The 115,343-nt window shown below is 62.4% G+C and carries 104 protein-coding genes and 2 pseudogenes (1 of these 106 running past the window's edge); 39 read left to right on the forward strand and 67 right to left on the reverse strand.

Annotated features, from left to right (window positions below; all coding sequences use genetic code 11):
• From HUS66_RS02775 to HUS66_RS02800, 6 genes and pseudogenes are all read right to left on the reverse strand, one after another.
• Window positions 1-116 (reverse strand): annotated as a pseudogene (locus HUS66_RS02775) (sulfate adenylyltransferase subunit CysD); the annotation flags it as partial.
• Between the two features lie 183 nt (window positions 117-299).
• A complete protein-coding gene (cysQ, locus tag HUS66_RS02780; protein WP_282847993.1) occupies window positions 300-1,136 on the reverse strand; it encodes a 3'(2'),5'-bisphosphate nucleotidase CysQ in 837 nt (278 codons plus the stop codon).
• A gap of 63 nt (window positions 1,137-1,199) precedes the next feature.
• Window positions 1,200-2,963 (reverse strand): SLC13 family permease, encoded by a 1,764-nt coding sequence (locus HUS66_RS02785; protein ID WP_175069454.1) that lies wholly within the window; start codon window positions 2,961-2,963, stop codon window positions 1,200-1,202.
• A 441-nt stretch (window positions 2,964-3,404) separates the two neighbouring features.
• Window positions 3,405-4,865 carry a sodium-dependent transporter gene (locus HUS66_RS02790; protein ID WP_175069455.1) on the reverse strand — a complete coding sequence of 487 codons (1,461 nt, stop codon included), beginning with the start codon at window positions 4,863-4,865 and terminating at the stop codon, window positions 3,405-3,407.
• 178 nt (window positions 4,866-5,043) lie between these two features.
• Window positions 5,044-6,162: a 4-hydroxyphenylpyruvate dioxygenase gene (hppD, locus tag HUS66_RS02795; protein ID WP_175069456.1), complete on the reverse strand. Its 1,119-nt coding sequence runs from the start codon at window positions 6,160-6,162 to the stop codon at window positions 5,044-5,046.
• A gap of 330 nt (window positions 6,163-6,492) precedes the next feature.
• The gene (locus HUS66_RS02800; protein WP_175069457.1) at window positions 6,493-7,104 is read right to left on the reverse strand and encodes a LysE/ArgO family amino acid transporter; all 612 of its coding nucleotides are present in this window, start codon (window positions 7,102-7,104) and stop codon (window positions 6,493-6,495) included.
• A 118-nt stretch (window positions 7,105-7,222) separates the two neighbouring features.
• Between HUS66_RS02800 and HUS66_RS02805 the strand changes: the two genes are divergently transcribed.
• Window positions 7,223-8,134: a LysR family transcriptional regulator ArgP gene (locus HUS66_RS02805; RefSeq protein WP_175069458.1), complete on the forward strand. Its 912-nt coding sequence runs from the start codon at window positions 7,223-7,225 to the stop codon at window positions 8,132-8,134.
• Window positions 8,135-8,220: 86 nt separating this feature from the next.
• On the opposite strand, the gene HUS66_RS02810 is transcribed toward HUS66_RS02805, so the two are convergent.
• From HUS66_RS02810 to HUS66_RS02825, 4 genes are all read right to left on the reverse strand, one after another.
• Window positions 8,221-9,294 carry a DUF2955 domain-containing protein gene (locus HUS66_RS02810; protein ID WP_217487885.1) on the reverse strand — a complete coding sequence of 358 codons (1,074 nt, stop codon included), beginning with the start codon at window positions 9,292-9,294 and terminating at the stop codon, window positions 8,221-8,223.
• Between the two features lie 8 nt (window positions 9,295-9,302).
• A complete protein-coding gene (locus tag HUS66_RS02815) occupies window positions 9,303-10,367 on the reverse strand; it encodes an HlyD family secretion protein (protein WP_175069459.1) in 1,065 nt (354 codons plus the stop codon).
• Entirely contained in the window at window positions 10,367-10,870 is a 504-nt protein-coding gene (locus HUS66_RS02820; RefSeq protein ID WP_217487887.1) for a MarR family transcriptional regulator, read from the reverse strand. Before HUS66_RS02820 ends, HUS66_RS02815 begins: the two co-directional genes overlap by 1 nt.
• A 227-nt stretch (window positions 10,871-11,097) precedes the next feature.
• A complete protein-coding gene (locus HUS66_RS02825; RefSeq protein ID WP_175069460.1) occupies window positions 11,098-11,406 on the reverse strand; it encodes an MTH1187 family thiamine-binding protein in 309 nt (102 codons plus the stop codon).
• A 215-nt stretch (window positions 11,407-11,621) separates the two neighbouring features.
• Here HUS66_RS02825 and cfa point away from each other — a divergent pair, with 215 nt between their 5' ends.
• From cfa to HUS66_RS02865, 8 genes are all read left to right on the forward strand, one after another.
• Window positions 11,622-12,773 (forward strand): cyclopropane fatty acyl phospholipid synthase, encoded by a 1,152-nt coding sequence (gene cfa, locus HUS66_RS02830; protein ID WP_175069461.1) that lies wholly within the window; start codon window positions 11,622-11,624, stop codon window positions 12,771-12,773.
• A 400-nt stretch (window positions 12,774-13,173) separates the two neighbouring features.
• Window positions 13,174-14,103, forward strand: coding sequence for a GGDEF domain-containing protein (locus tag HUS66_RS02835; RefSeq protein WP_254628667.1), 930 nt, complete (start codon window positions 13,174-13,176; stop codon window positions 14,101-14,103).
• 148 nt (window positions 14,104-14,251) lie between these two features.
• A complete protein-coding gene (locus tag HUS66_RS02840; RefSeq protein WP_175069462.1) occupies window positions 14,252-16,222 on the forward strand; it encodes a RecQ family ATP-dependent DNA helicase in 1,971 nt (656 codons plus the stop codon).
• A 160-nt stretch (window positions 16,223-16,382) separates the two neighbouring features.
• The gene (rbsD, locus tag HUS66_RS02845; RefSeq protein ID WP_175069463.1) at window positions 16,383-16,802 is read left to right on the forward strand and encodes a D-ribose pyranase; all 420 of its coding nucleotides are present in this window, start codon (window positions 16,383-16,385) and stop codon (window positions 16,800-16,802) included.
• On the forward strand, window positions 16,799-18,325 hold the full coding sequence (locus HUS66_RS02850; protein WP_254628668.1) for a sugar ABC transporter ATP-binding protein: 1,527 nt from the start codon (window positions 16,799-16,801) through the stop codon (window positions 18,323-18,325). Before rbsD ends, HUS66_RS02850 begins: the two co-directional genes overlap by 4 nt.
• Window positions 18,322-19,284: a ribose ABC transporter permease gene (rbsC, locus tag HUS66_RS02855; RefSeq protein ID WP_175069464.1), complete on the forward strand. Its 963-nt coding sequence runs from the start codon at window positions 18,322-18,324 to the stop codon at window positions 19,282-19,284. The genes HUS66_RS02850 and rbsC overlap by 4 nt, the downstream gene beginning before the upstream one ends.
• Before the next feature lie 62 nt (window positions 19,285-19,346).
• Window positions 19,347-20,228: a ribose ABC transporter substrate-binding protein RbsB gene (gene rbsB / locus HUS66_RS02860; RefSeq protein ID WP_175069465.1), complete on the forward strand. Its 882-nt coding sequence runs from the start codon at window positions 19,347-19,349 to the stop codon at window positions 20,226-20,228.
• Window positions 20,229-20,237: 9 nt separating this feature from the next.
• Window positions 20,238-21,242, forward strand: a complete 1,005-nt coding sequence (locus HUS66_RS02865; RefSeq protein WP_175069466.1) for a LacI family DNA-binding transcriptional regulator — start codon at window positions 20,238-20,240, stop codon at window positions 21,240-21,242.
• Window positions 21,243-21,256: 14 nt separating this feature from the next.
• On the opposite strand, the gene HUS66_RS02870 is transcribed toward HUS66_RS02865, so the two are convergent.
• The gene (locus HUS66_RS02870; RefSeq protein WP_175069467.1) at window positions 21,257-22,819 is read right to left on the reverse strand and encodes a sigma-54-dependent transcriptional regulator; all 1,563 of its coding nucleotides are present in this window, start codon (window positions 22,817-22,819) and stop codon (window positions 21,257-21,259) included.
• Between the two features lie 368 nt (window positions 22,820-23,187).
• On the opposite strand from HUS66_RS02870, the gene phhA reads away from it, so the two are divergent.
• The 3 genes from phhA (at window position 23,188) to HUS66_RS02885 (ending at window position 25,654) form a co-directional block, all read left to right on the forward strand.
• A complete protein-coding gene (gene phhA / locus HUS66_RS02875; RefSeq protein WP_175069468.1) occupies window positions 23,188-24,012 on the forward strand; it encodes a phenylalanine 4-monooxygenase in 825 nt (274 codons plus the stop codon).
• A 114-nt stretch (window positions 24,013-24,126) separates the two neighbouring features.
• Window positions 24,127-24,465, forward strand: coding sequence for a 4a-hydroxytetrahydrobiopterin dehydratase (locus HUS66_RS02880; protein ID WP_175069469.1), 339 nt, complete (start codon window positions 24,127-24,129; stop codon window positions 24,463-24,465).
• A 1-nt stretch (window position 24,466) separates the two neighbouring features.
• Window positions 24,467-25,654: an aromatic amino acid transaminase gene (locus HUS66_RS02885; RefSeq protein ID WP_175069470.1), complete on the forward strand. Its 1,188-nt coding sequence runs from the start codon at window positions 24,467-24,469 to the stop codon at window positions 25,652-25,654.
• 167 nt (window positions 25,655-25,821) lie between these two features.
• Here the strand turns inward: HUS66_RS02885 and HUS66_RS02890 are convergent, their stop codons facing one another.
• The 3 genes from HUS66_RS02890 to HUS66_RS02900 form a co-directional block, all read right to left on the reverse strand.
• A complete protein-coding gene (locus HUS66_RS02890) occupies window positions 25,822-27,081 on the reverse strand; it encodes a D-amino acid dehydrogenase (RefSeq protein WP_175069471.1) in 1,260 nt (419 codons plus the stop codon).
• Between the two features lie 233 nt (window positions 27,082-27,314).
• On the reverse strand, window positions 27,315-28,589 hold the full coding sequence (locus HUS66_RS02895; RefSeq protein ID WP_175069798.1) for an MATE family efflux transporter: 1,275 nt from the start codon (window positions 28,587-28,589) through the stop codon (window positions 27,315-27,317).
• A 212-nt stretch (window positions 28,590-28,801) separates the two neighbouring features.
• Entirely contained in the window at window positions 28,802-30,658 is a 1,857-nt protein-coding gene (locus HUS66_RS02900; protein WP_175069799.1) for a putative bifunctional diguanylate cyclase/phosphodiesterase, read from the reverse strand.
• Window positions 30,659-31,072: 414 nt separating this feature from the next.
• Here HUS66_RS02900 and HUS66_RS02905 point away from each other — a divergent pair, with 414 nt between their 5' ends.
• Complete coding sequence (locus HUS66_RS02905; protein WP_175069472.1) at window positions 31,073-31,867, forward strand: 2OG-Fe dioxygenase family protein; 795 nt, start codon at window positions 31,073-31,075, stop codon at window positions 31,865-31,867.
• Between the two features lie 327 nt (window positions 31,868-32,194).
• Here HUS66_RS02905 and HUS66_RS02910 read toward each other — a convergent pair whose 3' ends face one another.
• The 17 genes and pseudogenes from HUS66_RS02910 to leuC form a co-directional block, all read right to left on the reverse strand.
• On the reverse strand, window positions 32,195-32,776 hold the full coding sequence (locus HUS66_RS02910) for a YceI family protein (protein WP_175069473.1): 582 nt from the start codon (window positions 32,774-32,776) through the stop codon (window positions 32,195-32,197).
• A gap of 90 nt (window positions 32,777-32,866) precedes the next feature.
• A complete protein-coding gene (locus HUS66_RS02915; RefSeq protein ID WP_175069474.1) occupies window positions 32,867-33,421 on the reverse strand; it encodes a cytochrome b in 555 nt (184 codons plus the stop codon).
• A gap of 257 nt (window positions 33,422-33,678) precedes the next feature.
• A complete protein-coding gene (locus HUS66_RS02920; protein WP_175069475.1) occupies window positions 33,679-34,884 on the reverse strand; it encodes an O-succinylhomoserine sulfhydrylase in 1,206 nt (401 codons plus the stop codon).
• An 11-nt stretch (window positions 34,885-34,895) separates the two neighbouring features.
• Complete coding sequence (gene purF / locus HUS66_RS02925) at window positions 34,896-36,425, reverse strand: amidophosphoribosyltransferase (RefSeq protein ID WP_175069476.1); 1,530 nt, start codon at window positions 36,423-36,425, stop codon at window positions 34,896-34,898.
• A 64-nt stretch (window positions 36,426-36,489) separates the two neighbouring features.
• Window positions 36,490-37,077, reverse strand: coding sequence for a CvpA family protein (locus HUS66_RS02930; RefSeq protein ID WP_175069477.1), 588 nt, complete (start codon window positions 37,075-37,077; stop codon window positions 36,490-36,492).
• Window positions 37,074-37,805 (reverse strand): SPOR domain-containing protein, encoded by a 732-nt coding sequence (locus tag HUS66_RS02935; RefSeq protein ID WP_175069478.1) that lies wholly within the window; start codon window positions 37,803-37,805, stop codon window positions 37,074-37,076. The genes HUS66_RS02930 and HUS66_RS02935 overlap by 4 nt, the downstream gene beginning before the upstream one ends.
• A gap of 43 nt (window positions 37,806-37,848) precedes the next feature.
• Window positions 37,849-39,204: a bifunctional tetrahydrofolate synthase/dihydrofolate synthase gene (gene folC / locus HUS66_RS02940; RefSeq protein ID WP_175069479.1), complete on the reverse strand. Its 1,356-nt coding sequence runs from the start codon at window positions 39,202-39,204 to the stop codon at window positions 37,849-37,851.
• A gap of 11 nt (window positions 39,205-39,215) precedes the next feature.
• Window positions 39,216-40,166 carry an acetyl-CoA carboxylase, carboxyltransferase subunit beta gene (gene accD / locus HUS66_RS02945; protein WP_175069480.1) on the reverse strand — a complete coding sequence of 317 codons (951 nt, stop codon included), beginning with the start codon at window positions 40,164-40,166 and terminating at the stop codon, window positions 39,216-39,218.
• 85 nt (window positions 40,167-40,251) lie between these two features.
• A complete protein-coding gene (gene trpA, locus HUS66_RS02950) occupies window positions 40,252-41,055 on the reverse strand; it encodes a tryptophan synthase subunit alpha (RefSeq protein ID WP_175069481.1) in 804 nt (267 codons plus the stop codon).
• Between the two features lie 26 nt (window positions 41,056-41,081).
• On the reverse strand, window positions 41,082-42,269 hold the full coding sequence (gene trpB / locus HUS66_RS02955) for a tryptophan synthase subunit beta (protein ID WP_217487911.1): 1,188 nt from the start codon (window positions 42,267-42,269) through the stop codon (window positions 41,082-41,084).
• Window positions 42,270-42,314: 45 nt separating this feature from the next.
• Window positions 42,315-42,950, reverse strand: a pseudogene (locus HUS66_RS02960) (phosphoribosylanthranilate isomerase); the annotation flags it as partial.
• Between the two features lie 82 nt (window positions 42,951-43,032).
• Complete coding sequence (gene truA / locus HUS66_RS02965; RefSeq protein ID WP_175069484.1) at window positions 43,033-43,977, reverse strand: tRNA pseudouridine(38-40) synthase TruA; 945 nt, start codon at window positions 43,975-43,977, stop codon at window positions 43,033-43,035.
• Window positions 43,978-43,984: 7 nt separating this feature from the next.
• Window positions 43,985-46,747 (reverse strand): FimV/HubP family polar landmark protein, encoded by a 2,763-nt coding sequence (locus HUS66_RS02970; RefSeq protein WP_175069485.1) that lies wholly within the window; start codon window positions 46,745-46,747, stop codon window positions 43,985-43,987.
• A gap of 295 nt (window positions 46,748-47,042) precedes the next feature.
• Window positions 47,043-48,155: an aspartate-semialdehyde dehydrogenase gene (asd, locus tag HUS66_RS02975; protein WP_175069486.1), complete on the reverse strand. Its 1,113-nt coding sequence runs from the start codon at window positions 48,153-48,155 to the stop codon at window positions 47,043-47,045.
• 163 nt (window positions 48,156-48,318) lie between these two features.
• The gene (leuB, locus tag HUS66_RS02980; protein ID WP_175069487.1) at window positions 48,319-49,398 is read right to left on the reverse strand and encodes a 3-isopropylmalate dehydrogenase; all 1,080 of its coding nucleotides are present in this window, start codon (window positions 49,396-49,398) and stop codon (window positions 48,319-48,321) included.
• Between the two features lie 208 nt (window positions 49,399-49,606).
• Window positions 49,607-50,260, reverse strand: a complete 654-nt coding sequence (gene leuD / locus HUS66_RS02985) for a 3-isopropylmalate dehydratase small subunit (protein ID WP_175069488.1) — start codon at window positions 50,258-50,260, stop codon at window positions 49,607-49,609.
• 3 nt (window positions 50,261-50,263) lie between these two features.
• Window positions 50,264-51,715, reverse strand: coding sequence for a 3-isopropylmalate dehydratase large subunit (gene leuC / locus HUS66_RS02990; RefSeq protein ID WP_175069489.1), 1,452 nt, complete (start codon window positions 51,713-51,715; stop codon window positions 50,264-50,266).
• A gap of 246 nt (window positions 51,716-51,961) precedes the next feature.
• Here leuC and HUS66_RS02995 point away from each other — a divergent pair, with 246 nt between their 5' ends.
• Window positions 51,962-52,885, forward strand: coding sequence for a LysR family transcriptional regulator (locus tag HUS66_RS02995; protein WP_175069490.1), 924 nt, complete (start codon window positions 51,962-51,964; stop codon window positions 52,883-52,885).
• Between the two features lie 94 nt (window positions 52,886-52,979).
• Window positions 52,980-54,356 (forward strand): hypothetical protein, encoded by a 1,377-nt coding sequence (locus tag HUS66_RS03000; RefSeq protein ID WP_254628669.1) that lies wholly within the window; start codon window positions 52,980-52,982, stop codon window positions 54,354-54,356.
• Between the two features lie 81 nt (window positions 54,357-54,437).
• On the opposite strand, the gene HUS66_RS03005 is transcribed toward HUS66_RS03000, so the two are convergent.
• Window positions 54,438-54,962, reverse strand: coding sequence for a zinc ribbon-containing protein (locus tag HUS66_RS03005; RefSeq protein ID WP_175069491.1), 525 nt, complete (start codon window positions 54,960-54,962; stop codon window positions 54,438-54,440).
• Between the two features lie 199 nt (window positions 54,963-55,161).
• Between HUS66_RS03005 and leuS the strand changes: the two genes are divergently transcribed.
• The 3 genes from leuS to holA all read left to right on the forward strand — a co-directional run bounded on the left by leuS (window position 55,162) and on the right by holA (window position 59,606).
• The gene (leuS, locus tag HUS66_RS03010; RefSeq protein ID WP_175069492.1) at window positions 55,162-57,762 is read left to right on the forward strand and encodes a leucine--tRNA ligase; all 2,601 of its coding nucleotides are present in this window, start codon (window positions 55,162-55,164) and stop codon (window positions 57,760-57,762) included.
• 117 nt (window positions 57,763-57,879) lie between these two features.
• The gene (gene lptE / locus HUS66_RS03015; RefSeq protein WP_175069493.1) at window positions 57,880-58,395 is read left to right on the forward strand and encodes an LPS assembly lipoprotein LptE; all 516 of its coding nucleotides are present in this window, start codon (window positions 57,880-57,882) and stop codon (window positions 58,393-58,395) included.
• Between the two features lie 152 nt (window positions 58,396-58,547).
• Window positions 58,548-59,606: a DNA polymerase III subunit delta gene (gene holA, locus HUS66_RS03020; protein ID WP_175069494.1), complete on the forward strand. Its 1,059-nt coding sequence runs from the start codon at window positions 58,548-58,550 to the stop codon at window positions 59,604-59,606.
• 76 nt (window positions 59,607-59,682) lie between these two features.
• Here the strand turns inward: holA and HUS66_RS03025 are convergent, their stop codons facing one another.
• Window positions 59,683-61,662, reverse strand: coding sequence for a hypothetical protein (locus HUS66_RS03025; RefSeq protein ID WP_175069495.1), 1,980 nt, complete (start codon window positions 61,660-61,662; stop codon window positions 59,683-59,685).
• 404 nt (window positions 61,663-62,066) lie between these two features.
• On the opposite strand from HUS66_RS03025, the gene HUS66_RS03030 reads away from it, so the two are divergent.
• The 6 genes from HUS66_RS03030 to HUS66_RS03055 all read left to right on the forward strand — a co-directional run bounded on the left by HUS66_RS03030 (window position 62,067) and on the right by HUS66_RS03055 (window position 68,060).
• Window positions 62,067-62,732 carry an ABC transporter permease gene (locus tag HUS66_RS03030; RefSeq protein WP_175069496.1) on the forward strand — a complete coding sequence of 222 codons (666 nt, stop codon included), beginning with the start codon at window positions 62,067-62,069 and terminating at the stop codon, window positions 62,730-62,732.
• A gap of 45 nt (window positions 62,733-62,777) precedes the next feature.
• Window positions 62,778-63,956, forward strand: a complete 1,179-nt coding sequence (locus HUS66_RS03035; protein ID WP_175069497.1) for an ABC transporter ATP-binding protein — start codon at window positions 62,778-62,780, stop codon at window positions 63,954-63,956.
• A gap of 3 nt (window positions 63,957-63,959) precedes the next feature.
• Window positions 63,960-64,691 (forward strand): ABC transporter permease, encoded by a 732-nt coding sequence (locus tag HUS66_RS03040; RefSeq protein WP_175069498.1) that lies wholly within the window; start codon window positions 63,960-63,962, stop codon window positions 64,689-64,691.
• 114 nt (window positions 64,692-64,805) lie between these two features.
• Complete coding sequence (locus HUS66_RS03045; RefSeq protein WP_175069499.1) at window positions 64,806-65,687, forward strand: glycine betaine ABC transporter substrate-binding protein; 882 nt, start codon at window positions 64,806-64,808, stop codon at window positions 65,685-65,687.
• Between the two features lie 103 nt (window positions 65,688-65,790).
• Window positions 65,791-67,137, forward strand: a complete 1,347-nt coding sequence (locus HUS66_RS03050) for an MmgE/PrpD family protein (protein ID WP_254628670.1) — start codon at window positions 65,791-65,793, stop codon at window positions 67,135-67,137.
• A gap of 80 nt (window positions 67,138-67,217) precedes the next feature.
• On the forward strand, window positions 67,218-68,060 hold the full coding sequence (locus HUS66_RS03055; RefSeq protein WP_175069500.1) for a nitrilase-related carbon-nitrogen hydrolase: 843 nt from the start codon (window positions 67,218-67,220) through the stop codon (window positions 68,058-68,060).
• A gap of 15 nt (window positions 68,061-68,075) precedes the next feature.
• Here HUS66_RS03055 and HUS66_RS03060 read toward each other — a convergent pair whose 3' ends face one another.
• A complete protein-coding gene (locus HUS66_RS03060; protein ID WP_175069501.1) occupies window positions 68,076-68,606 on the reverse strand; it encodes an HPP family protein in 531 nt (176 codons plus the stop codon).
• Window positions 68,607-68,893: 287 nt separating this feature from the next.
• Between HUS66_RS03060 and HUS66_RS03065 the strand changes: the two genes are divergently transcribed.
• The 3 genes from HUS66_RS03065 (at window position 68,894) to HUS66_RS03075 (ending at window position 70,687) form a co-directional block, all read left to right on the forward strand.
• Window positions 68,894-69,292, forward strand: a complete 399-nt coding sequence (locus tag HUS66_RS03065) for a PA2779 family protein (protein ID WP_175069802.1) — start codon at window positions 68,894-68,896, stop codon at window positions 69,290-69,292.
• 64 nt (window positions 69,293-69,356) lie between these two features.
• Entirely contained in the window at window positions 69,357-70,265 is a 909-nt protein-coding gene (locus tag HUS66_RS03070; RefSeq protein WP_282848002.1) for a PA2778 family cysteine peptidase, read from the forward strand.
• A gap of 2 nt (window positions 70,266-70,267) precedes the next feature.
• Window positions 70,268-70,687, forward strand: coding sequence for a secondary thiamine-phosphate synthase enzyme YjbQ (locus HUS66_RS03075; protein ID WP_175069503.1), 420 nt, complete (start codon window positions 70,268-70,270; stop codon window positions 70,685-70,687).
• A 30-nt stretch (window positions 70,688-70,717) separates the two neighbouring features.
• Here HUS66_RS03075 and HUS66_RS03080 read toward each other — a convergent pair whose 3' ends face one another.
• Window positions 70,718-70,864 (reverse strand): hypothetical protein, encoded by a 147-nt coding sequence (locus HUS66_RS03080; protein ID WP_175069504.1) that lies wholly within the window; start codon window positions 70,862-70,864, stop codon window positions 70,718-70,720.
• Window positions 70,865-71,101: 237 nt separating this feature from the next.
• Window positions 71,102-71,734: a YrbL family protein gene (locus HUS66_RS03085; RefSeq protein ID WP_175069505.1), complete on the reverse strand. Its 633-nt coding sequence runs from the start codon at window positions 71,732-71,734 to the stop codon at window positions 71,102-71,104.
• Between the two features lie 306 nt (window positions 71,735-72,040).
• Here HUS66_RS03085 and HUS66_RS03090 point away from each other — a divergent pair, with 306 nt between their 5' ends.
• The 3 genes from HUS66_RS03090 to HUS66_RS03100 all read left to right on the forward strand — a co-directional run bounded on the left by HUS66_RS03090 (window position 72,041) and on the right by HUS66_RS03100 (window position 74,333).
• Window positions 72,041-72,709 carry a DsbA family oxidoreductase gene (locus tag HUS66_RS03090; RefSeq protein WP_175069506.1) on the forward strand — a complete coding sequence of 223 codons (669 nt, stop codon included), beginning with the start codon at window positions 72,041-72,043 and terminating at the stop codon, window positions 72,707-72,709.
• Between the two features lie 61 nt (window positions 72,710-72,770).
• A complete protein-coding gene (locus HUS66_RS03095; RefSeq protein ID WP_175069507.1) occupies window positions 72,771-73,688 on the forward strand; it encodes a complex I NDUFA9 subunit family protein in 918 nt (305 codons plus the stop codon).
• 96 nt (window positions 73,689-73,784) lie between these two features.
• On the forward strand, window positions 73,785-74,333 hold the full coding sequence (locus tag HUS66_RS03100) for a thioredoxin family protein (protein ID WP_175069508.1): 549 nt from the start codon (window positions 73,785-73,787) through the stop codon (window positions 74,331-74,333).
• Window positions 74,334-74,515: 182 nt separating this feature from the next.
• Here HUS66_RS03100 and HUS66_RS03105 read toward each other — a convergent pair whose 3' ends face one another.
• The 5 genes from HUS66_RS03105 to HUS66_RS03125 form a co-directional block, all read right to left on the reverse strand.
• A complete protein-coding gene (locus HUS66_RS03105) occupies window positions 74,516-75,457 on the reverse strand; it encodes a pirin family protein (protein ID WP_175069509.1) in 942 nt (313 codons plus the stop codon).
• Window positions 75,458-75,959: 502 nt separating this feature from the next.
• Window positions 75,960-76,436 carry a YbhB/YbcL family Raf kinase inhibitor-like protein gene (locus HUS66_RS03110; RefSeq protein WP_175069510.1) on the reverse strand — a complete coding sequence of 159 codons (477 nt, stop codon included), beginning with the start codon at window positions 76,434-76,436 and terminating at the stop codon, window positions 75,960-75,962.
• Between the two features lie 495 nt (window positions 76,437-76,931).
• A complete protein-coding gene (locus tag HUS66_RS03115; protein WP_175069511.1) occupies window positions 76,932-77,324 on the reverse strand; it encodes a hypothetical protein in 393 nt (130 codons plus the stop codon).
• Between the two features lie 247 nt (window positions 77,325-77,571).
• On the reverse strand, window positions 77,572-78,111 hold the full coding sequence (locus tag HUS66_RS03120) for a GNAT family N-acetyltransferase (RefSeq protein WP_175069512.1): 540 nt from the start codon (window positions 78,109-78,111) through the stop codon (window positions 77,572-77,574).
• Window positions 78,112-78,476: 365 nt separating this feature from the next.
• Window positions 78,477-78,743 carry a tyrosine-type recombinase/integrase gene (locus HUS66_RS03125; RefSeq protein WP_175069513.1) on the reverse strand — a complete coding sequence of 89 codons (267 nt, stop codon included), beginning with the start codon at window positions 78,741-78,743 and terminating at the stop codon, window positions 78,477-78,479.
• Window positions 78,744-78,792: 49 nt separating this feature from the next.
• Between HUS66_RS03125 and HUS66_RS03130 the strand changes: the two genes are divergently transcribed.
• Complete coding sequence (locus HUS66_RS03130; protein WP_012140687.1) at window positions 78,793-79,032, forward strand: type II toxin-antitoxin system ParD family antitoxin; 240 nt, start codon at window positions 78,793-78,795, stop codon at window positions 79,030-79,032.
• A complete protein-coding gene (locus HUS66_RS03135; RefSeq protein ID WP_175069514.1) occupies window positions 79,032-79,373 on the forward strand; it encodes a type II toxin-antitoxin system RelE/ParE family toxin in 342 nt (113 codons plus the stop codon). Before HUS66_RS03130 ends, HUS66_RS03135 begins: the two co-directional genes overlap by 1 nt.
• Here HUS66_RS03135 and HUS66_RS17925 read toward each other — a convergent pair.
• The 4 genes from HUS66_RS17925 to HUS66_RS03155 all read right to left on the reverse strand — a co-directional run bounded on the left by HUS66_RS17925 (window position 79,254) and on the right by HUS66_RS03155 (window position 83,659).
• Window positions 79,254-79,508, reverse strand: a complete 255-nt coding sequence (locus HUS66_RS17925) for a hypothetical protein (protein ID WP_217487930.1) — start codon at window positions 79,506-79,508, stop codon at window positions 79,254-79,256. The two genes, HUS66_RS03135 and HUS66_RS17925, sit on opposite strands and share 120 nt — an antisense overlap.
• Window positions 79,509-79,654: 146 nt before the next feature.
• The gene (locus HUS66_RS03145) at window positions 79,655-81,142 is read right to left on the reverse strand and encodes a CoA-acylating methylmalonate-semialdehyde dehydrogenase (RefSeq protein WP_175069515.1); all 1,488 of its coding nucleotides are present in this window, start codon (window positions 81,140-81,142) and stop codon (window positions 79,655-79,657) included.
• A 277-nt stretch (window positions 81,143-81,419) separates the two neighbouring features.
• Window positions 81,420-82,703, reverse strand: coding sequence for a M24 family metallopeptidase (locus HUS66_RS03150; protein WP_175069516.1), 1,284 nt, complete (start codon window positions 82,701-82,703; stop codon window positions 81,420-81,422).
• 74 nt (window positions 82,704-82,777) lie between these two features.
• Window positions 82,778-83,659 carry a HalD/BesD family halogenase gene (locus HUS66_RS03155; RefSeq protein ID WP_175069517.1) on the reverse strand — a complete coding sequence of 294 codons (882 nt, stop codon included), beginning with the start codon at window positions 83,657-83,659 and terminating at the stop codon, window positions 82,778-82,780.
• A gap of 105 nt (window positions 83,660-83,764) precedes the next feature.
• Between HUS66_RS03155 and HUS66_RS03160 the strand changes: the two genes are divergently transcribed.
• From HUS66_RS03160 to HUS66_RS03170, 3 genes are all read left to right on the forward strand, one after another.
• A complete protein-coding gene (locus HUS66_RS03160) occupies window positions 83,765-84,658 on the forward strand; it encodes a LysR family transcriptional regulator (protein ID WP_175069518.1) in 894 nt (297 codons plus the stop codon).
• A gap of 59 nt (window positions 84,659-84,717) precedes the next feature.
• Window positions 84,718-85,176, forward strand: coding sequence for a DUF488 domain-containing protein (locus HUS66_RS03165; RefSeq protein ID WP_175069519.1), 459 nt, complete (start codon window positions 84,718-84,720; stop codon window positions 85,174-85,176).
• 111 nt (window positions 85,177-85,287) lie between these two features.
• Complete coding sequence (locus tag HUS66_RS03170) at window positions 85,288-85,752, forward strand: flavodoxin family protein (RefSeq protein WP_175069520.1); 465 nt, start codon at window positions 85,288-85,290, stop codon at window positions 85,750-85,752.
• A gap of 68 nt (window positions 85,753-85,820) precedes the next feature.
• Here HUS66_RS03170 and HUS66_RS03175 read toward each other — a convergent pair whose 3' ends face one another.
• The 4 genes from HUS66_RS03175 to HUS66_RS03190 all read right to left on the reverse strand — a co-directional run bounded on the left by HUS66_RS03175 (window position 85,821) and on the right by HUS66_RS03190 (window position 89,684).
• A complete protein-coding gene (locus HUS66_RS03175) occupies window positions 85,821-86,792 on the reverse strand; it encodes a LacI family DNA-binding transcriptional regulator (RefSeq protein ID WP_175069521.1) in 972 nt (323 codons plus the stop codon).
• A gap of 104 nt (window positions 86,793-86,896) precedes the next feature.
• On the reverse strand, window positions 86,897-87,973 hold the full coding sequence (locus HUS66_RS03180; protein WP_175069522.1) for a Gfo/Idh/MocA family protein: 1,077 nt from the start codon (window positions 87,971-87,973) through the stop codon (window positions 86,897-86,899).
• Window positions 87,970-88,749, reverse strand: a complete 780-nt coding sequence (locus tag HUS66_RS03185) for a ThuA domain-containing protein (protein WP_175069523.1) — start codon at window positions 88,747-88,749, stop codon at window positions 87,970-87,972. Before HUS66_RS03185 ends, HUS66_RS03180 begins: the two co-directional genes overlap by 4 nt.
• Before the next feature lie 563 nt (window positions 88,750-89,312).
• The gene (locus HUS66_RS03190; protein ID WP_175069524.1) at window positions 89,313-89,684 is read right to left on the reverse strand and encodes a DUF2306 domain-containing protein; all 372 of its coding nucleotides are present in this window, start codon (window positions 89,682-89,684) and stop codon (window positions 89,313-89,315) included.
• Window positions 89,685-89,810: 126 nt separating this feature from the next.
• Between HUS66_RS03190 and HUS66_RS03195 the strand changes: the two genes are divergently transcribed.
• A complete protein-coding gene (locus HUS66_RS03195; RefSeq protein WP_175069525.1) occupies window positions 89,811-90,341 on the forward strand; it encodes a PadR family transcriptional regulator in 531 nt (176 codons plus the stop codon).
• Between the two features lie 163 nt (window positions 90,342-90,504).
• On the opposite strand, the gene HUS66_RS03200 is transcribed toward HUS66_RS03195, so the two are convergent.
• The 3 genes from HUS66_RS03200 to HUS66_RS03210 form a co-directional block, all read right to left on the reverse strand.
• The gene (locus tag HUS66_RS03200; RefSeq protein ID WP_175069526.1) at window positions 90,505-90,786 is read right to left on the reverse strand and encodes a type II toxin-antitoxin system RelE/ParE family toxin; all 282 of its coding nucleotides are present in this window, start codon (window positions 90,784-90,786) and stop codon (window positions 90,505-90,507) included.
• Window positions 90,783-91,055 (reverse strand): CopG family ribbon-helix-helix protein, encoded by a 273-nt coding sequence (locus HUS66_RS03205; RefSeq protein ID WP_175069527.1) that lies wholly within the window; start codon window positions 91,053-91,055, stop codon window positions 90,783-90,785. The genes HUS66_RS03200 and HUS66_RS03205 overlap by 4 nt, the downstream gene beginning before the upstream one ends.
• Window positions 91,056-91,171: 116 nt before the next feature.
• On the reverse strand, window positions 91,172-91,585 hold the full coding sequence (locus tag HUS66_RS03210; protein WP_175069528.1) for a GNAT family N-acetyltransferase: 414 nt from the start codon (window positions 91,583-91,585) through the stop codon (window positions 91,172-91,174).
• Window positions 91,586-91,849: 264 nt separating this feature from the next.
• On the opposite strand from HUS66_RS03210, the gene HUS66_RS03215 reads away from it, so the two are divergent.
• Both HUS66_RS03215 and HUS66_RS03220 read left to right on the forward strand, forming a co-directional pair.
• Window positions 91,850-91,993: a hypothetical protein gene (locus HUS66_RS03215; protein ID WP_340162728.1), complete on the forward strand. Its 144-nt coding sequence runs from the start codon at window positions 91,850-91,852 to the stop codon at window positions 91,991-91,993.
• A gap of 137 nt (window positions 91,994-92,130) precedes the next feature.
• Complete coding sequence (locus HUS66_RS03220; RefSeq protein ID WP_175069529.1) at window positions 92,131-92,727, forward strand: inorganic diphosphatase; 597 nt, start codon at window positions 92,131-92,133, stop codon at window positions 92,725-92,727.
• A gap of 84 nt (window positions 92,728-92,811) precedes the next feature.
• Here the strand turns inward: HUS66_RS03220 and fadA are convergent, their stop codons facing one another.
• From fadA to cysM, 7 genes are all read right to left on the reverse strand, one after another.
• Entirely contained in the window at window positions 92,812-93,990 is a 1,179-nt protein-coding gene (fadA, locus tag HUS66_RS03225; RefSeq protein WP_175069530.1) for an acetyl-CoA C-acyltransferase FadA, read from the reverse strand.
• Between the two features lie 27 nt (window positions 93,991-94,017).
• Complete coding sequence (fadB, locus tag HUS66_RS03230; protein ID WP_175069531.1) at window positions 94,018-96,207, reverse strand: fatty acid oxidation complex subunit alpha FadB; 2,190 nt, start codon at window positions 96,205-96,207, stop codon at window positions 94,018-94,020.
• Between the two features lie 398 nt (window positions 96,208-96,605).
• The gene (gene ppc, locus HUS66_RS03235) at window positions 96,606-99,254 is read right to left on the reverse strand and encodes a phosphoenolpyruvate carboxylase (RefSeq protein ID WP_175069532.1); all 2,649 of its coding nucleotides are present in this window, start codon (window positions 99,252-99,254) and stop codon (window positions 96,606-96,608) included.
• A gap of 134 nt (window positions 99,255-99,388) precedes the next feature.
• Window positions 99,389-100,264 (reverse strand): nucleoside triphosphate pyrophosphohydrolase, encoded by an 876-nt coding sequence (gene mazG, locus HUS66_RS03240; protein ID WP_175069533.1) that lies wholly within the window; start codon window positions 100,262-100,264, stop codon window positions 99,389-99,391.
• Window positions 100,264-102,540, reverse strand: coding sequence for a GTP diphosphokinase (relA, locus tag HUS66_RS03245; RefSeq protein ID WP_175069534.1), 2,277 nt, complete (start codon window positions 102,538-102,540; stop codon window positions 100,264-100,266). The genes mazG and relA overlap by 1 nt, the downstream gene beginning before the upstream one ends.
• Before the next feature lie 6 nt (window positions 102,541-102,546).
• The gene (gene rlmD / locus HUS66_RS03250; protein WP_175069535.1) at window positions 102,547-104,031 is read right to left on the reverse strand and encodes a 23S rRNA (uracil(1939)-C(5))-methyltransferase RlmD; all 1,485 of its coding nucleotides are present in this window, start codon (window positions 104,029-104,031) and stop codon (window positions 102,547-102,549) included.
• A 1-nt stretch (window position 104,032) separates the two neighbouring features.
• Window positions 104,033-104,929 (reverse strand): cysteine synthase CysM, encoded by an 897-nt coding sequence (gene cysM, locus HUS66_RS03255; RefSeq protein ID WP_175069536.1) that lies wholly within the window; start codon window positions 104,927-104,929, stop codon window positions 104,033-104,035.
• A 118-nt stretch (window positions 104,930-105,047) separates the two neighbouring features.
• Here cysM and HUS66_RS03260 point away from each other — a divergent pair, with 118 nt between their 5' ends.
• On the forward strand, window positions 105,048-107,741 hold the full coding sequence (locus HUS66_RS03260) for an ATP-binding protein (protein WP_175069537.1): 2,694 nt from the start codon (window positions 105,048-105,050) through the stop codon (window positions 107,739-107,741).
• A 67-nt stretch (window positions 107,742-107,808) separates the two neighbouring features.
• Here the strand turns inward: HUS66_RS03260 and acpS are convergent, their stop codons facing one another.
• From acpS to HUS66_RS03300, 8 genes are all read right to left on the reverse strand, one after another.
• A complete protein-coding gene (acpS, locus tag HUS66_RS03265) occupies window positions 107,809-108,186 on the reverse strand; it encodes a holo-ACP synthase (protein ID WP_175069538.1) in 378 nt (125 codons plus the stop codon).
• An 11-nt stretch (window positions 108,187-108,197) separates the two neighbouring features.
• On the reverse strand, window positions 108,198-109,001 hold the full coding sequence (pdxJ, locus tag HUS66_RS03270) for a pyridoxine 5'-phosphate synthase (protein WP_175069539.1): 804 nt from the start codon (window positions 108,999-109,001) through the stop codon (window positions 108,198-108,200).
• A gap of 144 nt (window positions 109,002-109,145) precedes the next feature.
• Window positions 109,146-109,853: a DNA repair protein RecO gene (gene recO, locus HUS66_RS03275; protein WP_175069540.1), complete on the reverse strand. Its 708-nt coding sequence runs from the start codon at window positions 109,851-109,853 to the stop codon at window positions 109,146-109,148.
• A gap of 8 nt (window positions 109,854-109,861) precedes the next feature.
• Window positions 109,862-110,764, reverse strand: a complete 903-nt coding sequence (era, locus tag HUS66_RS03280; RefSeq protein ID WP_175069541.1) for a GTPase Era — start codon at window positions 110,762-110,764, stop codon at window positions 109,862-109,864.
• Window positions 110,761-111,450 carry a ribonuclease III gene (rnc, locus tag HUS66_RS03285; RefSeq protein ID WP_175069542.1) on the reverse strand — a complete coding sequence of 230 codons (690 nt, stop codon included), beginning with the start codon at window positions 111,448-111,450 and terminating at the stop codon, window positions 110,761-110,763. Before rnc ends, era begins: the two co-directional genes overlap by 4 nt.
• A gap of 85 nt (window positions 111,451-111,535) precedes the next feature.
• On the reverse strand, window positions 111,536-112,390 hold the full coding sequence (gene lepB / locus HUS66_RS03290; protein ID WP_175069543.1) for a signal peptidase I: 855 nt from the start codon (window positions 112,388-112,390) through the stop codon (window positions 111,536-111,538).
• 13 nt (window positions 112,391-112,403) lie between these two features.
• Window positions 112,404-114,221, reverse strand: a complete 1,818-nt coding sequence (gene lepA / locus HUS66_RS03295) for a translation elongation factor 4 (protein ID WP_175069544.1) — start codon at window positions 114,219-114,221, stop codon at window positions 112,404-112,406.
• A 185-nt stretch (window positions 114,222-114,406) separates the two neighbouring features.
• A protein-coding gene (locus HUS66_RS03300; RefSeq protein ID WP_175069545.1) for a DegQ family serine endoprotease crosses the window boundary here: on the reverse strand, window positions 114,407-115,343 show its 3' portion. The gene runs 485 nt beyond the window's last position; 937 of the gene's 1,422 nt are visible here — the last part of the coding sequence; its start codon lies beyond the right edge, outside the window; it ends in the stop codon at window positions 114,407-114,409.

Genomic DNA, 115,343 nt, shown 5'->3' on the forward strand with positions numbered 1-115,343 from the left:
ATCGAATAGAGCATGACCGGGTTGGCGAACTCGGCGGCCACCTCACGGATGATATGAATCGACTCGGCTTCGAGTTGTTTGAGGTGGGTTCGTCTTTCGGCAGATATTTCGGACATCTAAGTTAGCCTTCGAGTTTAGAGACAATAACTGACTATTAGCTTGAAGCCAGAAGCTGGAAGCCGGAAGAAACACCAAGGTCAAAACAATGCCCTACAGCTGGACTCCAGTGGGTTTTCTTCCAGCTTAAGCCCGCGAAGCGGGCGCTCTTCCAGCTTCTAGCTCCCGGCGAAGCCGGGCCCTTACGGCTTCAGGCTCGCGCGAAGCGCGCGCTCCCATCGCTCATCACGCTGGCCACAAACAATAAAGAAGGGGTTCAAGACGCTGTCTTGCTGGTTACAGCGCAGGGGCTCGAGGGTATGCGCGTTGAGCACGTCACCACCGGCTGCCGTCACCACGGCCTGGGCGGCAGCGGTATCCCATTCACAGGTGGGCGCCAGGCGCGGATAAAGATCCGCCTCGCCTTCCGCTACCAGACAGAGTTTGAGTGAACTGCCCATGGAAACGCGCTCGTTGGTCGGCAGGCCGGCACAAAATGCCTCGAATTCAGCAGCACCGTGAGAGCGGCTGCCCACGACCTTCCATGAAGCCTGGCCAGGCTCGGGCAGTTGACGAACCGAGATAGCCTTGGTTTGTCCATCCTGCACCTTCCAGGCTCCCTTCCCGGCCTGACCGTACCAGCTGGTTCCCCCCTCGCCGAGCACGGGGGCATGAACGATGCCAAACACCGGCACCCCATCCTCGATCAGGGCTAGGTTCAGAGTGAATTCACCGTTCTTCTTGATAAATTCCTTGGTGCCATCCAGGGGGTCGATCAGCCAATAACGGCCCCATTTTTGCCGAGTCTCAAACGGGATCTCGCCAGACTCTTCAGAGAGAATCGGCACATCTGGCGTCATCTCTTTAAGCAGTGCGACCAGTGCATGATGAGACGCCATATCGGCTTCTGTGAGGGGGCTGTCATCCGCCTTGGTTTCTACCTGAAAATCACGCTGATAAATGTCCAGCACCTGGCTTCCAGCCTGTTGAACACCATCGAGTAAACGCTGACACACGGCGGACGAGATAAAATCGCTCACAAAAGCTCCTTGTAATACGGTAAAGGCGGGTAGTGGCCGGTTCGTCGACTTTTCAGGCACAGCCTAAAAAGCCCAAAAGAAGGGAATCAAGCTGACGGACACCACCCCAGTGATCAGGGTTAATGGCGCACCAAGGCGCAGATAATCGGTCATACGGTATCCTCCCGGTCCCAGCACCATCAGATTGGTCTGGTAGCCCAGGGGGGTCATAAAGCTGGCCGATGCCGCGAACATGATGGCGATGGCAAATGGCATGAAGTTCACACCAAGCTGATCGGCAACCGACATGGCAATCGGGAACATCAGCACTGCGGCAGCATTATTGGTGATGACCTCGGTAAACAGCGTGGTCAGCAGGTAAACCATGGCCAACGCCAGCCAGGGCGACATATCAGAATCCACGAGCAGCCCGGCAATCGTCTGGGCGGCACCGGATTGCGTCATGGCGGCGCCCAGCGCAAAAGATGCCGCTATAACAACGAGAACGGAAAGATCGATATAGCGGCGCGCCTTGCTCACGGTAATGCAGCCGCTAATCAGCATGCCGCCGCCAGCGAGCAATGCCGATTCCAGTATCGGCACTATGCCGAGCGCACTGGCCATTACCATCAGCGCCAGCACACCAAGTGCCAATGGCGCTTTGCGAAAGTTGGGCGGCGTAGAATCATTTAGCGCACTGACCAGTAGGAAGTCCTTGCGATAGCGATACTGCTCGACAAATTCCTGGGCGGTTTCCAGCAACAGAGTGTCACCGACCTGCAGGCTAATATCGCCTACTTTTCCCGGCAGACGGCGCCCTTGCCGGGAAATGGAAAGGATGACGGCCTGAAAGCGCGAGCGGAACTTGGTTTCCCGCACGCTTTGACCGAGTCCGGCAAAATCCGGCCCTATCACCGCCTCGACCAGGCAGCGCTTGTGATGGTCGACCTTGAGCTTATGAACATCGCCGTTAGCAGGCGCCAGGCCACGCACCCGCCGCAGTTCACGGGCACACTCCGGCGCACCAATGAATATCAGCGTATCGCCTTCTTCCAACTGGGTATCTGGTGGTACCGCCGTCATCAGGCGGTGTTGACGCTGGATGTCGGTCAGGTAGCCGAATTGCAGGTTGCGCAAGCCTGCCTCTGCAATGGTCTTGCCTTTCAAGGGGCCGCCAGGTGAAACGACGAATTCGACGCTGTACTCGCGAGCCTGATCGAGCTGTTCGATGACACCTTCACGGGACGGCAGCAGGCGGTCGGCAAACAACATCAGGAACAGGCCGCCTAGCAACAAGACGGGGATACCCACCTGGGCCAAGTCGAGCATGCCTAGCGCAACGCCCTTTTCGCTTTGCAGCAGGCCATCGACCACTAGGTTGGTGCTTGTCCCGATCAGCGTGCAGGTGCCACCCAAGATAGCGATGTAGCTAAGCGGCAACAGCAGCTTGGACGGCGGTAGCCGCAGCCGTTTGGACCACTCTTGGATAGCCGGGATGAACATCGCCACCACGGTGGTGTTATTCATGAAGGCACTGAGGCCTGAAGCCGGCACCAGCATGCGCCACTGGGCGCGTTTGAGGGTATGGGGCTGCCCCAGCAGGCGAGTGGCGATCCACTGCACCGCCCCGGTTTCCTTGAGGCCTGCAGCCACCACATACAACGCGGCGATGGTCATGACGCCGGTATTGGAAAACCCGGCCAAGGCATCGCCAGGGGCAAGCACGCCGCTCACGACCAGAAACGTCATGGCGCTCATCAGAATGGCATCGGGTGCTATGCGCGTTGCGGCCAACGAGACCAAGACAAACAACACACTACTCAGGCTTAGCCAGGCATCCAGCGGCATCAGAATCTCAACATGCAAGGAACGGGGTTGACGGCATCAATATCAAGTACCGAAACCGGTAGAGGGAGAGGCGACGAGGGAAGGGATATGCAGTATTCAAAAGCATCAAGGCACGCTACCGCCCCGGGATTGAAGCGGGCGCATTCCCTTGCCCGTGAGTCGCTGCACATACACAGCGCGTCACACCATTCCATGGTGCTTTGTCAGAAAAAACAGACATATTGTATGGACTTTGCAGAGTTATCTCTAGCCTGAGTCCATCGTAACGCCTTAGCACCGGCTCTCATTCTTTTTTCCAAAGCCTGGTGAAAGCGAGTGAGAGCAGCATGAGCGGCAACCCGTCAAAGTAACGATTTACCACATCAGAGGGGAAGGCATGTTACACAATGAAACGCCCCCGCACGAGGCGGGGGCGTTGAGGCTTGCGGGTTTAGGGCGAGATCAGGCGGCCAGCTGACGCTTGATGCGCGGGCTCAGGAGTTCGCCGATCACGGTGATAGCGACCAGCACACCGAGCCACCAGTACCACTGGCTGCCCATGTCCAGCTCCATCAGACCCAGGCTGTCGATGAACACCAGCACGATGCCCAGCGGGCTCACGTAGCGCACCATGAACAGCCACAGCGCATGCTGGGTGTTGGAGAGGCCCAGCTCGGACTTGAAGATCTCATGACGCAGCACGAAACCGGCCAGCAGCGCCATCCCCAGGCCGCCCAGCGGCATCATGAAGCGCGAGGTCAGGTAATCGAGCCAATCGAAGGCATGCTTGCCAGCGATCGTCCAGTCGGACCCGATATTGAAGGACAGCATGGCCAGGGTGCTGAGCAGCCACAGCACGATGCCGGCGCCCCAGGTCGCCTTGGTACGCGAAATCCCCTTGCTCTCGTTGAGCCAGGCCACGGTGGCCTCGATCATCGAGATGGCAGACGTCAGGGCCGCCATCGACAGCATGACGAAGAAGATCGCCATGAAGATGCTGCCAAACGGCATGGCCTGGAAGGCCAGCGGCAGGCTCATGAACAGCAGGCCAGGGCCGGCGGCCGGGTCCATGCCGTTGGCGAAGATCACCGGGAAGATCGCCAGGCCCGCCATCAGTGCCACCAGGGTGTCGGCGATGGCCACTGTAAAGGTGGTACGCGCGATGGACGCACCATCCGGCAAGTAGGAGCCGTAGGTAAGAATGGCACCCGAGGCTAGCGACAGGGTGAAGAAGGCGTGGCCCATGGCCGCCAGCAGGCCTTCGCTGGTGAGTTTGCCGATTTCGAAAGAAAACAGGAAATCCATGCCGGCGCCAAAGCCACCGGAGAACATCGCGTAGCCGATCATGATCGCCAGCATGATCACCATGCCCGGCATCATCCAGCTGACACTCTTCTCGATGCCCTGCTGCACCCCCTTGCCGACGATCAAAAGGGTGATCACCGTCACCAGGGTGCTCCAACCACCCAGTGCCAGCGGGTCGGCATTGTTGGCCGCAAATATGGCCGCCATGTCGCCAACCTCAGAGCCCACCAAGCCACCGGTCACGGTCTTCCACAGATAGGAGAACGACCAGCCGGCCACCACTACGTAGAACGACAGGATCATGAAGCCGCACAGCATGGCCATCCAGCCCACTAGCGACCAGAGGCCGCCGCGCCCGGATTCCCGGGCCACGCGACGAATGGCATCAATGGGGCTACCGCGGCCGCGACGGCCAAGACCGATCTCGACCATCATCACCGGGATGCCGACGGCCAGGATGCAGGCCAGGTAGACCAGCACAAAGGCACCGCCGCCGTACTCGCCGGTCATGTAAGGAAACTTCCAGATATTGCCCAAGCCCACGGCAGAGCCGGTAGCCGCTAGAATGAAGCCCCAGCGCCCCAGCCACAGGTTCTTGGGTTGTTGTCTCGCCGTCATGTCACACCTTCAGGGTTGTTGTTATACGGGATTTTAGCGTTTTTGTTCGTGCGTTGACCATGCGACCAAAAGGATGCTCTATCGATAAGCCTCAACTCGTGGCAATCCATCGCCGATTGGCGACAACGCCAGCAGCTTGCACCAGGCATGCCGTCTCCGGCACACCCGGTAGCTTGCCTCAGTCGTCCTTGAGCACGCCGCGGCGAATCTGGTCTTCCTCGATGGATTCGAACAGTGCCTTGAAGTTGCCCTCGCCGAAGCCGTCGTTGCCCTTGCGCTGGATGATCTCGAAGAAGATCGGGCCGATCACCGTCTCGGTGAAGATCTGCAGCAGCACGCCCTGCTCCGGCGCCCCGTCCACCAACAGGCTCAGCTCGCGCAGTTCGTCGACGTTCTCCTCGTGGTTGGGTACCCGCGCATCCACCTTCTCGTAGTAGGTATCCGGCGTGGTCAGGAAGGTCACGCCGTTGGCGCGCAGGGCCCGCACGGTCGCATAGATATCGTCGGTGGCCATCGCCAGGTGCTGGATGCCTTCGCCGTTGTACTCGCGCAGGAATTCGGCGATCTGGGAGTTGTCGTCGGCCGACTCGTTGATCGGGATGTGCATCTTGCCGCAGGGCGCGGTCATCGCCCGGGAAAAGAGCCCGGTCATCTTGCCTTCGATGTCGAAGTAGCGGACCTCGCGGAAGTTGGCGACCCGGGTATAGAAGTTGGCCCAGATATCCATCTGGCCGCGATCGACGTTATGGGTCAGGTGATCCAGCACCTTCAGGCCCACGCTGTGATCCTGAGGGGTGCGCCCGGGAATCGCCTCGAAATCGATGTCGTAGATGGTGCGACCCTCGCCATCGAGCTGGTGGTCGACGAAATACAGAAGCGACCCGCCAATACCCTTCACCGCCGGTATGCCCACCTCGCCTGGGCCAACCGGGTTCTCGGCGGGCTCGGCACCCTCGGCCACCGCATGCTCGAAGGCCTTGCGGGCATCCGCCACCCGCCAGGCCATGGCGCAGGCGCTGGGGCCGTGAAGACGGGCGAACTCGGCGGCGAAGCTGTCGGGCTCGGCGTTGAGCACGAAGTTCACGCCCTCTTGCTGAAACAGGAAAACCTGCTTGGAGCGGTGTTTGCGGGTCTCGGTGAAACCCAGCTGATTGAAGAGTGCACGCAGTGCCTCGATACCCTCGGCGGTCGGCGCCGTGTATTCGACGAAGGCGAAGCCGTCGGTACCGATCGGATTATGAGCGGAGGCACGGGGCACTTCCTGGGTGTCCAGGGCCTGGGTGGTGGGGGCATTCATGGCAATCTCCTTGGCATTTGCTTGGCATTGTTGTCATGCCCTCGCTGGAAGCGGCGAGGGGTGATCCGTGGCAACTAGCCTAGGGGCCGCCGAAACGGCGAGGAACGCCTGAAACCGGGTTTCGCACCGCTGTCTGCGCGCGATTTCATCGCACAGTGTCACGAAAACATGACACCCAAGACGGCAGGCTCTGAACATGGGCAATGGGTGGCGAAAAAACCTGACAAGCCGTAACGAGAGGTTTACAGCACCCTTGCCACTCTCCTTCTCGGATCTAACGCGTTACCCCTGCCTTTGCCGGGATGCCAGATCGAGCGCTCAGGCTCGGAGTCAAACGGGCAGCATGCCGCCGACCAGCAGGCGCCAGGCAATCACCGCCATGGTGACCCCGATCAGGGTATCGATGACGCGCCAGGCCTTGGGGTTGGCCAGTTTAGGGGCCAGCCAGCTGGCCGCCGCCACCAGCCCGAAGAACCAGCCGAAAGACGCCAGCGCGGCGCCGATAAAGAAGCCACCGGGGCTCTCCTGAAGAGCGCCCACCACCCCGAGCATTACCAGGGTGTCCAGATAGACCTGTGGGTTTAAAAGCGTGACGGCCAGCGTCGCCAACAGCACCTCCCGCCGCGAAGCCGGTGCTCTAGCGTCGGCGCGCAGCCCATGTGGCTGCCAAGCCCGCCGCAGCGATTGCCAGGCAAGGAAAGCCAGATAGGCCGCCCCGCCCCAACGTGCCAGCAGCATCAGCAGGTACTGCTCGGCCAGCAGCGTTCCTAACCCCAGCACCCCAAGCCCCACCAACACCCAGTCGCACAATGCACAGATGGCCGCCACCAGCCAGACATGTTCACGACGCAGCCCCTGACTGAGAACAAAGGCATTCTGGGCGCCGATAGCCATGATCAGCCCCGCTCCTACCAGCAGCCCCTGAACGGCAGATACCCACATCTTTAGCGACTCCTAATCATGGGTTTTAGCAATTAACGACTTGCAAAGCACCGCCAGACTAGGCTTGACTGAATGGATAAGTGAAATTAATTGGCAGAATGGGGAATTAACCACACTGATGCTCGACTACAAGCTTCTCGAGGCACTGGCTGCCGTCGTCGATCAGTCCGGCTTCGAGCGGGGCGCCCGACACCTGGGGCTCACGCAATCTGCCGTCTCGCAGCGCATCAAGCTGCTCGAGGCAAGGCTCGGCCAGCCTGTGCTGGTGCGCAGCCCCAAGCTCGCACCGACGCCGCTGGGGCGCCGGCTGCTCAACCACGTGCTTCAGGTCGGCCTGCTCGAGCACGATCTGCTCGATCAGGTGCCGGCGCTGGGCGACAGCGAGCAGCGTCTGCGGCTGGCCATCAACGCCGACAGTATTGCGACCTGGTGGCCACCGGCGGTGGGTCAGTTCTGCGCAGAACAACACGTGCTGATGGACCTGGTGGTGGAAGACCAGGACGTGGCCTTGAAGCGCATGCGTGATGGCGAAGTGGCTGGCTGCATCTGCACCACGCCTCGTCCGGTCCAAGGTGCTCGCGCTCATGCCCTTGGCAGCATGCGCTATCGCGCCCTCGCGAGCCCGACCTATGTGGCCAGGCACTTCCCGGAGGGCATCACGCATCAACGACTGGCGAGCGCGCCTGCGATCGTTTATGGGCCGGACGATCGCCTGCAGCATCGCTATCTGGCCATGCGCGACTACCACGCTCCATTCCCCCACCACCTTTGCCCTTCATCGGAAGGCTTCGTGCGTCTGGCGCTGGCGGGCATGGGCTATGGGTTGATTCCGGAACGCCAGGCGGCGCGGGAACTGGCCGAAGGATCGCTGGTAGACATCGCCCCCCACAGCCATATCGACGTGCCCCTCTACTGGCACCACTGGCGCCATGGCGGGCAGATACTGGCTGCCCTGACCGACCACCTGCTGACCATCAGTAGCCACTGGCTAGCGCCGCTGCACGAAGATCCCGAGCCAGGCAACGTATGAAAAGTACTGCGCTCGACACCCTTCATGCCTGCCACCTTTCTCCCTGGGCTCCTACACCATTCTGCCCTATACCATTCTGCTAGCGCTCAGCCCAGAGGCTGTAGGCGCGTTGCGGCGAAGCGGTCGAGCAGGTGGTGCATGACGTAGACCGTCATCAGCGTCAATATCACTGCAGTCGCCACCGAACTGAAACGGTACAGTGCGTCGTAGACGAGATCCTGCCGGGGGCTGAGGTACTGACCGAAGAGTATGGCCATTGTGGTCAGCCCACCGAAACCGGTCGCCGGCATGCCACCCTCCAGCATGTGGTAGCGGGCAAAGACCAAACAACCGAGCCATAGCCCGAAGGCGGCAAAGGGCAGCACGTTGTAGTGGCCCAGCAGCGCCACCTGAATCAAGAGCCCCGCGTTGCAGCCGAGCAGGGTTCCCACGGCCCGGTGTTTGCCGGCCATGCCGGCCCCCCGCCAGTTGAGCGGGAACAACACCAGGATCGAGGCCACCTGGGCCGACAGTGAATCCTTGAGATCGAAGACCTGGAAGACCAGGAACGACAGGGTCGCCACGGTCGTTGCCAGGATGATCTCATGGCGCTGATTGCTGACCGGCTTGGCCGGCCGCTTGGATGGCGTGCGAGCCGTCACGTCGGGGAAGACCACGTGCATCAGCATGGCGATGGCCACCGTGATGATGGAGCCGACGATGTTGCTGGTCACGATGTCGAAGACATCGGTCTGCGGGTAGCTCACGAAGTTCAGTTGCACCGACAGGCTGACGACGCACTGGGCACCGAACAAAAACAGGTGCCCCTGAGTCATGCAACGAAACAGCCAGGCGTAGATACCCATGACCAGCAGCGTCATCGGCACCAGTTTGTCACCAACGCCTCCCGCCACGACTAGCGTGACCACGCTGACCACCAGCATGCTGGCCAGGAACTGACGGATCACGTGGGCCGTAAGCACCGGCACCAGCCCCAGCAGCAGGACCGGGTAAACGGCAAAGAAGGTGCCGTAATTCCAGTTCATCAATTTGCAGACCAGAAACCCCAGCAGCACACCGCAAGCGATCCGCAGGATCTGGCGCAGATCATTCCGGCTCAGCCGCGAAGGCGAAGGGCCAGCGCTTAAAGGACGGGAGGCCGGGGAACCATGACGACGCATGAACGACCTCAATAGATGAAGTGAATCAGGCTGACCAGGCGAGCCTGCAAGGCACCCAACCAAGCAGCCAGCCCGCCAACCGGATGTAACTGCACCGTGGCCCGGGCGCCGGAGGGCAACCTCGCCAGCACATCGGGCGCGTCATCGAGCTCAAGATGCAGCCGCTGACGCTGCGCATCGCGCACCCAGCGGTCGGAGCTCTTGGGATCGGCCAGGCTGCCATCGGCCTGCAGCTGGCCGTCCTTGACGCCAGCGTCACGGCCGACCACTCGGGCATCGAAAACACGCCCGGGATAAGCATCGAAAATCACACTGGCCGCATCGCCTTCATGCACCGAGCGCAGGGTCTTTTCGCGAAAGTCAGCAATGACATCCGCCTCATCGCTGACCAGCGCCAGCATCGGACTGCCAGCTTTGGCATAGTCACCGGCACTGACCTGAAGGTTGGAGACCGTGCCGCTAATGTCTGCCTCAACGCTCGTATACTCGAGGTCGAGACGCGCCTTGGCCAGGGCGTTACGCGCCCGACGAAGGCGCAAATTGTCGTCCCCCTGCCCGCCACGCTGTGCCTGAAGGGCATCGACCTCTGCCTGTGCGGCCTGCACCTGCGCCTGGGCTGCCTGGTCGCTGGCACGGGTCTGGTCGAAATCCTGCCGGGAGATACTGTGCTGAGCGATCAGTCGCTCGGCGCGGGCCATGTCCTGTCGCAGCTCGTCGGCATCGGCACGCTTGGCCGCAAGCGTCGCCTTGGCCGCCGTAATCGAGGCATCGAGCTGAGCGTTGTCGCGCTGCGCCTCTTCGAGCGCCAAGGCGGCATCTTCCACCGCCAGCCGGTAAGGCCTGCGATCGAGGGTGAACAGTGACTCGCCGGCGGCGACATGTTGATTGTTGGCAGCGCTCACGGTGACGACCCGGCCACTGACCTCGGGTGCGACTCGCACCACCGGATGCATGACCCGCGCCTGGGGCGTCATGGGCATCCATAGGTCGGCGGCCAGGAAGTAGCAGAAACACACGGCAAAGACGACCAGTGCGACCCGTACCAGGCGGGCAAAGTGCTGATCCGGTGTCATCAAGAGGGCTCCTCAGCATCATGGGGCCGGATCAGTTGACGAGCATTGGCCTCGATCATGCCGAGGCTGTCGGCCATGGCGTTCAAGCGCTCATCGCTGAGGCCCCGGTAAAGATGCTGGCGAACCGACTCGATACGCGCCTCTAGCTCCCTGAGACATTCAACGCCGGCCGGCGTGAACCACAGGCTGCGTGCACGCCGGTCACCGGCCACGCTGCGCCGCTCGATGAGTCGCTGGGCTTCCAGCTGGCTTACGGTGCGGAAAAGAGATGGCATTTCTATGCCCAGATCGGCCGCCAAGGCTCCCTGTGTGCAGCCTTCTCCTAGCTTCGAGAGATGCACCATGGCGGTCCAGCGTGCTTCGGTGATACCCAGCGGCTTGACTGCGTTGGTAATGGCCACTCGCCATTGACGGTGGACGCGCCCCAGCATTCCGCCTAGCGATGGCATCATCGGCTCATGCTGGGTGGTGGAAGACAAAACGTGATGGTGTGACGTCGACATGGCGGCAGACTCCTGAGCATCAGTACCGCCGTCCATAGCGGTGGCACACAGCGCGTTGACAGGAAATATTTCCGGCCACCATATCAAAAGTTAGCGTGCGAATAAAATAGTTCGCACGCTTAATCTATTCCTCCGCTACTTACTCCACTACGTCCTCCACTATTTCCTCCACTACGGCCAGTACCGGTGCAAGGCGCCAGCACCAGCGATCAGGCCAGGTTCCCTGCCTACCGTTCAGCGTCCAGTAGAGCCTCGACGCTGCTTACCTTGTCTTGCATGCGCTGGTCCCGATCGATACGTGTCCCAAGCTTCAGAGTCGTGGTGATGCGAGGCGCGCCCAGTTCATGAACCACTTGGTGGCAGCGTTTGATCACCGCCATGACCTCATCCCAGCCACCTTCAATATTGGTGCCATAAGCATGCATGCTGTGCTCTAGACCGGCGGTCTCGATTTCTCGCTGGCAGGCCGCGATGTAGGGTGACACCGAAACACCGACGCCCAGTGGTACGACGCAAAGGTCAACGATCACGCGCATGGCATAGTTCCTTTTCAAAATGAGGGTATTGATTTTTAAACCGCTTTTCCCACCGCGTTAAACGAAGGGGGTAGGCTTAGCGGCCGCTTATTGGCTATGTTTGATACACAAGTTGGATAAACCGGTTGGATGAACCAGAGGTAGTGAAGGATCCGGGATAGCGACTGGGCAGACCGGTTCGTATTGCCTCTTGTCTGACGGATCAGGAGACAGCCATGACCAGCGACCCGCGCATCGGAGCCATCGCCCTACCCGATACACGTGCCCGACGAATCGTCGAGCAACTATTGGAGGGCTCAGGCGTGGCCCTCAATGGTTCGGCTCCCTGGGACATGCAGATACTGCATCCCGATATTTTTTCGCGACTGCTCCACCAAGGCACCCTGGGGCTCGGGGAAGCTTATATGGAGGGCTGGTGGGAGTGCGAACGCATCGATGAGATGATCCATCGCATGCTGCGTCATGGCCTGGGTGAACGCGCCCACACACCGACCGAACGCATGCTTTACCGCCTGCAGAATGGCCTGTTCAACCTGCAGAGCAAGGCGAGAGCCTATATCGTTGGCGAGGCCCATTACGACCTGGGCAACGACCTCTTCGAGCGCATGCTCGACCCGACGCTTTGCTATTCCTGTGGCTATTGGAAACAAGCCGAAACGCTCCACCAGGCCCAGGTCGCCAAGCTGGACCTGGCCGCTCGCAAGTTGAACCTCGCCCCCGGAATGAAAGTGCTAGACATTGGCTGCGGCTGGGGCAGCTTCGCCGAACATGCGGCCCGCCATTACGGGGTGGAAGTCACCGGTATCACCATCTCCAAGGAGCAGGCCGAACTGGCACGTCGCCGGTGCCAAGACCTGCCGGTCACGATCCACCTACAGGACTACCGCGAACTCGAAGGACAATATGATCGAATCGTGTCGATCGGCATGTTCGAACATGTTGGCCATCGCAACTACAGAACCTACTTCGACACTGTCGCCCGCTTGCTGACCCCGAACGGGCTCTTCCTGCTGCATACCATCGGCTCCAATAATTCGGAGATCAGCGCCGACCCATGGATTCATAAGTACATCTTCCCTAATGGCGTGCTGCCTTCCGCCATGCACATCTCGCGCGCCAGTGAGAGCTATCTGTTGATGGAGGACTGGCAGAACTTCGGTGCCGACTACGACCGCACCCTGATGGCTTGGCTCGAGAACTTCACTGCGCGCTGGCCGGAAATAGCCGACCGTTACAATGAAACCACTCGGCGCATGTTCCGCTACTACCTCTCTGCCTGTGCCGGCGCCTTCCGAGCCCGGGACCTTCAGCTTTGGCAGATCGTGTTTTCCATGGGGCGTGAGGGCCGATACGACGCCGCACGTTGAGGCCCGCTTCACCTCGCTTGAGCCTAGAGCCTAGAGCCTAGAGCCTGCGCGGGCAGAATTTATCAGACCGACATGGCCTGCTGGCCCGCGGCACCTCTCAAGCTCTGCGGTCTAGCGGTCCGTTGCCCATGCGTGAACCGGTTCGGTCACTCTACGACCTACTCTGAGCGAGTCATCTAAGCCATTAGCAAGCCGATCCTACTTAGGTATGACTACAATCTCTTACAAAATCTGTCATACCAGTAGTACAGCGCATCATTAATAAACAAAATATAATATTGCGCGGTCCTGCTCATCACCCCTCCTCAGGCACTTTAGAGGCAGTAAGGCGTCCACTCCATCCAGGAGTGCTTCATGCACTTCGTACCGGCCCAGACTGCCCTAGCAAAGAGATAGCATCATGGCTTTTGATGACACCTCACTGGATGACACCTCACTGAATGACACAGGGCACGACCTGGATCGACTCAAGGCCATGACCGAGTCCCTGCCCGGCATCGTTTTCCAGTTCTACCGGAGCCATCATGGAAAGGTGTGTTTTCCTTACCTGGCTGGCGACAGTGATATTTTCGGCGATACAGCCCAGCGCGCGCACATGAGCGAAGATGCCAAACACGCCTTCGATCATGTGCACCCTGACGACTTTCCACGCCTGATGGTCGCCGTAGAGCGCTCGGCCAAGTCACTGACGCCCTTGGCGACGCAGTTTCGTCATTGCGAACCAGGGGGAGAAGAGTATTGGATCGCTGTGCGTGCGAAACCCGAGCGTTTGAGTGCCGGCACGCTCTGGAATGGTCTGATGGTCAACATCACCGAGCAGATCGAGTACCAGGCGCATCTCCGTGAGTTGTCAGACACCGATGACCTCACCGGCCTGCCCAATCGGCGCAAGCTGATGTGTCACCTGGGGCGGGAGATCTCACTGAGCAATCGACATGGCACTCCCCTGTCGCTGATGATTATCGACATCGACCACTTCAAGCGCGTTAACGATACCTGGGGACACCTGCAAGGCGACAAGGTGCTGCGCCGCCTCGCCGGTTTGTGCCAGGGTCTGCTTAGAGAAGAGGACTGCCTGGCTAGGCTTGGAGGCGAAGAATTCGCCGTATTGCTGCCATTGACGCCGCTCTCCCACTGCCAGGATCTGGCCGAACGCCTCCGCCGCGAGATTGCCCATCATGACTTCGGCCTACCCAACGCCAGTATCACCATCAGCACCGGCATTGCCGAGCATCGCATCGGCGAGCTTCGCGACCAGCTGCTGGAGCGCGCCGACCAAAGGCTCTATGCGGCCAAGCGCCGAGGTCGCAATCTGGTGATAGGCGCTTGATAACAGGGCGGACATCCAGCTTGACCTGTATCCTGTTGCGCGACGTCTTCGGTTAGGCAAAGCCTAAGACGTTTTCCGCCAACCGGCGTTCTCGCCATCACGGCCAGCGCCTTCAGCACCTGCCCTCATGATCAGCCCAGGAGCCCTCATGTCCCCGACACCCCAGCAGACCCTGCGCGACGTCTTCGGCTACGACGACTTCCGCCCCGGCCAGCGTGAGGTGATCGAGGCGGTGAGCGAAGGTCGCAGTGCGGCGGCGATCTTTCCGACGGGCTCCGGCAAGTCGCTGTGCTACCAGCTACCGGCGCTCACGCTGCCGCACCTGACGCTGGTGGTCTCGCCGTTGCTGGCGCTGATGCAGGACCAGCTGGCCTTTCTGGCGCGTCACGGCATCGCGGCGGCCAGCATCGACTCCAGCCAGAGCCGCGAGGAGGCGGCGCGGGTCATGGAAGGCGTTCAGCGCGGCGAGATCCGCATCCTGATGATCTCGGTGGAGCGGCTCAAGAACGAGCGTTTCCGGGCCTTCATCGCCCGAGTGCCGATTTCGCTGCTGGTGGTCGACGAAGCCCACTGTCTGTCGGAATGGGGCCACAATTTCCGCCCGGACTACCTGAAACTGCCCGACTATCAGCGCCAGTTCGGCATTCCTCAGGTGCTGCTGCTGACCGCCACGGCCACGCCACGGGTGATCAAGGATATGCGCGAGCGCTTCGCCATCGCCCACGAGGACGTCACCACCACCGGCTTCTACCGGCCCAATCTGGATCTCGCGGTGATGCCGGTGGCATCGGATCAGCGCGCCCGCACCCTGGTCGAGTGGCTGAGGCCCCGGCTCGCCGAAGGCGTCTCGCGTCCCACCATCGTCTACGTGACCCTGCAGCAGAGCGCCGAGCGGCTTACCGCCTATCTGACCAAGGCCGGCATCCAGGCCGCGGCCTATCACGCCGGCCTGCCCGCCGAGACCCGCGACCGGGTGCAGCAGGACTTCATGGGCGGCCAGGTTAACTGCATCGTCGCTACCATCGCCTTCGGTATGGGCATCGACAAGGCCGACATTCGCCAGGTAGTGCACTTCGACCTGCCCAAATCGATCGAGAACTACAGCCAGGAAATCGGCCGCGCCGGCCGCGATGGCAAGCACTCCGAATGCCTGGTGCTTGGCGGTCGCGATACCTTGAACGTGCTCGAAAACTTCGTTTATGGCGACACACCGGAGCCTGACGGTATCCGACGAGTGATCGGCGAGGCCCTGGCAGCGCCAGGCGGACAGTGGGAGCTGATGCTCAATGCGCTGTCCCAGGACAGCAACATCCGCCCCCTACCGCTCAAGACCCTGCTGGTGCAGCTCGAGCTGCGCGGCATCATCGCGCCACGCTATGCCTACTTCGCCGACTACCGGCTCAAGTTTCCCAACGGCCCGGCGGCACTGGTCGAGCGCTTCAGTGGCGAGCGCCAGGCCTTTCTGCAGGCCATCGTCGACTCAAGTACCGCTGCCCGCACCTGGCATACGCTGGACTTCGCGACCCTCGAGCGGCTTGGGGCGGAGCGTGGCCTGGACACCCGCCGGGCGCGAGTGATCACAGCGCTGGATTACTGCCGGGACCAGGGCTGGTTGGAAGTCGAAAGCAAGCAGATGACCGAAGTCTATGAGGTACTCGCCCCCCAGGCGGACGCCGAGCGCCTGACCGAGGAGCTGAGCACCTATTTCCAGGACAAGGAGCACAGCGAGATCCGCCGCATCCATGCCATGCTCGAGCTCTTCGAGAGCGAAACCTGCCTCAGCCGGCGTCTGGCAGGCTACTTCGGCGACGACCGGGCTCCTGAGCACTGCGGCCATTGTTCGGTATGCCGACAGGGGCCCGCCCGGTTGCCGCCTGGCACTCCCCTTCCTCCGCTGGAGCCCCATCGGGTCGCCGACTGGTGCGCTCCCCTCAGCGAACGCTATCGCGAGCTTTTCGGTGCCCCGCCCTCCTCGGCCCTGCTGACGCGCTTTCTGTGCGGCCTTACGTTACCGGTGTTCACTCGCCTCAAGGCGCGCCGACTGGAGGGCTTCGCGGCGCTGGAAGCCTATCCCTTCGCCGAGGTGCAGGGCTTTCTGGATGTTCAGCGAACGGCTTAGGCTCGGTACGGAAACGAGGACTCAACATCTCGTCTCGATCTAACGTCATCAGCAGGTACTAGAGGTCAAGCGAACCTGGCTTAGACGTTTGGACCATCGGTGGCGCAAACGTTTGCGCGTTACAATGCAGGCCTGAATTCTCTGCTACAGCGTGAATCCCGTGAAACGTCATGGCCTGCTCAACGCCCCGCTCAATGCCCTGATCGCCGAACTCGGGCATACCGACACCCTGGTGATTGCCGACGCGGGGCTGCCGATCCCGTCCGACGTCCCCCGTATCGATCTTGCGATAACGCCCGGCCTGCCCGGTTTCTTGCCAGTGCTCGATGCCTTGCTCGAAGAGCTGTGCGTCGAGAGCGTGACCCTCGCCAGCGAAATCACCACGCACAGCCCGGCACTCAATGAGGGTATCCAGCATCGCCTGACCGGGCTCGAGGCGCGGGACGGCCAACCGGTACCGGCGTCCTATGTGTCTCACGAGACCTTCAAGCAATCGCTCCACCAGGCCAAGGCGGTGATTCGTACCGGTGAATGCACGCCCTATGCCAACCTTGCCCTGCATAGCGGGGTGCCGTTTTGAGCGCCGCAACACGCCAGGCGCTGATGGAGCTGAAAGGCATCGAGAAGCGCTTTTCCGGCGTCACCGTGCTGGAGGGGGTCGACCTAGCGCTGTATCCCGGCTGCGTTCAGGCCCTGGCCGGCGAAAACGGCGCCGGCAAGTCGACCCTGATGAAGGTACTCAGCGGTGTGCATCAGGCCGATGCCGGCGAGATCTGGCTGCGCGGCAACAAGGTCCGTTTCACGACACCTCGCCAGGCCATGGAAGCCGGTATCGCCATCATCCACCAGGAACTCAATCTGGTCGGCGGTCTCTCGGCCGGCGAGAACATCTTCCTGGGCCGTGAACCCCGCACCCGCTTGGGCACCGTCGACTGGCCGCGGCTTTACCGTCAGGCCGGCGAACTGCTGGCTCGCCTCAAGCAGCCCATTGATCCACGCGCTCCGGTTGCCGGTCTCAGCATCGGCCAGCAACAGATGGTGGAGATCGCCCGCGCCCTGTCGCTGGACGCCGAGATCATCATCATGGACGAGCCCACCGATGCCCTGACCGGTATCGAGACCGAGATCCTCGAGCAGGTGGTCGCCGCACTGCGCGAGGAAGGCAGGTCGCTGGTGATGATCACCCACCGCCTGCCCGAGATCTTCCGCATGTGCGACAGCGTCGCGGTGCTGCGCGACGGCCAGCTGGTGCATGACGGGCTAACCTCGGCGCTCAACGAGAACGACCTGATCCGCAAGATGGTGGGGCGTGAGCTCGCCGACCGTTATCCCTACGAGCCGCCCACGCTCGGTGAGGTGATGATTGAGGTCGACAGGCTGTCGGCACCTGGCGTCTTCGAGGTGTCCTTCTCGGCCCGGGCCGGTGAAGTGCTGGGTTTCGGCGGCCTGATGGGGGCCGGCCGCACGGAGATGGCTCAAGCCATTTGCGGCGATAGGCCCATCCAGGCCGGCGAGGTGCGCATTCGGCAGCAGCCCGTGCGCTTCGCCTCTCCCCAAGACGCACTTCGCGCAGGCCTGGTCTATGTGCCCGAAGACCGCAAACAGGCCGGGCTGCTGCTCGAACACTCGGTGGCCGACAACATGTCGCTCGCCGCCCTGCCCGCCTTCTGTGGCCCGCTCGGGCTGATCAACGCCGGACGTGAACGCGCTGCGGTGGCGCACTATATCGAGGCCTTTCAGATCAAGCTGCGGGACATGCACCAGCCCATCGACACCCTCTCCGGTGGCAATCAGCAAAAGGTTTCCCTGGCCAAGGCGCTGATGACAAAACCGGAAATCGTGATCCTCGACGAGCCCACCCGTGGCGTCGACGTCGGTGCCAAGCGCGAAATCTATCTGCTGATCAACGAGCTCAAACGCCAGGGCAAGTGCGTGCTGCTGATCTCCTCGGAAATGCCCGAGCTGCTGGGGCTTTCCGATCGCATCATGGTGCTCGCCAATGGCCGCATCAGCGGCGAATTCACCCGCGAAGACGCCACTCAGGAAACCATCATGACCGCCGCTGCACACAGCGAAGCAGCCACGGAGACCGTCACCCCATGAGCACCCTCACCATGAACAAGGCCGCTACCCGGCTGTTGATCGACAACAAGGCCTTCCTCGCGCTTGCGCTGCTGGTCATCGTCAGTGCCGCCCTGAGCGACAACTTCCTGACCGTCGACAACATCCTCAATGTGCTGCGTCAGTCGAGCATCAACGCCATCATCGCCATGGGGGTGACCTTCGTCATCCTGACCGCCGGCATCGACCTGTCGGTGGGCGCCGTGCTCGCCCTGACCGGCGCCTTCGCCGGTGCCATGACGGCCTCGGGACTGACACCCTGGGTAGGGGTGCCCGGCACGGTTGCCGCCGGCGCCTGCCTGGGCGCCATTTCCGGGGCCTTCGTGGCCTTCGGACGCATCCAGGCCTTCATCGTCACCCTGGTGGCCATGACCATCCTGCGCGGCGCGGCCCTGGTCTTCACCGACGGGCGCCCCATCTCGATCGGCACCACCCCGGCCGCCGATCTGTTCTGGCAGCTCGGTGGCGGCTACTGGCTGGGCGTGCCGATTCCCATCTATTTGATGTTCTTCGTCTTCGTGCTGTGCTGGGGCGTGCTGCATCACACCCGCTTCGGCCGTCATGTGTATGCCGTGGGCGGGGGCGAAAAGGTGGCACGCCTCTCCGGCATCAACGTCGCCCGCGTCAAGATCAGCGTCTATGCAATCTCCGGGGCCTGCGCGGCGTTGGCAAGCGTGGTACTGACCGCCCGCCTGGGCTCGGCCCAGCCCACCGCCGGCACTGGCTATGAGCTCGATGCCATCGCCGCGGTGGTGATCGGGGGCACCAGCCTGATGGGGGGCCGTGGGCGCATCTTCGGCACTCTGGTCGGGGCACTGGTCATCGGTGTGCTCAACAACGCGCTCAATATCATGGGCGTGTCATCGTATTTTCAGATGATCGCCAAGGGCGCGGTCATCCTCCTGGCCGTGCTGCTCGACAGCCGGTCAAATTCGTCGTGACACGCCAGCACGACACCTCTGCTTGACAACACGCTGCATAACAAGACCTTAGGAGCCAGACCATGAAGAAACTGCTACTCGCCTCCGCCGTCGCCGCCGGCATCGGTCTCAGCGGCAATGCCATGGCCGATCGCATTGCCCTGGTGGTGTCGACGTTGAACAATCCCTTCTTCGTGACCATGCAGGAAGGGGCCGAACAGCGGGCCGAGGCCCTGGGCCACGAGCTTATCGTGCTGGATTCCGGCAATGATGCCGCCCGAGAGCTCTCCAATGTCGAGGACGCCTTGTCCCGCGACATCGATCTGCTGCTGATGAACCCGACCGACTCCGATGCCGCCGTATCCAGCGTGCGCTCCGCCAACGCCCGCAACGTGCCGGTCATCACCCTGGACCGCAGCGCCAACGGCGGTCGCGTGGCCTCGCACATCGCCTCCGATAACGTCGCCGGCGGCCAGCTTGCTGGCGGCTTCATCGCCGAGCAGCTGGGGGGCGAAGGCCAGGTCGTCCAGCTCGAGGGCGTGCCGGGTGCCTCGGCCACTCGTGATCGCGGCGAAGGCTTCATGGCAGCCGTCGAAGCGGCGCCTGGCCTCGAACTGGTGGCCTCTCAGCCGGCCAACTTCAACCGCACCGAGGGCCTCAACGTGATGGAGAACCTGCTTCAGGCCCACCCGGACATCCAGGCGGTGTTTGCCCAGAATGACGAAATGGCGCTCGGCGCTCAGCGTGCCCTGCAGGCCGGCGGCAACGACGACGTCATCCTGGTCGGCTTCGATGGCACCGATGCCGGTGTCCAGGCGGTGAAAGACGGCCTTATGGACGCGACCATTGCTCAGCGCCCTGCGCTGATCGGGGCTCTCGGCATCAACACCGCCGATGCCCTGCTCAAGGGGGAAAGCGTCGAAGCCAATATCCCGGTGCCGCTAAAGCTGATCACCCAGGAATAAGCAGAGCCCATGGCTCGACTGAAGGACGTGGCAAAGCAGGCGGGGGTATCGATCACCACCGTCTCGCACGTGGTCAACCAGAGCCGCGCCGTTGCACCCGCGACCCGACTGCGGGTGCAACGGGCCATCGCGGAGCTTGGCTATCGCCCGGATACCATTGCGCGCTCGCTGCAATCCAGGCGCAGCCGCACCATCGGCATGATCGTGACCAGCGCCGACAACCCCTTCTTCTCGGCGCTCATTCGCGGCGTCGAGGATCACTGTTTCGACTGCGGGTACAGCCTGATGCTGTGCAATGCCGACGACGTCGATGACAAGCAGGTGGCCTACCTCGGCACGCTCCTCGAGCGCCGTATCGATGGGCTGATCGTGATGACTTCGCGCAACGGCCCTGGGTTTATCGAGGCTCTGAACCGTCAGGCCTTGCCCACCGTGATGCTGGATGCGGCCTCAGCCCCGCGCCCGGACATCGCCGTGGTCAACGACGACTCCCGCCTGGGGGCACGGCTTGCGATAGAGCATCTGCTCGCCCAAGGCCTTGAGGATATCGCCCTGCTCACCGGCCCTGCCGACCACCCGCGCTCTCAGGAGCGCCTGGCCGGCGCGCTGGACGCCTGCGAGGATGCAGGCCTGGCCTTGCCGACCGAGCGCATCATTGCCACCAACCTGCTGGCTGACGGCGGCCATGCCGCCATGCGCGAACTACTTGAAAAGGGCCAGCCGCCCCAGGCGGTGTTCGCCTTCAACGATCTGGTCGCTATCGGCGCCATTCGCGCCGCCATCGAGGCGGGGCTCAGCGTGCCGGACGAGCTGTCCGTGATCGGCTACGACGACATCGACGTCGGCCGCTATAACTGCCCTGCCCTCACCACGATTCATCAGCCCATCTATGAGCTGGGCGCCACCGCAATCGCCCAGCTCATCGACCGGCTGGAGCATCAGCGTCCTTTCGTCCCGCTGACGGCTCTGCCACCAAGGCTGGTTATACGCGAATCGGTCAAGGGCGAGCGCTGAAACATGGCTACCCCTCAATCGGCCTCGTCGCCAATCCCGTAGCGCTTGAGCTTGTTGGCGATGGTGGTGTGGGATACACCCAGGCGACGCGCCAGCTGACGGCTCGAGGGGTGCTCAGGGTAGAGGGCTGCAAGCACGCGTTTTTCGACGTCGCCGATGATCTCACCAAGCGAACCCTCCAGATCCACTCCGGCGAGCCCTGGCCCCTGGCCCACTTCAGGCAAGCGCAGGTGCGACGATTCGATGGTACCGCCTTCGCATAGTGAAACGGCCTGGAAGAGCACGTTCTCGAGCTGACGCACGTTGCCCGGCCAGTGATAATTCGAGAGCCGTGCCTGAGCCGCCAGCGAGAGCTTGGGCAGCGGGCAGCCGATCTGGCGGGCGGCGCGGTCGAGAAAGTGCCCAGCCAGGTCCTCGATGCCGTCGAGGCAATCACGCAGCGGCGGCACCTGCACCGAGAGCACATTGAGGCGATGGTACAGATCCTGGCGAAACAGTCCCGTGGCGCAGAGCCCCGGCAAATCCTGCTGGGTGGCACAGATCACCCGCACGTCGAGGTAAGTCTCCTCGTCGCTGCCCACCCGGCGAAAGCCGCCATCCTGCAGGAAGCGCAGCAGCTTGACCTGCAGCCGCGGGCTCATTTCTCCCACTTCATCGAGAAAGATGGTGCCACCGGCGGTCAGTTCCAAAAGCCCCAGCTTGCCCTCCGGCCGGGCGCCCTCGAAGGCGCCCGAGGCATAGCCGAACAGCTCGGTCTCGGCCATCGATTCGGGCAGCCCCGCACAGTTCAGCGCCATGAAGGGGGCCTGGCCGCGGGGGCTGGCCAGGTGGCAGGCCCGGGCCAGCAATTCCTTGCCGGTACCGGTCTCGCCCTCGATCAGCAGCGGCGCGTCCAGCGGCGCCATGCGCCGGGCCTCGCGAATCAGGGTGGCAAGTCGTGGGCTCGATTGAAAGATCGATTCGAAACCGCGCAGCTCTTGGCGCTGTACCTGGTAGATACGCTCACCGATACGGTCCGCCCGATGCAGGGTCACCACGGCACCGGCCAGCGACGCCACATCATCATGGCGCTCCCGGTGCAGCGGTGCGATGTCGGCCAGGTAGGTGGCGCCCTTGAGCTTGAGTCGCAGGCCATTGACCCGGGCGTTGTTGCGCCGAATCAGGTCGGGAAGATCCAGGTCGGGCAGATAGCGATCCAGCGACAGACCCGGCACTTCGTCGACCCGCACGCCAAGCATCTGCCCGGCGGCCCGGTTGGCGGCCACCACGCGACCGTCCATGTCGATCGACATCACCGGCTCGGAGAGCGATGAGAGCAGCGCATCCAGCTCCAGATGACGCCGCTCGCTGGGCATCAGGCTGACACGCTTGACGCCGAAGACCCCGGGTATGGTCTCCAGCGTCGGCTTGAGGGAGGCCAACTGGGCGTTGAGCAGCTGCGGCAGGTGCAGGTAGATGGTATTGCCGTGATCGCCACCCACCTCGCCATGGGCCACGTTGACGCCGTAATCGGCGAAGTGGGCGACGATGTCCCGCAGGATGCCGATCCGGTTCTGGCAGTGAAATTTCAGGCGCATGGCAGTATCTCGGTAAGAAGCCCTGTTCAAGGTAGCGGTGTGCCCGTGGCGCGAGCGCGACATGGCGTCACCGGGCATTACGGGCGTCAAGGCGCCGTGACTCGCCTGTAAAGCTAACGTGACACTCATCCGGTCTCAAGGCCATGTGCTAGCGAAAGCGACGATTCCATGACGTCACAAGCACGCAACCGTCAACTTTTCGTGACGATTTTACTGCCGGGCAGCTGGTCCGGCGTCGTAAAAGCGACTTCCCTCGAGTTCCGGCTCTCATAGACTGAGATCAGGTGAGAAGCACGAGGGGCTCGTTGTGCCTTTCGCGATAGCCCGCAACGACCAATAACAAAAGCACGCCAACCGGAGACTGCAGTATGACCACGCAGACCCAACCGATCGCCGCCAAACCGAGCAAGTATCAGGCGCGAATGCCCGATGCCCGGGGCCACATCGCCTACAGCGACCAGGAACACGCCACCTGGCAGACCCTGATGCAGCGCCAGTTGCCGATCCTCGAGAACCGCGTCTGCCAAGAGTATCTCGACGGCATGGAGCGCCTGGACCTGCCCGAAACCCATATCCCCCAGCTCGCCGAAATCGACCGGGTGCTCGAGGCCACTACCGGGTGGCAGACCGCTCAGGTGCCTGCGCTGATTCCTTTCGATACTTTCTTCGAGCTGCTCGCCCATCGCCGCTTCCCGGTTGCCACCTTCATACGCACCCCGGAGGAACTCGACTACCTTCAGGAACCGGACATCTTCCACGAGATCTTCGGCCACTGCCCGATGCTGACCAACCCAGCCTTTGCCGATTTCACCGCGACCTATGGCAAGCTCGGCCTGGCGGCCAGTCCCAAGGAGCGAGTCTACCTGGCGCGACTCTACTGGATGACGGTGGAATTCGGCCTGGTCGATACCCCACAGGGACGACGCATCTACGGCGGTGGCATCATTTCCTCGCCCAAGGAGACCGTCCACGCGCTGTCCGATACTCCCGAGCATCATGCCTTCGATGCCCTGGAGGCGCTGCGCACGCCCTATCGCATCGACATTCTGCAGCCGCTCTATTACGTTCTTGACGATCTCGAGACCCTGCACGACCTTTCCCGACAGGACATCATGGCACTCGTGCACCGCGCCATGGAGCTTGGCCTGCATGCTCCCAAGTTTCCGCCCAAGCCCAAGGCCGTCGGTGCCTGATCATTGCCAACCGGACATTGGCACCCTGGTCATTGTTGAATAGACCGGCCGATTCGATGGTCCCTGACACATCAGACCACTGATTATCACCACCCAACCCCTGAGGATTACCCCATGAGCGATCTTTCCGAACAGCAATGCGAAGCCTGCAGCTGGGATGCCCCCCATGTCACCGACAGCGAAATCGAGACGCTTGGCCAGCAGATTCCCGAGTGGCAGATCATCGACCGCGATGGCATCATGCAACTGGAACGTGTCTTCAAGTTCCGCAATTTCAAGCAGGCCCTCGCCTTTACCAATCGGGTCGGTGATATTGCCGAGGAAGCCGGCCACCATCCCGCGCTTCTTACCGAATGGGGCAAGGTCACCGTGACCTGGTGGTCACATGAAATGAAGGGCCTGCACAAGAACGATTTCATCCTAGCCGCCAGAACCGACGAGGTTGCAGCCTAAAATGTTCGAGCAGATTCAGCGGGTGCCCGGGGACGCGATCCTCGGGTTGATCGAAGCCTTCAACAACGACACCAACCCCCAGAAGGTCGACCTGGGCGTCGGGGTCTACCGGGATGCCGCCGGCACCACGCCCGTGATGCGGGCCGTCAAGGAGGCCGAGGCCCTGCTGCTGAAGAACGAGACCACCAAGAGCTACATCGGCTCTCACGGTGATCCGCGCTACGGCAAGGCAATCCTGCCCATGCTGCTGGGCGAGGAGTCGCCGGTGCTGGCTGCCAACCGCGCCAGTGCGACCCAATCGCCCGGCGGTACTGGCGCCCTGCGTCTGGCCGCAGACTTCATTCGCACTCAGCTGCCGGGGCGCGGCATCTGGGTCAGCGATCCTACCTGGCCGAACCACCTGGGCATCTTCCAGGCCGCCGAGCTGAAGCTGGGCAAATACCCCTACGTCGATGCTGACAATCGTCTGGACTTCCCGGGCATGTTGGCGGCGCTGAAGGAGATTCCGGTGGGTGACGTCGTGGTGCTGCATGCCTGCTGCCACAACCCGTCCGGCTTTGACCTGTCCCGCGAGCAGTGGCACCAGGTGCTGGAGGTGGTACAGGAACGTGAGCTGCTGCCGCTGGTCGACTTCGCCTACCAGGGCTTTGGTGAAGGCCTCGAGGAAGACGCCTATGGCGCACGCCTGCTGGCCGAAAGCCTCGATGAGGTGCTGATCACCAGCTCTTGTTCCAAGAACTTCGGCATTTACCGTGAGCGCACCGGCGCCCTGGTGGTAATCGCCAAGAACCATGAGCAGATGGAAAACGTGCGCTCTCAGGTCGCCATCGTGGCCCGCGAGAACTACTCCAACCCGCCTGCCCATGGCGGCGCCATCGTCACCGAGATTCTGGAGTCGGCGGAATTGGCCGCGGTGTGGCGCGAGGAGCTGACCGAGATGCGCGATCGCATCAACGGCCTGCGTCGCGACTTCGTCGAAGCCCTGAAGCCCCATGGCCTGGCCGACAAGTTCGCCTGTGTCGGCGAGCAGCGCGGCATGTTCTCCTACACGGGCCTCAGCCCGGAGCAGGTCGACCGGCTGCGTGACGAGTTTGGCATCTACATGGTGCGCTCGGGCCGGGCCAACGTGGCCGGCTTCTCCGATGAGAACCTGCCCTACCTGGCCAAGGCCTTCGCCGCAGTCAACTAACTAGGCTAAGTAGCCCAGGCAGGCATCACCCGCTACACCATCACGCCCGGGACAGATGTCCCGGGCGTGATGCGTTCTACACTTGCCTGGCTGCTCCAGGTCCTCCCGAACGACAAAACGCCCCGCCGGCTAAGCCGACGGGGCGGTAAGCTGCCCGCTGGATGCAATCAGCTCGCGTAGCGACTGACGTCCAGATCCTTAGGGTCGATCTCTGGCTTGCGGCGATCCATCAGATCGGCCAGCAGATGGGCGCTACCACAGCTCATGGTCCAGCCCAGAGTGCCATGGCCGGTATTCAGCCACAGGTTGTCGTACTTGGTGGCTCCGATGATCGGCGTGGAATCCGGGGTCATCGGGCGCAGGCCGGTCCAGAACTCAGCGCGCTCGACGTCGCCGCCCTCCGGGAAGACATCCTTGACCACCATGCTGATGGTGGCGCGGCGCTTCTCGAGCAGACTCATGTCGTAGGAGGCAAGCTCCGCGGTACCGCCGACCCGGATACGATCGTTGAAGCGCGAAATTGCCACCTTGTAGCTCTCGTCCATCACCGTCGACTGAGGCGCGCCGCCCTCATCGGTGATCGGCACGGTCAGACTGTAGCCCTTGACCGGGTAGATCGGCAGGCGAATGTCCAGATCCTTGACCAGGAACTTGGAGAAGCTGCCCATGCAGACCACATAGGCATCGGCACTGATCTCGCCTGCGCTGGTCACGACCGATTCGATTCGGCCTGCGCTGCGCTTCAAGCGCTCGATGGTTACCCCGAAACGGAAGGTCACGCCGAGCTGCTCGCGGCAGTAATTGGCCAGGCGGTTGGTGAAGAGATGGCAATCGCCGGTCTGATCGTCGGGCAGATGAAGCCCACCCACGAACTTGCCCGGCACTCGGGCAAGCGCCGGCTCGATATCCTTGATTTCCTCGGCGTTGAGCAGCTTGTGGCGCACGCCGCACTGCTCGAGCACCTGCATGTCCTTGCCCACCGCCGCGACCTGGCTGTCGTGGCGGAACAGCTGCATCAGGCCCTTCTGGCGATCCTCGTAGCGGATGCCGGTATCCTCGCGCAGCGCATTGATGCAGCCACGGCTGTACTCGGCGACGCGCACCATGCGCTCCTTGTTGATCGCATAGCGCTCGGGCGTGCAGTTGTTGAACATCTGCATCATGAAGCGTGCCATGGTGGGGTCGGCCTTGGGCTGGATCTTGAGCGGCGCATGCTCCTGAAACATCCACTTCATGGCCTTCTGGGGAATGCCGGGGGCGGCCCAGGGCGAGGAGAAGCCGAATGAGACCTGGCCGGCATTGCCATAGCTGGTCTCCATGGCCGGCGCGTCCTGGCGATCGATGACCGTAACCTCATGGCCCTGGCGCGCCAGGTAGTACGCACTGGTGACACCTACCACACCGCTGCCGAGTACGACGACCTTCATTGCCTCTCCCCTTTATATTGCTGTCTTGTTGCTTTCGTTGGATATGCTGCACCCCATGCCTGCCCCAACAGCCATCAGGGCATGCCCCGCCAGCCACGCTGGCAGGAGACATGAGTATAAGGGAGGCGTTTAAGAAAAATATTCTGAATTATGTCTTTAATAGACAACTAAAGACCAAAATTTAGCCGAAAAAGCAGTGCTTTATTTCGGAAAAAAGCTAAATAAAGACATTATCACTGTGAATAGTCTATCGCCGGGCGTCGCTGCCGATATAGCCACCAGGCGAGAGTACCGGCCAGGACATTACCGATGGCCGCGCCCACGGCCAGCCCGACCATTCCAGCAAGCTGGCTACCCAACCACAGGCAGGGAAGGTAGCAGAGGAACAGACGGACGCCCGACATCAGCATCGCGCCCAGCGGCCAGCCCAAGGCATTGCCGGCCGATACCACTACCATACATAGCCCCAGCAAGGCATAACTTGGCAGCAGGAAGCGGATCAGCAGTGCCAGGTCGTCTCGGACCTCCGGATTGCCCGACAACAGTAGCGCCAGCCAGGGAGCGGCCAGGGCCAGCACCACGCCCAGCGCCAGCTGCCAGCCGATGATCACCCGCGCGGCCAGCCCCATCAGGCGGCGAATGGTGGCCCCATCACCGGCGCCATGGCAGCGCCCCAGCCAGGGCGGCAGCGACATGGTCAACGCCAGCACCAGCATCAGCGAGACCGTTTCCAGGCGACTGGCCAGGCCCCAGGCGGCGACGCTGGTCTCGCCAAGGGTCGCGACGATGCGAGTAGACAGCATCGCCGCCAAGGGTGGCATCAACTGACTGACCATGGCCGGCGCGGCGATTCCGGCAAACCCGGGCGCCGAACGGCGAGACTCGGCAAGCAGCCCCTGCCAGGCCAACCAGTCATGACGAGCAAGACGCCCCGACAGCAACACCAGCCCACCGCTGAACGCCAGCACCGTGGCCCAGGCTGCACCGGGAAGTCCCAGGCCGTCCCAGTCACCGACACCGAAGATCAGTAGCGGATCGAGCAACAGATTGATCAGGCTAGTCACCACCATCAGTTTGCCCGGCAAGCGGGTATCGCCGTGGGCACGAAAGAGGCTATAGCCGAAGTAGACCAAGGCCCCCAGCCAGGCCGCCAGGAGCTGTGGGCCCCAATAGGACCGAATCAAGGCAAGGCTGCTGGGCTCAGCCCCAAGCAGGGGAAACAGGCGATCCTGCAGGATCCACAGCAATAGCGCCAACACCGCGATCACGCAGCCGGCAACCACCAGCACCAGGCTACCCAGGCGCTTGGCACGCTGGTGCTCACCGGCACCCAAAACCCGCGACAACTGGGCCGCAATGGCGATCCCCAGGCCCACCTGGACGCCGATAATCAGGAAGGACAGCGGAAAGGTAAACGACTGGGCGGCCAAAGGCGCCGTGCCCAGGCGGGCGATAAAGGCACTATCGACCAGTTGGAAGCCCAGCAGCGCCATCACACCGATGGCCATCGGCCAGGTCTGGCGCCATAACCGACGCCCCAGAGATTCGCTCACTGCATCCGATACGGGCACATTGCCTCCAGGCGACTATGCAAAAGGGCAATATTGTACTCCCCGCGACGCCATTGCGCAGGCCCGAAAATCGGGCTATCCATGCTGAGTCAGTGGCTGGATCGGTGGCTGGGTCAGTGGCTAGATCGGTGGTTGAGTCGGTGGTTGAGTCAGTGGTTTGGCAATTGTCCACGCACCGTCATCAACGAGCGCTGCAGGCGACCGATATCATCGGCGCTCATCGGCTTGAAGTAGTAAAATCCCTGCACAAGATCACAGCCGAACTCACGCACTAGCTCAAGCTGTTCCTCGTTCTCGACGCCCTCTGCGACCACCTCGAGGCCGAGCTGGTGGCCGATGAAGACCATCGCCGCCATGATGGCACGATCGCTCGGCTCCTCAGGGGCATCCTGCAAAAACCCCCGATCGATCTTCAGTGACGTGATCGGAAACTGCTTGAGATAGCTCAGCGACGAATAGCCGGTTACAAAGTCATCGATGGCGATCTTCATGCCGCGATGATAGAGCCGGCGCAGCGTAGTGAGGATGTATTGATCAGCCTGTATCAGGACGTTCTCGGTAAGTTCAATGCCGATATCTCGAGTCGTCAGGCCGAACTGGTCCATGCAATTTTCAAGATAAGCAAAGACATCATGCTGGATCACTTGCTTACCGGACAGGTTGATATCGATGCGACAGTCTCCCAAACCTGCCGCTTTCCATTCGGCCTGCTGACGACAGGCCTCATGGATGGCCCACTCGCCAATGCGATAAATCAGGTTCGAGCGCTCGGCCACCGGGATGAACTCTGATGGCGGAATGCTGCCACCTTCGCAGGGAAACCATCTAAGCAGGGCTTCCAGGTTCTCGACCCGTCCACTGGTGGCGGCCACTTGTGGCTGATAATACAGCCGCAACTCACCATCGCGCAGCGCTCGCTGCAGACGCTCGACCATACGATACTCATGAACCAGCTCATCATGCAGACGCTGATCGAAGAACCAGTAAGCCTGCCCGGTAGCAAGCTTGGCCCGGTTCTTGGCTACATCGGCATTCTGGATCAACTCGCGTGCACTGCGCCCATTATCCGGATAGAGGCTGACCCCGAACTTGAGGCTGACATGCAACTCGCCAAGCCCAATATCGAAGGGTTCTTCGAAGGCCGAGAGCACCTTTTCGACCAACGGCATGGCGTTGCTACCGGCCTCGAGATGCGGGAAGGCCATCACGAATTCGTCGCCACCAAACCGAGACAAAAGATCGGAGCTTCTCTGGCAGCTACGCAAGCGATGAGCGACCTCTACCAGCAGGCGGTCGCCGAGCTCGTAACCCTCGGCATCGTTGACATCGCCAAAGCCTTGTATATCGGCGAAGACTACAGCGACCACTTCTCCTAGCCTTCCGGCATTGACCAGACACTCATTGAGCTGGGTCGCAAAGGTCCCGCGATTGGGGAGCATGGTCAGGGAGTCGAAGCGAGTGACGAACTCCAGGTCTCGTCGGGCCTGTTTCTGGTCAGAGAGGTCGACATCGACGCAGAACATCAGCGGGTCTTCAGTGTGTTCGCCTAGCATGACATGGTGCGAGAACACTACCACCGGTTCGCCGAACTTGCGTTTGAGCTCGAGTTCCGAGGCCGGAATCTCGATGCCCTCTTGCACCCAGGCACGATGGGCATCAATGACCCCATAACGCATCTCGCAGGGAATGATCAGGTCCTCGAGCAACTGGCCCTGTGCCTCATCACGCGTATAGCCATAGAGCTCGCTACTGGCCGAGTTCCAGTAGATGACGCGACGGTCGCGATCGTAACCCTGCACGGCCACCTTAGGCAGGCTTTCAAGCAAAGCACGAAAGCGCTGCTCGCTTTCGGAATAGTGGCGCTGAACTCTCGCGAGATCGCCAGCACCCGATGTGACCGCCGCTTCATCGTGCAGAATTCGGTTTAGGCAGACGTAAAGCGCCAGGCATAGCAGCACGATGCCGACGATCTGGAGCAAGTGTGGATTATCGAGGGTGGCGCACATCAAGACGGCGACACCGGATAGGCCAGAAAATATCAGCGTCCTGGCATATCGCCATGTGGCTAGCCGCTTGAAAACGCTAGGTATGTGCCGAAAGGCAAAAGGCAAGTAAACGTCTCCCAGATCATCGTTGAGGCCGCCGGTCACTTCGCTCAGGACTCGCCCATCAGCGAAGTACGGCAATACCCGCACCCCAATAACCTACTGTGATCCTTCATGGCGCCTTCCATGCTGAAGGGCTACACGCTATACGTCCCCCATCCTAGCTGACATATGGACTTATCGTATCGCGGCAATGAGAAATTTACACGTTTGATTGGCTTTATTGACCAACTATCTCAAACCTTGAGGGGTTGCTTTTGTAGCAACTTTTACTGCTGCCGGTACTGGCAGCGTCACCTCACGAGGAATGAGACCATGAAAAACGAAAGCCTGAAACACGGTTACGACCTGTCCGCCGTCGCCCAGCCAACACCGCCGCCTTACTGGGAGTCAAGCGTCTCTCAGGCGTTGTCGCGCCAAGGCTGGTGCCTGGACGACATCTCGTCGCATATCGACCTGGAGGCTTGGGCAAGCTTCCTGCCCGCTTTGCCCAGGGATCCTTATGTGAACCGCCGCTGGAAGCGCATGTCGTGGCTGAACCTCACCGAAGAAGGCGAGGTAGACGTCATGGGGAACTGCCCGATGGCACAGGGCGGTGCCTTCAACGATGCAGAAAGCATGGCCGACAAGCTTCGCTACTACCCGGCTCTGGAAGAGCGCTTTACGGAGCGTCAGGACGTGAAGGCCTTTATCAAGGCCTGGGCCAAGATGTGGGGGATCGGCCCACGTGAGCCGATCCTCATGCAAATCACCGGCAGCCGTGGCAAGGGTATGATCGACCCTCTGCAAGGACAGGGGATTCATGCCGACGGCTGCAAATTCCTGAGCATCTTGGTCATCAATCGCGATAACGTCGATGGCGCGACCAACCGCCTGTATGCCGATAAGACCGGCCAGCAGCCGCTGCTGGAGCACGTCACCGAGCCCGGACAAATATTGCACCTGCATGATGACCGGCTTTTCCACAGTGTCGATGCCATGACCCAGCGGGACCCGAGCCGTCCCTTCGAGCGTTTTATCATCATCATCAATAGTCGCTTCGTGGATGGCTTTCAGAACCGCATGTTACGTCGTCACTTCCCCGATGCTGTGCTGCATAACGTCTTCTAACACCGTTCAATCACCCCAGGAGTAACCGCTGACAACAGGGGCCACATGACTGACTATCCCGCAAGCAGCGAAAGGAATTCGCGAACCGGCCAACGTCGTTGGCCGGTTTTTTTATCTCACTGCAGGCTGCACCAGCCACAGAGCTTTTTCACATAGATTTGCCACCGGACCTATCCCCACGGACCTATCCCCACGAACCTGTCCCCACGCCCTGTCCCTACGCACCTGTTCCCACGAACCGTTGCCATTGAACTTGTTCATTAGCACATAAAAAGGCACCACCGGTCGCCCGGCAGTGCCCTGGTCATCACTCATTCGAGGCGCGTGTTACTGACGAATGCCTTCAAAGGTCACATAGAGTTCGAGCGTTTGCATCGGTTCCGGCATGCTGCTCATATCGATGTCGAAGTCAGCGAGCGTCAGGGTAGTGCTGCCCTCGAAGCCTTGGCGATAGTTGCCCCAAGGATCTTCACCTCCGCCGATGTGCTCGACATTCATCTCGATGTCCTGCGTCTTGCCATGCAGGCTCAGCTCGCCTGTCAGTACGCCCTCACCTTCGCCGGTCGACTCGAACCCGGTAGACGTAAAGGTGGCCGTCGGATATTCCCCCGCATCGAGGAAATCTTCACTGAGAATATGTTTATCACGCTCGGCATGGTTGGTGTTCAGGCTTTCGACATCGACCTCCATGGATACTGACGACGCTGCCAGGTTCTCCGGATCGTAGCTGAAGTCGCCACTGAACTCCTCGAAAGACCCCAGGATGTAGGAGAAGCCCAAATGACTGATCTTGAACTGTACGAAGGCATGTTGCCCCTCGGTATCGATCTTGTAATCGGCGGCCTGAGCCTGGCTCATCGGCACCAGGGCAGCAGCGGTCAGGGCGGCTAGTGCAGTCTTCTTCAACATCGTCTTGCTCCTTCTTGAATGAAAACGTGGCTGGGCAATGACTTAGCGTCGCCCGGCAGTGGAAGACTGATGCAACGCATCAGCACCCCGTCACGGCTTGCGCGAGATGCGCGGGTTAATCATGCGAACCAGAATGTCATGGCGGTCAATAACGTGGTGCTTGAGTGCGGCCAGCATGTGCACGATAGCGAGACCGATCAAGGCCAGAGCGAGATACCAGTGGACGGTACCGGCAAGCGTTGCCTGGCGAGGCAGGTCGCTGACAAGGGCCGGCACCTCGAACCAACCGAATACGCTGATGCCGCGCCCATCTGCAGTAGAGATAAGGTAGCCGCTGACGAGTACGGCCACCAGCAACGCATAGAGCCCAAGGTGGCCAAGCTCGGCGGCAAGCCGCTCGAGCCTTGCTCCGGGCAGTGCCGGTGATGAACCTGCAGCTCGCCAGATCAAGCGCAAAATCGTCGCAGCGAACAGCAGCACGCCAATCGAACGATGCCACCAGGGGGCCAGGTTATACCAGCTGTGATAATAGCCAAGATCGGTCATCCACCAGCCCAGGGCGAAGAGACCAACGATTGCCACAGCGCTGGTCCAGTGCAACACAATGCTGACGATACCCCAGCCTCGCCGAGTATTACGCCACATTCCCCTGCCCTCCTGGCCTTGGTAGTTATGGTTGCCGCAGTAGAGCTGCCGCAGTGGAGCTGCCAAACAGTGTAGCTGCCCCTACGTAAAGGGTTGAGTGTATATGAGTTCCTGATCATACCTACCGGCCCTGGATGGAACAGCGGAAAAATATGAACGTTTCATGTACTTTCCACCAATGATGGCGATGGCCTTTCCCAGACACGACAACGCCCCGACAAGCGGGGCGTCATTGATGGACAAGAGCCGGATAAGCGTCAGCTCATCAGCGCATCCAGCCCACGGGCCAGATCGCCCTTGATGTCCTCGATATCTTCGAGGCCCACCGAGACTCGCACGAGACCTTCTGCGATACCGGCCGCGCGTTTCTGCTCATCGGAGAGGCGGCCATGAGTCGTGGTGGCGGGGTGGCCAATGGTGGATTTCACATCCCCCAGGTTGCCCGTGATCGACAGGATGCGGGTCGCATCGATGACCGACCAGGCCGCATCGCGGCCACCCTCGACTTCGAAGCCCAACACCCCGCCGAAACCGCGCTGCTGATCGGCAGCCAGCCGATGCTGCGGATGGCTCTCAAGGCCGCTGTAATGCACCTTGCTCACCGCCGGATGCGCGTCAAGGAAGCGCGCCAGCGAAAGCGCATTGTCACAGTGGGCGCGCATGCGAAGGCTCAATGTCTCCAGGCCCTTCAGAAACACCCAGGCATTGAAGGGGCTCATGCAGGGCCCGCAGGTCCGCACCACTCCGAAGAGCGCCTCGAGTTCCTTGTCACGACCGACCACTGCACCGCCCAGCGCACGGCCCTGACCGTCCAGATACTTGGTGGCCGAATGGATCACCAGGTCGGCGCCAAGCGCCAGCGGGCGCTGCAGCGCCGGGGTCAGGAAGCAGTTGTCGATCGCCAACAGCGCCTCATGGCGATGCGCGATCTCGGCCAGGGCCGGGATATCCACCACCTCGGAGAGCGGATTCGATGGCGTCTCCGCAAACAGAAGCTTGGTACGCGGGGTCATCGCCGCGTCCCAGGCCTCCAGATTCGACAGCTCCACGTAGTGGGTCACGATGCCAAATTTGGCCAGATACTTGTCGAACAGGCTGACCGTGGAGCCGAACAGCGAGCGCGACGCAACGATCTCGTCGCCGGCCTCTAACAGCCCCAGCACCGTCGACAGAATGGCCGCCATGCCTGAGCTGGTGGCAACGCAGCGCTCGCCGCCTTCCATGGCCGCCAAGCGCTTCTCGAAGGTGCGCACCGTAGGGTTGGTGAATCGCGAATAGATGTTGCCGGCTTCTTCCCCGCCGAATTTGCGCGCCGCCTCGGCGGCACTGCCGTAGACGAAACTGGACGTCGGGAAGATCGGCTCACCGTGTTCCTGCTCCGCGGTGCGGGCATGTCCGGCACGGATTGCCTGGGTATCGAGCGCCCAGTCGTGCCAGGCCTCAAAGTCGCTTTCGTCGTTCATGCCGTCTCCCTTCAAGCGAAATCGTCGTCCTGATCATCGTCCTGATTATGCATGCCTACCAGGGCATGGTCACCGGCACTATGATCCTTGGCAGAATCGTTGCGCGAGGCTTCCAGGTTGTTCAGGTAGGCCTCGTCGATATCGCCGGTGATGTAACGGCCATCGAAGACCGAACAGTCGAAATCCTCGAGCGCCGGATTGACATCGCGACAGGCCGTCTTCAGATCTTCGAGATCCTGATAGATCATGCGATCGGCACCGATCAGGTCGCCCACCTCGGCCTCGGTGCGGCCATGAGCAATCAGTTCTTCGGCAGACGGCATGTCGATGCCATAGACATTCGGGTAGCGCACGGGGGGGGCGGCGGATGCAAAGTAGACCTTGTTGGCGCCGGCTTCGCGAGCCATCTGGATGATCTCGTTGCAGGTGGTGCCACGCACGATGGAATCATCCACCAGCAGCACGTTCTTGCCCTTGAACTCGACGTCGATGGCGTTGAGCTTCTGACGCACCGATTTCTTGCGCATCGTCTGCCCCGGCATGATGAAGGTCCGCCCGATGTAGCGATTCTTCATGAAGCCTTCGCGGTAGGTCACCCCAAGATGCTGGGCGAGTTCCAGCGCCGAGGTCCGCGATGTATCGGGAATCGGGATCACTACGTCGATATCGTAGTCGGGCCACTCCTGACGGATGCGGTCGCCCAGCTTACGGCCCATCTGCATGCGGGTGCCGTAAACATAGGCACCGTCGAGGATGGAGTCCGGGCGCGCCAGATAGACGTGTTCGAAGATGCAGGGGGCAAGCTTGGGGTTGTCGGCACAGGACTGGGTATGAATATTGCCATCGAGGTCGACGAAGATCGCCTCGCCCGGTGCCAGATCCCGGTGCAGCTCAAAGCCGCCCACGTCCAGCGCCACCGACTCCGAGGCGATCATCACCTCCTGGCGCCCTTCCTCCTGACGGGTGCCGAAGACCACCGGACGAATGCCGTGAGGGTCACGGAAAGCGACCATGCCATAGCCGTTGATGATGGCCACGGCCGCATAGCCACCATTGCAGCGACGATGCACCCGACGAACGGCGTCGAAGATATCCTCAGGGCCCATGCTCAACCCCTGCTTGCCCAGCTCATGGGCAAAGACGTTGAGCAGCACCTCGGAGTCTGAGCTGGTATTGATGTGGCGCAGATCGCTCGAGAACAGCTCCTGCTTGAGCTGGTCGGAGTTGGTCAGGTTGCCGTTATGGGCAAGCGAAATGCCGTAGGGCGAGTTGACGTAGAACGGCTGAGACTCCGCTTCACTGGAAGACCCGGCGGTCGGATAGCGCACATGGCCGATCCCCAGGTTGCCCTTGAGGCGACGCATATGGCGGGTGTGGAAGACATCACGCACCAGGCCATTACTCTTGCGCAGCAGGAAGCGTCCCTCGTGCCAGGTCATCATCCCGGCGGCGTCCTGTCCGCGATGCTGAAGGACCGTCAGAGCGTCATACAACGCCTGGTTCACCGCCTGATTGGCCATTAGGCCTACGATACCGCACATTCCGGCTTACCTCGCTTGCAATGGTGCTTCGACGCCGAACGGGCCGACGCCATGAAAAATGGGTTCAGAGTGCGCCATCCTCGCGCGCAGGAGCGGTGTCGCTCGCCGGGGCGTCCTGCCCCAGAACGTCTGGCAGAGCAAAGGATCGGAGCTGCTCGGCACGCTCTGGGTCCTGGCGCTCCCAGGCCGCCACGCGATCGAGCGCCCAGGCCTCGAGACGCTCGAAGGGCGGGCGGACCTCGGCATTTTGCCAAGCGCTGAGCTGCTCGAGCGGCGTAAAACCAATCAGCAGCGTGGCCAGCACCAGGATCACTCCCCCCTTGAGGGTGCCGAAGACGGCACCGGCAATGCGGTTGAAGAACCCCATGCCGACCCACTCGACGGCGGCATGCAGAAGACGGATGACGATGCCACCAAGCATGATGACGACAAAGGTCACCAGCACGAAGGCCAGCACCAGGCGGCCATCGGGGCTGTCGATCAACCCGGCCAGCATATCCGCCACTGGTTGGGCGAAAAACCGCGCCGCCAGCAGGGCCAGCACCCAGGTGGCGAGCCCCAGGCCTTCCTGGATCAGGCCCCGCATGAAACCGCCGAGCATGGTAACGGCCAGTATCCCCACAAAGATCCAGTCGATCCAGGTCAGCGTCATGGTGACATCCTCACCACCAGTCCTTGCAGATTAGCCTTGGCCTTGAGCTCGCTGCGCGCACGCTCGCCCTCCTCAGCGCTAGCATAGGGTCCGACATAAACGGCGGTCAGGTCATTGCCCCGTGGGCGGCTAAAGACGCTGAAGCCCTGGGACTCGAGTTTTTTCGCCAGACGCTCGGCGTTGCCAGGCTCACCGAAGCTGCCGGCCTGCACCGACCAATCGCCGGAGGCAGCACGCTTGGCTTCCGCCGCCCGAGCGAGCTCGGCGATGGGATCTGCCGACTGTTCGGTCCCTGCGTTGTCGCTCTGCCCTTGATCCGAGGCGGCCTGAGACGCAGCCGATGATTCGCCGGAGGCGACAGACGTTGATCCGTCTGCGTCAGAGTCATTCGAAGGCTGCGCGGGAGCCGCTGTAGGCTCCTGTGAGGCCTCAGGGTCATCGCTGCCACTGGTGGTACTCGACTGAGCGGGCTCCGTCACAGCGGCCGCCGAGCGCTGCGAATCGCCCTCCTCGGCTGCCACGTCGCGGGATGTCTCATCGAGCCGGCTCGGCGGCTGCGGATCATCGACTTCCACGCGTTCGACCTCCAGCGGCGCTTCGATGCTGAGCATCGGCTGGGGTCGCTCATCTCGTGATACCGGGTCATCGAACAGCATCGGCAGAAAGATCACCGCCAAGGCCAGCAGGATGATTGCTCCGCTAATCCGCTCACGCATTCCGTACTTCATTCACCCCTCCCCGGCTCGCCTTCCTGGCGCGCCACTTATTCTGCTACGCCTGCGACGGAGGATCACCTGCTGACGATTCCCAGCGCGCCAGCACCTCCGCCACGGTAAAGAAGGACCCGCACACCAGGACTTCATCCTCAGCCTCGAGGTGCGCTTCGAGCCAAGCTGCCCCGGCGGCCGGCGAGTCGGCAAGCGACAGCACCTCACCGCCAAGAGCACGAATCAGCTCGGCAAGATCGCCTGCTGACCTGGCCCGGTCGCCGCCAAGGCTGGCCGGGACCCAGGCATCAACGACCTGGGACACGGCCGTCACCACGCCCTCGGCGTCCTTGTCAGCAAGCATGCCCAGCAGCGCGACACGCCGCCCGGCACAGGGCCGCTGGGACAGACGCTCGGCGAGATAGGCGGCGGCGTGTGGATTATGCCCTACGTCCAGGCACCAATTGCCTCGCCACTGCATGCGTCCGGCGAGCACCACCTCTCGAAAAGCCCTCTGACAGGCCTCGGCCTCGAGGGTCACGCCTGCCAATGTCAGTGCCTGTAAAGCCGAGGCCGCATTATCCAGCGGCAAGCCGGGGTCGGGCAACGCCGTGAGGGTCAGGCCTTGGCCCTGGGTGTCATGGCCCTGCCAGCACCAGCCAGAGGCGTCTGCGCTCTGGGTGAACTCACGCGCCAGGCAATGTACCTGTGCACCTAGCCGGGCCGCCGTGTCATGGACGCTTGCCGGCAGCGAGGCACTGCCCAGCACCGCCGGGCGACCGGCTCGCAGAATACCGGCCTTCTCGCGACCGATGCCTTCGAGGTCGGTCCCCAGAAAAGCGGCATGATCCTGGGCGACGGTGGTGACCACTCCGACATCGGCATCGATGACGTTGACGGCATCCAGTCGGCCGCCCAGCCCCACTTCCAGAATGGCGATATCCGGCTGGCGCTGAGCAATTGCCCAGAGCCCGGCCAAGGTACCGGCCTCGAAATAGGTCAGGCTGACCGGTTCATCCTCGAGACGCGCCGCCTCGACCCGGGCAAAGCCCTCGATCAGGGTCGCGTCACTGGCCTCTTCACCGTCAAAGCGCAGGCGTTCGTTGTAGCGCAGCAGGTGAGGCGAGGTGTAGGTAGCGGTGCTCAACCCGTGGGCACGAGCCAATGCGTCGAGCATGGCGACCGTCGACCCCTTGCCGTTAGTGCCGGCCACGGTGATCACCGTGGTCGCGATGCGGGCTTGGGCAGGATCTGGCGAACCGGCTTGGGAAAGCCCCAGACGCGCAGCGACCTTGGCCACGCGCTCAAGGCCAAGGTCGATGCTGACCGGATGCTGCTGTTCGAGGCGCTCGAGCCAGCCCTCGAGGGTCGAGGGCTGGGGGTCACTGACCCGCGAAGATGGCGGTTGAACTGCGCTCATGTCGGCTGGTGTCAGGCCTCGCGATTAACGTCTTCGGTCTCTGGCTCAGCCTCGCGCTGGGCCTCGTCGACCAGGTCCGGCTCGTCATTTTCCAGCTGGCCGAAAGCCGGCTGATGGGTCAGCTTGCGGAGCACGCCCCCCAGGCGACTGCGCATTTCCTGACGGTGCACGATCATGTCGACGGTGCCATGTTCCAGCAGAAACTCGCTGCGCTGGAAGCCTTCCGGCAGCTTTTCGCGAACCGTCTGCTCGATCACTCGCGGACCGGCGAAACCGATCAGGGCATTGGGTTCGGCGACATTGAGATCGCCAAGCATGGCGAGCGAGGCGGAAACACCGCCGTAGACCGGGTCGGTGAGCACGGAAATATAGGGAATGCCTGCCTGCTTGAGTTTCTCGAGTGCCGCCGACGTCTTGGCCATCTGCATCAGCGAGAACAGCGCTTCCTGCATGCGAGCGCCACCGGAGGCGGCGAAGCATACCAGCGGAATGCCTTCCTCGAGAGAGCGTGTCGCGGCCTGGACGAATTTCTCGCCGACCACAGCGCCCATGGAACCGCCCATGAAGCTGAACTCGAAGGCCACGGCCACCAGCGGAATATCATCCAGCTGGCCGCGCATGGCGATCAGGGCATCGTTTTCGCCGGTGTTCTTCTGGGCCGCACCAAGGCGATCCTTGTACTTCTTCGAATCACGAAACTTGAGACGATCGACCGGCTGCAGATCGGCCCCAATCTCTTCCCGATTGTCCTGATCGAGGAACCAGTCGAGACGCTTGCGCGCGGTCAAGCGCAGATGATGGTCGCACTTGGGACAGACGCTCTGGTGCTTTTCCAGCTCGGGGAGGTACAACACTCCTTCGCACTTGGGGCACTTGCGCCACAGGCCGTCAGGCACGCTGGTGCGACGGTCCTTGCGCTGAATGCGCCCCATGGAGGGCACGATCTTGTCTAGCCAGCTCATATCAGAAGGTTTCCATCATGCTGGGCCCGGCGCGACCGGGCCGATGTTGATTCAAATGTCGCAGCGCGTCATGCGCTCACCGGCGTCAGGCATCCAGCGCCTGACGCATCTCGCCCAGAATATCCTTGAGGCGGGGCGCGATGGCCGCCGGATCGTCGACACAGGCGGCGATCTGTCCGACCAGCACACTGCCGACGATGACACCCTCGGCGACCTTGCCTACGGCCGCCGCCGTGGCGCCGTCGCGAATACCGAAGCCCACACAAAGCGGCAGGTCAGAGAGCTTGCGCAGCGGGGCCAGGTGAGCATCGATTTCGTCGACGTTCAGCGTCGCGGCGCCAGTCACGCCCTTGAGCGAGACATAATACAGATAGCCTTCGCCATGGGCGCTGATTGTACCGGCGCGAGCATCCGAGGTGGTAGGGGCCACCAGGAAGATCGACTGCAGACCACGCGCCTTGAGCACGGGGCCAAATTCGTCGGCCTCTTCGGGCGGCATGTCGACGGTCAGTACACCATCGACGCCGGCCGCTTGCGCCTGATCGGCGAAGGCCTCGTATCCCATGCGCTCGATGGGATTCAGATAGCCCATCAGCACCACCGGGGTGTCGGTGTCCTGTTCGCGGAACTCGCGCACCATGGCGAACAAGTGAGCAAGACGAGTGCCGTGCTTGAGCGCCCGTTCGCACGCCTTCTGGATGACCGGGCCATCGGCCATCGGGTCGGAAAACGGCACCCCCAGCTCGATGATGTCGGCGCCGGCCTCGACCAGCGCATGCATGAAGCCCACGGTGTACTGGGGCGCGGGATCACCGGCGGTGAGGTAGGGGATCAGGGCCGTGCGGCCCTGCGCCTTGAGCGTGGCGAAGCGTTGATCGATTCGGTTCATACCCTTGTCCTGGTCGCGGTCCACGATTAAATCTCGATGCCATCAAGCTTGGCGACGGTGAGGATATCCTTGTCACCGCGCCCGGAGAGGTTAATGACGATATGCTGGTCGGGCCGCATGGTCGGGGCCAGTACCTTGGCATAGGCCAGCGCGTGGGCCGACTCGAGAGCGGGCATGATGCCCTCGACGTGAGTGAGCTCGCGGAATGCCTCGAGCACCTCCTTGTCATTGGCCGCCACATAGTTGACACGGCCGACATCCTTCCACAGCGCATGCTCCGGCCCCACGCCCGGGTAATCGAGTCCCGCAGAAATGGAGTGGGTATCGGATACCTGGCCGCCCTCGTCGGACATCAGGTAGGTACGGTTGCCGTGCAGTACGCCCCGCGGCGCATTGCCGGTCAGTGGGGCCGCGTGGCGGCCGGTCTCGACGCCGTCACCGCCGGCCTCGACGCCGTACATGGCGACATCCTCATCCTCGACGAAAGGATAGAAGAGCCCGAGCGCATTGGAACCACCGCCGACACAGGCGATCAGGGCATCCGGCAGACGGCCGATCTGCTTGAGAGACTGCTCCCGAGCCTCGCGGCCGGCCACGGCATTGAAGTCACGCACCAGCATCGGGTAGGGATGCGGACCGGCGACGGTGCCGATGATATAGAAGGTGTTATCGACATTGGTCACCCAGTCGCGCAGCGCCTCGTTCATGGCATCCTTGAGGGTGCGCGAACCGGACTCGACCGGAATGACGGTAGCGCCCAGCAGTTGCATGCGATAGACGTTGAGCTTTTGCCGCTCGACGTCTTCGGCGCCCATATAGATGGCGCACTCGAGCCCCAGGCGAGCCGCCACGGTGGCCGTCGCCACACCGTGCTGGCCGGCACCGGTCTCGGCGATGACCCGTGGCTTGCCACTCTTCTTGGCCAGCAGGGCCTGGCCGATGGTGTTGTTCACCTTATGAGCGCCGGTGTGGTTAAGATCCTCACGCTTCAGCCAGATCTGCGCACCGCCCAACTCCCTCGACCAGCGTTCGGCATGGTAAAGCGGCGAAGGACGGCCCACGTAGTGGGCCAGATCATGGTCGAATTCGGCCTGGAAATCGGGGTCATCGCGAAGAGCCATATAGGTCTCTTCCAACTCCTCCAGGGCGAAGCTCAACGTTTCCGAGACGAACCGGCCGCCGTAGGCGCCGAAATGGCCTCGTGCATCCGGCATGCGGGTCAGGTCGCTGAACTTGGTCACGAAAGACACCTCACAGGGTCACTGGAACTTGGATGGGTAGGTCGTAAGGACTTGGCGCAAGAAATCGTCGATTTTGGCCGCCGCTTTAATGCCGGGCGCTGCTTCGACGCCGCCGGAAACGTCCACGGCAAAGGGGCCTACGGCACGGATGGCCTGCTGTACGTTCATCGCGTGCAAACCTCCCGCCAGAATAACAGGTTTTGCCAGGTTTGCGGGGATTCGGGACCAGTCGAAGGTCTCGCCGGTCCCGCCAGGAACCCCGGGTTTATAGGCATCCAGCAGCAGTGCCCGCGCCTTGCCATAGGTGCTCGCGGCCGCTTCGAGATCGACCCCTTCGCGCATACGCAGGGCCTTGATATAGGGCCGCGCATACCTCTCGCAGACATCAGCCGTCTCGTCGCCGTGGAACTGCAACAGATCGAGGTGTTCACAGGCCGCCTCGACAAAGGACGCATCCTGATCGACCACCAGACCAACGCGTGTCACGAAAGCAGGCACCCGAGCACTCAGCTCGGCCAGCCGCGCAAGATCGATAGCACGCTTGCTGCCCGGCCAGAGCACGAACCCCAGCGCATCGGCGCCGGCAGCGACGGCTGCGTCAACGTCTTCCTCTCGAGTGAGACCACAGATCTTTACACGCGTGCGCTGCATAGCAGGCCTCTCATGGCAGTCGGCGGCGTTAAGCCCCCTCTTCGGGGCGGCTCAATTCAGGCCAGCACAGCTCGGGGCCACCCCTCTAGCGCGGCTGGCCCGCTTCGATGAACCCTGGCGGCACCGAGGCATGGATCGGTCGGGAACGGCGAAAATCGACCAGCGGACAATCCGGCAGCTCTCGCTCGCCGGTCCACTCGCCCAGGAACGCAAGCAGGTTCGGCCCCAGCGGTTCCCGGGGCAGCTCATAGACCTCATCGTAGACCGAGTCGACGAAGTGCAGACCACACCCCGGTGCCGTGGCGCTACCTTGAGTACGATCTCTTAGCGCTAGCAGCCGCGCCAGATAATCACGTCCCTGCTCGCCACGACCCACGGCGATCAGAGCACCGACGATGTTGCGAATCATGTGGTGCAAGAAGGCGTTGGCCTGGACATCAACCACCACCAGCGCCCCATGGCGATGCACCTCGATGAAATGCAGGTGGCGCTGGGTGGTCTTGGACTGACAGCCCGCGGCGCGGAAGCTAGAGAAATCATTCTCGCCCACCAGCACCTGGGCCGCCTCATGCATGGCGGGCACATCCAGCGGATCACGGCACCAGGTGGCATTGGCACGCTCCAGTACTGGGCGACTGGGCTGATTGAGAATGACGTAGCGGTAACGCCTGCCAAGCGCCAGGAAGCGGGCGTGAAAATCGTCCGGTACCGCTTTGACCCAGTGTACGGCGATATCACGCGGCAGGTTGGCATTAGTGCCAAATACCCAGGCCTTCTCGGAGCGCGGCGCCGGGGCATCGAAATGCACAATCTGACGAGTAGCGTGAACGCCACTGTCAGTCCGGCCGCTACAGTGAACGGTGACGGGGGTATTGGCCACACGGGCCATGGCTTTTTCGAGCGCGCCCTGCACCGAGGGGGCGTGCTTCAGGCGCTGCCAGCCACAGTAGTGGCTGCCATCGTACTCGACCCCCATGGCCAGACGGCCGGTCAGGGGATGTGTTTCATCAAGGGACTCGAAAAGGGGCATCGGCTCATCATAGGTTGTGCTGGGCGATCAGGCGGCTTGCCTGTTCGCGGGTCTCGCTATCCCCTTCTTCCAGTGCCCGAGCGAGCAGACCTTGCGCCTGGTCATGGTCGCCCTGCTCGAGGAGTGCCTCGGCATCGCTGACCAGCGCCCGAGCTTTCGGCGGGGAATCGGCAGGCCAGCTATTATCCAGATGCAGCGGCTCGAAAGCCACCTCCTCAATGTCCAATTCCTGTTCGTTGACGCCAAACGTCGAGCTACGGGACGGGGTATCAGCCTGGCGCATCAGCTCAGCCAGGTTGCTGCCCGCATCCTCACCGACTGCAGGCGTATCTGTATCCTCATCGTCAGCAGGCGCCTCCTCACCGCCGAAAGGCACTTCGTGCTGGTCCGCAGCAGGGGCTTGCGACGGGGGGAACTCGACACTGGGCTGCATAGGCGTTTCTTCATGTCCTGCGGGCTCAGGCTCCAGAGTCGGCGGGCGATAATCGATCATATGATCGTTCGTCGACTCCGGCGGCTCGCTCTCATCAGGCGACGCCTTCCCGGTGTCGCTGACGTCTGCCTGCCTCTCGGACGGCTTGTGGGCGGTGCTGCGTTCGCTTTCGTCTCGCCCAGTCTCTTCCTCTACCCCTGCCTCCTCAGCAGGGCTGGCACTATGGGGCTCGCCAGAAGCCGCCGAGCTAGCGGCACCTGCAGCCGACTCATCCTGACCGCTATTCGACGCGCTCTTCAAGGCCTCACTGATCTGCTCCGGCGCCACTTCCTTTCCTTCCTGCCAGGACGGCCGGGCATGCCGGCCCTTGCCGTCGAACGCAACCGGCTCACGCTCGATGGGCGGGCGGAACGCCTCGGTCGGCTCGACCGGCGCCAGACTAATCGATGATGGTGCCTCCGCATCGCCTGCCGATGGGGTCTGCTGCTCGCCGTCAGCGTCATCAGTTCCAGTGGAAGCTTCGGCCTCGGATGGCGTCGGCACAGCTCGCTCACGAGCCATCAGCCGCTCGAGCTCAGCCTGCCGAGCGGAATCAGTATCGCTGGAAAGGTGTTCCGCCTGTGCGTGGGCCTGCTGCCACTGCCCTTGCTCGACCAGCACCTTGACCAGCTTGAGTCGCAGGTCAGGGCGGTCGGGCTCGGCGCCGAGGCTCTCTTCAAGCAGCGCCTGAGCCTTCTCGTAGCGGCCATAGGCGATAAAGATATCCGCCTCACTGACGGCCTCGGCCCGAGGCATCAGTGCGTCTTGCGCATCCGGCGCAAAACGCTCAGACGCGTTGCCCGCCCTGGCCCCCTGGGCCTCGCCCACCGAAGAAGCGGCGGAAGTCGACACCTGATCGGTGGCATATGCCTGGGCGGCCGCTCGACGGCGACGCACTAGCCACCAGAGCGCCAGCAACACCACCAAGCCGACGCCCGCCAGCTGCCCATAAAGACTGCGCCCCAGCTGGCCAAGCGAAGCCCACAGCGGCATCAGGTAGCGCTCGACGAGACCCGTTGCCGCCGGCTCGCTTGCGGCCTGATCGACACTTTCGGCCTGACGCTCTGAAAGGGCCGACAGGTTGGCACGCAGTTTGGCGACCTCTTCACGCAGCGAGGCTAATTCGGCCTGGGCACGATCACGCTCCTCGCGCATGGCGGCAAGGGACTGCTGGCTCTGAGACAAGCGAGCCTCCAGCCGGTCGAGGCGCTGATTCTGTTCGCTCGCGTCAGGCATGGCGGCCTCGACCTCGGACTCGATTTGAGCATCTGTCAGCAGGGTCAGGCGTTGCGTACCGGGCTGAACTTCCGGGGAAGCAACGGCTTGAACAGCCGACGTTTGTGCGGCCTGAGAAAGAGAGTCGACTGCCTGCACAAGGCCAGGTGCGGCACCGGCGTTGTCTTGAGCAGGCTTGTCGGCAGCCCTATCGGCAGCGTTTGCGGTGTCGTCAGCTGAGCCTGCGGCCTGCTGAGAGGCCGTCGATGAGGCGACCTCCGGGGCCGGTTCGCCGCGAGCGAAGGCGCTATTCTGGGCCTGCACCTGCTGCCAGGCGTCTTCCGTAGAGCGTGACGCAATCTGTTCCCGGGATGGCACCTCCAGCACATAGCCTGCCCGCAGCCGATTGATATTACCGCCCGGAAAGGCCTCGGGATTGGCATCCAGCAGCGCCATCATCATCTGCGATATGGAGATGTCGGCATCCGGGCGCAGTCGCTCGGCGACGCTCCACAGGGTTTCGCCGGAATCGACGTAGCCAGGGCCCCGCTCGCGGGTTGCAACCGAGGTCTGAGTAGGCTCGGCTTGACGCCGGTTATCCGGCTGAGCGCTTTCCACAAGCTGGGGGCTCTCTTCTGGCTGAGGGCTCCCAGCAGCAGGAATGGTGGGCGTAGCCGACTGCGAGCCGAAACCGGGCGGGTCGAAGAGCAGTGTGACCTGATGCCGCAGGGTGACGTCAGGCCCACTGATGTCCACCAAGAGATCGAGATATGGGGTGCGCACCGCTCGCGACGACTGCACCCGAACGGCAAGCCCACCAGACTGAGGTTCGACCGACAGACTCAGGGCATCGACCAACAGGCTACGCTCGAGGCCGACACGCCGGTAATCATCGGCATCAGCAAGGCTAACCGTCAGATTCTGCGCCGATATCCCCTGCGCATCCGTCAGCGGAAGGGTCGCTTCAAGCGGCGCGCCCAGCGCCGAGTCCACTTTTGCTTCACCCACGCCCAAGGACCAGGCCAGGGGGCTCATGGCAGACAGCGACGTCAACAAGATGACCAGAGAAAACTTGCGGTTCATGGCGGCGATGGGCCTCACACAGGTGTCGGAGGCAACGTACTCGCACATTAGGGGCTTCAACTAAGAGTGTGAGTCACGACAGCCTAAATCATCGAATTTTCATCTCATTCTACCCACAGTTTGCGCTAACGGGGAGCGTCGAGTAAGGCAAACCGAGCCGCCATTTCAACGCTGATGAAGATATGCAACGACGCTTCATCCGGTTTTGGGACGCACGAGGCCGGCGCAAGGCGACGCTCATCAGCACAAAAAACGCCTCCCGGCGGGGAGGCGTCAGAGTCGACCATAGAGCGGATTATTGCTCGCGTAGAATCTTCAGCATGCGCTTGAGCGGCTCGGCGGCCCCCCACAGCAACTGGTCGCCGACAGAGAAGGCAGAGAGATACTCGCCGCCCATGGCCAGTTTGCGCAGACGGCCCACCGGGACGTTCAGGGTGCCGGTAGCGGCAGCCGGCGTCAGGCCATCAATGGTCGCGTCCTTGTCGTTGGCGATGACTCGCACCCACTCGTTGTGCTTGGCCAGGCGATCTTCGATCTCATCAAGTGGCACGTCTTGCTTGAGCTTGATGGTGAAGGCCTGGCTGTGAGAACGCATGGCACCGATGCGCACGCACAGGCCATCGATGGGGATCGGGTTGTTATCGAGACCGAGAATCTTGTTGGTCTCGGCACCACCCTTCCACTCTTCCTTGCTCTGGCCGTTTTCCATGGGCTTGTCGATCCAGGGCAGCAGGCTGCCGGCCAGCGGAGCACCGAAGTTGTCGGTCGGGAAGCTTCCGCTGCGCATGGTCTCGGTGACCTTGCGGTCGATGTCGAGGATGGCACTCGACGGATCGGCAAGCTCGGTAGCCACGCTGTCACGCAGGCTGCCCATCTGGTTGAGCAGCTCACGCATGTGCTTGGCACCGGAACCGGAAGCGGCCTGATAGGTCATCGAGGTCATCCACTCGATCATGTTGGCCTCGAACAGACCACCAAGCCCCATCAGCATCAGGCTGACCGTGCAGTTGCCGCCGACAAAGGTCTTGGTGCCACGGGCCAGCTGAGCGTCGATGACGTCGCGGTTGACCGGGTCCAGCACGATGGTGGCGTCGTCGGCCATGCGCAGGGTACTGGCCGCATCGACCCAGTAGCCCTTCCAGCCGGTCTGGCGCAGGTCCTTGTAGACCTTCTCGGTGTAGTCGCCGCCCTGGCAGGTGACGACCACGTCCAGCGCCTTGAGCGCATCCAGATCGAAGGCGTCCTTGAGCGGGGGCACGTCCACACCGACATCGGGCCCGGGCTGACCGACCTGGGAAGTGGTGAAGAACACCGGCTCGATGCCGACGAACTCATTGTCTTCCTGCATGCGCTGCATGAGCACGGAGCCCACCATGCCACGCCACCCCACGAAACCGACTGTCAACATGTGAAGTCCTCCAGAAAAGAATTAGCCGTCAAGTATACACGAGCCGCCCCCATCGCACAGAAGGGGCCGGTTCTATCGAAATTTCAACCCTGTACGGGTAGACATGGATCACTGGCCCAGCCCTGCCAAACCAGCCCTGCAGACTCGAGCTTGAACGCCTGGCTCACTGTGCATTGAACGCCGCCAGCACGGCATCGCCCATCTCACCGGTAGACACCTGGCGAGTACCGGCATAAGCAATATCGGCGGTGCGCAGACCGTCATCCAGCACCTTGCCGACGGCCGCCTCGATGCGCTCGGCCAGCGCGGCCTCATTCAGCGAGTAGCGCAGCATCATCGCCACCGAAAGGATGGTCGCCAGCGGATTGGCCACGCCCTGACTGGCGATATCCGGTGCACTGCCGTGGCAGGGTTCGTACATGCCCTGACCGTCGGCGTTGAGCGAAGCCGAGGGCAGCATGCCGATCGAGCCGGTAAGCATGGCGGCGGCGTCTGACAGGATGTCGCCAAACATGTTGCCGGTGACGATGACGTCGAACTGCTTGGGCGCACGCACCAGCTGCATGGCGGCGTTATCGACATACATATGGGTAAGCTCAACGTCCGGATATTCCGGTGCCAAACGCTCCATGACCTCGCGCCACAGCATGGTGGCCTCGAGCACGTTGGCCTTGTCCACCGAGCACAGCTTACCGCCGCGTTTGCCCGCCATCTCGAAGGCCACCCGACCGATACGCTCGATCTCGGCTTCCGAGTAGACATAGGTATTGAAGCCCACCCGCTGGCCGTCGCGCTCCTCGATGCCGCGCGGCTGACCGAAATAGATGCCGCCGGTGAGCTCGCGCACGATCATGATATCGAGACCGGACACCACCTCAGGCTTGAGGCTCGAGGCCTCCGCGAGCTGCGGATAGAGCAGCGCCGGGCGCAGATTGCCAAACAGCGCAAGCTCCTTGCGCAACCCCAGCAGCCCCTTCTCGGGACGCTTGCTGATATCTTCAAGCTTGTCCCACTTCGGCCCGCCCACGGCGCCGAGCAGGATCGCATCCGCGCGGCGTGCCTGCTCGAGGGTCTGCGCTGGCAGCGGTTCACCATGGGCGTCATAGCCCGCACCGCCCACCAGTCCTTCCTCGATGTCGGCGTCAAGGCCAGTGGCCTGACAGGCCTTGAGAATCTTGACCGCCTCAGCGGTGATTTCCGGGCCAATGCCGTCCCCCGGCAAAACGAGAATCTTGCGGCTCATGTGCTGTGGCTCTCTTGGCAATCGGGCCCGCGTAGCGGCCCCGGTCGTTCAATGATTGAACCGCCAGGCGAGGCGAGCCCGCCTGACGAAAAGAAGATGGCGCTTCCCTGCGCATTCGCCCCTGAGGGCATCCCTTTTCTTCAGTGTCCAGCGTTGAGGCTGGAAGGTTGGCCCACTGGTATCAGACACCAGCAGGGCCGGTTCGCTATCAGGCCTTGGCTGGCTCGCGGAACAGCCAGGGTCGTGCGGCCCGATGTCTGGCTTCGAAGTCGCGAATGGCGTCTTCGTCTTGCAGAGTGATGCCGATGTCGTCGAGGCCGTTGAGCAGGCAGTGCTTGCGGAAGGCATCGACGTCGAACTCGAAGATTTCACCGGCCGGCGTGGTCACACGCTGGTTCTCGAGGTCGACATCCAGACGGTAGCCTTCATTGGCCTCGACTTCCTGGAACAGCTGCTCGATGACGTCTTCTTCGAGCGTTACCAGCAGGATGCCGTTCTTGAAGGCATTGTTGTAGAAGATGTCGGCGAAGCTCGGTGCGATGACCACGCGAAAGCCGAAATCCTCAAGCGCCCAGGGCGCGTGTTCGCGTGAACTGCCACAGCCAAAGTTGCGCCGGGCCAGCAGCACGCTGGCGCCCTCGTAGCGTGGCTGGTTGAGCACGAAATCCGGATTGAGCGGACGCTGCGAGACATCCTGGCCCGGATAGCCTTCATCCAGATAGCGCAGGGCATCGAACAGGTTGACGCCAAAGCCGGTGCGCTTGATGGACTTCAGAAACTGCTTGGGAATGATCAGGTCGGTATCGACGTTGGCCCGGTCGAGCGGTGCCACCAGGCCCTGCTGACGTTCGAACTTGTGCATGGCTCAGGCCTCCAGGGGCTGGTTGTCATGATGGGTGCCGAACTGGCGAACATCCACGAAATGACCGGCAATCGCCGCGGCGGCTGCCATCGCCGGGCTGACCAGATGGGTGCGCCCGCCGAAGCCCTGGCGACCCTCGAAGTTGCGATTCGAGGTCGAGGCACAGTGCTCGCCGGCGCCGAGCTTGTCGGCGTTCATGGCCAAGCACATCGAACAACCCGGCTCACGCCACTCGAAGCCGGCCTCGGTGAAGATCTTGTCGAGCCCCTCGGCTTCGGCCTGACGCTTCACCAGGCCAGAGCCCGGCACCACCATGGCGAGCATGATGGAATCGGCGACCTTGCGCCCCTTGGCGACCTCGGCGGCCGCACGCAGATCCTCGATACGCGAGTTGGTGCAAGAGCCGATGAACACCTTGTCGAGACGGATATCGGTGATCTTCTGCTTGGCCGCGAGCCCCATGTACTCCAGTGCCCGGCTGTAGCTTCCCTTGACGGTATCATCGGCGGATTCGGCAGGATCGGGGACCTCGCCGGAGATGCCCGTCACCATCTCGGGGCTGGTGCCCCAGCTGACCTGAGGCTCGATATCCTCGGCACGAATCTCGACCACCTTGTCGAAGTCGGCATCGGCGTCGGAGACCAGCTCGCGCCAGTCGGCGACGGCGGCCTCCCACTGCTCGCCACGCGGGGCGAAGGGGCGCTCGGCCAGGTAGTCGATGGTGGTGTCGTCGACGCCGATCAGGCCAACCCGAGCGCCCGCTTCGATAGCCATGTTGCAGACCGTCATGCGGCCCTCCATGGACAGCTCGCGCATCGCGCTGCCGGCAAACTCGATGGCATAGCCGGTCCCGCCGGCGGTGCCGATGCGGCCGATGATCGCCAGCACCACGTCCTTGGCGGTGACGCCAGTGCCGAGCGAACCCTCGATCCGCACCTGCATGTTCTTCATCTTCTGGGCCAGCAGGCACTGGGTCGCCAGCACGTGCTCGACCTCGGAGGTACCAATGCCATGGGCAAGAGCCGCGAAGGCACCGTGGGTCGCGGTGTGCGAGTCGCCGCAGACCACCGTCATGCCCGGCAGAGTAGCGCCCTGCTCTGGGCCAACCACATGCACGATGCCTTGGCGGGCGTCGTTGATGCGAAACTCTTCAATGCCAAAGGATTCACAGTTATCGTCAAGGGTCTGCACTTGGATCAGCGATACCGGATCCTTGATGCCGGCATTGCCTTCGGCGCGCTCGATTACCGTAGTCGGCACGTTGTGATCGGGTGTGGCGAGGTTGGCATCCAACCGCCACGGCTGACGCTTTGCCAGGCGCAGCCCCTCGAATGCCTGGGGCGAGGTCACCTCGTGCAGCAGCTGACGATCGATGTAGATCAGCGCGGTGCCATCATCGCGCTCCTTCACCAGGTGCTGTGACCACAGCTTGTCATAAAGCGTCTGGCCTGCCATGTCTCTCCTCCACGGGGCTGTCTTCGCCCTCTGATTGATCTCGCCGCACCTGATGCTTTGCGCATCTAAGGTGTCGTTGCCATGAGTCCGAGGTTAGGGGGCACTACACATAAAAGCAATTCATGTTATTTATGATACAGATTCCATAATGGAATATCATAGTCGGCGCGCGACGCCCCCACCGATCCGGGCGACCCGGCGCCTGTTTCCGGGCCCCGGGACCGCTGCCCGCTCAAGGAGCCGATCATGGACACCCAAAGCCTGCAGGCCTTCCTCGCCGTCACCGACTGCGGTTCCTTTTCACTGGCCGGCGACCAGCTTCACCTGACGCAACCCGCCGTCAGCAAGCGTATCGCCACGCTCGAGGAGCAAGTCGGCTCGCGCCTCTTCGACCGTATCGGCCGCCGGGTCACCCTGACCGAGGCCGGCGCCCTGCTGCTGCCGCGCGCTCGTCAGATTCTGCTGATGGTCGACGACAGCCGCCGCGCACTATCGAACCTTGCCGGCGATGTGGCCGGCAGCTTGACGCTCGCCACCAGTCATCATGTCGGCCTGCACCGGCTGCCGCCCCTGCTCAAGACTTTCACCCACGACCACCCGGCCGCCAACCTGGATCTGCGCTTCCTCGATTCCGAGCAGGCCTATCAGGGCGTGCTCGACGGCGCCCTGGAAATCGCCGTGGTCACCCTGGCCCCGGTACCCGACCCGCAGCTGATGGTGGTCCCGGTATGGATCGACCGGCTGCGCTTCGTCTGCGGCAATGACCACCCCCTTGCCCAGCATGCTAAGCGCCATGAGCGGCTGTCCATGTCGGCACTCGCCGCACACCCTGCGGTATTGCCGGGCCCTTTGACCTTCACCCGCGGCATCGTGCTGGAGACCTTTTCCCGGGAGGAGCTGAGCGTAGAGGTGGGGCTATCCACCAACTACCTGGAGACGCTCAAGATGATGGCCTCGATCGGCCTGGGCTGGAGCGTGCTGCCGGAGAGCATGATCGACGAGGACCTGCACATCCTGCCCATCGACCATCGCCCCATCGAGCGGCCACTGGGTTACCTGGTACACCGCAACCGCACGCTTTCCAATGCCACCCAGGCGATGATCGCGCTACTCGAGGCAGCACGCACGCCGGAGGCCCGCCAATGGGCCCCACCAACCGCCAAGACCTGAAGGCTCATCATCCCGGTGCCTGCTTGACCAGATTCCCCAGCTTGCTCGGGCTTGCCGATTTGCCTAGCATGCTAATTTTCTTGGATTCTTGCCCATGCCGCCCCATTCGCCGTCGCCTTCAGCGGACGAGCAACGCCCATCAGCTACCGCTCCTGCCAAGACTAGCGGACGTCAGCGACTGGCTGGACTCATCATCGCCCTCGGTCTGGCCTTCCAGATCGTGCGCCTGGCAGGCCTCGCCACCGTGGCCCCGCTGGTCGGCGTCGCCTTCTGGCTGGCCATTACCCTGCTGTGGCGCGACCTGCCCACCCGCAACCGTCGCCAGGTCGGAGCGCTCGCGGCGATCGGCGCGGCGCTGCTGGTGATCAGCCGGGCCCTCTATGGCCAAACGCTTGCCTGGGATCAGGTACTGGACGGCAATACCTTCGTGGTCGCCATGCTGGTAGGGGTCAGCTTCATCGGCCTGATCAACCGCCGTTCACCGTCGCCCGGCACTCGGATACACGGTGGGCGGGGCGTGATCACCACCTGGCTGAGCGTCCACCTGCTCGGCGCGATCCTGAATCTATCCTCGGTTTTCTTGATCGGCGATCAGCTCAAGCGCAGCGACGGTCTGCGCCTCCCCCAGCTACTGACACTCAACCGCGGACTCTCGAGCGCGGCATTCTGGTCGCCCTTCTTCGCCGCCATGGGTGTGGCCATGGGCCTGGCGCCCCAGCTCGACTTTGCCGTGGTGCTCGCCGCCGGTGTGCCCCTGGCCGCCCTCTCCGGCGTACTGACACGCCTCGAACTGGCGCGACGCTTCGATCTTGAGCATGTCGAGGGCATCTCCCTTTCCCCGCACGACCTGCTGATGCCGGTGGGTCTGGCGCTGCTGGTGCTGGGCTTCCACTACGGCCTGACGCCAGAGCTATCCATCGTCAGCATCATCACCTTTCTGCTACCCGCCACCGCGCTTGCCGCCAACCTGCCCCGCGGCCTGGTCTTGACCTCGAAGCGAATGGTCCAGCATACCCGGGAACGCCTGCCAGCAATGCGCGGTGAAATTTCGCTATTCCTGGCGGCGGGTCTCTTCACCCAAGGGCTCTCGACCTTTATCGATGCCGCTACCGGCGGCCAGTGGGTGCTGTTCGAACACTTCGGGGCGGGACAAGCCATGCTCAGCTATCTGGCCATCGTCGCCAGCGCCGTGATCGGGCTTCATCCGATCATCGGCATTTCGACCCTGGCATCGCTGCTGAACCTGGATAGCGCCAACCAGACGCTGGTCGGCATGGTGGCCCTGAGCGCCTGGGCAGTGGGAACGGCCACCGGACCACTGTCGGGCATCAACCTGTCGCTGCAGGGCCGTTATGGCATCAGCGGCGGGGTAATGATGCGCCACAACCTGGTCTATGCCCTGGTCATGTCGCTGGGGGTGTGCCTGGCCATCGGCCTACTGGCCGCCCTAAGTGGCGCGGGCGGTCAGTAGCGGGGTCGCCTGACATTACTGGCTCGCTCGCGTGACAATCGCTGACGTTTCGCCCTCCCCTAGAACCCAAGGCAAGCCGGTCTATTGACTGGCGGCCTGAGGCCCTCGCGCGAAATAGCGGTGCCCGCACTGATGACAGGGCTCGAGGCGCGCCACCTCGCTAAGTGTGACTTCACTGCCGCAGTGCACGCAGCTCAAGAGGCCGGGGGCAATCATCTCGCCTTCGCAGTAGTCGGCGCGAGCCGCTTCCAGGTCGTCCTCGAAGCGCAGCCTATCGATCACGGTACGGTCGGCGATCGAGAACAGCGCCTCACGAATCCGCCGTGACAGCACGTCGAGGTCGATACCCAGCCAGCTGGCCACGCCTTCGCCGCCAGCGGCGAGATAGTGCCGCATGTCTTTGAGGTCGCGCTCGACCCAGGCTCGCAGCAGTGAAAGCTCGTCGCGGGTGTAGTCTTCGACCTCCGCCTCGAACTCCACTGCATCGTCGAGATCCTTTTGCAGGTTTTCCCATGACAGCTCCTTGGCGCCATCCTGAAGCCGCCCCAGCAGTCGCTCATAGCCCTCACGCAGGCGATGGTCTGAATGCTTATCCTGATCGCTCATCTGAGTCTCCTTTGAACCTTCCTTGATCTGGCCATACGCTGACCAAGTGCGAGGCCCCTACCTGCTCAGGCCCCGCTGCGGTATGCTTGGTCCCCATTTAGACGCTATCTTCCCGTGCCATCAAGCCTTTTGCTTCTCAAGCGCATGGGAAAGTCCTCTGCTTTTCGCCACCTACGCTACAAGGTAATCACTCAGACCGATGGACGCACAGTACAAGCCTCACGACATCGAACGCGACGCCCAGCAGTTCTGGACCAAGCACCAGTGCTTCAAGGCAGTAGAAGACGCCAATCGCGAAAAGTTCTATTGCCTATCGATGTTCCCCTACCCCAGCGGCAAGCTGCACATGGGGCACGTGCGTAACTACACCATCGGCGATGTGGTCTCGCGCTTCCAGCGCATGCAGGGCAAGAACGTGCTGCAGCCCATGGGCTGGGACGCCTTCGGCATGCCGGCCGAAAACGCCGCCATCAAGAATCAGGTACCGCCGGCCGAGTGGACCCACCAGAACATCGACTACATGCGCGACCAGCTCAAGGCGCTCGGCTTCGCCTATGATTGGGACCGCGAGTTCGCGACCTGCGACAGCGACTATTATCGCTGGGAACAGTGGTTCTTCACCAAGCTGGTCGAAAAGGGCCTGGTCTACAAGAAGATGTCGACGGTCAACTGGGACCCGGTCGACCAGACCGTGCTCGCCAACGAGCAGGTTATCGACGGCTGTGGTTGGCGCTCCGGCGCGCCGGTCGAGCGCAAGGAAATCCCGTTGTGGTTCCTGAAGATCACCGACTATGCCGACGAGTTGCTCGCCGATCTCGACCATGTCGACTGGCCCGAGCAGGTCAAGACCATGCAGCGCAACTGGATCGGCAAGTCCAAGGGCGTCGAGCTGGCCTTCGACGTGACCGGCCATGACGACGTCGAACCGCTGCGGGTCTATACCACCCGTCCCGACACCCTGATGGGCGTGACCTACGTCGCCGTGGCGGCCGGACACCCGCTGGCCAAGGCCGCCGCCGAGCACAATCCGGCGCTTGCGGCGTTCAACGCAGAGTGCGCCCACGGCGGCACCTCCGAGGCCGAGATGGCCACCATGGAGAAGAAGGGCATGGATACCGGCTATCTGGCCGTTCATCCCCTCACCGGTCGTCAGGTACCCATCTATGTGGCTAACTTCGTGCTGATGGAATATGGCACCGGCGCGGTGATGGCGGTACCCGCCCACGACCAGCGCGACTGGGAGTTCGCCACCAAGTACGAGCTGCCCATCGAGCCGGTGATCGCCACTGAAGACGGCCTGATCCCGGACATCAGCGCCGCCGCCCATGACGAGCACGGCGTGCTGATCAACTCCGGTGAGTTCGACGGCCTCGATTTCCAGGCAGCCTTCGATGCCATCGCCGCCAAGCTGGCCGAACAGGGCCACGGCGAGGTCAAGACCAACTTCCGCCTGCGTGACTGGGGCGTGGCGCGCCAGCGCTACTGGGGTGCGCCGATCCCGGTCAAGTACGGTCCCGAAGGCCAGACCGTACCGCTCACCGACGACGAGCTGCCGGTATCCTTGCCCACCGAGGTCACCGTCGATGCCTCCGGCTCGCCGCTCAAGAAGATGCCCGAGTTCAGCGATCTCGGCGACGGCTGGGTGCGCGAAACCGACACCTTCGACACCTTCATGGAGTCCAGCTGGTACTACGCCCGCTTCTGCTGCGCCGACAACCATGAGGCGATGCTCGACGAGCGTGCCAACTACTGGCTGCCGGTGGATCTGTACATCGGCGGCATCGAGCACGCCATCCTGCATCTGCTGTATGCGCGCTTCTTCCACAAGCTGATGCGCGACTTCGGCCTGGTCGAGTCCGACGAGCCCTTCAAGCGCCTGCTGACCCAGGGCATGGTCATTGCCGAGACCTACTACCGGCCCACCGCCAACGGCGGCAAGGACTGGTTCAACCCGGCCGACGTCGAGGTCAAGCGCGACGACAAGGGCCGGCCAGTGAGCGCCGTGCTCATCGAAGACGGCGAGCCGGTGGAAATGGGCGGCATCGAGAAGATGTCCAAGTCCAAGAACAACGGCGTCGACCCCCAAGCGATGATCGACCGCTTCGGCGCCGACACCGTGCGCCTGTTCATGATGTTCGCCGCGCCCCCCGAACAGTCGCTGGAATGGTCCGATAGCGGCGTCGAAGGCGCCCACCGCTTCCTGAAGCGCCTGTGGCGCCTGGTCGCCGAGCACGTCAATGCCGGCACGCCGGGCGAGGTCGATTTCAGCCAGCACAGCAATGAGCTGACCGACGAGCAGCGCGAGCTGCGCCGCAAGACCCACGAGACCATCAAGAAGGCCAGCGACGACATCGGCCGGCGCACCACCTTCAATACCGCCATCGCCGCGGTGATGGAACTGACCAACGCCATTGGCCGCTTCCAGAACGAGGGGAAAGCTGCCAGCCCGCTGGACCTGGCGATCGCCCGCGAGGCGGTCGAGGCCTGCGTGCTGCTGCTTTCACCGATCACCCCGCACGCCTGTCACGGCCTGTGGGCCAAGCTAGGGCACGACGCGCCGGTGATCGACGCTGGCTGGCCGGTATTTGACGAGTCCGCCCTGGCCCGCGACACCCTCGAGCTGGTGGTGCAGGTCAACGGCAAGCTGCGCGCCCGCCTCGAAGTGCCCGCCGACGCCGACAAGGCCGCCATCGAGGCTCAGGCCATGGCCGCCGAGAACGTCCAGCGTCACCTCGAAGACAAGACGGTGCGCAAGGTCATCGTGGTGCCGGGCAAGCTGGTCAATATCGTTGTTGGCTAACGGACCGCTGGCTAACGGACTGCTGGCTAACACATTGCCGGGTCACGGATTGCCGGATAACGGATGGGTGAGAAAAGGTTGTCGGTTCAGCCGGTCAAGCACACGAGGGAGTCGATCATGCAACGCCGCCGCTTTCTGAAGCAGGGTCTCAAGGTCGCCATGGGCGCGGCCGCCGTGAGTGTGCTGGGGCTTGGCCTCAGCGGCTGTGGCTTTCAACTGCGGGGCTATGGCGAGTCCATCCCCGCCCTGGACGCCTTGGCGCTGGCCGGCGCCAATGATGACCTCACCCCCGTGGTGCGCAAGGCGCTGACCCGTGCCGGTACTCAGATCGACGATCAGGCCGCCCTGCGCCTCAACCTGGGGCGAGCAACCATCAACGAGACCAACCGAGGCATGGCCGGCGCCGGCAGTCGCGACATCGACCTGACCCTGACGGTGCCCTTCTCGGTGCAGCGCCAGGCCAACGATGCCTACCTGCTCGACCAGCAGACCCTCAACGTCAGCGAGCGCATCAGCATCAACGACAACGATCTGCTGGCCCAGGATGACGCCCGTCGTGCCGCCAGGGAGAGACTTCGCAAGGCCGCCGCGCGCCAGCTTCTCGAGCGGCTGCGGCCACTGGCCGAGCAATGATAGTCAAGGCCCTGCCTCGAAACCTCGACGAGCGAAGGCCAGACCAGGCAAAAGCTCGTGAGTAAACGGAGTTTACAAAGGAGTAAATGAGTATTTTGAGCGAGCTTTTAACGCCGTATGGGCGAGCGCAGACAGGTTTTAGGTAGGGCCGTATGAAGGTATTTCCCGACAAGCTCCCCCCGGCGCTCGCCAAGGGCCTGCCGCCGGTCGTGATCGTCGCCGGCGACGAGCCGCTGATCCATATGGAAGCCTGCGATGCCGTGCGCACTGCCGCCCGCCAGGCCGGCATCGAGGAACGCGAGGTGCTGCACGTCGAGAACGGCTTCCAGTGGGGGCGACTTACCGAATCCGCCGCCAGCCTGTCGCTGTTCGCTTCGTCGAAACTCATCGAGCTTCGCCTGGGTGGCCAGGCCCCCGGCCAGGAAGGCGGCAAGGCGCTGGAGGCCTACGCCGATCAGATGAAGGGCAGCGACAACCTGCTCTTGATCATGGCCGACAAGCTCGACCGCCGGCAGCAGCAGAGCAAGTGGTTCAAGGCGTTGGACAAGGCCGGCCTCTTCGTGCCGGTATGGCCGGTGGATCACCAACGCCTCGGCTTCTGGATGCGCGATCGCGCCAGCCATCACGGCCTGAGCATGGATATGGAGGCCGCCCGCCTGCTCGGCGAGCGCACCGAGGGTAACCTGCTGGCCGCCGACCAGGAGCTGCAGAAGCTCGCGCTGCTGTTGCCGCGAGGCGCCAGGCTCGATGTGGCCGCGATCACCCAGGGGGTGGAAGACAGCGCCCGCTACGATGTCTTCACCCTGAGCGATGCCTGCCTGCGGGGCGAGCGGGAACGCGCCTCGCGGATCCTCAAGAGCCTGCAGCGCGAGGGCCTCGAGGCGCCCATCGTGCTGTGGGCGCTGACCCGCGAGCTGCGCATTTTGCTCTCGCTCTATCAGCACCTCGATCAGGGCCAGAGCTTCGAGCATGCCTGCAAGGCCCAGAAGCCGCCGATCTTCGACAAGCGGCGCCCCGCCTACCAGCAGGCCCTGAACCGGCTGCCGGTCAAGCGCCTGCACAAGCTGCTGCTGTTTTCCCAGCGCCTGGATCTCGCCATCAAGGGCGCCGGTGCCGTCCCGCTGTGGGACGGCCTCCACGACCTGGCGCTGACCCTGGCCGGCGGTCGCGGCCTGCTGGCGGAATCGCCGCAGTCCTACAAGGTCGGCTGACCCTGATCTTGCCTTACCTTCATAACGCCTTCTGGAAGTCTGCACCAAATGAGGCGCTGCTCCGCAGCGCCAACGCCTAGACGTCCACCGCCCAACTGGTTCGGCCTAACGCCATGACGCGGGCCACTTCCTCCTCGGGAACGGCGTTGATGTCGCCAAGCTCCAGCGGATCCAGGTGATAGACGTAAAGCCGCGAGGCAAACTCGGCGATGGGCAGTGACGCCTCGCCGTTCAGCTCATCGTTGCCCTGAATCGCGCAGACTATGCCTTGCCCCCAGTCCTGGCCGCTATCGTTGTTGGGGTTATAGAAGTAGACGCGCATTGCGTCCTTGGCGTCCAACGCCACGCGCAAGATGGTGATGGCGTGTCGACCCACATAGCGCCCCCCACTGTCAGTGACGGCGATACCAGCGGGCTGGGGGTGGATCACTGGCATATGGCCGTTGTAATAAGGGTGGTAACTGGCATAGAACTGACGAATGAATCCCTCGTAGTCATCGATGTTACCGGTGTCGATGTTGACCACCACACGGAAACCGTGACCCACCCACCAGCCGTAGAATTCCGGATTGATCCAGCGGTGTAGGTCATCGTCACGCTCACCGCAAAGACGCCCCATTTCCATGTAGAGGCGATCAAGATGCGGTACCAGAATCAGGGACACGGCATCGACATCCAGCGGGGACTCCTTGGCGAGGCCAGACTCCAACCCCTTGGACGATATCTGCTGGCCCTCGAACCGCGTCAGTACCTCATCATCACGCGCCGCCCAGGCGACGAGCTGCAATAGATAGTCCGGGTCGTTATCGGCCCACATGGACAAACCAATCACCGACTGACAGGTAGGGTTGTTGCCCTGCCCGACACCCAGCGGCAGGCCCAGAATACTCAGCACGCCGGCAAGCAGGTAAACCCGTGGTGGGTGCGCGTCGCCAAAGACGCCTGTCAAGGTTTCCGAGGTCGCGGCGGACAGCTTGAGTTCGATTTGCCGCCACAGCCCGGCGGCGACCGTTGGCGCGAAGAAGGTGCCACGTTCGAGCATCATGACCAGGCCATATACGGCCTGACTGGTTTCAGCAAAAATAGCCTCATCTATCAGCCGGTACACCAGCGCGCTGTAGCATTGCAGGGCATCGAGGCCCGTCATGCTCAGCCCCAAGGCGTCGGGGATCAAATCGTCGAACTTGCCGCGCAGATGACGCAGAAAGACCGCGTGATACGCCGATACCAGTCCCGTTTCATGCATCGCATGCGCAAAGGCACCCGCCTCGTCGGCCAGCGTGTCTCGGTCCATGGCCCCCAGGCGCTCGAGATACACCGTCACGCCCGGATCTTCGCGGCAGCCCGGGGTCGGCCCAAAGAGTGCACTGACCAGACGCGCAGCTCCCTCTGTACCAGCGGTTTCGATATTCGGGTCAAAGAGGCACTTGGCAATCTGGCCGATCATTTCCTTGATGCTGTCGGTCTGAATCGGGCGTTGAACCAGCAGGCGTCTGACTTCGTCGACCAGACTGGCGAGAATGCTTTCATAGCCCAGCCGGGCAAGCAGGTATTGATACAGCGACTGGACGATGGCCCCCAGCGCCTGTGGGCGTTCGCGGTCCGCCTCGCTCATTTGCCCGGCCAACAGGTCCAGATTCAGGGCCATCACCTGGGTCAGGAAATTCCTGGCCTGTTCGGCAGAAATACCTGAATGAAAGTAGTCACCTGATACCACCGCCAGCAGGCGAAGCTCGCTGAGCGCCTCAATGACCGTGATCTCGGCGCTGCTTTGTCGCAATGAACGCACCGCCAACACTGGCTGCAGGATGGAAGGCTGTGCCCAATCTCGTCCGGTGAAGACTCCCGCCTCCTCTACATCCGAGACGCGAGCATAAAGTGCTTCCAGCCCCTCGCTCGTCGTCATGACGACCCTGGCCGACTCCAGCACCGCGTTGCTAGAGGCCTTGGGGTCCGTCGTACGGGCCTGTCTGAACCGCTCAAGGGCCGCCTCGAAATTGGCGACTGCCTGAGGAGTGTCGATAGGAGTATCGATAACGGGATGCTCTGTGTTCATGACACCGGATACCTTCCATTGCGACGCATTGCGGCAAAGTTGCCAATCCCTTCACGCATTGAGCATATAGAGAAAGCCTGACGGCTGATATGACCACTGATCGCTGGTCCCAGCGCCTCGAGCCTCCTACCTCGCCCTCCTCTTTTCCCCTTGCGCAACATCATGAAGCGGCACACAGTAAGCGGTCGCTTATGCGCTTGAATCACCATCAGCAATAATTGGCATTTTGTATCGTCATCCATATCGATAACAATTGGCTATGCCGCTCTGCTACGCTTAGCCCGTTCCCGCGCCGGCACCCCCTGTCCGCGTGATTATCGGCGCTGGCCCGAGTGCACAGCACCGTCATCCCGGGCCGGCGAACGCCTGCCGGCCTTGAGACACAATAATCAAGGAGACGACGCTTGGAACTGTTTCAATATGCTCTGGACAATCTGGAGCTCTTGCTGACCCGCACCATTGAGCATATCTCGCTGGTGGGTGTAGCGGTCGGCATCGCGACCCTGACGGGAGTGCCGATCGGCATCGCCATCACCAAGAATGAGCGCGCCGCCAAGACCGTGCTCTACATCGCCTCGATCATCGTGACGATTCCTTCCATCGCGCTGTTCGGCATCATGATCCCGATTCTGTCCATCATCGGACAGGGCATCGGTTATATGCCGGCGGTCATCGCGGTGCTGCTCTATTCGCAGCTACCGATCATTCGCAACACCTACACCGCCATCAATAACGTCGACCCGGCCCTGCGCGAGGCCGCTCGCGGCATCGGCATGAGCCAGAACCAGCGCCTGCGCATGGTCGAGATTCCGCTCGCCGTGCCGGTGATCATGGCCGGCGTGCGCACCGCCGTGGTGCTCAACATCGGCGTTATGGCCATTGCCGCCTACATCGGCGCGGGCGGGCTCGGCACCTTCATCAGCCGCGGTATTTCTCAGTCCGATCCGCGCCAGCTGATCCTCGGCGCAGTGGCCGTCAGCGTGCTGGCGATCATCGTCGACTACTCACTGCTGGCGCTGCAGAAGCGCCTGACGCCCAAGGGCATGGAGCGCGCCGCCGCCACCACCTGAGCCGTCATTCGTGCCACATTCTGCCGACCAGACAAGGACCGCTTCATGATTCGACTCGATAACCTGACCAAGGTCTTCGACACGCCCAAGGGCGCCGTGACCGCCGCCGACCACATCAGCATGGAAGTTCCGAGCGGTGAAATCTGCATCCTGCTCGGCCCCTCCGGCTGCGGCAAGACCACCACCCTGAAGATGATCAACCGCATCGTCCGCCCGACATCGGGCAAGGTGTTCATCAATGGTGAGGACACCACCAGCCTCGATACCCAGGACCTGCGCCGCAATATCGGCTACGTGATCCAGCAGATCGGTCTGTTCCCCAACATGACCATCGAGGAAAACATTACCGTGGTCCCCAAGCTGCTGGGCTGGGACAAGGCCAAGTACCGGGAGCGCGCACGGGAAATGATGCGCATGATCGCGCTGGAGCCGGACGCCTTCCTCAAGCGCTATCCAAGCGAGCTTTCCGGCGGCCAACAGCAGCGTATCGGCGTGGCCCGGGCGCTGGCCGCCGATCCGCCCGTGATGCTGATGGACGAACCCTTCGGCGCCATTGACCCGATCAATCGGGCAGTGATTCAGGACGAATTCCTGAAGATGCAGCAGGACCTCAAGAAGACGATCATGTTCGTCAGCCACGACATCGACGAAGCGATCAAGATGGGCGACCGCATCGCCATCTTCCGGGCCGGTAAGCTGGTCCAGTACTCGGAGCCTGACGAGCTGCTCGCCGCGCCCAAGAACGACTTCGTCGAGTCCTTCCTCGGTGAGGATCGGGCCCTCAAGCGCCTCAACCTGGTCAAGGTGCGCGACCTGGCCAGCGACGAGATCGGGCTGGTTCGCCCGGACGATACCCTCGAGACGGCGCTCAAGCGCATCGAAGAATACGGCTATCAAAACAGCATCGTAATGGTGAACGACAAGCGCCAACCGGTGGGCATCATCAACGCCGCCGTGGCCCGCACCACCAAGGGCCATTGCCGGGACCACTTCCAGAGCGTGCCAGTGGTGGTCAGCCTCGACGACGACCTGCGCAAGGTCGCCTCGCTGATGTTTGCCAACGACATGACCTGGGTAGCCTGCGTCGATAACGATGGTCGCATCGTCGGCCAGATCACCCAGCGGGCGATTACCCACCACCTGGGGTCGCGCTATCGGACTCACTCTCGCGACCAGGCCACTCTGGATGCCGCGGCATCGCTGTCACCGGCCGACAAGGAGTAAGCCATGCCGACGCTGAACCTCTCTGGGGCAATGCGCCTGCTGGTGCTGGTGGCCGTCTTCGTGGCTGGGGTCTGGAGCCAGTCCAGTGGCGTGATCGACGACTTCATCTTCTACATACCAGACATCCAGTACCTGGCCGTGCAGCACCTGTGGCTGACCGCCATCTCTGGCAGCCTGGCGATTATTGTCGCCATTCCACTGGGCACCCTGCTATCGCGCCCCAGCATGGAAAAGGTTGCCGAATCCGCGATGCAGGTGCTCAACGTGGGCACCACCATCCCGACGCTTGCGGTGCTGGCGTTGTCGATGAGCTTCCTGGGCATCGGCACCGTGCCTGCCGTATTCGGGCTATTCGTGGCGACACTGTTGCCGATCACGCGCAACACCTACACAGGGCTCAAGGGCGTTTCGCCGGCTCTCAAGGAAGCCGCGGCAGGGATCGGCATGTCGCCCACCCAGCGTCTGCTAAGGGTCGAGCTACCCAATGCCCTGTATGTCATTTTTGCCGGTATCCGCACGGCACTGGCCATCAACGTCGGCACCGTGCCACTGGCCTTTTTGATCGGGGCCGGTGGCCTTGGCGAGCTGATCTTCACCGGCATCGACCTCTATGACCCGGTCATGATGCTCTCCGGCGCCATCCCCACGGCCTTGCTGGCGATCGTGGTGGATATGTTGATCGCCGTCAGCGCTTTCCTGCTGGTGCCAAGGGGTGTGAACCCGAGCCGGGCCTGATGCAGGAACCCAAGCCCGGCAAGGACGCATGACCTACGACAAGACGCATGACTGACGCCTCGTCATTCACCACCAATAATTAATGACCGACACATCACAGACAGGAGCGACACCATGAAAACCTTGATGACCCTGCTCACCGGCGCCGCACTGGCCGGCACCCTGGCGACCGCCCAAGCCAACGAGATCGTGGTGGGTGGCAAGAACTTCACCGAGCAACAAATCCTTGCCAGCATGACCAGCCAGTATCTCGACGGACTGGGCTATGACGTCGAGAAACGTTCCGGCATGGGCTCCGCCGTGCTGCGCCAGGCCCAGGAAAACGGCCAGATCGACCTCTACTGGGAATACACCGGTACCTCGCTGATCAACTACAACGACGTCACCGAGCGCCTGTCGCCGGAAGACACCTACACGCGTGTCAAGGAGCTCGACGCCGAGAAGGGCCTGGTCTGGCTGGCGCCCTCCGACGCCAACAACACCTACGCCCTGGCCATGCGTGAAGACGATGCCCAGGAACGTGGCATCAAGACCCTTTCCGACCTTGCCCAGGCGGTCAACGACGACGAAGGCCTGACCTTCGCCCTGAATGCCGAGTTCTATGCCCGCGAGGACGGCTGGCGCCCCCTGCAGCAAGCCTATGACTTCCGCGTCGGCCGCGGCGACGTCAAGCGCATGGATTCCGGCCTGGTCTACCAGGCCCTGCGTGACAGCCAGGTCGACGTCGGCCTGGTATTCGCTACCGATGGCCGCATTCCGGCCTTCAACTTCCAGGTGCTCGAAGACGACCAGAACTACTTCCCGGCCTATGCGTTGACCCCGGTGGTGCGAGAAGAAACCCTCGCGGCCAACCCTAAGCTCGAGGGCCAGATGGGCAAGCTTTCCAGCCTGCTCGACGATGACACCATGTCCAGCCTCAATGCCCAGGTCGACGTCGAGAAAGAAACCATCGAGCGGGTCGCCGAAGGCTTCCTCAAGGAGCACGACCTGCTGTGATCGACGCCTGAGCGGGTACCGCCCCGCTTGCGCGCTCGTCTCGAAGGCCGCCCTGAGGGGCGGCCTTCTTTTTGCCACCCGCCTTGCTTACGAGATCACTGCCATGCCGGAGCTGACGAAACAGGAACTCACCGCGCACGGGCCCACAAAGGAGCTGGACCCACTCGACTGGATGTGCCGGGTCGATCTTTCGATCCTCGGCGAGGCCGACCTGCACCAGGCCAAGCGCTGCCTGCTCGACTTGCTGGGCGTCGCCGCTGGCGCCACCCGCACAGCGCTGGCCGACAAGGCCGTGCGCTTCGTGACCAGCCAGCACGGTGGCGACCGTCCGCTGCTGTTCGCAACCGGGCGGGCCTCACCCACCGGCGTCGCCTTGCACGGCGCCTGGCTGATCGATGCCCTCGATGCCCACGACGGCCAGGTGCTGACCAAGGGACATTCAGGCGTGGCCCTGCTACCCGGCCTGCTTGCCCTGCCCGAGGTTGCCAAGCTGTCGGGACGCGACTTTCTTGCCCTGCTCGTCTACGGCTACGAGATCGCCACCCGCGCGGGGATTGCCCTGCACGCCACCAGCCCGGACTACCACACCTCGGGCGCCTGGAACGCGCTTGGCGTCGCGGCAGTGGCCGCTCGCCTGCGCGGCTTCGGCATCGAGACCCTGCATCACGCACTCGGCATCGCCGAGTTCTATGGCCCGCGCAGCCAGATGATGCGCTGCATCGACCATCCGACGATGCTCAAGGACGGTTCCGGCTGGGGTGCCATGACCGGCATCTCGGCGGCCCTGCTGGCCGAAGATGGCTTCACCGGCGCCCCGGCGCTGACCATAACGGCGCCTCAGGTAGCCTCTATCTGGCAGGACCTGGGCGAACGCTGGTACCTGCATGAACAGTACTTCAAGGCCTATCCGGTGTGCCGCTGGGCGCAACCTGCGGTAGAAGCCGTGCTGGCGCTACGGACCGATAAGCGCGACCCGGCAAGGATCGAGCGCATCGAGATCATCACCTTCCACGAGGGCAAGCGCCTGCATGTGACCCATCCCGCCACCACCGAGCAGGCCCAATACAGCCTGCCCTGGTCGGTGGCCTGCGCGCTTGGCCGCGGCAGCGTGGATGTCGCCGGCGTCTGCGACGAGCTAAACGCCCCGGACCTCAAGGCCCTGGCCAGCAAGGTGGAGATTCATGAGGATGAGGCCTTCAACGCCCGCTTTCCCGCCGAGCGCTGGGCTCGTGCCAGGCTGCATCTCGATAGCGGCGAAGTGATCGAAAGCGCCGACGCGGAGGCCCGCGGCAACCCGGACACGCCCCTCACGGATGCCGAGGTGATCGCCAAGTATCAGGCACTGGCGGAGCCCGTACTAGGAAGCAGAGCGACGCGGCTGCGCGAGGTGGTGATGAGCCTGGAGGCGCGCCCCGCAAGCGACCTGCTGGCCCTGCTGAACGAACCTTGAAGCACCGCCATGCGAGTGCGATGATCCACGGCGATGGCTCGTCGCTCCCACCTACCGTCATCCCACATCGAGATTCGACCATGCACTATCAGGATCACCTGCGCGTCGGCGCCGCCCAGATCAACGCCACCCTGGGCGATGTCGATGCCAACCTCGAGCGCCACCTGGACATGATTGCCAAGGCCCGCCACGCCGGGCTCGAGCTATTGGTATTTCCCGAACTTTCGCTGACCGGCTATGGCCTGGGCAACCAGGTGATCGAATTGGCCTGCCCGGCCGAGGACCCGCGGCTTGCGGACCTCGCCCAGGCAGCCGGCGATATGCAGGTGGTGGTTGGCTTCGTCGAGGAAGCGAGCCCCGGCGAGTACTACAATGCCCTGGCGATTTGTCAGCATGGCGCGCTACAGGCCGTGCACCGCAAGCTGAACCTGCCGACTTACGGCGGCCTCGAGGAAGGTAAGCTCTTCACTCACGGCAGCGAGCTTAACCACGTGGACGTCCGCCCGGGCTGGTCCGCGACCTCGCTGATCTGCGCCGACCTGTGGAACCCCGGCCTGGTGCATGCCGCCCTGCTGGCCAGGCCCACGATGCTGTGCGCGCCGATCAACTCGGCATCCGGCATCGTCAGCGACGACTTCTCCAACGAACAGAACTGGGCCATCAACCTGCACTTCTATGCCATGACCTATGGCACGCCGGTGATCATGGCCAATCGCTTCGGCCCCGAGGGGGGGAGCCACTTCTGGGGCGGCTCACGCATTCTGGGCCCAAGAGGCGAGACCCTGGCGCTGGCCGAGGATCGAGAGATGCTGATCGAGGCTCGACTGTCGCGCACCGCCATTGCCAGAGCCCGCTTCGAACTGCCCACTCACCGAGACGCCGACACCCCGCTGGTACGCGAGCTGATGGCCGGCTATCGCTGATACCAGCCATACGGCTCAGCGCCAGTGAACCGGATAACGCCGGTGACGCGCCAGGTTGTTGACCAAGATCGCCACCCCCAACATCAGGGCGCAGCCGATACCCACCGGCAACAGCGGATACCACCACCCCAGCGCATGTACCTCAGGGCCGCCGATGACAGCGATCAGCGCCGCGGCGGCACCGGGAGGATGCACAGTGTGCGTTAGCTGCATGACCAGGATGGCCAGCGATACCGACAGCGCCACGGCCACCGCCGTTTCCCCCACTAATTGGAAGCAGCCCACCCCCACCATGGCGGAGAGTATGCTGCCCATGAGTACATTGCGGGGCTGCGCCAGGGGGCTTGCCGGAACGGCATAAATCAGCACGGAGGTCGCGCCAAAGGATCCCACGATCAGCAGCTGGCTGCTCAACCAGTGCGCACTCAGCCAGCTGATGGCCAGCATGCCAGCGAAAGCGCCTATCCAGGACCATAGCGCATCCCGCCAGCAGGCGCGGGGACGCTGAATGGGTTCGCCGCGCATTTTCGAGAGATATGTCTTCACTCACCCGCCTCTGCACAAAAAGAGTGCAGGAGTCTGTCAAAGTGGATCAGGAAAGTGAAGTTAGCCTTATCTATATGACCATACCCTGAGTTAATAAACCGCCACGCTCGTCATCAGGGCGAGGGGTCATACCTCTCTCAAGCGCATGCAAAAAAGCATGAAAATCATCGTTATCTCCCCGTATACTGGAAGCGCATCGCGTGTCGAAAGATCGTTCCCAAGACCTGGACGTCTCGGATCATCAAGAAGAAGCCAAAAGCCAATTCAGCAACAAGGATCATTCCATGATGAAGAAACTCGCTCGCGTCATTAGCCCGCTGTTGATTGCCTTCCTGGTACTGGGCAGCCTGCCGGCCGTGGCATCCGTGCCGGCCACACAGGCCAACGGCCTGGTCTCGACTCAGGATGCCCTCAGCGCTTCGCAAGTGGCCTCCGATCGGGAACGCATCAACGAGCTGCTAGCCCGTGAAGACGTTCAGCAGCAACTGCTGCTGCAAGGCGTTCAGCCGGCGGAGGTAAAGGCCCGCGTGGCGGCACTGTCCGACGAGGAAGTGTCCCAGATGGCCAATCAGCTCGACGAAATGCCGGCTGGTGCCAGCGTGGTTGGCGCCCTGTTCGCGGTGTTCGTGATCCTGCTGGTCACCGATATCCTGGGCCTGACCAATGTCTATCCGTTCGTGCGTTGATCGTATGACACGCCTATCGATTTGGCACTTGCCGAACGCCCGCGCTGCGGGCGTTCTGCTTTGTGTGCTAAGCCTTCTGCTGCTGGCCGGCTGTGCCAGCACGCCGCGCATCTCGAGCCCCGAGCGACTCGGCATTCCTCAACAGACGAGCATCGCGGATGTTCCCTTCTTCGGCCAGCGCGACTATCAGTGCGGCCCAGCCGCGCTCGCCATGGTGCTCAACGACAGCGGCGTGGAGATAGGCGTCGATGCTCTGATCCCCCAGCTGTTCCTGCCCAACCGCCAGGGCAGCGTGCAGCCGGAAATGCTTGCGACGGCGCGCCGCCAGGGACGCGTTCCCTTCGTGCTCGACAATGACATCGAATCGCTGCTCGAGACGCTGGCCGCCGGCCAACCGGTGGTGGTCATGCAGAACCTGTCGCTGCCGATCGCCCCGCTCTGGCATTACGCCGTGGCCATCGGCTATGACCTCGACGAGGAAACGATTCGGCTGCACACCGGCTTCAAGCCCGGCCAGGACATGGCGCTCTCCACCTTCGATGCGACCTGGGCCCGCAGCGACCGCTGGGCAATGGTCGCCCTGCCGCCCGGCGACATTCCTCGCGGCATCTCCGCCGAGGCAGCACTTAGCGCCATCAGTGATGCCGAGCGGGTGCAGGGCGCGGTTGAACTACAACCCAGTTGGGAGGCACTCGTCGAGCGTTGGCCGGGGCTCGCCATGGGCTGGTTTGGGCTCGGCAATGCGCGCTACGCAAGCGATGACCAAGCCGGCGCCGCCGATGCCTTCCGGTTTGCCACCCTGCACGACCCGGAGCTTGCTGCCGCATGGCTCAACTTGGGCCTGACGCTTCACAGCCTCGGTCAGCAGCAGGAAGCCCGCACGGCCCTCGAACAGGCCTCCGCTCTGCCGGGCAAGTGGCAGGAAACGGCCGCAACCAAGCTTGCATCACTCTTCCCGAAGGAGACGCCCTGAGCATGTGGCAACAGCACGAGATTCGCCTCGCCCCTCGCTCGCGGGGCTTTCACCTGATCACAGGCGACATTGAGGACGGCCTTGCCGACCTAGCCGAATGCCGCGTCGGCCTGGTGCACTTGCAGCTGATGCACACCTCGGCCTCGCTTACCCTGAACGAGAATGCCGACCCTGACGTACGCCACGACATGGACGCTTTCCTGCGCCATATCGCACCGGGCGACCTGCCCTTCTTTCGACACACGATGGAAGGACCGGACGACATGCCTGGCCATATCGGCGCCAGCCTGTTCGGCACGCAGCTGACGCTTGCGGTGAGAAACGGCCGCCTGGCGCTCGGCACCTGGCAGGGAGTGTGGCTCGGCGAGCATCGTGACCATGGCGGTTCACGGCGGATTCTCGCCACCCTGAACGGGGAGTGAAGCCTCACAGCGACAGACGAGCATGAGCCCTTAGCCACCTCGCGCTACGATCTCTGCGACCATCTCACCATTGCTCTTGCCGATCTCGTGAAATCCCAGGCTTTCGTAAGAGTTACTGGCCGCTTCACTGCCCGGCACATAGCAGACCGTGATGCGCTGCGTGCCCTCCCTGCTCAAGCAGCGCCTCCAGCGTCAGGCGCATGCCCTTCCCTCACTATAGATCAGTGCACGGAAAGGCTCATGATGAGACCGCAGACGTTGAGATACCCCTGGGTGGGGTTGCCTAAGGAAAGGTGGCAGAAGGAGAAACAGCCGGGGATAGAAGGCCCTGCTGAGCGAGGGCAAGCGCTCATTCTGTGATGTGACGGCATTCACCTGACAGCCGATTGACACACCCAGCGCAGGAATGTCACCTCACGCACATATCTCATCCACTGTATCGAACAGGGTAACTTCCTGGCGTTTCCACTGCCGCTGAGTCTTGATTCGAGAAAAGGGCAGGCAGCGCTGATAGAGCGTGAATTTCCAGTCAGGCTTGCGGCTACCGAATCCATCCACCAGAACTAAGCTGGCACCACTCTCATCATCACCGGGGCGGACCATGAGGTTATCGGTATTCAAGTCCGCAATGACCACAGCGTACTTGGTCGCCCAGCTCTTCAGCTCAGACAGCATTCGCACAAGTTGCGCGCGGTTCAGCTGCCCTTGGTGCAGCGCCTCACGCAGTGTTAGCGCCGATCTTCCACAATCTTGCTGAACGCGCTCCAAGGCGAGCCCTGCGCCCTGGCGGGTATTCACCCAACCATAGCAATCGACGATGTGTGTCAGCGGCACTTGCCGCTCTTTGAGGTGATTGAGATAGAACCACTCCACGATGCTCTGTTCTTGGCACTCTTCGAGGCGATCCTGATGGCGCGCCACCTTGATACATTGACCGGCATCGCCCGGATGGACGTAACAGTCACGCTTGTTCCCCCGGCCAATACGCAGGCTGTCATTGAGCTCAAGCGCTGCCTGATCGGAGACATCTGGAATAAAATACGTCAACGGCTTTCCTTGTTGCCTTCACGACACCGCAGTCCAGCGGTCATTCGTCTTCCATGCCCATCATTGCCCTGAGGCTTTCGAGTCCCTTTAGCCAAGTATGAAACAATAAGCGGGACGACGCATAAAAATATGACAATAATATTAAGCCCGCTAAAAAAGTCAACGCCGCGCACTAATCGCGGCCATCTGGTGAGCCCTCACGGAGCTCGGCATATCAAACGGCTGGAGCCGATGCGTCAGGAACGCATTTGGCTGAAAGGAGCTGGCGGGCTAAGGTGTGGCGGTATTTACGCGACGAGGCACCCCATGAGCTCACCTCGCATCACCATCGATGTGTTCAGCGACTATGTCTGCCCCTTCTGCTATCTGGAGGAGCCCGAACTGGCGGCGCTAAAAGCCCGCTTCGGTGAGGCAGTCGACATTCGCTGGCGGGCCTTCGAACTCCGCCCAGAGCCTGCGCCGACGCTAGAGCCAGACGGCGACTATCTGCACGATACTTGGGCACGTGCCGTTTACCCCATCGCCGAAGAACGCGGCATGACGCTGCGCTTGCCACGCATCCAGCCGCGCTCTCGGCTGGCTCATGAGGCGACCGCCTGGGCCAGAGACGTCGATGCCCAGCGCGCTGGCGAAATGACCACCACCGGCGATAAGCTCGACAGCGCCGATGCCCTGCGCTCGGCACTGTTTCGTGGCTTTTTCGAAGACAGCCTGGACCTGGCAGATCCGACGGCACTGGTGGCGGTAACAAAGGACCTTGATTTGGATGGCGGGTCACTCGAGAAAGCGCTGGATGAAAGGCGCTATCGCGAGCAAGTACTGGCTGACCAGCGGACAGCCCAGCAACTGGGTATTCAAGGCGTGCCGGGGCTACGCTTCTCGCTTAACGGCGAGCATGCCGGCATCCTCGAAGGGGCCCAGCCACGTCGCCAACTGTTGCTGGCCGTGGAGCGACTGCTCGACCTGATGGGCTAACCCCCGCCATGCCAGACCACACCCTACCAACCCAACCCATGCCGGCCCGATGAGAGAGCACATGCCCGACGGCCCGATCACTGTCTTCGGCGGCACCGGTTTTCTGGGCCGAGCTATCGTGCGTGAACTGCTGGAAGCCGGCCACAGCGTGCGCATTGCCGCCCGATCACCTCGCCTGCCCGAGGATATCGATGATGGTGATCCCATCACGCTCTGCAGGGCTAACATCCAGGATGAGGCCAGCGTCGCCAAGGCGCTGGAAGGGGCCAGTGGCGTCGTCAATGCGGTAAGCCTGTATGTGGAATCGCGCCGGCTGACGTTTGATGCCATACACGTCGAGGCAGCCGGCCGCCTGGCAAGGCTCGCCCGCGAGGCCGGCATCAGCCGGCTGGTGCATGTTTCTGGAATCGGGGTCGACGAACACTCGGCGTCCCGCTATGTAAGCGCCCGCGCCCGGGGCGAAGCGGCCGTGCTCAAGGCCTTCCCCAAGGCCACGCTGCTGCGCCCCAGCGTGCTATTCGGGCCCGATGACGCCTTCCTGTCAGCATTGGAAAAGCTCACTCGCTTGCCAGCGATTCCCCTCTTTGGCCAGGGCAAGGGGCAGCTCCAACCCGTCCATGTGCGAGATGTCGCCCGCGCGGTGGGAAAAATGCTGGGATCACGGCCACCTGCCTGGCGGCTCTTCGAACTGGGCGGCGAGGACACGATGCGCTATCGCGACATCATCATGCTAGTGATGGCCCACTTACGCCGTGATCGCCCGTTGGTGCCCATTCCCATGCCGATATGGCAGGTACTAGCCACCTTGCTCTCGCCCTTGCCGAACCCGCCGCTGACTCACGACCAGCTGTCGCTGCTGACGCAGAACAACATCGTCGGCCGTCATGTCGGTACCTTCTCCGACCTGGGCATCATCCCCCGTTCGCTACGCGAGAGCCTGCCCAGCTGCTTGATTCCGCCTGAACCACGACGCCACTAGTCTTCACCGAGCTTAGGCCGCTCTTCGAGTTTGCTACGCTTTAGGCATGGCTCATCACCGCTTTTATGCACCTATGGATCAGGAGGGTGAATCGCCATGTCGCTTACATCATCAAAGGTAATCCAACTGGGCTGCCCCATGCCGGCCTTCGACCTTCGGGATGCCCACGGCAAGTCGTTCAGCAGTAAGCAGTTCATTGACAGCCCCTTGCTGGTGGCCTTTATCTGCAATCACTGCCCGTTCGTTAAGCACATCGCCTATGCATTATCCGACTTCGCTAAGGAGTATCACGGTCATGGACTCGAGGTCGTCGCTATCAACAGCAACGACTTCACTAAGCATCCCGATGACAGCCCCGAGCACATGATCGAAGAGGCGCGCTGGCGCGGCTACACCTTTCCCTACCTGGTCGATGAAACGCAGAGGGTGGCCTACGACTTTGATGCCGCCTGCACGCCCGACTTCTTCCTGTTCGATCGATACCACCGGCTGGCCTACCACGGCCAATTCGATTCCAGCCGCCCCAACAAAGACCTGCCGGTAACCGGCAAGGACTTACGAGCCGCTGCCGATTCGGTGCTCTCGGGCGATGCCCCGAACCTGGACCAGATGCCGTCGATCGGCTGCAGCATCAAGTGGAAATAGCCAGGTTAGATAGGGGTTGAACCGATGAGATAGGGGTTGAACCGGTGCGGGATACGGATGGTAACGCCTTCACCGAGCGACGATGGCGCTGCAAGGTGGCGTTCGGTCATGCTTTATCGCTTGCCGTCCTTTGTAGTGTGCTTCGCCGCCCACGGCAGTGTGTGGAGCGTGAGTCTCGCTCGCTATAGTTTCCAAGGCAGCGGTGGCGGCGTAAGGGGGCCGCCTTCGTAATCGGGGATGCTGCCGAAGCGCTCGCTGCCGGCTTCCCAGTCCTGCTGCGCCTCTGCAATCTCGGCCTTGCTGTGGCCAACGAAGTTCCACCAGATGAGGATCTCCTCGTCCAGCGGTTCGCCGCCGACCAGGATGACACGACCACCTGCCGGGAGTGACAGGGTGACCGCCTCTCGCCCGCAGCCCAGATAGGCCAGCTCGTTGGTCGCAAACGTATCGCCCTCGATACCCAGTTCGCCTTCGAGGGGCAACACGCCGTACTCGAAGTCTGCCCGCAGCGAGAGCCGCAGGGTGCTGGCCTCTCGGCTGGCCAGATCCAACCCCACCAGCGGCGAGAAAGCCAGCGTCGGCGCCCGCCGGCCATCGAACTCGCCGGTCAGCAACGTGAAGGCGACGCCCTGCTCTTCCCAGGACGGCAGCTCGGGATAATGATCGAAGCGCGGATCGGTGCGGCGATCCGCTTCAGGCAGCGCGATCCACAGCTGAGCGGCATGTAGATGTGTCTCGCCGGGCAACGATTCTTCGGTGTGGCTAATGCCTCGCCCTGAGGTCATCAGATTGACCTGGCCGGGACGTATCACCTGCTGGTTGCCCTGGCTGTCGCGATGCAGGATCTCACCCTCGATCATCCAGGTGAACGTCTGCAAGCCGATGTGCGGGTGGGGGCCGACCCGCAACCCGCGGGAGTCGCCCTTGAAGACGCTCGGCCCGGCATGATCGAGGAAGCACCAGGCGCCCACCAAGCGGCGTTGCCGCGAGGGCAGTACACGGTTGATGGGGATTCCCCCGACCTCGGCGGTTCGAGGCCTAACGTGCTGAATCTGGTGCTTGCCATCGACGACCGGGCAGTCGCGGGACGATCCCAGGTCGCGATCTTCAACGAGAGTGCTCATGAATGTACCTTCCGGATGTCATGAATGGAGACTCGGCTCTGAGTGGGCAGCTAGCCCACGGCAATCGGCCTTGACTACGCTGAGTGTAGCTCTGCTTCAGGTTGCGGAGGCAGGCATAGATAAGCATGCAGATGAGGGGCCGGCTGATATCCACTTGCCTTACCGCTGCAATGCCATGGCTCACTGGTAATAGCCCAGGCGCAGCACAGAGACACCAGCATGACACCACAACAAAAACGCCCGCCCCGGCAAACCGGGGCGGGCGTGATGTTCAGCCCATCGCATCCGTCAGGACGACGGGCTAAACGGAACAGGCTTCATAAACAGGCTTCTAAACAACCATCTGAACGTTCTTATAAAAGCGTCTGAACGCGCTCTTGAACGCTCTGCTCAACGGTCGCGCGGCGTGCCCTGTCAGGACGGCCAAAGCTAATCACCAGCGATCATCTCTGGCCATCACCACACAACAAGAGCCTGAAGGCTCAAGAGTTTGAGGCGAGATTCAGTCGCGGCGATAGGTGCCGACCAGGCGGTTCATGCCCAGGATATGCGGCTCAAGCTTGGTCAGCAGCTCGGGCTGCGTCAGGCCTTCGGGCAGATCGGTTGGCGAATCCAGCGCCAGCACCCAGAAATAGTACAGGTGATCACCATGGCCTTCCGGGGGCATCGGGCCACTGTAGCCGTTGTTGCCGGTATCGTTGACGCCGCTGGTGCCCACCGTCGTCGCCTCATCAAGCGACATGGTGTCGGCCGGCAGGTTGTAGAGCAGCCAGTGCACGAAACCATAGCTGCCGTTCTGTACCAGCGGTGCATCCGGGTCATGGCAGATCACCGCGAAACCCTTGGTGCCTTCAGGAGCGTCTTTCCAGCTGAGAGCCGGCGAGACGTTCTCTCCTTCCCCGGTGTGTTTAGCGGGAATTGCCCCGTGGGCTGAGAACGCGGAACTGGTGAGCTGCATGCTCGAGGGTGCAAAGGCCATGAGGCAACCTCCTGTGGAATGGATGTCGTTGGAAACGAAGTCAGGCGTCTTCGCGCATGCGACGGCGCTACATCAGGTAATGATGGTAGCAGGCGCCTTATTCAACCCGTCGCGCAATGCCGAGGCACTACACGAACAACCTGCCCCGACTGCGCATGGGCTCGACTCGTGGGCAGCATGGACAACATGCATAAGGTTGTCAGGGAAATAGGCGGGGTGAAGTCAGCGTGAAAGGTTAAGTGGCAGCAAACGGCCGGGAAACAAAAAGTGCCACCTGCCCCTATTAGAGATGGACGCTCGGCGACTGAGCCCCCGCCTAATCGTGGTCCTTGAGCGTGGTGATGGCATACTCTGAGGAGCAAGGGTTTCTTTTTCTCGTGGAATCTTCCGCTGCCAGGATCGACGTAGCGGAATTTTCATACTGGCGGTGACCCCGGACTCCAGGGGAAGGAAGAAGGGCCACGGAGACCACCTCAGAGCATGCTCGAGCCCATCCTAGTTAACGGTATTGCCTTCAATCAGCATGCCATTGCCTTTGATGGTGCCGTCTTGGCGTAACACCATAGAGGGTCCGTCAATGCTGACCTGATAGCAGGTGGTATCTTCGCCATAGTCGAAGCACATCTCCCCTTCGCGGGTGGTCCAATTGCCTGTATAGCCTTCGCCGTGAATGGTGCCATCCGGCGCATAATATTCGTTGAAGCCAGAATCCGGGGCACTCATGCTGCCCTGATAGGAATGGCCGCTAACGGCAGAGGCGATAGCCTCACCGCTGAGCTTCGTATCTGCGGCCGCTGTAGCCGATGTCAGCATTGCGGCTGAAAGGAGAACGGCGGACAACGTCGTGAGGATAGGAGCTCGCACTGGAATTGTATGCATGGTGTTCATTTCCTCTATCTTGTTGAGACAATGTTTCCAATAAGCCGATGATTCGTAAGAATCTTTGTTATAACCCCACCAAGTTCAGCCGGATTGAGCCGCTGAAGGTTTGAGCTGGAGCTGTGTCCATGCGGACGGTTGGCAGCGCCTGGAGAACGGTGTCAGGAAACGTCATTAGAGTCACCTAATCCCAAGAGCGAGCGGCATCTCCGGTACCAGCAGATGGACAGTCCACCTTGCCCGATTGGTACGCCTCTTACCAGAAGGCTGGATCATTGAACGCTTCGACACAGTGCACCGCTCCCTTCAGCGGCGTTATCTCAGTCTCCGTGAGCGATTGTGCGAGCCAGCCCTCGGGGTATTGCAGCTTGAACGGCGCGGGAATGAATGCCTCAGTGACCGGCGCAAAGCCAACACGCGAGTAGTAGCTCGGGTCACCATAGGTCACAGCGATGTCGATTCCCGCCTCACGCAGCGCCTGCAGAGCATAGATCAGCAGCTGGCGCCCAATACCTTGGCCTTGCCTCTCGGTCGCCACCGCTACTGGGCCGAGTACAAAGACGCTGCGATCATCCTGGTCGTAGGTCAGCCTCGTGAAGATCGCGCCACCGATGACCTCACCATCGGCCTCGGCGATGAAAACATAGAGATTCGCCGCTGGCGTGCGAGACAGCTGATTACGCACCAAATCGCCAATTAGCGTGCCTTCTGACGCTCCCTCAGAGGCGGTGAAAGTCGCGGTGAACAGCGCAACGAGCTCCTGGTCGCGCCCCTGGGCACCTTGCGAAAATTCCATGTAGGCTCCTTGGGTGCCTTGTGCATGTGCAGGATCGCTCTGGCTATAAATCGGACAGCCCCACGACCAGGAGTGCCCCCGACCGGCCCGACACCCCGCCCTGACCGAGCCCCAAGCCACTGAAATCCAGACAGCCCGCAGCCCGCCGCCCGCGACAACCGCGATGACCTGCGCGACGCACTAATCGCACTGATGCTGCGCCTGGCCTTCGAGCACAGGCTTTGGGTCTCGGGGCTGGCGGGGCTGCGCTGGTCGGCCTGGTGACGCATTAACTTTGGATCGACGACTCAAGATGGACCTTGGTCCTGAAGGGGTATGGTCGACTGACTCGGTAGGAGAGGCATACCCACAAACGTACGCTTTCTTTACATAGGCAGCCAGTGCCGGTAGCGCATCGTCGACTGAACGCTGCGGTGGCCCAGCAACCGTTGAAGCTGATGGAAAGGCATACCCTGCTCCAGGACATGCGTGGCGTAGGCATGGCGCAGGCTGTGAATACCACCGATCCGTTCGACCCCAGCCTGGTGCTTGGCCTGGGTAAAGGCCTTCTGCGGCGCGCTCGGGAATCGCCATGTCGGCGGCCGGTAGGCACGCCAGCAATCACGCGCTTGTCGCGAGGATTGCATTGCCATACCAACCGAACCAAAATATACCAATTATTGGTACTATTGAGGTGGCACCGTGCAAAAGAACACCAGCATCACTCTAGGCCAACATTTTGATGCGTTCATTGCAGAACAGCTCAAAAATGGCCGATACAGCTCAACCAGCGAGGTAGTTCGTGCAGCATTACGCCTGCTTGAAGAGTCCGAAACACGCCTGACCACACTTCGTAAACTGCTCAAGGAAGGCGAGGACAGTGGTTTTGAAGACTACTCCTACGACTCGTTTATTCGTGAACTGGACAACGAAGGGCGCTGATGCCAAGTTTTAAGCTTTCCAGGAAAGCCAAAGCTGACCTCATATCTATTGCCCTACACACGGAGCGTGAATGGGGTCGAGATCAACGAAACCACTATGTTCTCCAGTTCGATCAATGCTTCCACCTTCTAGCTGACAATCCGAACTTAGGGCATGCTTGCGATGAGATAAATCCGGGATACCGGCAGTACCCTCAGGGGAGCCACATCATATTTTATCGGCTAGCCGCCGAGGGTATTATTGAAGTTATCCGAATCCTGCACAAACGCATGTTGCCTGAGGGGCATCTCCTTAAGGGCATAACGCCTGCCATCATCGGTGACAAAGCCGGCGCGAAGTGAAGGTTTTGGCATCCGGTGCACGGCTTGGTTATTGCTGGCCACCCAGAGCACCATGGGTTCACCGTCAACCTGAAAATCCAGCGCTTGAATGCGGCCTTCGAACCAGATTGGCTGCTGATGGCCGTCGTCTCGCACCCCCCTGACATAGCCGGCCTGTGTAAAGCACTATATGCCAAGCCGCACGGGAGGCGGCGGGGCGTAGCCGCAGCAAAAAGCGCCCGCCCCGGCAAGCGGGGCGGGCGTGGTCATCGTCATTGCGAGCCGCTAACTTTCGGCAATAGCTAGGACGGGAAGCTGAACTGCGCGCTCTCCTGGGCGCTGCGCTGTGGCCAGCGCTGGGAGACGGCCTTGCGGCGGGTGTAAAACCGCACGGCATCTGGGCCGTAGGCATGCAGATCGCCGAACAACGAGTCCTTCCAGCCGCCGAAGCTGTGGAAGGCAACCGGCACCGGCAGCGGCACGTTGATACCCACCATGCCGACCTCGATGGCATCGGCGAAGCGGCGGCCGGCCTCGCCATCGCGGGTGAACACGCAGGTGCCGTTGCCGTACTGGTGGGCGTTGATCAGCGCGATGGCCTCTTCAAAGGTCTCGACGCGCACCACGCACAGCACCGGGCCGAAGATCTCGTCGCGGTAGATGCTCATTTGCGGAGTGACCCGATCAAACAGGGTCGCGCCGAGGAAGTAGCCCTTTGATCCCTCGACCAGCGGATGCTGGCGGCCGTCGACCACCAGCTCGGCGCCAGCGGCAGCGCCCTGCTCGATGTAGCCGGCAACCTTGTCGCGCTGGCCGGCGTTGATCAGCGCGCCCATGTCGAGGCCCTTCTCGGTGCCCGGGCCGATCTTCAGTTCGCGGGCCTGGGCGGCGAGACGCTCGACCAGGGCGTCGGCGGTGGCGTCGCCCACGCACACGGCCACGGAGATCGCCATGCAGCGCTCGCCGGCACTGCCATAGGCGGCGCCGATCAGGGTGCTGGCGGCATTGTCGATGTCCGCATCCGGCAGCACCACGGCATGGTTCTTGGCGCCACCCAGGGCCTGCACGCGCTTGCCCTGCTGGGTGCCGCCTTCGTAGATCTTGCGCGCCACCGGGGTAGAGCCCACGAAGGAGAGCGCGCGGACCTCAGGCGCCTCGATCAGCGCGTCGACGGCTTCGCGGTCGCCGTGCACCACGCTGAACAGGCCCTTGGGCAAACCGGCTTCGTCGAGCAGTTCGGCCATCTTCACCGCGGCCGAGGGCGCCTGTTCGGAAGGCTTGAGGATGAAGGCGTTGCCGCAGGCCAGCGCCATCGGGTACATCCACAGCGGCACCATGGCCGGGAAGTTGAACGGCGTGATGCCGGCGACGATGCCCAGCGGCTGATGGTTCGACCAGGTATCGATGCCGGGGCCGGCATTATGGGAATACTCGCCCTTGAGCAGCTCCGGCACGCCGCAGGCGTACTCGACGTTCTCGATGCCGCGCTTGAGTTCGCCCATGGCGTCCTCGAGCACCTTGCCGTGCTCTTCGCTGATCAGCGCGCAGATCTCATCGGCATCACGTTCGAGCAGCGTCTTGAAGCGATACATCACTTGGGCGCGCTTGGCCGGCGGCATGTCGCGCCAGGCGGGCTGGGCCTCGCGGGCGGCACCGATGGCGCGCTTGACGGTGGCACCGTCGGCCATGGCCAGGCGGCGCACGGGTTCGGCGGTGGCCGGGTTCAACACCTCGATGGTGCGCTCGCCGCTAACGGTTTCACCGGCGATGAAGTGGCCTAGATCTGTCATAGCGTCTCTCTCATGTCAGGTTATGGACATCATGTCAGGGGGGGCGCGGCGCGGCTTTCAGAACCTACTTGCCCACTCCCGGCGACGGTGGGCGCCGGGAGCAAAACGAAGCGAGGGTCCTTTGCCATGGCCGGAAAATGTTCCTTTCCATGCCGGCATTCCCGCCTTCCATGGCGGTCAGATAGCAAAGGTAGCGCCCAAGGACGGGGTTACAGCGCCCTAGAGAAGGCTTGCCGCCGGAAAGCCCGCCCCAACTGCTGGATTGTGAAGGTGGTTCTTAAAACTCTCTGCCCAGCAGGGCTTCATCGAACGGGTAGCGTGAGAGCTTCTCGATGCCGGTGTCGGTGACCAGCACTTCTTCCTCTAGCTTGACGCCGTCGGCGGCGCCGACCTCGCCGATATAGCTCTCTACCGAGACCACCATGCCGGGCTCGAGGATACCGTCCTTCGAGAAGCGGTCGAAGTCCATGTGGTGAGCCACCAGCGGCGTTTCGCCATGCATGCCGACGCCATGGATGATCGACGGATAGCGACGATCGAGGAAGCGCTCGGGAATCTTCCAGGCCTTTTCTGCGATCTCGCGATAACTCATGCCGGGCCTGAGGATCGACATGTTGTGGTGCACCTGGTCATAGGCCATCCGGTAGAGGCTCTGCTGGTAGCCGCTGGGGCGACCCGGTCCGACATGAAAGGTGCGCGAGAAATCGGAGTAGTAGCCGTGACAGCCGATGGTGTCGGTGTCCAGCGCGATCAGCTCGCCGGGGCGCACGACGCGGTCGCTTGCCTCGTTGAACCAGGGGTTGGTGCGCGGGCCGGAAGACAGCAGCCGCGTCTCGATGAACTCGCCGCCCTGCTTGATAACGTTGCCATAGAGGGTCGCAAACAGCTCGGTCTCGGTGACACCCGGTTTGATTGCAGCTTCCACTTCGGCCACCGCGGCCTCGGAGCCTGCCATCGACTGGGCCAGGCAGGCGATCTCTTCCGGGGTCTTGATGCGGCGGCAATGCAGGGTGTCCTGCATGCAGTCGAAGACCTCGAGGCCCTGGGCCTCCAGCGAACGGGCCAGGTTCAGCGCGCAACGGTCCAGGCCGATCTTCTTGTTGCCGCGACCGTGCTCTTCCATCAGCTCGGCGATCTCGATGCCGAAGGGGTCGGAGGACAGGTTGTCGCGCTGGTTGACCGCCGACCACACCACCTTGGAGGTACGCGATTCGTCGATGGTCTCGAGCCAGGTTGAGACGTGGGCGCTGCCCGGGTACTCGAAAAGGATCACCGGGCCTTCCAGCGGCACATAGATATAGCGGGTGGAATTGCGCAGGAAGTAGCCGAACATGTTGCGCGAACCGGTGGCATAGCGCTGATTGTAGGGGTCAAACAGTACCACGGCACCATAGCCCTGCTCGGCCATCATCTGCCGAAGGCGCTTGAGACGCCCGCCGCGCAGCTGCACCGGATCAAAGGCGGTAGGAATGCTGTCGCCGTTGCCTACGGGCGCCGAAGGCACCACCGGGATGGTGGCAGGTTCATTGTCGGTCAGGTTGTCGAAGTCGACGATGCTCATGATCAAGCTCTCTGTTTATTCGTAGCCGTATTCGCGGGGAAAATGCATAAGGTCAGGCTGAGGCGTCGCCACCTTCAGTCGGCCAGGCTGTCGCTGCGCTGCATGCCTTCCTCGAGCAGCCGCTCGTGGACCGGGGCCATGCGCCCGAAGATGCGCTTGGCGCGCTCGGGGCGGCCGATGAAGCCCGGTTCCTTGGCGTAGGCGAAGATCACGGTATGGCGCTCGCGGTCGCCTTCTACCGGGGTGACTCGGTGCAGCGAGTAGCGGCCGAAGAAGACCTGCAGATCGCCCGGCTGAAGATCGAGGGACTTGAGCCGCGAACGGTCGCCGTCGATGACCTGCTCGACCGCGTCGAAGTTTTCGCCTTCGGGACTGCGGATGCCAGGGGCATACTCGAAGCGCCCGCCGCCTTCGGACTGGCGAGTCATCATGGTGACGATGAATTCGTTGGTGTCGTAGTGCCAGGGGTGCTGGCAGCCCTCACGCAACACGTTGACGACCAGGTCCGCCAGGGGGTCGGCGTACTGATGGATCTCGTCCATGTCCACCACGCTTGCGATGAAGTGCTGGAATCCGGGGTGGGAATAGACCTGGCGAATGATGGTGTCACCGTCGATGCGATCACCGGCGACGAAACCATTGGTGCGGTCATCGAAGCGGTTCTTGGGGTGCGAGGCCGGCAGGCTCGGGTCAGCGTCGCTGTTGTAGGGGTTGGTCTCGGTCTGGTTGTAGTGCGCCTGCGGCGACAGGCGTTCGGTCTCGCGTTCGAGCCGCGCCAGGGCCTCTTCGGGTACGAAACCCTTGAGCACCACACAGCCGTCCTGGCCAAGCTGCTGTCGGCATTCGGCGATCAGCTCGCGTCCGCGGACCCCATCGAGGCGATGAATGGGGTAACGTTCCAGGTCGATCAGTCCCTGCAGTGAGGTATCGTCTTCCTGAATGCGGTGGCTTTGCATATCGTTGCTCCTGCCTGATCAATAACGTATAGACAGGGTAGAGAGGCAGGTTTAATAATAGAAATGAATGGTTAAGATATAAAAGATTGCAAGGGCTCATAGATCATGGATACCGACCTGCTACGCGCCTTCGTCACGGTCGCCGAGTGCGAAGGGTTCAGCGCCGCCGGCAAGGTGCTGCACCGCACCCAGTCTGCCGTCAGCCTGCAGATCAAACGACTCGAAGACCAGATGGGCGAGTCGCTGTTCGAGCGCACCAGCCGCAGCGTGGTGCTGACACCGCCCGGCGGGCGACTGCTGCCCTACGCTCGTCATATCCTCAAGCTGCAGGATGAGGCGCGTCGGGTGATGGGTGTGGAGCGCCAGGGCGAGCTCATCCGACTGGGCACCTCCGAAGAACAGGCCAGTACCTACCTGCCTGAGCTGCTGCCGCGCTTCGCCGCCCGCTTTCCCGAGGTGCGCCTCGAAGTCATCTGCAGCATAAGCGGCTCGCTGGTGCATGACTTTCAGGAGGGCCTGCTGGATGCTGCCCTGGTGGTGCGCCACGGGCCGACACAGACCGGTCGGCTGCTGGGACGCGAGCCCATGGTCTGGGTGGTGGCCGATGGCTGTTCGGTCGCAGACTGGGAGACCCTGCCGCTGGCCCTGAACCCCGAAGGTTGCACCTTCCGCGCCCACGCCTTTGCGGCACTGGGCCCTACCGACTGGCGTTGGGACGTGCGCTACTCCAGCCAGTCACCCACCGGCATCAACCTGCCGGTTCAGGCGGGTCTGGCGGTCACCGTCAAGACCCCGCGCAGTGTTCCCGAAGGCTGTCGCATCGTCGGCGATGACGAAGGCCTGCCCCCGCTTGGCCATGTCGAGATCGAGTTGCACCGCACGCCGGGGCATTCAAGCGATGCCTTCACCGCTTTCTGCGACGAGCTGGAAGCCATCGTTACCGGCACCGACTCGCTGGAATCCCTCAAGTATGTGGCAAGCGAAGGAGCAGTTGACTAGCCTTTCTTGGGCTTGGCCGCGCTTGGCCACTACTTGGCCACCAACAGGAGTCGCTTGTCATGGGGCATGACATTCAGTTGAAGCGTATCTATGCGGCACCGGAGGCAGACGACGGGGCGCGCGTTTTGGTTGACCGGCTGTGGCCACGGGGAAAACGCCGGGAAACGCTGGCACTGAGTGACTGGTACCGCGATGCCTCCCCTTCCAATGGCCTGCGCCGTGACTGGCACCAGGCCAAGATCAGTCACGGCGTCTTCACCCGCCGCTATCGCTGGGAGATGGCGGACGCCAAGGACTGCCTGCTGCCGCTGATGCGCTTGGCGCGTCGCGGCCGGCTGACGCTGCTGTCTGCCGCGCGAGACCTCGAACAGTCCCACCTGCCGATCCTGCGCGAGGCGCTGCTTGAAGCACTGGCCGCAGAAGACCTCGAGGCGGACGACAGCGCCCCCAGCTCGCCGCCCTGCTATGCGGCCTCGATGACTAGCGAGCCGTCAGCCAGCCAACGGCAGGATTCTTGACGCGCTGACAGCCGACGCCGAGCCAAGGCCGAGCAAACCGACGACCTAGCCACTAGCCAACCACTCGCCAGCCTCTGGCCAGTCACCTTGCTGGCTGGCACTATTTTGCTCATGACCCGACGCCTGCTGATCGTGGCCCATGCGCCCTCCCCCAATACCCAACGCCTGCGCGAGGCAGCCGAGCGCGGCGCTTGTCATCCGGATATCGAGGACATCGAGGTGGTCGTGAAGGCACCTCTAGACGCCGGCCCGGACGACATCCGCGCCTGTGATGCCATCCTGCTCGGTACCACCGAAAATCTGGGTTACATGAGCGGGGCGCTGAAAGACTTCTTCGATCGCAGCTACTACTCCGTGCTCGAGCAGAAACAGGGCCTGCCCTGCGCGCTCTATGTGCGGGCCGGCCATGACGGCACCGGCACCCGCCGGGCCGTGGAATCGATCGTCACCGGGCTGCGCTGGCGGTGGGTGCAGGACCCGCTGATCCTGCGCGGTGACTGGCAGGACGCCTTCGCCGATCAGGTGGAGGAGCTAGGGCTCTATCTGGCCGCCGGCCTGGATACCGGGATACTTTGATCGGCACCGTTTCTCCGCAGCCAGCCTCAGCTACCAACCGACAGGATGCCCGCTGGCTCGGGGCTGCTCTATCCGGTCTCGCGCACTACCAGCGTCACTGGAAGAGAGATGTGGCGTGGCGGCTTGCCGGCCAAGGCCTCACCCAGCAGATCAACACTCTTGGCCGCAATGCCGGCGATGTCCTGGCGCACCGTGGTCAATGACTCGGCCAAGGCCGGCAGGTCATCGAAGCCGGTTACCGCAACCTCGTCAGGCACACTGATGCCGTGATCTTCCAGGGCCGTCAGGCAGCCCCTGGCGAGTTCGTCGTTCTCACAGACCAAGCCATCGTAGGCGTATAGGTCCTGTTCGAGGCGGCGGCTCAGCCAGCGGTAGCCGGTCAGCGCCGGCTCAAGGTTGGGTGGGATATCGATCAGCGCAACGTCAAGGCCGGCCTCGTCGAGCGCCTGGCGATAGCCGCTCAGGCGGTGCTGGCTATCAGAGCTCGCCAAGTCGTCGCCGACAAAGGCGATACGCTGACGCCCCCGCTCGATCAGGTGGCGGGTGGCCAGGTAGATGCCATGGCGATCCTCCGGGGCCACCGAGAATCCCTCGCCCGGCGGTCCGATACGCACGACCAGAACGTCTTGCGCCGCCAACAGCGCAGGACGCGGGTCATCGGCGAACTCGCCCAGCAGGATGGCGGCGCCGGCCTGCTCGGGCAAAGCCGACGTCTGGTCATGAGCGAAAAAGACCGGCACCATCCCCTGGCGGTGAAGTGCCATGGTCAGGTGCTGGTAGAGCAGAATGTAATAGGGGCGCAGCTCGAAGTCGCGACGCCCTAGCGAGATGCCCACCACCGCCGCCTTACCGCTGATCAGCTGACGAGCGGCGGCACTGGGGCGATACTCGATCTCACGGCTGATGGTCAAGATATGATCACGCAGGGCTTCGCTGAGGCCCGGCTTACCATTGAGCGCGCGGCTGACCGAAGCGATGGATACCTCCGCCTGCCGCGCGATTTCCCGAATGGTTGCCGTCTTCGATCGGTCTCTGCTCATATCGCTGCCTCGCCGCCCTTTCCGGCGAGAGATTGTGCCGGAAATTGCGCAGCGGGGCGACCGTAGGCGTCAGGCTCATTGAGACAGAGAGGCCGGTGACCTTGTCAAGCCGTCACGGGCTCGACCATTCTGTCATCCACCAGCGTCTGACTTCGGTCCTCGGCATGCGCGAGGAAGCACGCATCCAGCACCTTCTGCAGTGCCGCGCCACGCGCAAAATCCGGCTGATCGTTGTGACCACTGACGATGCTGTCGACGAAGCGTTGGTAAATGCTCGGGGTAGCCTTCGCTTCCAGCGTGGTCCAGCGCGCCGGATGGACATCCTCGCCCAGACACACCTCCAGCTTGTCCTTGGCGGCATCCAAGTCAACGCGAAGCGCCCCCTGATCGCCGTGGATGCTGAGGGTCAGAGCATTGTGATGGCCCGTGGCCCAGCGGGTAGCCTGCACCGTGCCAAGCGCGCCCCCGGCGAACTCCACCTGCATCAGAGCACTGTCGTTGGCGTCCAGCACGTAGTCGTCGATGCGGTTGCCCGGCGCCTTTTCGAAACACTTGAGGCGGCAATTCACCCGGCTAATGTCACCCACTGGAAAGCTCGCGAAGTCGAGAATATGCACCCCCACATCCCCCAGCACGCCCTTGCTGCCATGGCCTTCCGAGAGCCGCCAGAGCCATTGACTGTCTCGATCCCAGCGCCCCCAGGCGTGGCTGACCAGCCAGCTCTGCCGATAGCTGGCGTCAACGTGCATCACCCTGCCAAGGGCGCCGGAAGCGACCAGCTCACGCGCCTGCTGAATGGCCGGGGCATCGCGGTAACTGAGGTTGATCATGTTGATCACCCCGGCCTGCCGCGCCGCCGCCGTCATCTCCCAGGCATCGGCCGCATTGGTCGCTAACGGCTTCTCGCAAAGGATGTGCTTGCCTGCCGCGATGGCAGCAAGGGAGCTAGCTTTGTGAACCCCATCCGGGGTGGCATTACTCACTGCCTGAATATCATCCCGCGCCAACATGGCAGCCAGGTCGGTGTAGGCATGGGGTATGCCATGCCGTTCGGCGAAGGCTTGCGCCCTAGCACTGTCCACATCGCACACGGCCACTACCTCGACTCCTGCCAGTCGCCCAAAATGTTTGGCATGTTCACCGGCCATGCTGCCGGCACCAATGACCGCCAGTCGTATCACTTGAATCCCTCCTCACCGGGCTTGTGCAGACCTTCGCCTTTGACTTCCACAGGGTTGGGTGCCTGCTCGGGCGGCACGTTAGGGCAACTATCGATCCACCGCGAGCCCTCGGGACGCGCCCACTTCACGCCGTTCTTCAACACCCGGCGAACCTGATCGTCGTAGTAGATCGGATAGGTCTCGTGACCCGGGCGGAAATAGAAGATCCGGCCATTGCCCCGTTTATAGGTGAGGCCGGAGCGGAACACTTCGCCGCCCTCGAACGCACTGATGAAGACCACCTCATCGGGATTGGGCACGGCGAAGGGTTCACCGTACATCTCTGTATGCGGCAACTCGATGTAGTCGCCGATGCCCTGAACAATGGGATGACCGGGGTTGACCACCCAGAGGCGCTCGCGCTCTCCGGCCTCGCGCCACTTTAGCGAGCAAGTAGTGCCCATCAATCGCTTGAAGATCTTGGCATAGTGGGCGGAATGCAGAACCAGCAGGCCCATACCCTGCAGCACCCGCGCCTGGACCCGGTCGACGATCTCGTCACGCACGTCGCCATGGGCCGCATGCCCCCACCACAGCAGCACGTCGGTGTTCTCTAGCAGCTCCTCGCTCAGGCCGTGCTCGGGATCCTGCAGAGTGACCGCACGGGCCACGATCTCGGGATCCTCGTTTAGCCCCTGGGCGATGCATTGGTGCATGCCCTCCGGATAGATACGCGCCACCACCTCGTTGGTCTGCTCATGGACGTTTTCGCCCCAGACCGTGACCTGGATCGTCATGGCTGCCTCCTCGTCGTCGTGCCCAGGCGGACATTAAATTGCCGCCACTCATCGTAATACGCAAAAAGTAAACGTTTACGCTATAAGAGTAAACGTTTACTCGAGACGACTTTTGTCGAATGCAGCTCAGCGAGTGGCGAGAAAATCCAGCAGGTGAAAAGCCGCGCCGGCCGGCCAAAGCGGCCGTATGAGCGGGGCGGGTTCGAGGGGGAAAGACCCGAGGAAGTCTCAGGTCGCGGGATCCGCAGAGGCACCGCCGACGCCCTGCATCACAAGCGCCTGACCATGCTCATGGAAGTGACGCTATAACGGGAATGGCCTCGCGTGTCATCAGCGACCCGCGATATGGGGTCGCGATGAAGGGAGCAACACCCGCCTTGGATTAGGATAGAAGGGCCTGTCTCCGATTAGCCGGCTTATAACTGCTTTCGGGCCAAAGCGGGCCATCAAACAGAGCTGATATAACGCTGAAAGTACCGGGCTCTTTGGAGCGGCATCGGAATAGTTTGTCTAGCTCACCGGCTGGAAAAAGCCACCACGATCAGATTGGCTTACTGCAGCGCTCACCATAAGCCTAGCTGAGCCGCGACCCACCGTCCCGGAGCCAGGGTGCCGACGAAGGCCCCGACCAACCCCAAGTATGCCCCTCGCATCCAGCGGCGATGCTGCGCCACCCTGCCCTTGAAGATGGCTCTCATGGCAATGGTAAGGGCCACTAGCATCCACAGCGACAGCAGGTGAATTGGGCCCAGATGCCCCACCAGAGGCAGAGTACCGCCACCCAACCAGAAGGAGCTCAGTGCCGAAAGCGCTATGGCCAGCACCCAGAGAACGCCCATCAGCCGGTGTGGGCCAGTACCTTTGGGAGCGAGCAGCAGAATGGCCCCAAGTCCCAAGGCAAAGAAAGACGTGTAGAGGTGCAGGGTAAACGCCATGGAGACCTCCGAAGATCAGGGCACAGCCTGATTGCCAGCCAAGTGCAACTTGTTGCATAAGGCTAGCCCCGCTCCGTCTGATATGCAACTATGTGCATATCGATTTTCAGAAACCCAGGTCACTCCATGTCTCTGCGCGCCGTTCTATTGATCACCCTGCAGCGTGAGCCCGGCACAGGCTACGACATCCTGCAACGCTTCAAGGCTGGCCTGGCCCATGTATGGCAGGCAAGCCACCAGCAGCTCTACCGCGAACTCGACAGGATGCGCGGGGATGGCCTACTGACCTGTGAGACGGTGTCCCAGGACGAACGCCCGGACCGCAAGATCTACCAACTCACTGAGATTGGCCTGCAGGCCCTGGACGCCTGGCTCGCTGAACCCCTGGCCGCCAGCCCCGTTCGTCAGCCGCTGTTCGCCAAGTTCTTCGCCTGGGAGCGCTGGCCCACCGATGCCCGGCGCGAAGAACTCACCACCCTGCGCGAGCAGCTCAAGCAGCGCCTGAAGACCTACGCCGCCATCGAACGGGAGTGGTTCAGTGATCCACAGGCGCTGACGCCCAGCCAGCGCGCACCTTGGCATACGCTGCGGCTAGGCCAGCGACTCACCGAAACATGGATGGAATGGATCGATGAAGTGCAGGAGGAAGTAGAATAACTATGCCTAACTTGACTCCCGAAGATGAGCCGAAGTTCTGGGAGAGCCTCTTCCGGCCAGGAGCTGTCATTCAGACGAAACTGATATAACGCAGAGCGCACCGGCGATCTTGACGCAGCGAAGGGGAGACAAGGGCGTCCGAGTGCCGCGTTTGGTTAAATTGCTATCGTTCGCCCTCAAGGCCATGCCACACCCGGAGAATAATGATGGCACTGGCATGAACTGAATATCGAACGACGTATTTTCCGAAAACCATATCTCGAACAGAGTCAGGTACCGGTGCCATTTCAACCGGGGTGCCCATTTTGGGGAAGTCTGGGAGTAATTCGATTTTGCCAACCAATTCGGTGGCAATCCTGGCTGCCGCCGGCGGGTTGTGCACCGTAACGAACTCCCTGAGGCGTTTCAAATCATCAATGGCTTCATCCGTGTAAACCAGCTTCACTTACCTGACCTCGGCGCATCCTGCTCGTTTTCGGTTCCCCAGCTATTAAGCCAGCTGTGAACCTCGCTGGCATCAACAACCTTGCCCCGGGCAGCAGACTCCATTGCCTCTAGCGTTTGCTTCCACCGCTCTTGCTCAAGCTGCTGCCTTTCTATGTATTCCGACAATGCCTGGTTGATTACCCAACCTTTGCTCCGGTGCAGCCTGCTGGCGATTGCTTCCAGGTGTTGTTCAACTTCTGCTTGAAGGCGCACTGTGGTGACGCTCATGCTTATATCCTCGAATTTGCCGACTACAGTGTATTACATCATAGTCAGTGAGGGGGCGGCAAAAAATTTAACGCGGAGCACAGCGGCGGCCGTAGGCCGCGTACTGCTGCAACTTGTTATAAATCAGTGACTTTGGTGCTCATGAGAGCACCATTTCCAGAGAAGCCAAACTTCTCGTACAACCCTTGAGCATCGCGGGTCTGCAACACCATTTGAGTTCCCTTTATGGCTGGGTGCGCAACCAAACACTCCATGATCCACTGTCCCAGGCCAGCGCCCCGAAACTCCGGCTCAACCACAATGTCCGCGACCCAGGTAAAAGTTGCACTATCGGTGACTGCACGCCCAAAACCAATCTGCGTGGCACCACGGTAAAGACTGAAGCAGATGGAGCCAGCAACCATGCGCTCTACGGTTTCTCGGGGACGGCGGCCACCCCAATAGGTTGCAGCAAGCAAACGGTGGACGATATCCAGTTGCACCTTGGATTTGTCGTCAGTGATTAGGCAATCGTCCTTGCGCCACTCCATTGATGGCTACTCCCTGATTTATAACACCAATAAACACGTCTGCTGCGGGTCGGTTCCAGCCACCACGCGACTTATGTCCCTTCGCATCTCATACCTCCCGCCACTTCCGCCGGGTGAGGCCAAACAGGCACCACCTTCCTGGCAGTCGTGGCCGCTTTGGGCACGCCCCTTCCTCAGGGAGATAAGCGCTTCACTACCACCTAATTTAACGTGCTTTTCGTTGACTCACACGCCCTCAATTAATCGGCGCAAAGCACTCTGGCGATGGAATCGATCATCACCGGGCTGCGCTGGCGTTGGGTGCAAGAGCCACTGGTACTGCGCGGCGATTGGCAGGAGGCCCTCGCCGATCAAGTGGAGGAGCCGGGGCTCTATCTAGCCGCCGGGCTGGATACCGGGATCTGGTAAACGTCATCAAGCCAGATGCGCCAGGAATTCCAATCAAGCTCACCACTCGGACCATGGCAACCGGCAAGCTGTCACGCGCCTGTCACCCTTCACTGAATAGACTGGAAATCTCACATCCCAAGACAGGACGAGGTTTCATGAAAGTTACCATCTCTTCTCTACTCGCCGCTGGCCTGCTGTTTACCGCGTCCGCTCAAGCGCAGCAGAATGTCTTCGACTATCCGCAAACCGATGACGCGCCGGCCAGTTTCAACGTGGTCAACGAGATTCCCGCCGGTAGCTTCACCAAGTACGAGATCAATGCCGAGCACGGCCAGTTGATCGTCGACCGCTACGTCTCGATGCCCGTTCGCTACCCGGCCAACTACGGGTCCATCACCAGCTCCGCTGGTGGCGATGGCGACCCGCTGGATGCCCTCGTGCTGACCCGCGACAGCGTCTATCCCGGTGCGGTCATCAAGGTCCGTGCCATCGGCGTACTGCGCATGGTCGATGACGGCGAAGCCGACGACAAGATCATTGCCGTGCCCACCAACGACGTGGATCCTACCTACGCCGACGTGATGGCGATCGAGGATCTGCCCAAGATGCAGGCCGAGCGCATCAACGCTTTCTTCCGCGTTTACAAGAACCTGCCGGACGGTGGCGACATCGAGCTAAACGGTTTCGGCGATGCCAGCGAAGCGCGCGACATCCTGACCCAGGCCTTCGATGCCTATCAGGCGCAACACTAACCAACACAGCGCCCAGAAACGCCAACGGCGCCCCGAGGAGGGGCGCCGTTGGCGTTTCACTTAAGCGTTCTTGCTAGCGGGTCGTCATTTAAGCCGCTCGAAGATGGTCGCCACGCCCTGGCCCATGCCGATGCACATGGTGGCAAGCCCCAGGCGAGTGTCCTGCTGTTCCATCACGTTGAGCAGGGTGGTGCAGATCCGCGACCCGGAACAACCCAGCGGGTGGCCAAGAGCGATGGCACCGCCGTTAAGGTTGACCGCCTCGTCCATGCGATCGTGGAGGCCGAGATCCTTGAGCACCGGCAGCGACTGGGCGGCGAAGGCCTCGTTGAGCTCGACGGTCTGGATGTCATCGATGGTCAGGCCGGCCGCCTTGAGCGCCTTCTTGGTCGCCGGCACCGGGCCATAGCCCATGATCGAGGCATCGCAGCCGGCAACGCCGGTGGACAGCACCCGGGCGATCGGCTCGAGACCCAGTGCCTGGGCGCGTTCGTAGCTCATCACCGCCATACCGCTGGCACCCACCGAGAGCGCAGAAGACGTACCGGCGGTGACGGTGCCGTGGCGCGGGTCGAAGACCGGCTTCAGCGCGCCCATGGATTCGAGGCTGGCATCGCCACGAATCACTTCGTCGCGATCCACCCGCACCTTGAAGCCCTCGGCGTCATGGCCCTCGACGCCGATGATCTCGTTGTCGAAGCGACCGGCGTCGAGAGCGGCCTGGGCCCGCTGATGAGAGCGCACGCCGAAGGCGTCCTGCTGCTCGCGGCTGATGTTGTGCATCTTGCCCAGCAGCTCGGCGGTCAGGCCCATCATCATCGCCGCCTTGGCGGCATGCTTGCTGGCGGCCGGGTTCACATCGACACCGTGGGTCATCGGCACGTGCTCCATGTGCTCGACGCCGCCGATGATATAGAAGTCGCCCATGCCGGCCTTGATGTTCGCACTGGCGATATGCAGCGCGCTCATCGAGGAGCCACACAACCGGTTGACGGTCTGGGCCGGCACGCTGCGCGGGATGCCGGTCATGATCGCTGCGTTGCGGGCGATGTTCATGGCCTGTTCGAGGGTCTGATTGACGCAGCCCCAGATCACATCATCGACTTCCCCGGGGTTGAGCCCGGGATTGCGGTCGAACAGCGCCTGCATCACCGACGCCGACAGGTTTTCGGCACGCACGTGGCGGAAGGCGCCCTGCTTGGCCTTGGCCATGGCGGTACGCACGCCGTCGACCACCACGATATCTCTTGGATTCAAACTCATCTGACAACCTCTCCTGTACGTGGTGGCTCAAGCCTTCCCGGCATCGGAATAGAAACGCTCGCCGGCCTTGGCCATGGCGCGCAGTTTGTCGGTGGGGGCATAGAGCGGCCCCAGTTCCTCGGCCAGGCGCTCGGCCTGGGCAACGAAGGCCTCGAGGCCCATAGCGTCGATATAGCGCAGCGCGCCACCGCGGAACGGCGGGAAGCCGATGCCATAGATCAGCGCCATGTCAGCCTCGGCTGGGGTAGCGACGATGTTGTCTTCCAGGCAGCGCACGGTTTCCAGGCACAGCGGCACCATCATGCGGGCGATGATTTCCTCGTCGGAGAAGTCCTGGCTGGCCGTGGCAAGCTCTTTAACCAGGGAAAGCGCTACCTCGTCCTCAACCTTCTTCGGCTTGCCCTTCTTGTCTTCCTCGTAGGCATAGAAACCCTTGGCGTTCTTCTGGCCCAAGCGCTCGGCCTCATACATCGCCTGTATGGCGGTCTTGCCCCCGTTCTTGGCTCCCTGCGCCATACGATCCGGGAAGCCCTCGGCCATTACCTCATTGGCGTGCACGGCGGTGTCCATGCCTACCACGTCGAGCAGGTAGGCGGGGCCCATCGGCCAACCGAACTTCTCCATGATCTTGTCGACCCGGCGGAAGTCGGCGCCCTGCTCGACCAGCAGGCTGAAGCCGCCGAAATAGGGGAAGAGCACGCGATTGACCAGAAAGCCCGGGCAGTCGTTGACCACGATCGGCGTCTTGCCCATGGCCCGTGCGTAGGAAACGGTGGCCGCCACGGCCGCATCGCTGGTCTTCTCACCGCGGATCACCTCGACCAGCGGCATGCGGTGCACCGGGTTGAAGAAGTGCATGCCGCAGAAGTTCTCGGGGCGCTTGAGGTTCTCGGCCAAGCGGGTGATGGAGATGGTCGAGGTGTTGGAGGCGAGAATGGTGTCCTCGCCGACCTGCCCTTCCACCTCGGTGAGCACCGCGTCCTTGACCTTGGGGTTCTCGACCACCGCCTCGACCACCAGATCGACGTGGCCAAAATCGCCGTAGGAAAGGGTCGGGCGAATGTTGGTGAGCTTCTCGGCCATCGTCTCGGTGGTGAGCTTATTCCGCTCGACCTGCTTGGCGAACAGCTTGCGCGCCTCCTTGAGGCCAAGCTCGATGGCGTCGTCCTTGATGTCCTTCATCAGGATCGGCGTGCCCTTCGAGGCGCTCTGGTAGGCGATACCACCGCCCATGATGCCGGCCCCCAGTACCGCGGTCTGATTGACCGCTTGCGCCTGTTTGGCGTAATGGCTGCCTTTCTTCTTGACCACCTGGTCATTGATGAACAGCCCGACCAGGTTGTAGCAGACATCGGTCAGCGCCAGCTTGGCGAAGGCCTTGGCCTCGATGGCCTGGCAGCGCTCACGACCCTCACCGGCGCCCTTCTGGATCACTTTGATGGCTTCGATGGGCGCAGGATAGTGCGGGCCCGCCTTGCCGGCCACATAGCCCTTGGCGGTCTCGAAGACCATCATCTGCTCGATGGCATCGAGCTTGAGTGGCGAGGTCTTCTCGTCGCGCCGCGCCCGGTAATCGAGTTCGCCGGCATTGGCCCGGGCCAGGATATCCCGCGCCGCGGCCTCCAGGCGCTCTCCCGGCACCACCGCATCCACGGCGCCGACCTTGAGGGCGGCGTCGGCGCGATTTTCGGTGCCACCAGCGATCCATTCAATGGCGTTATCGGCGCCGATCAAGCGCGGCAGGCGCACGCAGCCTCCCCAGCCCGGCAGAATGCCGAGCTTGGTTTCGGGCAGGCCGATCTTGGCGGTGTCGGCCATCACGCGGAAATCGGTGGTCAGCGTGACCTCGCAACCGCCGCCCAGCGCCAGGCCGTTGATGGCGGTGACGGTGGGAAACGGCAGATCCTCGATGGCGTTGAAGATGGCATGCACCTGCTGGTTCATCTCGACCAGATAGTCCTCACCCTTCTCAAACAGGCCATGGAACTCGGTGATGTCGGCGCCAACGATGAAGGCGTCCTTGGCACTGGTGATTACCAGGCCGCTCAGGCCCTGGGTCGCGGCGATGGCCTTCACCGCCTCGCCAAGCTCCGCGACCACCGCGCTGGACAGCTTGTTGACTGACTCATCCTTCAAATCGAAGGTGAGCGTGGCGATGGGCTCGCCCCCGTTATTGGTTTCGCTCGCCACCGTGATGGCGTTGCCTTGATAGATCATCCATTCATCTCCAAACAGGGTTGGATGCCGGTGCCCGGCCGCGCATTCATACGGCCGTTTGATTACGGATCAGCTTGCGCCAGCCGCCGCGAAGCGTCAAGCCCCACGGTCTTAGCGAAAGGTACTAGCCGCAGGGCCTCGTTAACGCTGCCGGTTAAAGGTGGTGGATAAAAGTGCTGGTAATAGGAGCCTGGCTGGGCTGGGAGACTCGTTCAGAGAAGGACCTGGTCAGACAAGCAGCCAGGCAAGCCAAAGGTATGAAAAGGATGTCGCGCCAGCCAAGGCTCAACCAGACCGCCCAGCGATGCGCACGGACTCGCATCGCCGGGTGGTTCTAAGCGTCGGTTGAACCATGAACCGAGCGTCTCCGGGCTAGAGGTTAGTTAGCCCATCGGGCATTAACCCGTGTTGCGCAACCCCGCGGAGATGCCCGCCATGGTCACCATCAAGGCGCGCGTCAGGGCCGGGCTGATGGCACCATCGGCATCCCGGTTACGCTGCAGCAACTCGGCCTGCAGGCCATGCAGCGGGTCGATATAGGGATTGCGCACCGCGATGGCCTGGTGAATCAGCGGTGTATTCTCGAGTAGCTCTCGCTGATCGAGGATATCGAGCAGCGCCGACTGCAGCTTCGTGAAACGCCCGCGCAGCTCAGCGCCCAGCTCCAGCAGCCCGGGCTCATCGACCAGGCGCCGTTCGTAGTAGGCGGCAATGTCGATATCGGCCTTGGCGGACAGCATCTCCAGCATGTCCAGATAGGTGCCGAAGAAGGGCCAGCGGCTGCGCATTTCCTGCAATCGCTCGAGGCCGCCAGGCTCGGCCAGGCGCTGGACGAAGGCCTCACCGCTGCCTAACCAGGCGGGCAGCATCAAGCGGGTCTGGGTCCAGGCGAAGATCCAGGGGATCGCGCGCAGGGTCTCGACACCACCGTCCTGACGCCGCTTGGTGGGACGGGAACCCAGCGGCAGCCGCCCCAGGGAGCCTTCCGGCGTCACCGCACGGAAATAGGGGACGAAGTCCGGGTTCTCGCGCACCACACCCACATAGGCCTTGTGCGCTACCTCAGCGAGATGATCCATCTCCTCCCGCCAGGCGGGCTCAGGGGCCGGCGGCGGCAACAGCGTCGCCTCCAGCACCGCGCAGGCATAGATCTCCATCGAGCGCAGGGCAATGTCCGGCTGACCGAACTTGAAGCGGATCATCTCCCCCTGCTCGGTGACCCTGAGGCTGCCGTTCACCGAGCCTGGCGGCTGGGAAAGAATCGCCGCGTGCGCCGGACCGCCCCCGCGGCCCACGGTGCCACCGCGACCATGGAAGAGCGTCAGATCCACCCCGTGGCGCTTGCAGACCTCGACCAGGGTCTCCTGCGCCCGATACTGGGCCCAGGCGGCGGCCAGCTGGCCGGCATCCTTGGCCGAATCGGAATAGCCGATCATCACTTCCTGCTCGTCGCCGGCCAGGCGGCGATAGCCCGGCAGCGCCAGCAGCCGATCGATAACGTCGCCGGCCCGGTTCAGGTCATCCAGGGTCTCGAACAGCGGCGCTATGGGCAGCGCCACGTCGCCACCGACTTCTTTCATCAACAGCGCCACCGCCAGCACATCGGACGGCTGGCCGGCCATGGAAATGATGTAGGTGCCGAGCGCCTCGCGTTGCTCGGAGGCGATCACCCGGAAGGTATCGATCACCTCGCGGGTCTCGCTGGAACACTCCCAGCGACGCGGGATCAGCGGACGCCGGGAGCTGAGCTCACCGAGCAGGAATTCCTGGCGCTTGGCTTCGTCCCATTGTTGATAGTGCCCCTGGCCCAGATAATCGGTCAGCTCGTCGAACACCTGAGTATGGCGGGACGATTCCTGACGCAGATCGAGCTTGGTCAGGGTCACGCCGAACACCGCGACGCGGCGCAGGGTGTCGAGCAGCACGCCGTTGGCGATGGTATCCAGGCCGACATCGCACAGCGAGCGGTAGCAAGACAGCAGCGGCGCATAGAGCTGGTCGCGGTGCTCGATGATCGGCCCGCCCTCGTGGGGCTCGCCGTCGAGTCCGGCCTTGGCCCAGTCGCGGGTGGCTTCGACCTTGGCGGTAAGGCGCTTGAGCAGTTCCCGATAGGGTTCCGGGGCATCACCGACCTCGGCGCGCAAGGCACTGTTGGCCTTCCACATCGATAGCTCGGCCTTGAGCTGGTCCAGGTCGCGCAGGTACAAGTCTGCGGCCATCCAACGGCCCAGCAGCAGAACCTCGCGGGTGACCTTGGCGGTGACGTTGGGATTGCCGTCCCGGTCGCCGCCCATCCAGGAGGCGAAACGCAGCGGCGCGGCATCCAATGGCAGGCGCTCGCCGGCGGCCTCCAGCAACAGGCTGTCGAGGTCGCGGTGGAAATCCGGCACCGCCTGCCACAGCGAGTTCTCGATCACCGCGAACCCCCACTTGGCTTCGTCGACCGGGGTAGGACGCTCGTGGCGAATCTCGTCGGTGTGCCAGGCCTGGCTGATCAGTTCTTCCAGTCGACCATGGACCCGAGTCAGTTTCTCGGGGGAATCGACGGTCGACTCGAGTCCTGTCAGGCAATCATCGATGGCATCGTACTTCTGGATCAGGGTACGGCGAATGACCTCGGTGGGATGGGCGGTCAGCACCAGCTCGACCCGCATGCTGGCCAGCGACTCGACCAGCTTGCGAGGCGAGTGACCGGCCTTGCGCGCCCGGGCGATCAGGTCGCCAAGTTCTGGCTGGGAACCCGGCTTGTAGTCTTCGACGCGACGAAAGCGCGCCCGGTAGTGCTGCTCGGCGATATTGGCGAGGTTGAGGAACTGGTTAAAGGCCCGAGTGACCGGCAGGAGATCGCGATCCGGCAGCCGGCGCAGATATTCGATCAGCTCACGGCGCCCTTCGGAATCGCCCTGCCGGCCGCGCTTGGCCAGGCCACGGATGGACTCGATCTTGTCGACGAAGCCCTCACCCAGATCATCGGCGATGGTGCGCCCCAGGCTATCGCCCAGCACGCGCACATTGTCTCGCAAAGATTCATGCAGATCGTCGCTCACAGACATCCCTCCTGTCGGCTATTGGCATTGTTGACCCGCTACTGCAATGGCGACTCCCGCGCCGCGATGAGATGCCTTCCCACTGGCGCGCGAGCGCCGTGTCTTGTCCGTCTGGCGGCCGATCATGCTGGCCATCAGGCCGATGTTTCACCGTTCTTTTTCAGTGCCTCGCCGTGCTTTTCACCCGCCTTGGCGGTCTGCCAATGTGCTTCCATGTCTTCGAGGGTGGCCTGGCCGAGCACCTTGCCCTCGCCGGCCAGAGCCGACTCCACGTGACGAAAACGCCGCTCGAACTTGGCGTTGGTGCCGCGCAGGCGTTGCTCGGGGTCGGTCTTCAAGGTACGGGCGAGATTGACCACCGCGAACAGCAGGTCGCCGACCTCCTCGCCGGCATGCTCCTGATCGCCCGCGGCCAACGCCTCCTCGACCTCGTCGAGTTCCTCGCGGATCTTGGCCAGCACGCCGCGATGATCGGGCCAGTCGAAACCGACCCGTGCGGCACGCTTGGAAAGCTTAGCGGCGCGGGTCAGTGCCGGCAGGTTGCGGGGCACATCGTCTAGCACCGAAACGGCCTTGACCTTATGACCAGCTCGCTCGGCTCGCTCATCGGCCTTGAGCGACTCCCAGCGTGAATGAACGTGGGCGGTCTCGACCTCGGCGGCAGTCTTACCGTCGCGGCGAGACGCCAGGGTGCCATCGGGAAAGACATGGGGGTGACGGCGCAGCATCTTCGCGGTCAGCACATGCACCACGTCATGGAAGTCGAACCGCCCTTCCTCCCGACCGAACTGGCTGTAATAGACCACCTGGAACAACAGGTCGCCAAGCTCGCCGGGCAGTTCACCAAAGGCGCGTCGCTCGATGGCATCGGCAACCTCGTAGGCTTCCTCGAGGGTGTGCGGCACGATCGAGTCCCAGTCCTGCTTGAGATCCCAGGGGCAGCCCCGATCGGCATCGCGCAGCACCGCCATCAGGGTCAGCAAGTCATCGAGACGGTACCGTTCGCTCATCAACGCCCTCCCTTGCCGCGGACCTTGCCTTTGGCGCCGCTTCTCAGACGCTTGACGTCGAGCACGTTGGAAAGCTGCTGGATGCGCGAGAACAGCCGCCCCAGGGTCTCCAAACCATCCACCTCGAGGGTGATGGTCATTCTGGCCAGACCCTCGACCTCATCGGTCTGGGTGTTCACGGAGAGCACGTTGACCTTGTCGTTACCCAGCACGCCGGTCACATCGCGCAGCAGCCCTGAGCGATCCCAGGCTTCGATCTCGATATCCACCGGATAGCGAGTCGCCGCCCGCTCGCCCCATTCCACCTCGATGATGCGCTTGGGCTCGTCCAGGCGCAGCTGAAGAATGTTGGGGCAGTCCTGGCGGTGAACGGTGACGCCGCGCCCCTGGGTGATGAAACCGACGATATGCTCGCCGGGCACCGGATGGCAGCAGTTGGCCATGCTGGTCTTGAGGTTGCCGACCCCCAGCACGGTGATGCCCTGATCGCCGGCGGCCGGCTTCTCGCGGCGCGGTTTGGCCAGCAGCCGGTCGAGCTGTTCCTGGTCATCGTGCTCGCCGAACAGTTGCTGGGCCTGATGCAGCACCTGGCCGATGCGCAGGTCGCCAGCGCCGATGGCCGCGTACATGTCCTCGGGGGTCGTGTAGTTGACCTTATGCGCCAGGGTGGTGAGGTCGATATCCTCGACGTCGAGGCGCTTCATCTCCTTGTCGAAGAGCGCCTTGCCCTCATCCAGGTTCTGGCCGCGCGCCTGCTGCTTGAACCAGGCCTGAATCTTGGCCCGGGCGCGGGAGGTACGCACGAAGCCCACCGAGGGGTTGAGCCAGTCGCGGCTGGGCCCCCCCTTGGTGGCGGTCAGGATCTCGACCTGCTGGCCGGTCTTGAGCTCATAGGTCAGCGGCACGATGCGGCCGTTGACCTTGGCGCCGCGACAGCGATGGCCGATCTCGGTGTGCACCCGGTAGGCGAAATCGATGGGCGTGGCCACCCGCGGCAGATCGATGACGTGGCCATCGGGGGTAAAGACATAAATGCGATCCGGCGCCACATCGCTCGAGAGCCCTTCACGCAGGTCGCCGAAACCGCCGACTTCCTCTTGCCACTCGAGCACCTGACGCAGCCAGGCGATCTTGTCTTCGTAGCTGCGGCTCTTGGCCTTGGTGTCGTGGCCCTTGTAGCGCCAGTGGGCACAGACGCCGAGCTCCGCCTCCTCGTGCATGGCAAAGGTGCGGATCTGAATCTCGAGCACCTTGTTCTCGGGGCCAAACACGGCGGTATGCAGCGACTGATATCCGTTCTTCTTGGGGTTGGCGATGTAATCGTCGAATTCGTTGGGCACGTGGTGCCAGCGGGAATGCACGATGCCCAGCACCGTGTAGCAGTCGGCCACCCGAGGCACCAGGATGCGCACGGCGCGCACATCATAGACCTGGGAGAAATCGATGTGCTTGCGCTGCATCTTCCGCCAGATCGAATAGATATGCTTGGCACGGCCGTCGACGTCGTACTCGTGGATGTCCTGGGCTTCCAGAAGCTCCTTGAGCGTTCCCACCACATCGTTGATATAGCTCGTGCGGTCGAGGCGCTTCTCGGCCAGTTGCTTGGCGATCGACTTGTACTCGGCCTCGTGGAGGTAGCGGAAGGACAGGTCCTCGAGCTCCCACTTGAGATGGCCGATGCCCAGCCGGTGCGCCAGCGGAGCATAGATATCGAACACTTCGCGAGCCACCCGCAGGCGCTTGTCGCGGGTAGTATCCTTGACCTGACGCAGGGCGCAGGTGCGTTCGGCGATCTTGATCAGCGCCACGCGCACGTCGTCGATCATGGTCACCAGCATGCGCCGCAGGTTGTCCTGCTGACTGTACTGGGACATATCCTGACTGGGCAGGGCCTGATGGCTAATCGCCGCCATGTGCAGCACGCCTTCGATCAAGGTGGCGACTTCCTGGCCGAAGCGCTTCTCGACGGCCTCGACCGAGATCAACTTGACGCGCACCGAACGATAGAGCACGGCGGCTTCCAAGGCGGTCTGGTCGAGCCTGAGTTCGCCGAGAATATCGGCCATTTCAAGCCCCATGCGATAGCTCGACCCGTTGCCAAGCCCGAACTGCTGCGCTTGGCTGGCCTCATCGGCGAGGCTGCAGGCCAGTTCACAGACTTCACGCATCCGTTCTGCGTTGGTCAGCACGGCTTCCTCGCCGAGGCGAGCCAGCCATTGGTCGAGGTCCACCGCGCCGTCATCGGTCAACGGCTGGTCATCACGCACCTTTACCATGGTGCTTCACTCCTTTGGCATCTGCGCCGGCGTCACGTCGGACGCAGGAATTTCGGGATGCTCGAACAGCAACACGGCCTCGAGGTGGGCGGTCTGGGCAAACATGTCGGCAACCGCCGAGCGCACCAGCCGATAGCCACCGGCGGCCAGATATGCCGCATCCCGGGCAAGGGTCGCCGGGTCACAGGAAACATAGAGAATCCGCGCGACCCCGGACCTGGCCAGCTGACGCGACAAGGCTTCTGCGCCTTCCCGGGGTGGATCCAGCACCACCAGGTCCCAGTCGTTCTCGTCGAGTAGTGCGCGGACCGGATCCTCACGACTCAGGTCCGCCTGGCGGGCGCTGACCCCGGAAAGGTCGTTGCGCCGGGCATTGGCGGCCAGGCGTTCGACCATCAGCGGGTTGCCTTCCACGCCGGTCACCATGCCGGTGTATGCGGCCAGTGCCAGGCTGAAGTTGCCGACGCCAGCGAAGCAGTCGAGCACGCGCTCACCGGATTGAGGCGCCAGCCATTCGAGGGCCGTATCGACCAGTCGCTGATTGACCGAGGCGTTGACCTGCAGGAAGTCACCCGGCGCAAAGCCAAGCACCAGCTCACGGCTGGCTTCAGACACGGTTGCCTGGTCATTCTCGCGCTCGGGCCCAGCCAGCGTCCGCCCATCCAGTACCACCCTATAGTGCAGATCGGGCGCCTCCGTGAGCCATTCGAGGCGCGGCGACTCACGGCCCAGCAACCAGCCAAGCGATAGCTCGTGGGCCGCGGCAAAGGCTTGCCAGCGATGGGCATCGCTTGGCTGAGCGCGCAGCTGACGCACCACCAGACAGATGCCCTCGTCGCTGGCGATAAGCTCGAGATGCCCCACCTGACGCGGCGCCTCGAGGCTCACGAGCTGCTCACGAAGCGGCGTCAGCAAGGCCTCGAGGGCAGGCACCAGCACCGGACACGCTGCCATGTCGACCAGATGGTGGCTACCCCGGGCGCGAAAGCCCAGATGGATGCGGCCCTCGGCATCGACCTTGACGCCGAGCCGCGCCCGGCGCCGATAGCCGAACCCGTCGGAGCTCAGCAGCGCCGGCGCGTTATCCAGGGTAAGCCCCTGACGAGCCAGTTGCTCGACCAGCACCTGCTGCTTATGGCGGCGCTGGGCATTCAGTGTCTGGTGCTGCAGGTCGCAGCCGCCGCAGACGCCGAAATGCGCACAGGCCGGCGTCTCACGTTCGGGCGCCGCCTTGAGCACCTCACGAACATGCGCCTCATCGAAGCGCTGGCGGCTCTTGTGCACGGCTATTTCTACCCGCTCACCGGGCAGTGCGCGATCGATGAACAGGGTCTTGCCGGCCGCATTGCGCGCCACGCCTCGGCCATCGTGAGCGAGACGCAAAATCTCCACGCCCTGGTCATCGGCAGCCGCCTGCTGAGCCCCGCGTGGCATCGTCGGGGCTTTCCTGGCAGCGGATTTTGGCGTGCGGCGCTTGCCTAGCATCGCCATCTTATTGCTCCGGCGCATAAAGGCCGGTGGACAGATAACGATCGCCACGATCGCAGACGATGAAGGCGATCACCGCATTCTCGACCTCTTCGGCTACCTTGAGAGCACCAGCAAGAGCACCGCCGGAGGAAACGCCGGCGAAGATGCCCTCTTCCCGCGCCAGCCGGCGCATATGTTGTTCGGCTTCGGTCTGACCGATATCGATCACCCGGTCGACCCGTGCGGGCTCGAAGATGCTCGGCAGATACGCCTCGGGCCAGCGGCGGATGCCGGCGATGCTGGCGCCGTCCTCGGGCTGCAGGCCGATGATCTGCACCTCGGGGTTCTGCTCCTTGAGATAGCGAGACACGCCCATGATGGTGCCGGTGGTGCCCATCGAGCTGATGAAGTGGGTAATGGTGCCCTCGGTCTGGCGCCACAGCTCCGGCCCGGTGGTGCGGTAGTGCGCCATGGGGTTATCGGGGTTGGCGAACTGATTGAGGGGCTTGCCCTCGCCGCGGGCGATCATGGTGCCGGCCAGATCTCGAGCCCCCTCCATGCCCTGCTCTTGAGTCACCGGGATCAACTCGGCACCGAAGGCCGCCATGGCCTGCTTGCGCTCGCTGGACGCATTGTCGGGCATGATCAGCACCATGCGATACCCCTTCATGGCGGCCGCCATGGCCAGCGCAATGCCGGTATTGCCGGAGGTGGCCTCGATCAGGGTATCTCCGGGAGTGATCTCGCCGCGCGCCTCGGCCTCGGCGATCATCGAAAGGGCCGGCCGATCCTTGACCGACCCCGCCGGGTTGTTGCCCTCGAGCTTGGCCAGCAGGGTGTTGTTGCGTCCGGCAGCGATGCGCTTCAGGCGCACCAAGGGGGTGTTGCCGACCACATCCTCGAGCGTGGGAAATTGCATCTAACCTTCCTTCTGGAAAAGTCTTTGTCGCCATTATATCGCCGGGCGTGTCCCGGTGACAGGGATCGGCCATGGCTGTGGCATACTGCACGCAAATGAAGTTTCTAGAGAATCATGCATGTCGATCAAGACGCGCCTGCTGCTATGGCTGATGTTACTGCCGCTGAGTTTGCTGGCCATCACCTCTGCCCTGAACCTGACCCACGAGACCAATCAGCGTCGCTCATCGCTTCAGCAACACCTGATGGAAAGCACAGCCCTGACCGCCAAGGCGATGAGTGAGGCGCTGGCCAATCAACAGGACGATGCTCTGCGAACACTGGGCGAGGGCCTGCTCGAGATCGAAGAGATACGCTCGGTGCGCCTCTTCTCAGGGACAGGCGGCCCCCTGATGTCACTTGGCCAGCCACCCCGCACCTCTGCACGCCCACCAACCGAGCCAACGCTCGATACCGATTGCGCGGGCTGGCAACTGACGCTGCCCTTGAACGGTTCCGACAAGTGGCTGGCGGTCGAAGTCGAGACGCTGGGTCTTACGCTGAGCAACTATCGTCACCTGCTGATCCACGGACTGGGCCTGCTGCTGGCTGGTCTGGGCCTCTTTCTGCTGGCCTATTCGCTGAGCCGTCGCATCACCGAGCCCTTGGTCGCTATTCAGGCGGCACTGGAGCGCCTCAATCGCGGCGATCATGGCATTCGCTTATCCGAAACGGGGCCCGAAGAGACGGCCCAGATCATGACGAGCGTCAATGCCCTGCGCGATCACCTGGAGCGTGTACAGGAAGACATGCAGGCACAGATCGAGCAGAACACCCAGGACCTGCAGGAATCGATGGAGACCATCGAGGTCAAGAATATCGAACTCGACATCGCTCACCGCCGTGCCCTGGAAGCCAGCCGTATCAAATCCGAATTCCTGGCCAACATGAGCCACGAGATCCGCACGCCGCTCAACGGCATCATCGGTTTCTGTCAGCTACTCGGGCGCTCACGGCTCGACAGTCGCCAGCAGGATTGGCTTGAACATATGCAGAAGACCTCGAACAGCCTGTTGCTGCTGGTCAATGACGTCCTGGATTTCTCCAAGATCGAGGCGGGAAAGCTCGAACTGGAGACCGTCCATCTGGACATGGTCGACCTGGTCGATGATGTGCTGGGAATGCAGGCGCCCCAGGCGCACCAGAAAGGGTTGCACCTGCTGGGACTGGTCTTCGACGACGTGCCGACCGATCTGCAGGGTGACCCACTGCGCATTCGCCAGGTGCTGACCAACCTCGTCAACAACGCCATCAAGTTCACCGAAAGTGGCGAGGTCATCGTGCGCGTGATGCTCGAAGAATCTCGAGAGCATCAGGTCACCCTGAGAGTCAACGTCAGCGATACCGGCATCGGCCTCCCCAAGGAACAACGCGATCGGCTGTTCAAGGCCTTCAGTCAGGCCAATTCGAGCGACACCCGCCATTTCGGCGGCACCGGGCTTGGTCTGGTGATCTGTCGCCAGTTGATCGAGCAGATGGGCGGCGCTATCACCATGTCCAGCGAGCCCGGTAACGGTTCGACCTTCTCCTTCAACCTGCCGCTGGCCACGCGCCACGAACATCGCATTCCGGAACTCGATCTCGGCGGTCGAGTGGTGGCCCTTTACGAGCCTCACCTCGCGACCCGGCGCGCCATTAACCATCTGCTCTCGACCTGGAACGCCAAGGTTCCGATTCTGGGTGGCGACGGCCATACCGCTCCGCCCTCGCCGCCCGATCTAGTGCTTGCCAGTCTCGACGCAAGGGATCTGGACCCCGACCGGCTGGCAAGCTGGCAGGCCTGTCTGGATGAAAGCACCTGTCCAACGATCCTGATGGCCAATGCCAGCCCTTACGATATGCCGGAACTGCGCCTGCCACGGGGAGGCGAGACGCTGACCAAGCCCATCTCGCGCCAGGCGCTGGCCGACACGATCAAGCAACAGCTCGGCCTGACGGCACCATCCAAGCTTCCGGTCTCGCAAACCTCGCTGCCCAAACTCGCCGCTGCCGACTCGCCGAGAGTGCTGGTGGTCGACGACGTGGCGTCCAACCGCCTGCTGCTGCAGGAGCTGCTGCGCGAAGCGGGCATCATGTCGCTGCTGGCCGCGAGCGGAGGAGAGGCTCTGGCACTGGCCCAGAGTGAGCGTATTGACCTTGTTTTGATGGACATCCGCATGCCCGGCATGGATGGCGAAGCCACCCTGGAAGCACTACGCCAACTGGGGGGCGTATGGAAAACCTGTCCGGTCATCGCCGTCACCGCCCACGCGCGGGAAGACGAGCGCCAACGCCTGCTGTCTTGCGGCATGCACGATGTGCTGATCAAGCCCGTCGACGCCAAGGTGCTGGTCAAACTGCTCAGCCAGCATCTGGCGCTGACCCTGCCGGCCCCGGGTCAGGGTGCGAGTGGAGCATTGGAGCTGGCATCCGGCGATAGCCATATCGAGGCTGACGGTGAGCTTGCGGTCGTGGATATGCAGATGGGGGCCAGGCTTGCCGGCGGGCGGGAGGACCTGGCGCGCAAGACATTGACCCTGCTGCTGGAAAGCCTCGACGAGAGCGAGGCCAGCCTCGATGCGGCCTGGCAGGCCGAGGACGAAGAAGCCCTTCTTGACGCCATCCACCGCCTGAACGGCGCCTGCCGCTATTGCGGGGTGCCACAACTGGCCCTGCTCGCCGAGACCCTGGAGACCCGGCTTCGGGTGCAGGGTGTGGCGGCGGTCGGCTCGCTGCTAAAGGAGCTATACGCTGCCATGGGGCGCCTGCGCGCCTGGCAGTCGCGACAGGCCTAAGGCCCAGGCATCAAGCCTCATCTTCTCAAGCCCCATGACCTCGAGATTCAGGAGCGCACAAAGCCCGTTACCCTTCCAGCACCACCAGCGCCAGCGCCAGTTCGGCCTCATCTGAGATCGATAGGTGCATGCCGGTCACGCCCAGCTGCGCAGCGAGTGCCTGGGCCTGGCCCGAGAGTGCTAGCGAAGGCCGGCCCAGGCGGTCGTTGACTACCTGAATCTCGGACCAGCGCATGCCCTGTCGCATGCCGGTCCCCAGGGCCTTGACGAAGGCCTCCTTGGCGGCAAAACGCTTGGCCAGATAGGCGGCGGGCTGGCCATGCTCGGCCAACCGCGTCTGCTCATGAGGGCCAAGTACACGCGCCGCGAAGCGATCACCATGACGGGCCATGGCCGTCTCGAAGCGCGCCACCCTGGCGATATCGGTCCCAATGCCGAGGATCATATCGGCTAGTCCTAAGCGTGGTCGTGGTCGTGGTCGTGGTCGTGGTCGTGGTCATGAGCTTCCATAGCGGCCACCAGGCCAGCTTCCTGGCCGGCGATCGCCAGACGCTTCATGTCGGCCACGGCGTCCTTGAGCCCCACGAACAGCGAGCGGGCAATGATGGCATGGCCGATGTTGAGCTCGGTAAGCCCCGGAATGGCGGCGATCGCCTCGACATTATGGTAATGCAGGCCGTGCCCGGCATTGACCACCAGCCCAAGCTCCAGCGCCATCTCGGCGGCGGCGCTCAGGCGCGCGTACTCGCGCCGAGCCTCGTCACCGGACGCCTCGGCATAGGCCCCGGTATGCAGCTCGACCACGGGAGCCCCCACGTCCTTGGCCGCTTCGATCTGCACGGGTTCCGGGTCGATGAATAGCGACACCTCACAACCGACGGCGGCCAGACGCTTGCAGGCGGCGGCGATGGTCTCGCGCGCACCGGCCACATCGAGCCCACCCTCGGTGGTCAATTCTTCACGCTTTTCCGGTACCAGGCAGATATGCGCCGGACGGATCTCTTCGGCCAGTTCAAGCATCGCCGGCGTCACGGCCATCTCGAGGTTCATGCGCGTATTGAGCACCTCGGCGAGGAGTCTGACGTCGCGCTCTTGGATGTGGCGACGGTCCTCACGCAGGTGCACGGTAATGCCATCGGCCCCTGCCTCCTCGGCGAGCAAAGCCGCCTGAACGGGATCGGGAAACCGGGTGCCGCGGGCCTGGCGCAGGGTGGCAATGTGATCGATATTGACGCCGAGCAGGATACGAGGGGGGAGCATGGCAATCTCTCCAATAAATCGTCAGGGGAAAATCAGCGGATAGGGGCAAGTAAATTGGGGCAAGTAGCGAGTAACGAGTAACGAGTAACGAGTAGCGAGTAGCGAGTAGCGAGTAACGAGCAGCGAGTAAATAGCGGCAAGATATCAGCCGGAACGGCGACGCGCGGCCAGCTGCTGCATCAGCTCACGAGCCCGCAGGGGGCGCTCGCCGAGCAGTGGCGCTAGCGCGGCACGGGCCAGTGAGCGTGCCGGTGCGGCGAGCCCAGGCGCTGCCCAGTCGCCCTGCTCCAGCAGCTTGAGCGTGCGGCCATCAAGACCGCCAGCATCCCCTGGTACCAGGGGACTGAAACGACGGGCGCCAGCCCAGTAGACATAGCGAGTCTGGGGGTCGAGCTCGACGCCGTCGAGATCGCAGAATATGGGCTCGGCGTCCAGAGACTCCAGCAAGGCAAACTCCAGACGCCGCAACGCACCGGCCCGCTCACCGGGCAGCGGCAATTCCTTCAGGGCGGCGCCATAGAAGGCAAAGACCTCGGACACCGGCAGTTCCAGCGGCAGCAGCCGGGTCAAGAGCTCGTTGGCGTAGAAGCCGCACAACAGCCCCTCGCCGGCCAGCATTGGCGCACTGCCGGTGCTCTCCATCAGGCGCAGGCGCTTGAGTTCCCCTCCCCCCACCCAGGTCAGGTGCAGGGGCGTGAAGGGCTGCAGGCGCGACCGAGAGCGGCTGCCCGGTCGCTGTACGCCCTGGGCCACGGCGCGAATGCGGCCATGATCCAGGGTCAGCAGATCGACCAGGGCACTGGTCTCACGATAGGGGCGTTTGTGCAGCAGGAATGCCGGCTGAGGCTGCATAACGGGGCTCAGTCGAGGTCGTAGCCCAGGCTCTTCAAGGCTCGCTCATCGTCGGACCAGCCGCGCTTGACCTTGACCCAGAGGTTGAGCATCACCTTGGCATCGAAGGCGCGCTCCATTTCCAGGCGCGCCTCGCGACCAATCTTCTTGATGCGATCGCCGGCCTCACCGATCAGGATCTTCTTCTGCCCCTGACGCTCGACCATCATCAGCGCACTGATATGCAGGGTACCGCGCTGATCGGCCTTGAATTCCTCGATCTCGACGGTCATCTGGTACGGCAGCTCATCACCCAACTGCCGCATCACCTTCTCGCGTACCAGCTCAGCGGCCAGGAAGCGCGAACTCTTGTCGGTAATCTGGTCATCTGGGAAGTGGTGAATGCCTTCCGGCAGGTGTTTGGCGACCTCGGCCTCGAGCTCGGGCACATTGGTGCCGTGCTTGGCCGAGATCGGCAGGATGGCGGCAAAATCGCGCTTGGCGCCGACCTGGTCGAGCCAGGGCAACAGGCTCGCCTTGTCCTCGAGCCAGTCGACCTTGTTGACGGCGAGAATCACCGGTGCGCTGACATGCTCAAGCTTGTCGAGCACCACCTGGTCTTCCGGCGCCCAGCGGGTGCGGTCGATGATAAAGACCACGCAGTCAATGTCGCGCAGGGCTTGGGTGGCCGCCTGATTCATGAAGCGGTTGATCGCCTTGTTGCGATCCTTCGACATGATGTGCATGCCGGGGGTGTCGACATAGATGAACTGGGTCTCGTCTTCGGTCTTGATGCCCATTACCTGGTGGCGCGTGGTCTGCGGGCGCCGCGAGGTGATGGAGACCTTCTGACCGAGGATGCGATTCATCAGCGTCGACTTGCCGACGTTGGGACGCCCGACGATGGCGACAAAGCCACAGGATTGAGTCATGAGCGACCTCCACGGGGATCAAGGCGAGTCAAGGCAAGCTCGGCGGCCTGCTGTTCGGCATGGCGGCGGCTTGAACCCACCCCAACGGTGTGCTCGCCGATCATTTCGATGTGGCACTCGACAGTGAAGGTCTGGGCATGCGCCTCGCCATCCACGGTGACCACCTCATAGCGCGGCAGCGGTGACTGACGCGACTGCAAGAATTCCTGCAGTCGCGTCTTGGGATCTTTCTGGGTGTCCTGCAGATCCAGCGCTTCCAGGCGGGTCGCAAACCAGGACAGCACGCGGGCCTTGGCCACGTCCATGCCGGCATCCAGATAGATGGCACCGATCACGGCCTCGACGGCATCGGCAAGAATCGAGTCACGACGATGGCCGCCGCTCTTCATCTCGCCGGAACCGAGCCGCAGGCATTCGCCGACGGAAAACTCGCGACCCAGTTCGGCCAGGGTCTGCCCCTTGACCAGGCGGGCACGCAGGCGCGAAAGCTGGCCTTCGCGAGCTTCTGGAAAGCGCCGGAACAGCGCCTCGGCGATCACGAAATTGACGATCGAGTCGCCGAGAAACTCGAGCCGTTCGTTGTTCTGGCCGCCAAAGCTGCGATGGGTCATGGCCAGCTCCAGCAGGCCGGGATCGGCGAACTCATGGCCGACCCGGCGGCTGAAGGTATTCAAGGGGTTGCTCACGAAACTCCTGCTACTCTCTGAAAGGTTGTCATCATCGATGGGCATTGAGATCTCACCGTGCGCGGCCCGATGAGCCGCGTCAGGGTCAGTCGATCACCCGGACCTCGCTGAAGCTCGGCAGTCCGCCGTCCCAGTGCATCCACACCGCGAAGGCCTCGCCAACGATATTTTCTTCCGGCACGAAGCCCCAGTAGCGGCTGTCGTTGGAGTGGTCACGGTTGTCGCCCATCATGAAATAATGCCCCTCGGGGACCCGCAGTTCGCGCATCTGCGGCCCTGGGTCACGGAAATCATTGTAAATGGGGTGTGTGGTATCGCCCAAGCTTTCCTGGAGCAATACCTCTTCGAGCTGATCAGTATCGCTTTCATTGACCAGCTCTTTGGGGACCGCCTCGCCATTGATATAGAGCTGCTTGCCCTCGTAGCGAATGCGATCACCCGGCAGGCCAATCACCCGTTTGATGAAGTTGACCGAAGGGTCCTGGGGAAAACGAAACACCATCACGTCCCCCCGCTCAGGCTCGCCAATATCGATCAGCTTGGTGTTGGTCACCGGCAGACGCAGACCATAGGTGAACTTGTTGACCAGGATGAAATCGCCGATCTCAAGAGTCGGACGCATCGACCCCGAGGGAATCTGGAAGGGCTCGACGACGAAGCTGCGCACCACCAGCACCACCAGCAGCACCGGGAAGAAGGAACGCGCATAGTCGACGAGCCAAGGCTCCTTGGCGCTCTTTTGGGTGGCCTTGCTTGACGCAGCGTATGCCCCACCGCCCTCGTGACTGCCTGATTCGTGACCAGCCCCATCCGCCAGCCCTTGTCCTTCACCGGCAAGCGCCACGCGCTGTTGGCGGCGCTTGGACCACCAGACACTGTCGAGCAACCAGATCAACCCGGTGACCGTGACGGCCACCACCAGCAGAAGCGAAAAATCCATTTGTCAGTGTTTCCTAGTCGTTCACCTTGAGCACGGCGAGGAAGGCATCTTGCGGGATCTCGACCCGACCCACCTGTTTCATGCGTTTTTTACCCGCTTTCTGCTTCTCGAGCAGTTTCTTCTTACGGGATGCGTCGCCGCCATAGCACTTGGCGGTCACGTTCTTGCGCAGTGCCTTGACCGTCGACCGGGCCACGACCTGGCCACCGATCGCCGCCTGAATCGCCACGTCGAACATCTGGCGCGGGATCAGCTCTTTCATCTTCTCCACGAGCAGGCGACCACGGGAATGAGCATGATCACGGTGGATGATAACCGCAAGGGCATCGACTCGGTCGCCATTGATCAGCACGTCCAGGCGCACCAGTTTGGCGGCTTCGAAGCGCTCGAAGTTGTAATCAAGTGACGCATAGCCCTTGGTGATCGACTTCAGGCGGTCGAAGAAGTCCATGACCACCTCGGACATGGGCAGTTCGTAGGTCAGCTGAATCTGACTGCCCAGGAACTGCATGTCGAGCTGGGTACCACGGCGCTGCTCGCATTCGGTAATGACATTGCCGACGAATTCCTGGGGCACCAGGATGCTCGCCCGCACCACTGGCTCACGCATCTCGTCGACGTTGGCCATGTCCGGCAGCTTGGAGGGGTTCGAGACATAGATGATCTCGCCGCTGTCCATCGCCAGCTCATAGACTACCGTAGGCGCCGTGGTCAGCAGGTCGAGATTGTATTCCCGCTCCAGACGCTCTTGAATGATTTCCATGTGCAGGGTGCCGAGGAAGCCAACGCGGAAACCGAAGCCCAGGGCATCAGAGTTCTCCGGCTCGTAGTCCAGGGATGCATCATTGAGTGCCAGCTTCTCGAGCGCATCGCGGAAGTCCTCGTAGTCATCGGCGCTGACCGGGAACATGCCCGCATAGACCTGCGGCTTGACCTTCTGGAAGCCGGGCAGGCGCGGCACGTCCGGCGTCTTGGTATGGGTGATGGTGTCACCCACGGGCGCGCCATGAATATCCTTGATGCCCGCGACCACGAAACCGACCTCACCGGCGCGCAGGATGCCGGTTTCCTTGCGCAGCGGCGTGAAGATACCCACCTCGCCGACCGGCCAATCGCGGCCTGTCGAGGTCATGCGGATCTTGTCGCCCTTCTTCAGCGTGCCGTCGAAGACCCGCACCAGCGAGACTACGCCCAGATAATTGTCGAACCAGGAATCGACGATCAGCGCCTGCAGCGGTGCGTCTCGATCGCCCTTGGGTGCCGGAATGTCGCGCACCAGACGCTCGAGCAGACCTTCCATGCCCATGCCGCTCTTGGCCGACACCTGGCAGGCATCGGTGGCGTCCAGGCCGATGATCTCCTCGATCTCCTTGCTGACCTTGTCCGGGTCGGCCTGGGGCAGGTCCATCTTGTTGAGTACCGGCAGCACCTCGAGCCCTTGCTCCACGGCGGTATAGCAGTTGGCCACGGACTGCGCCTCGACCCCCTGACCCGCGTCGACCACCAGCAATGCGCCCTCACAGGCATAGAGCGAACGGGAGACTTCGTAGGAAAAATCGACGTGCCCGGGCGTATCGATGAAGTTGAGCTGGTAGGTCTTACCGTCTTCAGCCAGGTAATCCAGAGTGACCGACTGCGCCTTGATGGTGATGCCGCGCTCGCGCTCGATATCCATGGAGTCGAGCACCTGCTCTTTGAGCTCGCGATCGGTCAGGCCGCCGCAGATCTGAATGATGCGATCCGAGAGGGTCGACTTGCCATGATCGATGTGGGCGATGATCGAGAAGTTACGAATCAGGCTCAGGTCTTTGCTCGTTGCGTTGTTGCTCATGCACAGTCATCCGGTTCTTGGTACGCATCCCGTCGACCATCGGGCAAGGCCCGATGGGTGGGGCGTCTTGAAAAAGAATGCCGGCATTGTACCGGCAAGGGCTCGACAGGAACAGCGACGCCGCCGGGAAGCTCCTCCCAACGAACGACGGGGCCCGCAGGCCCCGTCGATGGTGTCGAGTGTGGTTAGTCGTCGGCATCGAGCCGCAACGCGACATAAAGGGAACGGCCCTCGCGATAGAGGCGCACCGGCACGGCGCGGTCGGCTTCCAGAGAGTCGATGACCGACATCAGCTGCTTCGGCGAGGAGACGGCCTGATGGTCGACAGAGACCAGTACATCGCCCGGACGAATACCCGCCTGCTGAGCGACACCACCGGATTCGACCGATTCAACACCCACGCCGCCGTCGATCCCCAGGCGCTCGAGGACCTGATCATCAAGCGCAGTGACGGTCAGCCCCAGACGCGTCTGGCTGTTGCTGGACTGGCTCGAGGCCCGGTTGCCACTTGGTGTATCCGGCCAGTCACCGACGGTGACCGTGATCTCACGCTGGCGGCCATCGCGCATCACGTCCAGGTCGACGTCATCGCCCGGACGCACCCGGCCGATCAGTCGCGGCAAGGTGCTGGAGCGATCGACGTCCTGACCGTTGACGCCCACGATCACGTCGCCGGCTTCCAGGCCGTCGCGAGCGGCCGGGCCCTCGGGGTCGAGATCAGCGATCAGGGCTCCGTTCGGGCCCTCCAGGCCGAAAGACTCGGCCAGATCCTGCGAGACCGGCTGGATCACGACGCCCAACCAGCCGCGGCTGACATGGCCTTCACTCTTTAGCTGATCGGCGACATCCATCGCCACGCTGATCGGAATCGCGAACGAGAGGCCCATATAGCCACCGTTACGGGTGAAGATCTGCGAGTTGATGCCCACTACTTCGCCATCGAGATTGAATAGCGGCCCACCGGAGTTGCCCGGGTTGATGGCCACGTCGGTCTGAATGAAAGGCACATAGGCATCGGACGGTAGGGTGCGGTTGATGGCACTGACGATGCCAGCGGTGACCGAATGGTCGAAACCGAAGGGCGAACCGATGGCCGCGACCCACTCACCCACCTCAAGGGTA

It is taken from the genome of Onishia taeanensis (assembly GCF_013349955.1).
Taxonomy (GTDB): Bacteria; Pseudomonadota; Gammaproteobacteria; order Pseudomonadales; family Halomonadaceae; genus Onishia; species Onishia taeanensis_B.

Coding starts and splice junctions, on each gene's coding strand:
- HUS66_RS02785 (WP_175069454.1), bottom strand. CDS start 2,963: ATGCCGCTGGATGCCTGGCTAAGCCTGAGTAGTGTGTTGTTTGTCTTG.
- HUS66_RS02790 (WP_175069455.1), bottom strand. CDS start 4,865: ATGACGGCGAGACAACAACCCAAGAACCTGTGGCTGGGGCGCTGGGGC.
- hppD (WP_175069456.1), bottom strand. CDS start 6,162: ATGAATGCCCCCACCACCCAGGCCCTGGACACCCAGGAAGTGCCCCGT.
- HUS66_RS02800 (WP_175069457.1), bottom strand. CDS start 7,104: ATGTGGGTATCTGCCGTTCAGGGGCTGCTGGTAGGAGCGGGGCTGATC.
- HUS66_RS02805 (WP_175069458.1), top strand. CDS start 7,223: ATGCTCGACTACAAGCTTCTCGAGGCACTGGCTGCCGTCGTCGATCAG.
- HUS66_RS02810 (WP_217487885.1), bottom strand. CDS start 9,294: ATGCGTCGTCATGGTTCCCCGGCCTCCCGTCCTTTAAGCGCTGGCCCT.
- HUS66_RS02815 (WP_175069459.1), bottom strand. CDS start 10,367: ATGACACCGGATCAGCACTTTGCCCGCCTGGTACGGGTCGCACTGGTC.
- HUS66_RS02820 (WP_217487887.1), bottom strand. CDS start 10,870: ATGTCGACGTCACACCATCACGTTTTGTCTTCCACCACCCAGCATGAG.
- HUS66_RS02825 (WP_175069460.1), bottom strand. CDS start 11,406: ATGCGCGTGATCGTTGACCTTTGCGTCGTACCACTGGGCGTCGGTGTT.
- cfa (WP_175069461.1), top strand. CDS start 11,622: ATGACCAGCGACCCGCGCATCGGAGCCATCGCCCTACCCGATACACGT.
- HUS66_RS02835 (WP_254628667.1), top strand. CDS start 13,174: ATGGCTTTTGATGACACCTCACTGGATGACACCTCACTGAATGACACA.
- HUS66_RS02840 (WP_175069462.1), top strand. CDS start 14,252: ATGTCCCCGACACCCCAGCAGACCCTGCGCGACGTCTTCGGCTACGAC.
- rbsC (WP_175069464.1), top strand. CDS start 18,322: ATGAGCACCCTCACCATGAACAAGGCCGCTACCCGGCTGTTGATCGAC.
- rbsB (WP_175069465.1), top strand. CDS start 19,347: ATGAAGAAACTGCTACTCGCCTCCGCCGTCGCCGCCGGCATCGGTCTC.
- HUS66_RS02865 (WP_175069466.1), top strand. CDS start 20,238: ATGGCTCGACTGAAGGACGTGGCAAAGCAGGCGGGGGTATCGATCACC.
- HUS66_RS02870 (WP_175069467.1), bottom strand. CDS start 22,819: ATGCGCCTGAAATTTCACTGCCAGAACCGGATCGGCATCCTGCGGGAC.
- phhA (WP_175069468.1), top strand. CDS start 23,188: ATGACCACGCAGACCCAACCGATCGCCGCCAAACCGAGCAAGTATCAG.
- HUS66_RS02880 (WP_175069469.1), top strand. CDS start 24,127: ATGAGCGATCTTTCCGAACAGCAATGCGAAGCCTGCAGCTGGGATGCC.
- HUS66_RS02885 (WP_175069470.1), top strand. CDS start 24,467: ATGTTCGAGCAGATTCAGCGGGTGCCCGGGGACGCGATCCTCGGGTTG.
- HUS66_RS02890 (WP_175069471.1), bottom strand. CDS start 27,081: ATGAAGGTCGTCGTACTCGGCAGCGGTGTGGTAGGTGTCACCAGTGCG.
- HUS66_RS02895 (WP_175069798.1), bottom strand. CDS start 28,589: ATGGCCATCGGTGTGATGGCGCTGCTGGGCTTCCAACTGGTCGATAGT.
- HUS66_RS02900 (WP_175069799.1), bottom strand. CDS start 30,658: ATGTGCGCCACCCTCGATAATCCACACTTGCTCCAGATCGTCGGCATC.
- HUS66_RS02905 (WP_175069472.1), top strand. CDS start 31,073: ATGAAAAACGAAAGCCTGAAACACGGTTACGACCTGTCCGCCGTCGCC.
- HUS66_RS02910 (WP_175069473.1), bottom strand. CDS start 32,776: ATGTTGAAGAAGACTGCACTAGCCGCCCTGACCGCTGCTGCCCTGGTG.
- HUS66_RS02915 (WP_175069474.1), bottom strand. CDS start 33,421: ATGTGGCGTAATACTCGGCGAGGCTGGGGTATCGTCAGCATTGTGTTG.
- HUS66_RS02920 (WP_175069475.1), bottom strand. CDS start 34,884: ATGAACGACGAAAGCGACTTTGAGGCCTGGCACGACTGGGCGCTCGAT.
- purF (WP_175069476.1), bottom strand. CDS start 36,425: ATGTGCGGTATCGTAGGCCTAATGGCCAATCAGGCGGTGAACCAGGCG.
- HUS66_RS02930 (WP_175069477.1), bottom strand. CDS start 37,077: ATGACGCTGACCTGGATCGACTGGATCTTTGTGGGGATACTGGCCGTT.
- HUS66_RS02935 (WP_175069478.1), bottom strand. CDS start 37,805: ATGAAGTACGGAATGCGTGAGCGGATTAGCGGAGCAATCATCCTGCTG.
- folC (WP_175069479.1), bottom strand. CDS start 39,204: ATGAGCGCAGTTCAACCGCCATCTTCGCGGGTCAGTGACCCCCAGCCC.
- accD (WP_175069480.1), bottom strand. CDS start 40,166: ATGAGCTGGCTAGACAAGATCGTGCCCTCCATGGGGCGCATTCAGCGC.
- trpA (WP_175069481.1), bottom strand. CDS start 41,055: ATGAACCGAATCGATCAACGCTTCGCCACGCTCAAGGCGCAGGGCCGC.
- trpB (WP_217487911.1), bottom strand. CDS start 42,269: ATGCCGGATGCACGAGGCCATTTCGGCGCCTACGGCGGCCGGTTCGTC.
- truA (WP_175069484.1), bottom strand. CDS start 43,977: ATGCCCCTTTTCGAGTCCCTTGATGAAACACATCCCCTGACCGGCCGT.
- HUS66_RS02970 (WP_175069485.1), bottom strand. CDS start 46,747: ATGAACCGCAAGTTTTCTCTGGTCATCTTGTTGACGTCGCTGTCTGCC.
- asd (WP_175069486.1), bottom strand. CDS start 48,155: ATGTTGACAGTCGGTTTCGTGGGGTGGCGTGGCATGGTGGGCTCCGTG.
- leuB (WP_175069487.1), bottom strand. CDS start 49,398: ATGAGCCGCAAGATTCTCGTTTTGCCGGGGGACGGCATTGGCCCGGAA.
- leuD (WP_175069488.1), bottom strand. CDS start 50,260: ATGCACAAGTTCGAACGTCAGCAGGGCCTGGTGGCACCGCTCGACCGG.
- leuC (WP_175069489.1), bottom strand. CDS start 51,715: ATGGCAGGCCAGACGCTTTATGACAAGCTGTGGTCACAGCACCTGGTG.
- HUS66_RS02995 (WP_175069490.1), top strand. CDS start 51,962: ATGGACACCCAAAGCCTGCAGGCCTTCCTCGCCGTCACCGACTGCGGT.
- HUS66_RS03000 (WP_254628669.1), top strand. CDS start 52,980: ATGCCGCCCCATTCGCCGTCGCCTTCAGCGGACGAGCAACGCCCATCA.
- HUS66_RS03005 (WP_175069491.1), bottom strand. CDS start 54,962: ATGAGCGATCAGGATAAGCATTCAGACCATCGCCTGCGTGAGGGCTAT.
- leuS (WP_175069492.1), top strand. CDS start 55,162: ATGGACGCACAGTACAAGCCTCACGACATCGAACGCGACGCCCAGCAG.
- lptE (WP_175069493.1), top strand. CDS start 57,880: ATGCAACGCCGCCGCTTTCTGAAGCAGGGTCTCAAGGTCGCCATGGGC.
- holA (WP_175069494.1), top strand. CDS start 58,548: ATGAAGGTATTTCCCGACAAGCTCCCCCCGGCGCTCGCCAAGGGCCTG.
- HUS66_RS03025 (WP_175069495.1), bottom strand. CDS start 61,662: ATGAACACAGAGCATCCCGTTATCGATACTCCTATCGACACTCCTCAG.
- HUS66_RS03035 (WP_175069497.1), top strand. CDS start 62,778: ATGATTCGACTCGATAACCTGACCAAGGTCTTCGACACGCCCAAGGGC.
- HUS66_RS03040 (WP_175069498.1), top strand. CDS start 63,960: ATGCCGACGCTGAACCTCTCTGGGGCAATGCGCCTGCTGGTGCTGGTG.
- HUS66_RS03045 (WP_175069499.1), top strand. CDS start 64,806: ATGAAAACCTTGATGACCCTGCTCACCGGCGCCGCACTGGCCGGCACC.
- HUS66_RS03050 (WP_254628670.1), top strand. CDS start 65,791: ATGCCGGAGCTGACGAAACAGGAACTCACCGCGCACGGGCCCACAAAG.
- HUS66_RS03055 (WP_175069500.1), top strand. CDS start 67,218: ATGCACTATCAGGATCACCTGCGCGTCGGCGCCGCCCAGATCAACGCC.
- HUS66_RS03065 (WP_175069802.1), top strand. CDS start 68,894: ATGAAGAAACTCGCTCGCGTCATTAGCCCGCTGTTGATTGCCTTCCTG.
- HUS66_RS03075 (WP_175069503.1), top strand. CDS start 70,268: ATGTGGCAACAGCACGAGATTCGCCTCGCCCCTCGCTCGCGGGGCTTT.
- HUS66_RS03090 (WP_175069506.1), top strand. CDS start 72,041: ATGAGCTCACCTCGCATCACCATCGATGTGTTCAGCGACTATGTCTGC.
- HUS66_RS03095 (WP_175069507.1), top strand. CDS start 72,771: ATGCCCGACGGCCCGATCACTGTCTTCGGCGGCACCGGTTTTCTGGGC.
- HUS66_RS03100 (WP_175069508.1), top strand. CDS start 73,785: ATGTCGCTTACATCATCAAAGGTAATCCAACTGGGCTGCCCCATGCCG.
- HUS66_RS03105 (WP_175069509.1), bottom strand. CDS start 75,457: ATGAGCACTCTCGTTGAAGATCGCGACCTGGGATCGTCCCGCGACTGC.
- HUS66_RS03110 (WP_175069510.1), bottom strand. CDS start 76,436: ATGGCCTTTGCACCCTCGAGCATGCAGCTCACCAGTTCCGCGTTCTCA.
- HUS66_RS03115 (WP_175069511.1), bottom strand. CDS start 77,324: ATGAACACCATGCATACAATTCCAGTGCGAGCTCCTATCCTCACGACG.
- HUS66_RS03120 (WP_175069512.1), bottom strand. CDS start 78,111: ATGGAATTTTCGCAAGGTGCCCAGGGGCGCGACCAGGAGCTCGTTGCG.
- HUS66_RS03125 (WP_175069513.1), bottom strand. CDS start 78,743: ATGGCAATGCAATCCTCGCGACAAGCGCGTGATTGCTGGCGTGCCTAC.
- HUS66_RS03135 (WP_175069514.1), top strand. CDS start 79,032: ATGCCAAGTTTTAAGCTTTCCAGGAAAGCCAAAGCTGACCTCATATCT.
- HUS66_RS03145 (WP_175069515.1), bottom strand. CDS start 81,142: ATGACAGATCTAGGCCACTTCATCGCCGGTGAAACCGTTAGCGGCGAG.
- HUS66_RS03150 (WP_175069516.1), bottom strand. CDS start 82,703: ATGAGCATCGTCGACTTCGACAACCTGACCGACAATGAACCTGCCACC.
- HUS66_RS03155 (WP_175069517.1), bottom strand. CDS start 83,659: ATGCAAAGCCACCGCATTCAGGAAGACGATACCTCACTGCAGGGACTG.
- HUS66_RS03160 (WP_175069518.1), top strand. CDS start 83,765: ATGGATACCGACCTGCTACGCGCCTTCGTCACGGTCGCCGAGTGCGAA.
- HUS66_RS03165 (WP_175069519.1), top strand. CDS start 84,718: ATGGGGCATGACATTCAGTTGAAGCGTATCTATGCGGCACCGGAGGCA.
- HUS66_RS03170 (WP_175069520.1), top strand. CDS start 85,288: ATGACCCGACGCCTGCTGATCGTGGCCCATGCGCCCTCCCCCAATACC.
- HUS66_RS03175 (WP_175069521.1), bottom strand. CDS start 86,792: ATGAGCAGAGACCGATCGAAGACGGCAACCATTCGGGAAATCGCGCGG.
- HUS66_RS03185 (WP_175069523.1), bottom strand. CDS start 88,749: ATGACGATCCAGGTCACGGTCTGGGGCGAAAACGTCCATGAGCAGACC.
- HUS66_RS03190 (WP_175069524.1), bottom strand. CDS start 89,684: ATGGCGTTTACCCTGCACCTCTACACGTCTTTCTTTGCCTTGGGACTT.
- HUS66_RS03195 (WP_175069525.1), top strand. CDS start 89,811: ATGTCTCTGCGCGCCGTTCTATTGATCACCCTGCAGCGTGAGCCCGGC.
- HUS66_RS03205 (WP_175069527.1), bottom strand. CDS start 91,055: ATGAGCGTCACCACAGTGCGCCTTCAAGCAGAAGTTGAACAACACCTG.
- HUS66_RS03210 (WP_175069528.1), bottom strand. CDS start 91,585: ATGGAGTGGCGCAAGGACGATTGCCTAATCACTGACGACAAATCCAAG.
- HUS66_RS03215 (WP_340162728.1), top strand. CDS start 91,850: ATGGAATCGATCATCACCGGGCTGCGCTGGCGTTGGGTGCAAGAGCCA.
- HUS66_RS03220 (WP_175069529.1), top strand. CDS start 92,131: ATGAAAGTTACCATCTCTTCTCTACTCGCCGCTGGCCTGCTGTTTACC.
- fadA (WP_175069530.1), bottom strand. CDS start 93,990: ATGAGTTTGAATCCAAGAGATATCGTGGTGGTCGACGGCGTGCGTACC.
- fadB (WP_175069531.1), bottom strand. CDS start 96,207: ATGATCTATCAAGGCAACGCCATCACGGTGGCGAGCGAAACCAATAAC.
- mazG (WP_175069533.1), bottom strand. CDS start 100,264: ATGAGCGAACGGTACCGTCTCGATGACTTGCTGACCCTGATGGCGGTG.
- relA (WP_175069534.1), bottom strand. CDS start 102,540: ATGGTAAAGGTGCGTGATGACCAGCCGTTGACCGATGACGGCGCGGTG.
- rlmD (WP_175069535.1), bottom strand. CDS start 104,031: ATGGCGATGCTAGGCAAGCGCCGCACGCCAAAATCCGCTGCCAGGAAA.
- cysM (WP_175069536.1), bottom strand. CDS start 104,929: ATGCAATTTCCCACGCTCGAGGATGTGGTCGGCAACACCCCCTTGGTG.
- HUS66_RS03260 (WP_175069537.1), top strand. CDS start 105,048: ATGTCGATCAAGACGCGCCTGCTGCTATGGCTGATGTTACTGCCGCTG.
- acpS (WP_175069538.1), bottom strand. CDS start 108,186: ATGATCCTCGGCATTGGGACCGATATCGCCAGGGTGGCGCGCTTCGAG.
- pdxJ (WP_175069539.1), bottom strand. CDS start 109,001: ATGCTCCCCCCTCGTATCCTGCTCGGCGTCAATATCGATCACATTGCC.
- recO (WP_175069540.1), bottom strand. CDS start 109,853: ATGCAGCCTCAGCCGGCATTCCTGCTGCACAAACGCCCCTATCGTGAG.
- era (WP_175069541.1), bottom strand. CDS start 110,764: ATGACTCAATCCTGTGGCTTTGTCGCCATCGTCGGGCGTCCCAACGTC.
- lepB (WP_175069543.1), bottom strand. CDS start 112,390: ATGGATTTTTCGCTTCTGCTGGTGGTGGCCGTCACGGTCACCGGGTTG.
- lepA (WP_175069544.1), bottom strand. CDS start 114,221: ATGAGCAACAACGCAACGAGCAAAGACCTGAGCCTGATTCGTAACTTC.